The sequence below is a fragment of the Methanobacterium aggregans genome (genome assembly GCF_017874455.1).
In the GTDB taxonomy this organism is placed as follows: Archaea; Methanobacteriota; Methanobacteria; order Methanobacteriales; family Methanobacteriaceae; genus Methanobacterium_C; species Methanobacterium_C aggregans.
The window spans coordinates 1-115,343 of record NZ_JAGGLN010000001.1; the positions used below are offsets into that span (position 1 = coordinate 1).

Below are 115,343 nucleotides of genomic sequence, written 5' to 3' on the forward strand. Positions count from 1 at the left end.
TTGGACCTGCAGCACTTACAAGTGCGTTAACTGCATCAGGTGTTATCATCACAACTGCATCTGTTTTTATTCCCTTGTTGTACTCAACTATTTCCTGTGCCTGTTGGGCACCTTCCTCAGTGCTTACACCGTACAAAGAATCGTGAAGCAGTAACTTACCTGAACCCAATGATGATGGTTCAGCTGCTGTTGGATGTCTCAGCCCTCCAGGATATATTGCTGTTGTATTTTTAACGTTGCCGTCAACAAGGTTAATTGCAAATGCCATGTCAACAGACCCTATACCCTGAGTGCCCTGGTCCTCTGTTGGATCATCACACAACAAAAGGATGGTGTGGTTTCCCCTCATAACATTTGTTTCCCCTGGCTGTTCATACTCATACACAATGAAAGCTGCCACTGCAGCCAAGAGTATTAACATAACAACCAGACCTTTCTTTAAGCCTGACTTAAAATTGTGCCCTTTACTTGCATTCTTTGTAACGGCTTCATCGTTCACGTAGTAGACCCCTTCATCGTGGCCTTTGATGTACTTAATTCTGCTTATAATGGCTCCTAATGAAAAAATCAGGGCAAAAACTGACATGCCTGCGACTAAAAATCTTAGATCGACTTCCAGTAGGAAGTACTTCAGGACAATGGCGATGATCAGCGTAAACACTGCACTGAGTTCTAAAATCAGCACAGGCTTTTTTAAGATGTTCCTACAACCCTCATGGGGGTAAAGTATTGCTGTTAAGCTATAACCTAAAAGTAGAAAGATCAGTATTAATGTGCTGTTTAAAAGAAATTTGCTCTGGGAAAGTATTGTTGCCGTGATACAGACGATCGCCACTAAAAGAATTAGTCCCAGGTCTTTGGTTGATAACTGTTTCATCTTAATTACTCCAAATAAAAACTTGAATTATTTATTAATTTTAATTTATTTATTAATTTTCTGCAGAAGATTTATGTTCTGATCTTAAAACATAAATAGCTATGTTTTGAACTTAAATTTTAGTGGGTGGATACTGAATAAAAATATACAACAAATATTTTAGATTACAAATATTTTAGATTATATATTATTTCCCCTTTTAACATGAAACAGTGGAGATGCAAAAAAATGGAATCCAAAGAAGTGAAAATAACAGAACAGGATGTTATTGATGTGATACATGTTTTTGATAAGGTTCCTTCCCTCATCTTGAGGGGATTTGTGTCCAGAAATGCGAACGTTGTAAAATCCTTCAAAAACCAGATAGATTCATATAAAAACAAATTATCCGAAGAGGATATTGCAAAGGTGGCTAAAGTCATTGAGATGCAAGTTCCAGAACTCCAGGAACTAATGAATAATGTATATAAAAAAACCCATAAAAAGCAGTTGAAGATACTTTCAGATCCCAAGGCAGAGCCTTTTATCACCAAAAACCTGAAGGAGCTTAAAAACGTATTGGATTTATAGTGGTCAGATGGATTTAGAGGTGAAATCAGGTTCAAAAACACAGTTTCCATTCAATCCCCATCCATTTAAACCCTTTTTTCGTACTCCATTTCACTGAAACTGATTTTAAATTCTGTTCCATTGTTTCTTATGAGTTCCATACTGCCCTCAATCTGCCTTACTAAACTGTTGACAAGCTGCAGACCCAGTGTTTCCGCGTTTTCAGGTTCAATACCTTCAGGTAAACCTGTACCGTTATCTGCAATTTTTAAAATGTATGCTCCACCATTGGATTTTAAGCTGACCTCAATTTTACCTTTTCTACCCTTTGGAAATGCATATTTCAGGCTGTTTGTAACAAGCTCGTTGATGATGAGACCGCAGGGTATTGCTGTGTCAATACTGATATTTGATTCTTCAAGATCAAATTTGGGTTCAATTATCTCCCCATTTATTCCATAAGAGTAGAATAAATTTGAAAGAAGTCTTTCCAGGTACTCCTTGAAGTTTATGTTGGTAAGGTTGGGGGATCTGTACAGTTCTTCATGCACAATTGCCATGGTTTTGATCCGGTTTTTACTTTCCATTAAAACATCCAAAGTTTCCTCATCTTCTATGTAATGGCTTTGAAGGTTAAGAAGGCTTGATATGATTTGAAGGTTATTTTTAACCCTGTGATGTATTTCCCTTAGAAGTACCTCCTTTTCATGCAGGGAATCATTTATGATCCGTTCGTTTTCCTTTTGTGGGCTGATGTCACGGCTGCTGCATATGAAACCTTTGAACTCATTCTCATTGAAGATAGGCTTTTTAATGGTTTCAACCCAAACATTTTCCCCATCCGCTTTTTTGTACCTGCACTCCACCCTGGCACTTGACCTGTTTTCAATTGCCCTTTCAACAGTCTCTTTAACTTTATCCACATCATCTGGATGGATGTAATCAAAGAAATCATTTCCCAGCATGTCCTGGGCAGTGTAACCAAGGAATGGTTGGGAAGAGTTGCTAACGAACTTGTATTCAAATTCATTGTTGGACTCTGTTACGAGATCCATCATGTTGGAGGATATGAAACGGAGCTGGGCCTCACTTTCCTCAATCAATTCCTTGCTTTTTTCCAAATCTTTCTGGGTTTTTTTGAGTTCATCCAGGGATATAAGTTCTCTGATGACCACAAGAGCAACTAATATTCCAACACACATAATTAAAACTTGGCTGGGAGTTTTTAATAGTAACAATATGCTGTAGGTTACGAGAACAGTTATGAATGGAATGTAAGATACCCAGTTGCTTGTTTCAAGAAATTTATTGAGGGATTGAATTGGTTTTGAATCAAAATTCACATTTTTAATGAATGATATTCCTGCCAAGAATGTGAAGGAAGAGGTTATCATGTATAAAACGCAGCTAACCCATGTGTAAACACTGTTTGGATCCACTACATTGTAGGAGAACAGGACATCCCCTACTATCTGTGAAACAACAGTTCCAAAGAATAGAACAATTGTTAATTCAGAGATTTTCTGGCTTCTGTTAATAAGGAGGGTTAATATGGAAAAGAGAATTAAAATATCCATGAATAAGTACAGTATCCTCTCAATGGATGCTGAGAGACTGTGACTTTGAAGTGAAGGTTCTATCAAGAGGAACCAGATTAAAAAGAAAGCTGCAAGCATTAAAATAATTATATCAATTAAATTTTTAGTTTTTAATTTGAAGGGCCTTTTTATGAACATGAAAAACCCTGCAATGAAGAAGGGATAGTTGATCATGAATAGATCATCTGTAATATACAGGAGGGGCATGTTTGGATAAATCGCCAAAATTAGATAGGCCATTTCTGCAGTGGCATAGATCAATTGGCCTAAAAGAATAAAAAGCCAGGGGATCCAGCTTTCCCTTCTATTATTAAATGCCCAGTACGTTGTGTAAATCAGGACTGAAACTGTGAGCAAATTGATTAGAACTATTCCTAAACTGGAAAAGAGGTAGGATGATGAATGGTTTAAACCTACGTAAAGAGGTAAAATTGATAAAAAGATCAAAGAAAATGATAAGATAATTATAAAAGGGTTCAATTCTTTTATTTTATTGTACTCATGCATTCAAATGCCTCAAACCTCATTTTGAAGTTCCAAAACTGCTTTAAAGTTTTATGTCAATCAGTGTAAGTTTTATGTCAATCAGTGTAAGTTTCATGTCAATCAGTGTAAGTGACATTTTTATATATTATAAAAAAACTTTTTTTCAAACACTTTCGTTCACTTTTTGCCTAGAGGGATGTTTTATCTAATTTTTGTTGGGTATATACAGATTGGACGGATTCAGTACTTAAATCCAATTTTTTAAGCTTTTAAACTTCAATTTTTAGAATTGTAAATTTAATGTAATATAGTTTTCTGAATACCATAATATTTTATTACTGGAAGTAGGGCATGCAAAGATCTCAATAAAATACAACCAATAACTAATAAAAAGAACTGTTTAGGAATGAACTAACCCCTGAATTTTATCTTAAATTCACTGTCCCTTTTTTTTTGTTGAGTTTTGTATCCCACACAAAAAGGCAAAAATTTTGACGAGTTAATAGTGAACCTTCCCGAACTTGATGCTCAGTGTCCGTTCCATGTTTGCCATGAGAACAGCTGTTGCAATGGAGTTCAGCTTTGATTCAGCTGTGTCTGCTCTGGAGGTCATCACAACTGGTGCACTTGCCCCAACAACAACTCCTGCAAGACTGTCACCTGTGAGGTAAACATGGGCCTTCCCAAGCATGTTACCTGCCTCAATGGAGGGCACAACAATTATATCTGCCTTACCTGCCACGGGGCCTGTGATGCCCTTATGTTTTGCAGCACTGGGACTTATGGCGTTGTCCAATGCGAAGGGACCGTCTATGATTTTACCGCTGAACTGACCTCGCTGGCTCATCTTTGCAAGGACTGAAGCATCTATGGTTGAGGGCATTTTAGGGTTTGCAAGCTCAACAGCAGTTGTAACAGCCACTTTAGGTTCTTCAATTTCAAATATATTGGCAAGGTAAATGGCATTCAATATTATACTGGCCTTCGTGTCAAGATCAGGGTTTATGTTCATGGCCCCATCTGTTACAAAGAGAAGACGATCCAGTGAGCTGCTTTCAAGAACGTTGACATGGCTCATGATCTTCCCGGTTCGCAGGCCCACTTCTCTGTCCAGAACTCCCCTCAAAAAGTCATCGGTGTGGACCATCCCCTTCATTAGGATATCTGCTCTGTTACTGCTTACAAGTTCAACTGATTTTTTAATGGCCTTAAGATTGTTTGGTTCATTAAATATTTTGTCCTTTTGAATATCAAATCCATTATCTTCTGCTATTTCAATTATCTGCCTTTTATTTCCGACTAAAATATAATCTGCCATATCTAATTTTTGAGCTTTTATAACAGCTTCAAGAACAGTTGGATCCTGGGCCACGGCCACAGAGATCTGTTTTTTTGGATATGATTTAATCTTTTCAAAGACCTGCCTGAAATTGGTTATCAATTTCATTTTCCCCCAAATGTATTTACGGAAATTTCATTTCAGATGCGTAAAATTTTTACATGAACCACAAAAAAAATTGTTCCATGGATCTAGGTTTACACCATTCCCCTAGAATGAAGGTTCAAAACCTAATTTATTAAAATAGCTATGTATATTATGATATTTAATTTTAGTAGTTTTAAATGGATTTTTAGGTAAAAATCAAATACCATGCATTATAATATAGATTAAAATAAAGATTTAACCAAATTATGGATACAATATGAAGGGAGAAAAATAGCTGCTTGGAGGTGAAAATATGGTTTTAGGGATTGCTGATCCGTGGATATGGAGTGGTTACATTCTTTGCATACTTGCAACTGTACTATGTGTAGTTTATGGTATATTGAACTGGAATAAGGGTGATGAAGAAGAAACCACCTGATTTTTATCGTTCATTTTTTATTATACATCTTATTATTATTTTCAATTAATAAACAGGGTCTTCAAACTGTTCTAAATCATATTTAAAACTTTTTATTCAAAATTTGAATTATCATGGCCCAAAAAAAATCATTGTTGATCTGCCTCTTGATCTGGTAACAGATGAAGTTGATTTGGATATAATAATATAAGATTCCCATGCCCAATATTTCCCACATCCTTCAATCGGAAAGTTTAGAAACTATAAGTACCCATAAGATCATTTAAAAGATATATATTAGAGAGTTGCAGCAATAACTCCATAGTTCATATTTTAACTGCAACTTCAGTTTAGAGGTGATATCATGAGAATAATTGAAGAGATCATTGGAAAGGAAGTTCTGGATAGTTCTGCAGTCATAATTGGAAAGGTAAAGGATGTTGAAGTTAACATAGAAAACAGGACAATTGAAGCATTCATACTTGGAAAAGGAGGAATATCTGAAAGTATTGGAATTTCCAAGGGTGAGACAATAGTCCCATACGACATGATAAAACAGATAGGGGACAAAATACTCCTTAAAAATGGCTCTGAAGAGAGTGAATTTGATATAATCTAATTTGATGCAGTTAAATTTGATGAATTGAGATGGTGTTTCTTGTGGAGGTAACAGGCATCTGCAGCATATGTGGAAGGGCAGGTAAGATGTACACATGTTCCCTTTGCGGGGCAATAGTATGTGGTAACTGCTACGATATTGAAAATGGAATCTGTAAGCCATGCAAGGGAAGAGGTAAATCCATACACAAGGATACCACCAATTTATGAGGCTTTCGGATCAAATTAAAACAATCCTCAGAAACTATCAGATAAAATTCAGTGAGTGAGAACAATGAAAGACAAAAAACAGGAATTAATAACTCTTTTAAAGGAAAATGAAGTCATAAAATTTGGAAAATTCACTCTTTCATCAGGTAAAGAGAGTGATTACTACGTGGACATGAAAAGAGCAGTTACAAACCCTGAGATACTCTCTAAAGTTGCTGAAATAATATCTGAAAAAATTGAGGGGTTTGGTGTGGATAAAGTAGCAGGTCCTGCCCTTGGAGCTGTACCCATTGCTACAGCGGTTTCATTAAATGCAAAAATGCCTTTACTAATGATAAGAAAGGAAAAAAAGGGATATGGTACTTCTAAATTGATTGAAGGTGACTTGGAAGAGGGAGATTCAATCGTCGTTGTTGAGGATGTGACCACAACAGGCAAATCCCTTTTAAAAGCAATTGATGCTATCGAAAATAACAAAGGCGTTATAAAACGGGCTTTTGTGGTGGTTGACCGCAGTGAAGGTGCTTTGCAGAACTTTGAAAATAAGGGAATAAAATTAGAGCCTCTTCTATCCATAGAAGATTTCAATAAATGAAAATAAAGGAAATGAATTAATTATTCTGTCCTTTATTATTCTTCTGCTTTTTATTATTGGTTTGCTTTTGTTTTGAGTTTTTAACAGTTTTAGTTGTTGTTTTTGTAGTCATTTTAAGAAGCAATCCTTCTTTAATTGATACCTTGTGTTCAAGTGCTGCTTCCCTTTTTACAAAGCTCGTGATCTGCCCATCACAGCCTGTGACTGTTGAATTCTGTTTAAATGCCTCTATTTCACTGTTCAAACTCTTAGCTTGTCTTTCAAACTGATCTAACGCATTTAAAAGACCTTTTGCCTTTGCATTACTTCCGTAAGTTGCTTTCAAACTTTCTATTTTGGCTATCAGTGATGTTAATTTACTCTGAGTGTCTGTTAGGGTCTGAAGTTGTTGTGATGATAGTGTGGTGTTGCTGGTGTTGTTCAGGGTACTGTTATCTGAAACAGAACTGTTGTTAGTTGAAATATTTGTGGAGTTGGTTGTGGCGTTTAAAGCTTGTGTTATCTCATCTGCAAAAATAGGTACCATTAAAGCTGCACTTAAAACTGCAACCATTAAAATAATTGATATTTTTCGCACAGATCTCACCTCATAATTAGTTATAACTTCAAATTTGTTATTTAAATATATAAAGCTTTTTAAGGACTATATTTTAAAAAATAATATGTTTCTGCATTATGTGATAATTTTAAACTGCTATAAAACCTTTGAGTGAAATTTTTGTGAGTAAATTCACAAAAAAAATCGTAGTGTCAATGGTTTAAAAATTAATTTTTAAGGGATCAAACAATTTCCTTAACTTAAAAAAGAGTAAATCTATATTAAATGTAATTATTCCCTTAAATGTTTGACAAGATGTCCAAGTTCCGGTACAATTATCTTTAAGCCGGTTTTAACTGCATTTGGAGAGCCTGGCATTGAAACGATCACGGTGTTTTTATAAATCCCTGCAGTAGCTCGGCTCATAATTGCACCGGTTCCAAGCTCTTTATAGGATTCATACCTGAATATTTCCCCGAAGCCTGGGAGTTCCTTTTCAAAAAGGGGTTTTAAAGTTTCAATAGTTATATCCCGAGGACCTATACCAGTTCCACCTGTTGTTATTATTACTTCAGCATGATCATCTTGAATCATTCCTTCAACTGAGGATACAAGAAGTTCTGCATCATCTGGTATCACCTCATAACCAACAAGCTGATTCTTCTTTTTGATTGAATCTACTATGAGTCTTCCAGACAGATCTGTGTCTTCATAATTCTGCAGATCTCTGTACTTAGAATCGCTGAGTGTTAAAACTGCAGCTTTAACAGATTTTGGTGCTTTTTTCTTGTGAGTTTCCATACTTTCGCTTTTCATCCTTTCACCAGGTTTAAAATGCTTTTTTTCAAAAAAATTCTTATAAACATTTTTTGAATTGATCTTATGTTCCATGAGTTATGTAATTAATTAATTTTTTTCTCTTGGCACAGATCATAAGGGAAACCTATAAAAATTCATGATCATGGGTTAAATAAGTTTAAAATAAGTTTTTAGAAGGAGGATTTATGATTTCAGGGAATATTACTGGGAAAAGAATTAACCCTGTTATACTGTAAACATCGATATGTTTGTTATTAATTCCTTTTTTAAATCTCAAATCTTAAAACTAATACAAAAATATAAAAAGTTCAAAAAAACTGTTTTTAATATTATCAATGATGGGGAGGGCATTAGGTCCAAATCGGAGGCGGTTAATTTTCTTTGCGAAAAAATTAAGAGGAGTCTAATTTTGCCCTCCCTCAACGCTAATTTATGGTTTTCATAACATAAAAACCTTTTGAACCCAAGGCCTTTGAATTTAAACCAAGCATTTAAACCAATTCAAAGAACAAAAAAACTGATTAAAACACTTTTTTTCTATTTTAACTATTTTCTATTAGGATACAGTTAATATAAATACCTAAAGGGAGATAATAGAGATTATATGAAAAATAAGATATTTGTTCTGGATGCTTCGGCTATCATAGGTGGATTTTACTCAAAAAAATCGGCTAATTTCACAACCCCTGATGTTATATCTGAAATTAAAGATTTAAAGTCAAAAATATTGCTTCAATCTGCTATTGAAGATGGATGCATTGAAATCAAAGATCCAGATCATGATGCTCTTAAAAGCTTGGAAACAGTTTTAAATGAATCAGGAGATATTTTAAGGCTTTCTGAAGTTGATAAAAATATTGTGGCACTGGCAATTACCCTTAAAGATCAGGGATACGAGCCTACACTTGTAACGGATGATTACTCAATGCAGAATATTCTTAAAATCATTGAAATTCCTTATAGAAGTGTTTTAACCCGTGGAATAAAGGATGTGATTGGATGGGTAAAGATATGCAAGGGATGTAAAAAGAAATACCCTCCAGAGTATGGTATGGATGAATGTGAAATATGTGGCTCCAGAATCATCCGAAAAAGGGTTAAAAAGTCATGATGAGGGTTTGATCTGAACCAACTTTAAAACACGTTTAAAAACTCACTAATAAATTTTTGCATTAAACTTAAACTTTTGCATTGTATCTGAGTTATTCATTTGCATTAAATTCTATAGCTCTGATCAAAGTTGATATTATCCATTTAAAACTGTCTTTTTTTGAATTGATTTGGTATTAACAATAGTGGTATTAACAGTAGTTTTTAAAATAAAAGTTGAAGTAATCTAAATCTTTCTTATGGGATCATTTTATGAGTATTTTTTTTTGATGCTATTTTTCAAACCTTTGTAGATAATTATAAAAACCCCAGGATCCTAAGTGGTATCTTGATGAAGATTGGAGTAGTAGTTCACGGACCTCAAATGCTGGATTCAGGATACGCAGAAAAAATAATGGATATTTTAGGGAGTTATGGGGAAGTAAGGGCCAGATTAGGTGGTACTATGGGTAGAACTGCTGTTATTGATGCCAAACTTGAGAAAAAGATAGACATCACCCAAAAACTTCTGCCAAGCCAGTCAATCAACAAGTTCCTTGATGAAGACGTTGATATCATATTCCTCCTGAACTATGGAAAATCCAGTGTAACAGGCCATGCATTTGGATACAAGGTTTCAAAAAGGGCTAAAACAAATTATGGTTCTAAATACACTTCTAATATTCCATTGATACAGATAGAAAGACCTGGGGAATCTGATGGGAGTGTTGTGCCATGGGATCCTGAGCTTTCAGATCTTGCAGTGGAAATAGCCGATGCATTACGCCTTAAAACTGTAACGCCGGAATCAATAAAGAGGGAGATGAAGGATAAAACTAAATGCACCCTAAAAACTCATGAAGAAAACACTGAAGTCCAGAGGAAGGTTGCAGGTGTTTCTCCAGATGAGAACATATTCCTCAATGGAATTGTTGTGGGCAGGTCAAAATCATCTGACATCACCCTAGTTGCTGAAAACGGTGTTTTAATCAGTATAATTGGTGGGCAGCTTAAAAAACACGGTGTTGAAAAGCTCGGCAAAGTTGACCTTGAAAACGCCATAGTCAAAACAGGACTCCTCCGACGATCCAGAGTACAACCTCGCGTATTAAAATCGGATAAAAGCAACCCTAAGCTTAAGGTTACCTACCTTGATCATGCTGCAGAGGATGTCTACAGTTTGAAGGATTCTGATATTGTTGTAACTGTTGGTGATGATACAACACTCGTTGCTGCAGATATACTCTACAGATTCAACGTTCCAATCATAGGCATCACAGATGGGGATCTGGACAGGGTTGTTGAGGAGGGATTCAAGACCCGGGGTTCCATGGTTGTTGAAGTTGAAAGTGGTTGGGATGATATTATTGGCAAAAAAATCTTTTCTAAACTTTTCAATGGCCAAAAAACCATAGAAATAATGGATATAGAAAATTTTAAGGGGGAAATAATACAGATAATACGCAGTACAACAACCTCCTACAAAATATTATGAGTTCAGGTATGTCTGAATATTTTTCACAAGTATGTCTGAATATTTTCACAAAATTTTGGACAAGATATATCAATCCTAAAAATATGATCCAACTTACTATTTTTAAAATAGAATTTAAGATACAAATTTAAAGAAATTTAAATGATAAAATTCTTTAATATGTACTTAGGATAAATTAATTTAGATAAAATTTGTCAAAAAAATTTTTTAAATAATCATTCACATGCAAGTTTAACATAAAATAAAAATAAAAAGTTAAGTAGCTGATAAGAACCAATACTCAAATAAAAACCACTGTTTATATAAAAAAAGATGTTGATTGATTTCATCATGATTAAATCAAAAATTATTGTTTAATTCAATAAAATCGGGGGCATGGAATTTGGATTTAAAATCTCTCGTTGATTCTATAAGAAATTTTGAAGGTATCACACGTAAGAATCTAATAAAGGATGTTACAGGACCTCTTAATAAAACCTACAACATAGCTGGAAGAACAGTTCTGGGTTTTGGGGATGATGCATCTGCAATAGATATTGGGAACAACACCCTGCTTTTAATGGCCGCAGATGGAATGTGGGGAAAACTCATGGAAGCAGACCCATGGTGGACTGGCTACTGTTCAGTGCTTGTCAATGTCAACGATATTGCAGCAATGGGCGGAATACCAATGGGAATGACAAACGTTCTTTCAATGAACAACAAAAACATATGCAAGGAAATAATGGAAGGAATAAATGCCGGTGTTGAAAAATTTGGAGTACCCATGGTTGGGGGACACTTCCATCCTGACACACCATACAATGCCCTTGATGTTTCAATAACGGGCATAGTGGGTCGTGATGATCCAATAACAAGCTGCGGAGCAGAAGTAGGTGACAAGGTCATATTTGCAATAGATCTGGACGGTAAAAAACACCCAAAGTTCCCACTGAACTGGGACACGACCACCTTCAAAACACCGGAGCTAGTACAGGCACAGATAAAGGTTATGAACGATATTGCTAAAAAGCACCTTGTAACTGCAGGAAGAGATATAAGTAATCCTGGAGCTATTGGAACCCTTGGAATGCTCCTTGAAGCATCAGGTGCAGGTGCAAGGGTTGAACTTGAAAGCATCCCAAGAAATGAGACAGTGCCCTGGGATGAATGGCTCAAACTTTACCCTGGATCCGGCTTTGTACTAACAGCCCGGGAAGAAAATGTTGATGAAGCCATTGAAATGCTTGAAGCTGTGAACATCACTTCAAATGTTGCAGGTGAGATTATTGAAGATAAAAAGCTTCATTTAACTTACGATGATCAAGAAGAGATGGTTTTTGATTTCACTAAGGACAGGATAATGGGGATCAAGGAAAAAAGGTCTTAAAAGATATAATGGTGAATTAGATGATAAAATAACTGTATTGTGAGGCGATTATATGCTTGTAAAGGTCAATGGGGAAGATTTAGAACTTCCTGAGGGGTCAACAGTAAAGGATGCAATAGACTCTTCAGGCGCACCCTACATTGAAGGCTGTGTGCTTGGAGTCATAAAGGGCAAGGAAGAAATTGAAAGACACGTGAATAAGTACAGCATCAAAACAAGTAGGGGAAGCATAATAATCGAACTCCTACCTGAAGGTTCCAAAAGCCTTGTAAACTCATGGAAAAAGTATTACAAAGAATTTGGAAACCTCAGGATAAGATGGACAACATCAAACGAGGTTTCACTTGGCCCTGTAAAAACGGATCTCAAACCCAGCAGGGAAGAATACAGGTACAATAGATGGGATGTTATTTTAAGCCTTTCAGGATTCACTGCAGATTCCACCCACATAATATTCAGCAAAACAAAGCATGATGCAGTTTATGGAGCTCCTGAAGAGAATAAAGGAGTTTTTGCAAGGGTTGTTGGTGGTAAAAAAACCATAATGGAACTCACAGATGATGACAGGGTTATGGAAGTTAAACCCGTGCTTGAAAGGGAGAGCACAGTGAAGAGTGCAACCATCACAGACCTGAACACACCCCTATCAGATGGAAACGAAGTATTCACCTACGTACTCATAAAACCAACAGAAAAATCTCCAGAATCAGTAGAACACCTTTTTGCAGTCTTAGAGAAGGAAAAACTCACTGTGGATTATGAATCTGATTCATTCGTGGGATTCTATGGTTTACAGGGTCTTGAAAGAAATCCTGAATATGTGGATCAGAGAAGAAGGGGAACAGTAACCCTCAGAAACAGGGGTGCTGGTGTGGGACGTATCTATGTTTACAGGGAGGACAGGGTTTCAACCCCGGCCCACACAGTTGTTGGCAAGGTTCAAAGGGGAATGCAGTTAATTGACATGGTGAATTATGGAGATTACATTGCCTTAAAAACAGATGTTGATAGAATAATGACACTCTCCATGACTCAGGGTGATGCAGAAGAATTTTTAGCATCAAATGGGGTGGAACAGGTGCGTGAAGGACTTACTGATGATGATGCCCTAATTGTGGGTCAGGATCCCCTGTTCACCATGGACATAATGGGTCAGAAGAAAGTTAAAACCTTCGCAGTTCCAAAAGAGAACATAATACAAATGGAATTTGATGAGAAAGCCCCAAGATCCTCATGGTACTTCAAGAAGATCACAGGCCTTCTGGATTCACCAGTGGGATCCCTTAAGGTTCACTTTGCCTTCCCTGGAATGAAGGTGATGATGTTCGAGGGAGACAGCAAACAATCCAAGGGACTCATACCTGAAAACGTTCCAAGGGACTGTGTTAAGGCAGGACAGATAGGTCTGACCAATATGTCAAGACGCCACATTGGAATCTTGGGGGTTCGATTTGAGGACAACGATGAATTTGGACCTACAGGAGAACCCTTTGGAGGAACAAATATTGTGGGGAATATTTTAAAGGGAATGGAAAATCTTGAAAAAGTTAAGGATGGAGAGACTGTTTATGTCACAACAAAAAAACTCTGAAGTCAATCCTAAATTTGAAGTTGTTCCTGAAGATTCAAAGAACCCTGAAAGTTCCAAGGTTACAAGAATGATTATACTGGGGCCATCTGCAAGCATAAGCCAAACAGAACTTGTTGGAAAACTACACATGATGGAACTTCCCCTGACCATAAAATCAACCTGCTACGGGGCCATTGTTAACGGTGAAGAAAAGTACGTTAAGCAGGCAGTTGAAAAGATAAGAAAACTAGACTACTGCAACATATTCACCAAAGACAGGGGATTTCCACCAGGAGACCCTAGAAGATGCAGGGCTAAAAGGGGTGCTGCAAGGGAAGGATACCATCAGCTTGAAAAGGAATTTGAACTCCTCGACTTTGTAAGTGAGGCCCTTAAAAATCCTGAAAAGGTTTGTATAGAAAAACCCAAGAAGGTACCTGTTGAACTATTCAAAAAAGTTTGTAGGGAGTGTGAAAAATGAAAATAACAGCATCATCAACTGCAGGGGAAATAACACCCCTAGCACTGGCAATCCATGAGATCGCAAGCGGGCTTCCAGTAACCATGCGAACAAAAAATGTTCCAGGTGTTCGTATAGAAGATGGTGAAGTTATTGATGACAACTACACAGGCCCCATACTTGAAAAAGTTTTGGTGGATGGAAAAAAATCCCGAGAAACACCTAAAACAGGCCCTTACACAGGCATGCCTGTACTGGTTGTTCCTTTAAAGGAAGAAGGAGAAGTTATCTGTGTAATAGGTGTTGTTGATATAACAAAAGGAATTTACAGTGATATAATGCATATAACCAGAAGACCTGGAGAGATAAAACCAGAAATGTCCAAGGGGGAGTTCTATTGAAAATAGCAGTATTTCCACCTAACTCACTTATATTAGCAGACCTCGTTGAGAGAAAGGGACATGAAGCCCTAGTACTGCAGAAGGAAATAAGGAAAAAGGTAACGGATGTTGAAATAGATTCACCACCCCTGAACATAACAGAGGAAGAACCTATAAAGGGTCTTAAATACGCAGCCATAGAAGTGCCCTCTGGTGTCAGGGGAAGAATGGCAATATTCGGGCCGTTGATAGATGAAGCAGAGGCAGCCATAATAATGGAAGATGCACCCTTTGGATTTGGATGCATAGGATGTGCAAGAACCAACGAACTATCAATGTTCTGCCTCAGAAAACGGGGAATACCAACCCTGGAACTCAAATATCCAAAATCAAGGGAAGAAACAATAGAAGTTGTTAACAAGATAAACACATTTTTAGACGGGCTGGAGGAAGAAAATGGTTAAGATAGCTCAGATATCCTGTGGAACAGACTACAGTGGTGTTCAAAAAGAAATAGAAAAGGCAGCTGCAACTTTCGGATCCGAGATAATCATTCCAGAGGCTGATCTTGACTACATAGATGAGGCCTATGAAAAATTTGGATTCAACGCTGCAAGCTCAGGAATAAGACTGATGATAGCAAGGGCAATGTCCATAGTAGAGGGAAAAACAGATGCAGATGCAGTTTTCATAGCAACCTGCTTCAGATGTGCAGAGGGAGCCCTTGTAAGAAATGAGCTCAGACGTTTCATACAGCAGAACACACATCTACCAGTTGTAACCTACTCATTCACAGAGAGAACCAAGGCAGACGAACTCTTCATAAGAATGGAAGCCCTTTCAACCATAGTTGCAAGAAAGAGTTTGCTTGCACGTGAAAAACAGGAAGGTCTTACCATAGGTATAGATTCAGGTTCAACCACAACCAAAGTTGTGCTCATGGAGAACAACAAGATAATAGGAACAGGCTGGCTCCCAACAGGGGATGTTATTGAAACAGCCAACACTGGAATGGATCAGGCCTTTGAAGGTACAGGGTACAAACTGGAGGATGTTGATGGGGTTGGAGTAACAGGTTATGGAAGATTAACCATAGGACACCACATGAATGCAGCACTCATTCAGGAAGAGCTCAGTGTCAATGCAAAGGGTGCTGTGTTCCTTGCAGGTCATCAGAGGGGAGAAGCCACTGTACTGGACATAGGGGGTATGGACAACAAGGTCATAACAGTCAACGACGGCATACCTGACAACTTCACAATGGGGGGAATATGTGCAGGTGCATCTGGAAGATTCCTTGAAATGACAGCCAGAAGATTGGGTGTTGACATAACCGAGCTTGGACCCCTTGCACTCAAGGGAAACCATATGAAAGCTCAGCTCAACAGTTACTGTATAGTTTTCGGTATACAGGACCTTGTAACTTCACTTGCAGCAGGAGGCCGTAAAGAGGATGTTGCATCAGCAGCATGTTTCTCAGTTGCAGAGCAGGTCTATGAACAGCAGCTCCAGGAGATAGATGTCAGGGAACCGCTCATCCAGGTGGGGGGAACTTCACTCATAGGCGGGCTTGTTGATGCTGTGAGCACCATACTTGGAGGGATAGATGTTATCGTCCCGGAATACTCCCAGTACATTGGGGCTGTAGGTGCAGCACTTCTGGTATCTGGTTTAACCAAGAAATGAGGCCATAAAAATGAAGGTTGAATGCTACGATGAAAATGGGGCAGAAGTCTACGAGATGATCGCAAGACACATACTCCAGGAAGTACAGGTTTCCCGTGCTGTGAAGGATTTAAACATCTACGTTGATCCAAGGGAACCAGTTTTTATAATAGTTGTGAGATTTGAAAAGGCAGCAAACCCCATTCTTCTTGAAGACTTTGCAGACCACGAACTTGATAGTAAAGCCAATGAACTCTTCATAAGGATCAGGGATGAAACCTACCTACCTGATCTCCTTAAAAAACTATGGGAAATTGAGGGAAGAAACAAGGTACATCAGCCCAGCAGGTTTGAGGTCATAATAGATGATCCTAAATCTGATTTTAAGGAAATGATTGTTCGTGATCCTCAAGAGGATATGAAAAAGAAGGTATATGATGCAATGTTTCGAATAATTCCTGAGGGCTTCAGGGTTATAGAACATAAAAATGATGGAGATATCCTTGCAATGACATGTTCTGATAGTTTAATTAAAAAAGAATGGCTTGATAAGACAGATGAAATGATAGAGGAGATGAAGGAATAGTTTTAAATCCATAATTTTCCCATCATTTATACGGGTTTTAAATCTAAAAATAAGAGATTATAGGATATGTAAATGTCTTAAAAATCTGTCTTAAAAATGCAAACATTTTATAAATATTTTATAAAAAAAGTCATGTTTATTTGCAGAAAATATTCATTGAATAAGTATAAATAAGTTAAATAGTAAGTTAAACACTTATAAAATAAACAATTGTTATGAAGAATTGATAAATTATAATTCTGAATAAATTGGACTGAAACTTTTAATTTAATTCCTTATTCCCATTTGGAGGAACTAAAAATGAACGAATCAAAGTTTGCCCATATAACCAAGGTGCATCCGTGCTTCAACGAAAAGATGCATGACAAAGTAGGAAGAATACACGTCCCAATAGCTCCTAAATGTAATATTCAATGTGGATTTTGTACAAGGGAAATAAATAAATGTGAACAACGTCCCGGAGTTGCATCACGGGTTATGACAGTTGATGAGGCAGTTGAACACGTTAGAAAAGTAACATCTGAAATGCCAATAGCAGTTGTGGGTGTTGCAGGACCTGGAGATGCCCTATTCAATGAGGCAACCTTTGAATTCTTCAAACGCATGGACAAGGAATTCCCTGAACTCATAAAATGCATGAGCACAAACGGCCTCCTCCTGCCAGATAAAGCCGATGAAATTGCTGACATACATATAAACTCAGTCACAGTTACAGTCAATGCAATAGACCCTGAAATTGGGAGTAAAATTTATTCCAATGTATTTTACAATGGAAAACTCTACGAGGGTAAAGAAGCCTTTGAAATACTCTCCAAAAACCAGCTTGAAGGTATAAAAAAGCTGGCTGAAAGAGGAGTGGTTGTTAAGGTCAACGCAGTTTTAATACCTGGATTGAATGATAAACACATCATAGACATAGCCCACAAGGTTAAAGAACAGGGAGCATCGCTCATGAATGTAATACCGCTCATACCTCTCCACAAATTCAAAGACACACCAAGACCTGGCTGTGCAGAGCTCAGCGAAGTTCGAGATGCTGTTGAAGAGATACTGCCTGTGTTCAGGGCATGCACACAGTGCAGGGCTGATGCATATGGTGTTCCTGGAAAAGAGGATAAACACCTGGACATGACGCCAGCAAGCCACTACTGATGGGAAAATACCCTTAAAACCTCATAAATATCTCTTTTTCATATTTTCATGTGTTGATCATAGTTTAAATAACTCTAAATATGGAAATAGCTTTAAAAAAGATTTTAATGATTATATTCTAAGTTTCATTATTTTTACATAGTTTAAAATGATTTATTTTTTAAGGAACATAAAATCGAATTGATAACGATTTGATTAATGAGATAAATAACATCAGATTACTGAAATATCAACGAGTATCAAGTGATAAAAATGAAGACCATGTACTGGAAGAATGGAAAACTAACGCTTTTAGACCAGACAAAACTGCCCCACGAAATCACCTACCTGGAATGTGGAACCTACAATGAAGTTATAGATGCAATAAAAACCATGAAAGTTCGTGGAGCACCAGCAATTGGTGTTTCAGCAGCATTTGCAATGGCACTTGCAGAAAATGCAGGTGAAAATATGGAAAAAGCTGCAGAAGATGTGAAGAATGCAAGACCCACAGCTGTGAACCTTTTCTGGGCAGTTGACAGGGTGATGGATGCAGTGAAAAGTGGAGTTTCAGCACTGGATGAGGCCCAGAAAATGTACGAGGAAGACATGGAGACCCACAGGGCCATTGGAAAGTATGGATCTGAAGTGATAGATGACGGTGACACCATACTAACCCACTGCAATGCAGGGGCACTTGCATGTGTTGACTACGGCACAGCCCTGGGAGTTGTGAGGGGAGCAAGGGATGCTGGCAAAAATATCAAGGTGATATGTGATGAAACCAGGCCAGTACTCCAGGGTGCAAGGCTCAGTGTCTTTGAAATGCAGCAGGAAAAGATACCTGTAAGGTTGATAGTTGATGGTGCAGCAGGCCACATGATGCAGACTGGAAAGGTTGACAAGGTGGTTATAGGTGCAGACAGAGTTGCAAAGGGGGGAGTTGCCAATAAAATAGGATCCCTCATGGTTGCACTGGCAGCGAAACGATTCAACGTACCCTTCTATGTTGCAGCGCCCAAGAGCACATTTGACTATGAAAACAGTATCTACGACATTGAAATAGAGGAAAGAGATGCATCAGAAGTGTTATACGTTGGAAAATGTAGACTGGCACCTGAGGGAACAGCTGTTGAGAACCCTGCCTTTGATGTTGTACCATCAGACCTCATAACAGGGATCATAACTGAGGATGGGATTGTGAGGCCATTATAAAAATTTGTAAAAAAAAATATTTTATTAAAAAGCATTTTATGGGGAGATTTCAATCTATCCAATAATCCATCCATTTCAATTAATTTACCTTTAAAAAAAGTTTGTTATTATGGAAGCTAAAAAATTCTGGCATCGATCCCCATGTGCCAGACCCCCGGACTCTTGGATTTAACCTTCCTCTTACCCAGAATCTCAACCTTACGTGGATATGCTGTTTCTACTATCCTCTCAATTGGAGTTTCATAATCAGAGGCGAACTCGTAGTAATGGAGTGTTCCTCCAGATTTAAGGGCCTTAACAGCCTGCGGTAGAAATTGCCATGCTGTGCCTGGAAGGTTCATTATGATCCTGTCTGCTTCAACGTTGAGATAGCCTAAAACCTTCTCAACATCCCCTAAAAATGGTTTCACTTCACCCTTGAGTTTGTTGATTTCAGTGTTCCTCATCATGTAGTAGTAAGCCTCTTCATTGATGTCAATTGCGTAGATGGTTACGTTGCGCCGCTTTGCAATGGCAATGGAGAATGGAGCAACCCCTGCAAACATGTCGATTATGGTTTCACCATCTTCAACCTGGTCTCCTATTCTTCTGCGTTCTGTGGCTAATCTGGGGCTGAAGTAGACCTTACGCATGTCCAGCATGAATTTACATCCAAATTCAGTGTGAACAGTTTCTGAGGATCCATCCCCTGCAATATGCTCCAGCTCCCTGGTTCTGATGATCCCTTTGATTTCACTTTTTTTACGGAAAACTGCATTTCTACCTGTGAATTTAAGTGCAGCATCTCCTATTAAATATTTTTCATCCTCAAGATCCTCTGGTATCTCCAGTATCACAACTTCTCCAATGATATCAAATGATTTTTTGATTTCATCCATTTTTTCAGGGTCAATCTTTCCCTTAAGGTAATCTGTGAAACTTTTAGGATCCCTTCGCTGTGATTCAAACTCTGTTTCAACAACCTCTAAATTGCAGCATACCTCTTCTCCAATTAAATCCATTAACTGTGATTTTGGGATTTCCACAATGGGTATGAAAACGAATTCTCCAGAACGCTTTATTTTCCAGTCAAGATCTACAACTGACTCTTTCAGGAGCGTTCTGCGGATGTTATCTGCATTTTTTTTGGGAACTTTCAGGCCGATCATGTAATTCCTCAGATTATAAACATTTTTAAAAGTTTTTAGAATTATTTTTTTTAGAAAATTTTTTAATTCATTTATTATTCTAATTATTTTTTAAACTGCCCTTAACTCCTTTCAAACTGGACTTCAGAATCTTGAAGGGATATTATTAAAACAATCTAATATTTAATATTGAATGATGGATATAAATTTTAGATGTAGTTAGATTGATTGAGTTCATTATAAAATTTATCGATTTTTTAAAAAGAATGAAAAAGGTGATTTAATGCTTTACTTTATTGGACTGGGACTTTACGATGCAGGGGATGTTTCCCTGAAGGGTGCAGAAGCCCTTAAAAACGTGGATGCAATTTACGCTGAATTTTACACTGCAAGACTCTTTGGAACAAACATATCCTCCCTCGAAGAGATGTTAGGAGTTGAAATAACCATTTTAACAAGGGAACAGGTTGAAGAGGAGAACATACCCTTAAGAGAAGCTGAAACCAAGGATGTTGCCTTTGTAAGTGCTGGTGACCCATTGATAGCAACAACACATTCAGATCTCATGATCGAAGCTAAAAAAAAGGGAATAGAAACCCGTGTAATCCATTCATCATCAATACTCTCAGCAGCACCAGGAATTGCAGGTTTACAGGCATACAAATTCGGGAAGGTAACAACCATACCCTTTCCAGAGGACAATTACTTCCCACACTCCCCATACCTTGCATTAAAGGAAAATATGGGCTCTAAACTTCACACACTTGTACTTCTTGACATAAGGGCCCATGAAGACAGGTACATGACTGTAAACCAGGGATTGGAGTATCTTATGAAGGTTGAATCTGAACGAAAGGAAAATCTAATCTCAGGGGACACTCTTGCTGTGGTGATTGCCCGTGCAGGTGCAGATAAACCAGTTGTACGTGCAGATAAGATTAAAAAACTTTTAAATGAAGATTTTGGTGGTCCGCTTCATTGTTTGATGATACCTGGCAACCTGCACTTCATGGAAGCAGAGGCACTGGTTGTACTTGGCGGTGCACCACAAGAAATTCTTGAAGAGGATTTGTAAGTGGCTGGAAACCATTTATTTTACCTGACTTCTGAAATTCCATTATCTGAATTGATTTGACTACAGATTAGCCCTGAAGTTTTTAAATAGATGTAAAATTACGGAAACCCTCAAATATGAAACCCTCAAATGCAAAACCATTCCTTAAATGGGTTGGTGGGAAAAAACAACTTCTTCAAGAGTTTGATAAAAGAATGCCCCTACACATAAAAGGGGAAAAAACTATTAAGCGTTATGTTGAGCCTTTTGTTGGTGGGGGGGCAATGTTTTTCTTTTTAAAACGCAACTACCATGTTGAGGAATCATTTCTCTTCGATATAAACCCTGAACTCATAATCTCTTATCAAGTTGTAAAAAATGATTGTAAGAATTTAATACATAGATTAATGAAAATGGAAGAAGAACACCTGAATATGGAAGAAGATCATCGGAAAGAAAATTATTACAGGATAAGAACTGCATACAACCTGCAGATGCAGGATTTTGATTATGAAAACTACAGCAGGGAATGGGTTGAACGTGCTGCATACATGATATTTCTTAATAAAACATGTTTCAATGGTCTTTTTCGTCAAAACAAGAAAGGAGAATTCAATGTTCCATTTGGACGTTACAAAAATCCCAGAATATGTAACGAGGAAAATTTGATTGGGGCGAGCAGTGCCCTGGAGGGCACTGAGATTTTCTGTGGTGATTTCACAAAATCCAGGGATTACATAGAAGAAGGAAGCTTTGTTTACTTTGATCCACCTTACAGGCCACTTAATAGCACTTCGAACTTCACAGAGTACTCTAAAAATGGTTTTGATGATGTTGATCAGATCAAATTAGCTGATTTTTTCGAGAAAATGGATGATAGGGGTGCTTATTTGATGATGAGTAACTCAGATCCTAAAAATGAAAATCCTAAGGATAAATTCTTTGATAGATTATATCGAAGCTATAAAATTGATTCTGTACCTGCAAAAAGGAATATAAATTGTGATGGATCTAAAAGGGGCAAACTCAATGAGTTGATCATTATGAACTATTCCTTAACTTTCTGATTCAAGGATTAAACCTATTCAACAATTGTTCACCCATTTTTTTATGGGAGTTGATGTGCTGAGATGATTTTTTTTTATGGGTTTCTCAGTATTTAGCCAACGTACCCTCCAACATCAGCTTGTCCATGACTTCCAGATTTCTCTATGAATTCACACTTTTCAATGTTTTGAATGGGGATAATAACCCTTCTACTTCCCATTTCATGTTCACCATAATTTATCTCAATAAAACCTCTGACATTATCTATTTCTATTGATTCAACTCCAAATTCGCCTTTTTTAAAGTTGTGAACAGTTCCATTGACCATGTTGATCTCAATTTTATCTATCACATTTACACCCCACATCAATTGTTATACCTTATGTAACTCATTATTCATACAATCTTTGGCATGTATCTCGGATTTTTAACCGATTTATTTATTAAATAAAGGGATTATATTTTATATTAATTTATATTAAGATTGATGAACAGTTTTCACATGGAATTTTGATTCATATTTCAATTCAATCAATGGAATTTCAATGGATCATGTGAAATCATATTCATACAAGAATCAAATCATATTCATACAAAAATCATGATTTTTTATAACACTAACATTTGAAGATAAAAAAAATGTTTAATGGGAATAAAGATGTTAAAAGCAGAACGAATGGAGAGAAAGAAAGAAAAGCGGAGAAATGAAATATTGAACGCTGCAGGGAAATTATTTTTCTCCAGGGGCTACGATGATGTTTCCATTGACAGTATTGCCCAGGAAGTGGATCTGGGCAGATCAACTGTCTACCTGTACTTCGAAAATAAAGAAGAGATTTTTTTTGCCATTGTGCTTCGTGGATCAATTATATTCAATCTTCTGGTTAAAAATGGTGTTGATAAAGGAAAAACAGGACCTGAAAAGCTTATGGGATTCAAAGAAGCTTACCAAAAGTTTGCTGATGATTATCCAAACTACCTTCAGGCAATCAACTACTTCCTATCTGGAAGGTTCCACCTCTACGACAGAAAAACTGCAGAAAATGTAGAAGGTTTCAAAGGTTCTGGAGATGATTTCAAAAAGGATGAAATTTATTATGATGATTTCAAAAAGGATTTGGAAAATGGAAAAATAGTTTCAGATCTGCCAGTACCATGGTTTTCTTCTGTAGACTGTATAAATGAAATCCTTGATTTACGTGGAGAAATGTTAAATATCCTTCGAGATTCCATAAAATTAGCCATGGCTGAGGGAACCATCAGATCAGATTTGGATCCCACAGAGTTCATAGCTCTTTTGATGATCATCATGAATGGCATGGATAATATACCCCCAGATATCAGAAACATGCTTGAAATCAATGGTATAACTACTGAAAAATTTTTAGAGGATATTTGGGATTTTGTGGCCCGCATGATATGATTCATAGTTTAACTCTTTAATAAGTTTTTTTTAGAATTTAGCATATTTCAAGTCATCATTGACCCTAATTTTAGCTATTAATCTATTTTTGATCGATAAATTTATATATTGAATGACGCTACGTCATTAAATGACATCATGTCACAAGGTTATGTTGTAAATGATTAATTTATGATAAATCCAGATTAAAGGGATATACTGAAATGGGTTTTGAATCCCAAAATCTTAGATTTACTAAAATTGAATAAAAAAAACGAAACATAAAAAAATAAGGGATATCTGCTTAAAATAGGGAATAAAAAAAGAATAAAAGGATTGGAATTCATAAGATTAAAAATCGTAGTTAATATCTATAATTAATATCTAAGCAGGATGGTAAAGACATGGAATACAGTATAGAAGTCAAGGATCTCCGTAAAAACTATGGAGATTTTGTGGCTGTTAACGATCTGAACCTGAAAATCCGCAGGGGAGAAGTCTTCGGATTTCTTGGACCCAACGGAGCAGGTAAAACAACGTCCATCAGAATGATGGTTGGCCTTTTAAAGCCATCAAGTGGTGAAATTCTCATAAATGGAGAAAAAATAGAAAATATTGAGAGGGGAACAATCGGTATCTGCCCACAGGAACTGGTTTTATGGGAGAACCTAACCTGCAGAGAAAGCCTTAAACTCATGGGTGACATGTACGAGGTTCCAAAGGAATCCCTTAAACAGCGCATCAATAAACTCCTGAAGGACCTTTTCCTGGAAGAAAAGGCAAACACAACGGTTTCAAATTTATCTGGAGGTATGAAGCGCAGGCTGAACCTTGCAATGGCAGTTATCCATGAACCGGAAGTGGTTGTTTTAGATGAGCCCTCTGAAGGATTAGACCCACAATCTCGAAGGGTGCTGTGGAATTACATCAAATCAATGCGTGACGATGAGGGTAAAACAGTCATACTCACAACTCACCTTATGGATGAAGCAGACAGTCTCTCAGATAGAATAGCAATAATAGACCATGGAAAATTACTGCGCCTGGACACTCCTGAAAAACTCAAAAAGGAAATAGGGGAAGGAGATGTGGTTGAGATGGTTCTCTCAGATCCTGAAAAGAACTGTGAACTCCTAAATGAACTTGAAAACCTTGACGAGATCATTGCAGCATTTGAAATGGACGGCAAAATAAACATAAGGGCATTGAACGCTGTTGCTAAACTTCCAAGAATAATGGAACAGGTTGAAAGTACTGAGGTACGCATAGCAGACCTTTCTGTACGTCAGAACACACTGGAAGACGTTTTCATAGAACTTACAGGCACAGGACTCAGGGAATAAAGGCAGGAGCAACTAAAATGAAATTTTTAAGCATAGCATCAAAGGATATAAAAGAACTTTTAAGGGACAGAAGAGGCCTTTTTTTTATCCTGCTTTTCCCAATGTTTTTCATGCTGGTATTTGGATTTGCATTTGGAGGAATGGGTCAGAGTAACACTCCCCACAACATCGCAGTTGTTAACTACGATGAAGGAGCCACAGTAACCTACACCAATCAAACCATGAACTTCGGAAACAACCTCACCAATGTAATGGAAGATGTTAAGTACCAGAACAGTGACGTGCACATGTTCAACATTACAAAAACAACGCAAGAAAATGCTGACAAGCTACTGAAACAGAGGGATGTGGATGCAGAGGTTATAATACCTAAAGACTTCTCCAGGGCAAGTGTTGCACTCATAACCAACACGATCCAGTCCAGCACATCCTCACAAGCAGCAGTTCAATCAACAATCCAATCTACAGGAAATGCGTCCACAGACAACCTAACTTCCACAGTTATAATAAGGGGTGACACAGGATACATGGGTTTTGGAACATCCCAGGGAATTCTCACAGGTATCTTCCAGGGTTACCAGGATGATACAGTGAATGAGGTTCAAAACAGTATCAAAGGAACACCAGGAGCCCAGCCCCACCAGTTCATTGAAACCGAGGTTGAAGGAATACCTGGAACAGAAACCTTCACAAGCTTTGACTTCCTGGCACCTGGAATGATAGTATTTGCAATACTGCTTCTTGCAACCAGTGTTGCAGCAAGCCTGACAAGGGAAGTGAACACAGGAACTCTAGAAAGACTTAAAATGTCCAAGATGAAATCCTTCGACCTTCTATTTGGAAATTCAATTCCATGGACCCTTGTTGCAGCAGCCCAGGTTATCATACTCTTTGCAGTGGCAATTGCCATAGGATTTCACTGGCAGGGAAGCATCAACTCAATAGTACTTGCAGTGATAGTTGGTGTAATTGGTGGAATATCATCCATAGCACTTGGAATGATAATCGCAGCTTTTGCAAAAAACGAAAGGCAGGCATCAAACCTTGGAACCCTCATAACGGTACCTATGAGTTTCATGGTGGGGGCTTTCTTCCAGCTGCCCCAGGTTCCAATTGGAAATTTCATGGGCCAAACATTCCAGATATACGATGTACTCCCATGGACACACACACTCAATGCACTGCGCTCAGTTTTAACCTATGGCAGTGGTTGGGATGCTATATCATATCAGGTTGGTATGAGTGTGATTCTAACAGCCATACTCTTTGTGATTGGGGTGTTTTTATTCTCCAGAACAAGGCTGCGGGCTGAAAATTAAATTAACCAACCCTTTAATTTTTAACTTTCAATTTTTATTTTTTACTTTTTTAATTCAGTTTCAATTTTCAAATTTTTTTTATTATGTTAAAAAGATATTTAACAGAACATTCAAAAATAGAAGATAGTTTTAAAAATCGATGAGAGGTGAGGCAATGTCTGATAAACATGGACACAAACACCATGGTAAGTCCAGTAGGGATGTGCTCAGTGCTGAAGAAGTTTTGAAAAACATTGAAATTAAAAAGGGAGACATATTCCTTGATGCGGGATGTGGAGATGGATATCTTTCAATAGCTGCATCAAAACTCGTTGGAGATGAAGGGAAGGTACATTCACTGGATCTTTACGAAAAATCAATAGATTCACTCAAAAAAGAGGCTCAAGATGAAGGAATAACCAATATCACGGCAGAAGTCACAGATTTAACCCAGAAGTTACCCCTGGATGATAATGCCATTGATGTAGGGATTATGGCCAATGTTATGCATGGTTTTGCAGCAGAAGGTGAAGTCCCCGAGGTCATGAATGAGATAAAAAGGGTCATAAAGCCTGGAGGAACCTTTTCCCTTGTGGAATTCAGGAAGATCCAGAGCCAGCGCGGACCACCATATGAAATAAGATTAGGACCTGCAGATGTTGCTGAAATACTATCTCCATACGGATTCCAGATCAAAGAGGCACTTGAGATTGGGGAGTACCATTACATTGTAGTTGCAGTTAAAAAATGATTTAAAGATTATTTTTTTAATTTTTTATTTTACTAAATTTACTAAAAATATGTAAAGAAAAACATGATTTAAAGCAATCAGAGAGTTTTAATCATGGATTCAGTTATTTATTTTTTTTAAATAGGGATATGAAATTCTTTCAGTACATCTGAGTGTACCTTTCAAGAAAATCAGGATGATCCCTGTCCAATATTCTAAGGGCAGTCATGGCTTCAGGTGAGGTGCAGCAGCGTTCCTCCACAAGGTTTCTGAGGGTTCCATTTTTAATGTTCTCACGAACCTCCCTCAAAACAAAGTCCATTGAATTTTTGTTGTACGCAACGAGTTCTTCCTGTTCCATTTCATATATAACGTAGCTTTCTGTATCGTAACGGGTTGTAGGTGTTAGCATTGTATTCAGTTTGGCGTAAAATTCACATGAATCTTCTGAAAATAAGTCAACACCCAGGTAAGCCAGAAGTGGAATGAATGAAACGTCTGTGAATGGGAAGTAAATAGCTGAATTTGGATTCAGGGCTTCCCTTAACTTCACCATCATCTCAACCAGATCCATGGGCCTTCTCATAAGTTCTTCAGAGTTTGCAACCATAAAAACACTGTTTCCAAGTTCCTCAAGTTCCTGAGCACATTTAACCCTCAGATCCGGATATTTTGAGCCATGAATAACTGCAATCCCATTTTCACCAGTTTTCCTGGCATTTTCGACTGTCTGGTTGACGGACCATTCAGCAAGGGCTTTTGGAACGTTGTAGGGCATTGGTTCATCCTTTAATAGGGGTAATGAATCATCTGTTTTTAGGGTTGATGGTGTTTTTGCACCTTCATATTTTCCAAGTCTTCCTGGACCATCGTGTAGGGTTATTTCAAGCATTAGCATCACTTATCTTTAAGATTCTTCCTTTAAAATGTATTATTTACCTTATTATTCATAATCTTCTTGTTATCTGTAACCTTTGTGTAATTTTTAAGAAAAGGTTCTTTTCAATCAGTTAATTGATCTGTTTTGATGTTATTTAAAATGTTGAGGGTTGAGAAAATGATTTTTCTATCTCAAGTTTTTCAACCTCACTCCAACCCATTTGAATGTGTAACCTAAAAGGTTACAGTTGGAGATTTTTGCACAACCTATATATATGCTGAACATCACACCTAGAACATGAAAATCACAAGTTTTCACACAGAGCCGTACTATACAGAGGGCGTGAAATAGAATGTCATTTCTAAATCGCTTAAAAAATATGTTAACTGGGGATGAAAACCCCGAAAAGGAATCAGCAGAGAATTCAGTGGAACAATCAGAGTCAGAAGTGAAAACAGAGAAACCAACAGAAGAAAAACAAGAAACAGTCAAGGAATCAGTTTCCAAAACTAATGAAACAAAATCTAAGGAAGCCATCAAAAAAGATGTTGAACCCGTAGAAGAAAAAATAGAAACTGATACAGAAATAAGCAAAGAAGCAGTAAAAACAGAGAAATCTGATGATGAATCAGAGAAGGTATCAGTAAGGGAAGAAAAATCTGAAAAACCCAAAACTGAAAGGAGTGGTATTATGACTTTACTTGAAGGAAGAGAAAAAGCTACTATAACCCGTGAAGATATCGATGTAAACTTCAAACAGGAAATAATGGACGCTGGCGCAGAATCTGTGGCAGTATGTTTCCAGTGCGGTACATGCTCAGGAGCATGTCCTTCTGGAAGGAGAACACCATACAAAGTAAGGCAGCTTGTAAGAAAGGCAGTAATGGGCCTTAAAGAAGATGTCATATCTGATGACACAATCTGGATGTGCACAACCTGCTACGAATGCCAGGAAAGATGCCCAAGAGGAATCAAAATCGTGGATGTTGTTAAGGCTGTAAGGAACCAGGCAGCACACGCAGGATACATGGCACCTGCACACAAAGCAACAGGATCATTCGTTATAAAAACAGGACACGGTGTGCCTATAAACGATGCAACCAAAGCTTTAAGGAAAAGCGTGGGCCTAACTGAATTACCACCAACCACACACGAATTCCCAGAAGCACTTGAAGAAGTCCAGAAAATAACCAAACTCACAGGATTCGACAGTCTCATAGGATACAACTGGGAAACCGGAGAATTAGAATAAGGAGGAATCAAGATGGCATTTGCATATTTCTTAGGATGTATAATGAACAACAGGTACCCTGGAATCGAGAAATCAACCAGGATCCTTATGGAAAATCTCGGAATTGAAATCAAAGACATGGAAGGAGCATCCTGCTGCCCAGCACCAGGTGTTTTCGGTTCATTCGACAAAACAACATGGGCTTCAATAGCAGCAAGGAACCTGACCATAGCTGAAGACATGGAAATGGACATTATGACCGAATGTAACGGATGCTTTGGATCATTGTACGAAAGCAACCACCTCCTTAAAGAAGATGAAGAGTTCAAAGGAAAAATTAACGGTGTCCTATCTGAAGTTGGAAGGGAATTCAAAGGAGACATCAACGTAAGGCACTTTGCAGAAATTCTCTACAAAGATGTGGGAATTGAAAAACTCACAGAAACCTTCACAAAACCATTAGGACTCAACGTTGCAGTTCACTACGGCTGCCACTTCCTCAAACCAAGCGCTGAAATTGGAATCGACGACCCAATCAAACCAACCATACTTGATGAACTCGTTGAAGCAACCGGTGCAAAATCCGTACCATACAAGGACAAAATGATGTGCTGCGGAGCAGGCGGAGGTTTAAGGGCAAGAGACCTTGATGTAACACTTGACTACACCAAAGAAAAACTCGACAACATGACAGAAGCAGGAGTCGACGCAATAGTAAACGTCTGCCCATTCTGCCACTTACAGTTCGATGTTGGCCAGAAAGAAGTCAACAAAAAATACGGAACCAACTTCCAGATACCAGTTTTCCACCTTGCACAGCTCTACGGACTTGCAATGGGATTAAAACCAGAAGAGCTAACAGTCGACGCTCATCAGATAAGCACAGACCCAGCTCTTGCAAAATTGGACGTAATAACCGGTGGAGAATAAATTTCTCCCCCATATTTTTTTTAAATTAAATCAATTCATTGCAATGCTTAAGGATTGTATCATTTGAGATCCACGCTGTATTTTTTCAAAATTCCTTTTTAAATTCAACTTGGTTGAGTATAGGAGAACCTATTCCTTATTTCAACAAATTATAAATGATTCAGTGTTGATAATCTATTACAAATTTAATAACTCATGTTTAGGTCTTAAATCCATTATAACCCAAAAAATTTAAACTTTAAAAACAAAGATCATTTTGGAAGATCATTGGTTTTATAGTGGGTTCTCAATCAATTATGGAAGAAGTAACTGATAAAATTAGTAAAAAAAGTTTTAATTAAAAAATATAATAAATAATAAGTAAATCAAAATAATCAAAATTTTAAACCATCTAAGAAAGGGGTGTTTTCTCATGTTCGTTGCAAGTCTTGTGGGAATATTCAAATTCAATGAACTACCTGAAAAATACGGGCCATTTGTACAGTACAAAGCATCAATAGAAAAAAGACAAGTTAAGGATACTGATGAAATAGCGATACTCAACATAAGTGGTACTGAAAGCAATCACGTGCTCTTCCTGGACTCCTATGATAACATAAAACAGATAGAGGCAGAGTTAAAGGAAGCAGATGCTGATATTAATTACCACACCAAGAAAATACTGGAAGGACATTTATGAGTGATCTACCTGCAGAACAGACATGGATGGTGCTTGTTGAATTACTGACAGACCTGAGAAAGAAGAACGTTGAAATATCTCCTGCCCTCACAGAGGACATCAGGATGGCGAAGACAACAATAAACTTCTACAAGATTAACCCTGCAGATCCAGAGCGCATGAAGGAAGTTGGGCGTATAAACAATTTTTTAACTTCTATTCAGGACACATTGATGGGACTTGCAGAGGCTGAAGGCGAAGGTTATGCCGATCAATGGCTTGAAAAGCTTACAAAAGCCTCTCGTGGGGAAAAGGTTTATGATGTGCCGGATAAACGGTCAAAATATGTTGTAGGGGCTCCCTCAGGATTTTCAATGGTCAGGGTCACCTTTAAAAAACCCCAATCTGAAGACAGGGTTCAGGAAATTGCTGAGTACCACAACGTTATAATTGAATTTGAAACTGATGAAGTTGTGGTGATCTACGGGGATAAGGTTAACATACAACATAGTCTGAAGGAAATGGCTCCCTTGTTCAGTGAGTGATCCCATAAAAACATTTTTTTAAGATCAAAGACTTTCTAAAATCAAATATTTTAGAATAAAATGTTGTTTTAAAGTTATTTTAAAATTTTATCTCATTAGAATCAATGCATTATAAAATTTAATAAAAATGATCCATTTCAATAAAATGATTTAAAAAAAGCCAAATTTAAGGTTTCAAATGGAATATGGAACTTCTTTTTAAGAAAACAATTTTTTAGAGGACTTTACCATGAAAATACTTGCAGTAAGCGACATACACGGTAAATATCACAAGATCTTAGATTACCTTAAAAATAATCATGTGGATATCATAATAATTGCCGGCGACATAACCCACTTTGGACCATCTGAACTTGGAGAGGAAATATTAAATGAAATAAGTTCTTTTAACATTCCAGTTTTTGCAATACCTGGCAACTGCGACCAGACCTGCATATACAATGAAATAGATAACTCCAACGCAGTAAATATACATGGAAGAAACGTGGTAATTAAAGATGTTGGTATCTGTGGTTTTGGAGGTTCCAATCCAACACCCTTTGAAACACCCCTGGAATTTGAGGAAGTCCAGATCTACGAAGAGGCTAAAAAAACCCTTGAAAGCATAAAGGACCAGAAAATAACCCTGTTTATAACTCATGCACCTCCAAAGGGAACCCGGGCAGATCTCCTGCCTTCAGGGGATCATGTTGGAAGTGAAGCCGTGAGAAAAATAATAGAGGAATTACAGCCCACCCTAAACATATGTGGCCACATACATGAAGCAAAGGGTGAAGACAGAATTGGGAAAACCTGTATAATTAATCCGGGTCAGTTATCTGCAGGTAACGCCTGTTTGATAAATATAGATGAATCTGATGGGGATGTTCAGATGAATCATGAAATCATAGACCTTTGATTAAGAAATGGATTGTTCACAATAACCTAAAATCCAAGTTTTAAATAGAAAATAATTTAAATAATGTTAACATAACCTATATTTTGTTTCAAGTTATTGTATAAAGCCTTTGTATTCTATTTGAGGTGAGAAATTGAAAATGATTATGGTTGAAGGAGAAGTAACCGGTAAAAGATATAGGGAACCCTTTTCAAAGGGAGTTCTTGCCAGGTCACTAACTCGGGCAGAGATGGATCCAAACAAGGCCTACACCTTCGCATCCAAGATAGAGGCTCACCTTAGAGAAGAAGGTATCGGTGTCATAAATTTAAATGATCTCATTGTGATCGTCCGTGAAAAGTTAAGGGAAGAAGATGAAGAGATAGCTGAAAAGTATGGAATGTGGAAAAGGATAAGAAAATGTAAAGAACCCCTTATAATACTTATCGGAGGAGCTTCAGGTGTTGGAACATCTTCAATTGCATTTGAAGTTGCAAACAGACTTGGAATAAGGAACATGATAAGTACTGATATGATAAGGGAAGTAATGCGTAAAATCGTGTCCAAGGAACTTCTTCCAACCATCTACGAGTCAAGCTACACAGCCTACCGTTCCCTTAGAATACCCCCACCACCTGAACTTGATGAGATTCTAATTGGATTCAGGGACCACGTTGATACTGTAAGTATAGGTGTGGAAGCTGTTATTGAAAGGGCCCTGAAAGAGGGTATAAGCATAGTTATAGAGGGAGTTCACATAGTCCCTGGCTTTATAAGGGATGATCTTGTAAACAGAAACAATGTTACAATGTTCGTACTAACCCTGCATGATGAAGATGTTCATAAAGGAAGATTTTATTCCCGATGCAGACAAATGTGGGCTAGAAGACCACTTAAACGTTATATGAACTATTTTGGAGCCATAAGAAGAACACATAAATATTTTGAAAGTCAGGCAAACAAACATCATATTCCTGTCATTGAAAACATTGATGTTACAACAACGATAGACTCCATAATAGAGGATATTACAAAGACCTATGGAAGTGAAGAAGATGTTGGAAAAGATAAAAGTTAAGGATGTAATGACAAAGGGTGTTATAACAGTTCCACCAAGTGAAGATGTTGTTTTTGCCTTTGAAAAACTCATGAAACATAAGGTAAGCTCCTTACCAGTGGTTGATGGTGATAAACTGGTTGGAATAGTCACAGCAACTGATCTGGGCCACAACCTTATACTTGACAAGTATGAACTGGGAACCACAGTTGAGAAGGTCATGGTGAAGGATGTTGTATGTGTGGACCCAGAAAAAAACCTTTTAGAAACAGTTAAAACAATGAATGACCATGGTGCTGAGGGTGATATAATAAATCAGCTCATTGTTATGGAAGATAAAAATATAAAAGGTATAGTATCCGATGGAGATATAATAAGGGCCATAAAAGTTTAAAACTTTTAAAGGACTTTTTTTTATATTCTTTTTATAGATAACTTTTTTTAAAAGATTTAGAATTTGAAATAACTTAAAATTCAGTATTTATTTTTAGATCAGCATTTGGGACGGGTTCAGCCACCTAAAAAAATATATTAAACATTCATCTATCTCAATAAAATCATTAATAAGATCATAAAATCAATAAGATCATCCTTTTTTTCAACAAGTTCCATTAAACATTTTAAATATGAAAAACCCCGATTTAAACTTGTAATAATTTTAAAAAAAAGAACTATAACTCCTATTTAAAAATAAAAAGTATAAAAAAAAGTATTTAAAAATTATTAAGAATGTTGATGTTTTGCAGTCCTATTGGGTGTTGCGGGGAGTTACTCTGGGTATGAATGATTGGCATACGCTGGGATATTTCTTTCCAAGTTCCATTTCCAGTTTTTCAATGATTTCAGCTTCGATTTCTTCACTTTCTTCAGTGGACACTGAAAAGCTGTTTCCCTCAAGCTTGGCCTTTATGAATTCTTTACCCATGCTTATCTCAAATTCTATGACTCTTCCTCCATCAACACTTCTTACAAGGTCCTCCATTATATTCTCACTTAACTTCAAGAGTTTCCTGCCTTCTGGTGTGTATATGTTTTCTTCTGTTGTAATTTTCTTTATAAGAAATGGTGCACAACCCTCTGTTCTTGCAGATTTTCTGTTTATCCAGAAGAGCACAGTCATCAACTTCTTGTGTGGATCCAGTTGGCTTTCAAATTTTAATGTTTTCATTCATGCAAACCCCCTAAAAATTTCCATAAATCAAGTTTTGTCCAATTGAAAGTTACTTAACCAATTTAATTACTTAAATGATGTCAAGTGGTTCCATTACAACACTATTCACATACCTCCTGCTGGTTAACGTCTTAAAATTATTGAAAGTGTAGTTCAGAGTTTTTCAGTCCATTTCCTTAATTTCACGGGCCATCTGTTTTCCAATTTCGTAGCAATGGTCGAGTTCATCTTCCTCAGGAAGGTAGTTCACCTCGTAGTCTGTGGAAACTTCAAATCCACATTTTTCAAGTTCATCTGCAAGTTTCTTCACAGCTCTGCCGCTCCAGCCCATTGAACCAAAGGTTGCAGCTTTTCTTTTAGTACCCGTCATTTTGAAGTTCAAACCCCGTAGGTAGAATATGAGATCCCCCACACTTGGGTAGGGTTCGTTGAACATGGTTGGAGCTCCAAAAAGCACTGCTTTGCTCTGGAGTATGTCCTTCACGATTTCACTTCGCTCATCCTCATGGAGGAAGTACATTGAAACCTTCACTCCTTCACTCATAAGACCTTCTGCAATTGCATGGGCCATCATCTGGGTTGATCCATGCATGGTGTCGTAGACAACAGTTGCCCTATCCTCACATTTTCCAGTTGCCCAGTCAGTGTAGGCACCTATTATCTGCATAGGATCCCTCCAGATCTGACCATGTGCAGGTGCAATTAACTTTATTTTATCGAGTAATTCCAATTTAGTTACTTCATCAAATTTTCTTAGTATAAGTCCTGAAAATGGGGTTAATAGGTTAGCATAGAACTTGCATGCCGCACCCATGAGCACATCTTCAGAGATTTCATCACTGAACCTCTCCATGAAACAGAGGTGCTGACCAAAGGCATCATTTGAAAAGAGAATCCCCTCCTCCATGAGCATTGTGAACATGCTGTCAGGCCAGTGAAGCATCTTAGCCTCGAGGAATGCAAGGGTTCTACCACCAAGATCAAGGGTGTCACCTGTTTTAACTGTGTGGAAGTCAACATCCTTGAGTGAAGGATAATGTCTTTTCAGGCCGTTAACAGCCACTGCTGTGCAGTAAACCCGTGCATCCGGGAATTTTTTGCACAGCTCTGAAAGGGCACCGCTGTGATCCTTCTCAACGTGGTTCTGGATTATAACATCCACCTTGAACTCCCGGTTTTCCTGTTTGAATGCATCCTCAATCCTTCCCCACATCTGAGCTGAGCTTCCAGGATAGGTGTTGTCTATAACTGCAACCTTATCCTCTCCAAAAACCATGTAAGCATTGTAGGTTGTTCCATTAACTGTGTATCCATGATAATTTCTCAGATCCCAGTCCCTAACTCCAATCCAGTACACACCATCTGTGATTTTTATTGCATCGGCTTTCATTTTTCATTCCTCCAAAGTGAAACAAAGATTCAAAGTACTAAAAATTTCAATAAAACATTATTGTACCATAAATATTATTAATTATTGCTGGAGTTACATATAATTTTTATGTTAAAAGAGGTTTAAGACAAATAATTGGGTTTAAAAAGAGTTTTAAAGATTTAATTTAATCAAAATTTAAAAATAATCCGTTTTAGTATACTTCTTTAAAAAATTATCCCAGAAATCCAATTAAGTAGGAAGTTAGGAAGTAAAGGGATGCAGAGATCAGGATACATGCAGGGATGGTGAATATCCAGGTTGTTGCTATATGTTTTATAACGTCCAGCTTCACAGTTGAAGTTCCTCTGGCAAGTCCAACACCAATCACAGAACCCACAAGGGTTTGTGTAGGGGATATTGGCATTCCATAGAATGCAAAAAGCAGTGTTATTGTTCCAGCAGAAATCTGGGCTGAAAAACCCCTTGTTGGAACGAGTTCAGTGATCCTACGACCTATTGTATCGGTTATACGATTTCCTGCAATTAAAATTCCAAGGACCAGTCCAAGGGCACCTAAAAATTTTATTGAAAAACCCATGCTGGAGCCAACAGTAACGTACAGCACACCTGTTGCAGCTGCAATATCTATAGCACCAACGCCTAAAGCTGCCAGTGAAGAACTTCCTATCTGAAGGTATGAAAAAACCTTCTCCAGCCTGTCCTTGTAGGAGATGTTTCTGTTTCCAGGCTTCAAAAGCACCCTCTTCAGTAGGAAGTAAACTACAAAACCAGCTGCAAGACCAATAAGTGGAGATGTGAGCCAACTGAGTGCTATGTAACCTGCAGTAACCAGGTTGAGGTTGTGCAATCCTGCGTATGCAATTCCATAACCCAAAACTGAACTTACAATGGCATCGGATCCAGATATGGGTATCTTCTTTATGAGGGTTATGGTTATCCAGATTCCTGCAGAAAGGGTTATAACAAAGGCACCCAGAATTGACATGAACTCTGGAGGCACGATACCGCTGCCAACAGTCTTTATAACGTTAGCTCCAAGGAAGATAGCACCGATAAATTCGAATAATGCCCCTAAGATAAGGGCATTTCTCATTTTAAGAGCTCCACTTCCAACAACAGTGCCCATTGAGTTTCCAATATCGTTGGCTGCAATGTTGAATGCCATGTAAACTGCAGTTACAATACCAATGATCAGCAGGAGTTCCATGTACAATAATTATGGAGTATAGATATAAAAATACTCTTTGCAATTCCTTAATCCTGAAATAAGCAGTATTCTCCCCATATAATCCCCATAGTTTTAACCAACATAGTATGAACGCGATCGCAAGGTTCAAATACTAAAAAGCACCAAGTTTAAATGGGCTAGACCGGAGGGTCAGGGGTCCTCTGTAAGCGCATATCCCCTATACGGCGCGGTTGAAGTTCAAGAGGCGGCAGGTTAACTGGGAAATGGCCCAGGATCTCGATGTAGAAACCTCGTCCCGCAGGATCAGTGGTGGCAGGGTTTCGGCTGTAGGGCCGGGGTTAACTGTCTTAACCACAGGAACGGATCAGGTCTGGAAAGAAGCAGTTCTACTGCGGACAGCTGATGCTTGTGGAGCAACGGGGTGGAGTCGGGTTTCTGGATCACCAGTTTTCAGGAGGCCTGTCCACTCTTGAACACGCCCACTTTTAAAAAAACCCTTTCAAAAAGGTTTCATTGAATCCTATTCCCTTTCATCAAATTTTTATGGAAGATTTAGGGCAAACTTTAAAAGGGAGTTAAATCTAACATTAAAATGATTCCAATTCAAAGAAGTTTTTTAAGGAACATTACTTTAAAAATATTCCTTTAAATATTGTTACTGTCGGGGTGGCCCAGCCTGGTACGGCGGTGGCCTGCTAAGCCACTGATCCCTTGGATCACCCGGGTTCAAATCCCGGCCCCGGCGCTTTAACCTATTACTCCTCATTTTAGCTACATAATCCCTTTAATATTAACCCTTTAATATTAATTTATTAATCAATTTATTTCAATTTTATTAAATTAATTCACTGATATTTCGTTTATTTACCAATTAAGTAATTATCTGAATTAATTACCCATATTCCCATGAAGTTTCCATTCAAATTATTTTAATATGAAATAAATTTTAATATGAAATAAACTGATTCTTATCTAATGGTTTGATTTCAATTTGGATACTGAAGAAATATAATAACTAAACCTAGTTTTTAAAACTCATTTTAGAATGTTTTATTCACAGATTCAACACATATTAATACTAGATTTATTTGTGAAATATCCTACCAAGAGAAGTTAAAAAAAAGTTGAATTTTTATAGAATGATCTGGGTGAAAAAAAATGGAAATCATGTACGTATTACCAGTTTTAGCAGTTTTAGTTTCGTTTTCACATCTTTTTATAAGTAAAAAACCACGAACCAAAGATCGGGTTGTGGAAATCTTTTTAATGTATTCTTTGGTTATATTGGTAGGTTTAAGTTCTATATGGGCATTTATGGGTCATGCATTTGCCTCAGCGGAGGTTGCAGCCTATATTGGTTGGCCTGCTGGAAGTCCATTCCAGTTTGAAGTGGCATGTGCAAACCTTGCCCTTGGAGTTATAGGAATAATGTGCCTGAAGTTCCGGGACAACTTCTGGACTGCAACAGTTACTGCGTTCACCATATTTTACTGGGGAGCAGCATACGGCCATGTAATGGACATGATCCAGCATGGTAACCATGCACCAGGTAATGTAGGAGCCCCAATTTACTTCGATATTATACTCCCTACCATCTTAATAGTTCTCCTTGTAGCCCATAAAATTCTTGAAAAAAATAACCAAAAACAGTAATTTCATCTTTTTTTATTCTTTTTGCCGTGATAATCAGAAGGATATTACTGAGTTTATAATAAAATTAAGATTATAACAAATTTCAAGGACAAAAAAAAGTAGGAATATAAAATGCCCAAACCCCTCCTCAACAATTTAAAAACCTTTGAAAGATTTAAAAATGATAAAAAAACTGCCATAGTAACTGATGTGGATGGTACCCTGAGTGAAATAGCTCCAACCCCGGGGGAAGCTGTTTTAACCCCCTCCATGAAGGAGGTTCTTCTAGAACTGTCAGAGAAATTCTATATGGTTGCAGTTGTTAGTGGAAGACCTGTTGAAGATGTTATGAGGATGATTGGAATAAAAGGGCTTTTATACGTTGGTAACCATGGTATGGAATACATGAAAAATGGGCTTATCCATGTTGAGGAGGATACAAAAAGGTACCTTCCACTTATGAATGAAGCAGCTTGCAAAATAAAGGCGGAAGAATCCTGCAATGTTGAAGGAGTTCTCTTTGAGGACAAGGGGCTCTGCTTTTCAATACACTACAGACTCTGCAAGGATCCCAGTGCCAGAAAAATCTTGTTGAACACCCTTAAAAATATGGAAGAGCTGAAAGATCTTCAAATAAAAGAGGGCAGAAAGATAATTGAGATAAGACCCCCTGCAGGGTACGATAAAGGTAAAATTCTTGAAAAAATCATCACCGAACATGATATAAGCAAGTTACTGTATCTTGGAGATGATGTAACAGATGCAGATGCATTTCGGAAGCTGAATGAACTCAAAAGCCAAGGTAAGGTGGATGGTGAATCAATAATAATTCTCTCAGGTGAAGTACCCTCTAAAATTAAGGAGGATGCTTCTCACTTCCTTGAAAGCGTGGATGATGTTCAAAATTTTTTTAAATGGCTTTTAGATTAAATTAAATACTCTTGTTGTTGTTGAAGAACTCCTCAATATCCTTGAACTGTTCTGTGATCCAGTGGTATATGTTCCTTTCATTTATAATTCCCTTTAAACCATTGATACGTTTTTCACGTTCATTTTCATCCATTGTAACTGCTTGGTATAGGGCTTCAGCAGTCTGGGTCACATCAAATGGATTCACATTCAGGGAATAATCCTTAAGCTCTTCATAGGATCCAGCATGTTCTGAAAGTATTAAAACGCCGTTATTTTCATTTACAACAGAACCCTCCTTTGAAACTATGTTCATACCGTCACAGATCGGATTCACCATTAAACAGTCGTAATGTTTGAAGGCTGCAGTCACAAGGAGATAATCTGCCTTGAAGATCTCTTCGATTGGCTTCCAACCCTCCTTTGAATATTTTGCATTGATATGCCCCACTACTTTATGAATTTCCATCCTGTAATCCCTGTATTCATTGATCTGCTGTCTTGTTGGCTTTCCAGTGGTCAGAAATTTAACCTTCCCATGGAATTCAGGGTGCTTCTCAAGGAAAAGATCGTAGGCCTTAAAACCCCTTATTATATTTTTACTGAGATCTGCACGATCCGTTCTGTAGATGAGAAATGCATCCCCTTTGATCTCATGGATGGTCTTTTCCTTCTTTAGAACTTCATCTGTTTTTGACAGTTCTTCAAGCCCCTCATAATCAACAGAAATTGGATAACTCTTTACAAGAATTTCACGGCCTTCGTAGTGTACAGTATTATTTTCAAAGTCCACTTGGTCTGCGTAAGCTTCACAGGTCCTGAGGAAGTTGTTCACATATTTTTCTATATGAAAACCAACTATGTCGTTGGATAGTAGTCCAGTTACAATTGCCTCCTCCATGTAATCTGGTAAAATACAGAAGTACTCCGGCTGAGGCCATGGTATGTGAATGAACTGGCTTAAAAAAGTATCTTCAAGCTTTTCACGGATGTAAGCAGGACAAAGATAAAGATGGTAATCCTGCAGAATTATCAGGGCTTCTTTATCATTTGAATTTGATTCTTCCACAACCTTATCTGCAAAACGTCTATTAACATGAACGTAACCATTTTTCCACGCCTTATGGATTTTATCATCAATTTCAGGTGTGTATGGAGGATTCCACATGTAGTGCTGGACGAACCAGAGAAGAGGATTACTTATCACACTGTAATAATCTTCATACCTTTCAGGATCAACACTCACAAATGGAACCCAGAATTTGGGCTCATCCTCAGGCACAGGAACCCTACCATCTGGAAATTTCTCTGCAGCAACCTTATCCCCCTGAGTCATGGTACTGGCTATCCACGTTCCCTTCACAGTTTCCATAATTGGAAGCAAAGTTGATACAAGCCCTCCAGCACCCCTTCTACCTTCAAGAATTCCGTTATCCCCCTCATGGAATTCCACAGGGCCCCTGTTGGATGCAACGATCAAATGTTTATCTGCTAAAAATTTATCTATCTCCTGAACTGGATCCTCCTTTTGAATAAAAAATCCCCCTCCACTATTTTAACACATAAAAACTCCTTAAAAATATTTAAATCATCATTTTTACCTTATCCACAATTATCTGTAATTTTTCAGATGATCTGGCTTCCATATACACTCGAAGTAATGGTTCAAAGCGTGAAGGTCTTACGAGTATGTAAGAATCCTCCCAATCAACTCTTACACCATCTGTAGTGTTCAAAACACCTTCGTTAACCAGAGAATTTTTAAGATCTTCAACAAGCTTGGCTTTCTTTTCATGTGGACACTTAACTGAAAATCCAGTTCTCTGATACTCTGGAATTTCTTCTGCAATCTTTGATAAGGGTTTGTTCTCTTTGCAGATTATTTCAAGCATCTTTACAGATGCAAACACCGCATCGAAGCAGGGATTAAATTTGGGGAATGTATAGAGTCCAGGTTCATCTCCACCAAAAACTGCTCCAGATTCAACAGTTCCATTTAAAACAAGATCAACAGGGGTTTTAATGATACTACCTCCATATTCGGACACTATTTCATCCAAGATTCTTGAAGCCACAACTGAAGACACAACAGTGCCCCCTGGATTTTCGCGCAATGCTTCGCGTGCAAATATTCCAAGGATGGTCTGGTCACGTATTGTATTCCCTTTTTCATCCAGAAATATTACTCTGTCGCCATCGTTATCAATTGCAATTCCAATATCTGCACCAACAGACTTTATAAGGTTAGATATCATGGCAAGACTTTGAGGGCTGGGTTCTGAAAACCGTTCATCAGCTTTAGGGCCTTGACATCCAATTAGTATGGTTTCACATCCAAGCCTACCTAAAATTTCAGGGGCAAAGGGCACAGCTGATGCATTTGCACAGTCCAAAACCACCTTGGGGGCATGATCCTTTATAAGTTTTCCATCAACATTTGCAACAACGGCATCTATGTATTGAGCCTTGTAATCGTATACGTAGGATAGGGAACCTATATTCTCCCAGTTAACTTTTTCAGCACGTTCTGTTGCCATTGGAATTTTGTAGTTACTGAATATCTTAATGCTGATTTCATCAGAATGTAGATGGGATGTTGTGACAGTCATAACCACCTTTGCATTGTAAAAGCCGGCACCATAGTGGATTGCAGGTATTGGTGCCACACCAAAATCAATCACTTCAACACCTGCAGCTATCAAACCTGCAGTTGCAGCCCTTTTTATCATTTGAGAAGCTTGATTTGTATCTCTCCCAACCACAATGGTATTTCCGTTGCTTAAAAAGTTTCCCACCATGGTTCCGAGGTTGGATGCAAATTCATTGCTGATTTCGGAGTTTACAACACCCCTTACTTCCCTGACGTATAGAGACATTCTAAAAACTCCTTTTTATTCCAGATTGAGAGTTCATATGAATTAATTTCAAGATAATCTTAATATTTAATTCATCATAAATGTGATTTTAACTCAAATTTTCATTGTCCTATTTTTCATAACATTACAGCAACTTCTAGAAATCTGCATCCACAACTGAATCTGGAATTATATTGGTCTGGTTTGTTATGTGTCTTGATGATTTTACAATTGAATTTTTGCCTATCTCAACCCTACTGCCTGTAACAACTCCATTCTCTATGATGGTGTTTTCATTGATGGTGCAATGAGTGTCTATGATGCAGGCACTTAAAAATGAGTTTTCCTTCACAACACTGTCTGAGAGAATCACGGACCCCTGAATGGTGCTATTTTTTCCTATAAAAACTCCATCTCCAATAACAGTTCCCCTGGATATGGTACTTCCATCATCAAGAAAGCAGTTGTTTCCAATAACAACCGGTCCCTCTATGCGCACTTTTTTCCCGATATGAATATTTTTACCCAGCCACATATTCCCTATTTTACCAATACTCTGCTTTGCACGTTTTTTATAGATTTTCTCCCGAATTTTTCGGTTCAAAATATCATAGGTTGCTTTCAGGTAGGTTTCAGGCCTTCCAACATCGTTCCAGTAACCTTCAAAGATGTAGCCATATATTCCTGCATCTTCTGCTATCAACCTTGGAAACACTTCCCTTGAAAAGTCTATCTCCCCTTTTTTATCATCAAAGAAGTCGAATATTTCAGGTTCAAATATGTATATTCCAGTATTTGCAAGCTTACTGAAAACCTGGTCTGCTGATGGCTTTTCAAGGTAGTTTATTATCTTGGAATCCTCATCAAGCACAGCTATTCCGAAGTGGGCTGGATCCTCAACATGGGTTAAAACAAGGGTTGCTAAAGCTCCTTTATCCTTGTGAAACTTTAGAACATCCTTAAAATTAACGTTACTTATAACATCGCCACTTAAAACTAGGAAAGTGTCATCTATATATTTTTTAGCCTTTAAAACACTTCCTCCAGTACCCATGGGGGATTTTTCCACTGAATAGCTGATGTTAACTCCCATACTGGATCCATCCTGGAAGTGCTGCTTTAAGCTATCCGGCCTGTAGTTCAATGTCATTAATATGTCTTTAAAACCCATAGATTTAAGTCTTTCCACAGTATGTTGGATTATGGGTCTGTTAACAAGTGGAATCATGGGTTTTGGTCTGGTAAACGTTAAGGGGCGCAGTCTTGTGCCCTTTCCACCAGCCATGATCACAGCTTTTACCAAAATAAACACCACCAAAAAAAAGGTTTATCTACAAATAAAACAGTCAAATGGCCTTTTTTAGCTATATTCTCTTTACTACTTTATGTTGGCCAAACAATAAATACCTATCGAAAAAAAGGTTTAAACTCCTTTAATGGGACTAAAAATAAATATAAAAGGAAAACTCAATTAAAAATCTGTTTTATACCTTTTAATAGTGCTCATGTTCAACAACTGGTTTTAAACATGTTACAAAATTTTTTCAAGTGCATTTGCAAGTCTTTTAATTCCTTCCACTATTTTTTCCTCATTTGAATTTGAGAAGTTCAACCTCATGGTGTTGATTTCAGGATCCTCAGCATAAAAAGCTTTTCCTGGGACAAATGCAACATTTTCCTTGATTGCAAGGTCAAAGAGTTCCATTGAAGAAACACCTTCAGGCAGTGTCACCCAGAGGAACATTCCCCCTTCAGGTTTTGTACACGTAACACCATCTGGAAAATATTTCTCTATGGAATTAACCATCAGATCCCTCTGCCTGCGGTACATGGTCCTTATTTTATCAAGATGTTTCTCCACATCGTATTGAGTGAGGAAGCCATGAACTATCCTCTGGGCAAGGTAATTGGAATGAAGATCAGAGGCCTGCTTGGCTGTAACCAGTTTGTCCATAACTTCTTCTCCAGCAGCAACCCATCCCAGCCGAATTCCAGGGGCAACAACCTTTGAGAACGAACCCAAAAGCACAGAATCTGGTAGAAACTTTTTAATTGGAGGCAGATCTTTACCCATAAATCTGATCTCTCCGTAGGGATTATCCTCAACTAGAACTGTACCGCTTTCCCTGAGTATCCCTGCAACTTCCCTTCTTTTATCTTCAGAGTAACTTATTCCAGTGGGATTCTGGAAGTTGGGAACACAGTAAAAAAGCTTGGGCTTCTCCTTCTTCAAAAGGTTTTCAAGGGCAACTGTATCAGGACCATCCTCCATGAGTTTCACAGAGTGAAATTTTGGTTCGTACATTCCAAAGGCTTGTATAGCAGCAAGGTAAGTGGGATGCTCAACAACCACACCATCATCCTTGTTGAGGAAAACCTTACCCACGAGATCCAGTCCCTGCTGAGAACCGTTGGTTATTAATATTTCATCAGCATCAACCTTTAAACCACCCTTACAATACCTCTGAGCAATATATTCTCTAAGAGGTTTGTAACCCTCTGTTGTGCTGTACTGCAGAGCTTCACGACTTTCAAGTGTTAAAACTTTTGATGCAGCTTCTGCAATTTCAGTGTGTGGAAATGAATCCGGGTTTGGAAGTCCTCCACCAAAGGAGATGATATTAGAATCCTCTGTAACCTTCAATATTTCTCTTACAAATGATTTTGGAACCTTTGACATTCTATCTGCAAATAAATCTTTCATTTGAATCTCCATCCTAATTTTTAAACTCGTAACTTAAAAAGTTGATGGAAAAGGGCATCACATTTTTTTAAAAAATCGTAGAAATTTGGAATTATGGGAAACCTTTAAAAACTTATAAATTAACAAAAACTTTTAAAACAGGCTTAAAAACATTATCAAGGTTCTTTTCTTGTTCCGTACTGTTTAACATGTTTCCAGGCATCATGGTAAACCTTAAAATCATCAGTTTCTGAGTATATATTCATATTTTCCCTTCCAAACACCTTTCTATCCGCCCCAACAGGACAGACCTTTATACAAATACCACAGGGAGATCTCAGCTCTTCCCTGAGCTTTTTACTTCGCAGGGCACAACTCAACTTGTCCATGGGTGGTGGAAAATATTTGAAGTCATTTGGGGGATAAATTGCATTTACGGGACAGCTACCAACACATCGCATGCAGAGCGTACACAGATCATTTTTTTCGGAATTTCAGTTTCGAACTTTGCAGTTGTGAATATGGACGTGAACCTGACTCTGGGACCGTACTCTGGAGTGAGGATAACGTTGTTCAGTCCAATTGAACCCAGACCCGCAAGGTAAGCAGCATGTTTGTGGGAGAAGAATGCCATGGGCTTTTTAAGAAGAACCTCAATATCCCCGTAACCATCACGAGGCAGATAAATTGAGGGACAACCTTTATCAGTTAAGAAATTTGAGATTTCATAGGCCTTCTGGTCTAAAAGTGCGTTAACAGTTTTGTAGTGTTCATGGTAATATATAGATGGGGCTGTTTCAACTATGGGAAGCTGAACAGGCAGTCCTATAACCATAACTGTTTTTGCCTCAGGATATATGGATTGGGGCCAGAATTCTCTTGGTATCCACTCTCTGAAGGTGTTTGGAAGTTCTTCTGGAGGTTTTTCCCATCTTTCAACCGGTGCAAATCCCACCAAAGGTACTCCGAGTTCCTTGCACCTCACGAGCACTTCTTCTTTGAGGGATTTGGCTTTTTTTGTGGGGCTCATTTCATTCAACATTATTTTTTTTTATTTAATAAAATCTTACGTTAGGAAATCTGACTTCAGCTTATTTCTGCATCTTTTAAAACCTTAATTATCTTTTAAATATTTTAAAAGCCTTAAGCCCTTCAAACCACAACACGCTGATGAGTCCTGCAGTTAGGCATATAAATACGTCCTTTGGATGGAGAACACTGAAGCTGAATAAGTTGCGTAGAGGTTCGAAGCAGAGTACAAGGCACAGAAACAGTACTGCACCTCCTACGATCCACCACAGTGCAGAATTGGGCGATCTGATGGTGGTTATTATGGTGCCTGACCATGAGAGGTTGGTGAATATCAGTCCAATGTTGGCGATGATAAGGGTGGTGAAACTGAGGGTACGGGCATTGAGTTCTCCCATGCCTGTGTAAAGGGCAATAACGAAGACGCTCAACACTATTAAAAGAACACTCAAACCCTGCATTATACTCAATCCAATGGTTCTCCTGTCGAAGAGGGGCTCTGTCATGCTTCTCGGGGGTTTTTTCATAATACCCTCTTCTGCAGGTTCAGCCTCAAAGACTATGGAACAGGCAGGATCAATGATGAGCTCAAGGAAAACTATGTGGACGGGCAGAAGCACCAGTGGCAGCTGGAAGATCACTGGAATCAGTGACATGCCTATTATTGGAATGTGAACCGATAGTATGTAGGCAGTTGCCTTTTTCAGGTTGTCGAAGATCCTGCGGCCCATCTTCACAGCCGCAACAATGGATGAAAAATCATCCTCCAGAAGAACCAGTGATGATGATTCCCTTGCAACATCTGTACCCCTACCACCCATACTCACACCGATCTGGGCAGACTTCAGTGCAGGTGCATCGTTGACACCATCACCTGTCATTGCAACCACATCTCCACGTGCCTTCAGGGCGTTTACAATGCGGAGTTTTTGCTCTGGCACAACCCTTGCAAAGATGTTCATGGATCCTATCATTTCCTGAAGTTCACCATCCTCAAGCTTGTCCAGTTCAGCTCCACTCAGAACATTTTCCGGATCTTTTAGACCTATTTTCTCGGCTATCTTCTGTGCTGTTCCCTTGTAATCTCCTGTGATCATCACAACCCTGATCCCAGCACTGTAACACTCTTTTATGGCATCAGAAACACCTGAACGAACAGGATCCATGAAACCTATGAGTCCCATGAATTCGAATTTGAAGTCGTGCTGTTTTTGGGGAAGTCCAGTTTCTCTAAATGCAGCTCTGGCAACTCCAATAATACGAAGACCTTCACCTGCCATTGAACCTATGTTCCGGGAAAGCCTTTCCATCTGCACATCATCCAGATGACAGAGATCTGCAACAGCTTCCGGAGCACCCTTGGCAGCTATTATGTAATCCTGACCATCTGGAGATTTCCAGACATGGGACATTGCAAGCAACTCACCGGAGAGAGGGTACTCATGTATCAGAGTCCAGTCATCGTGGATGTGTTCTGTATTGGAAAGTGTGGCTTTACCAAAGGACTTCAGTGATCTTTCCATTGGGTCAAAGGGGTCCCTTTGACTTGCAAGTATGCTGAACTCAACTATCCCATGGAGATCCTCTGGAATGTTGTCAGTTCCTGTTTCATTTCCATATTCATGGGATTTCAGGTTGTAGTACTTCCCGTCTGTAAATATGCTGGTGACCGACATTTCATTCATGGTTAAAGTGCCAGTTTTATCCACACAGAGAACTGTTGCAGAACCAATGGCCTGAATTGCCTGTGAACGTCGTGTTAAAACCTGTTTTTGTGATATTCTCCATGCTCCAAGTGCCAGGAAGATGGTGAGTACCACTGGAATTTCTTCAGGCAGAATTGCCATTGCAAGGGCTATACCTGCCAGAAATCCATTCAACCAGTCATTTCTTGTGAGGCCGTATATGATAACCACAGCTGCACAGAGAAGAACTCCTGCCAGTGCAAGGTTAATAACAAACTTTCTACTCTCCTTCTGAAGGGCTGTGTCCTCTGTTTCAAGGGTTTCAAGGCGCATTCCTATTTTACCAATTTCAGTTTCCAAACCCGTGGCTGTGACCTGTGCCACACCCTGGCCCTGGACAACCAGGGTTCCAGAGAACACTGAAGGAAGACCATCACCTCCAGGAGGGTGCATGTCCATGATTCCTTTACACGGAACCTTGTGCACAGCAATGGATTCCCCTGTGAGTAAAGATTCATCAACACTTAAATTGGTGCAGGACAGTACAACAGCATCTGCAGGAACACGATCCCCCTCTTCAAGAATCAGAATATCCTCAAAAACAACTTCACGACCTGCTATCCTCTTCTTATGGCCATTGCGTATTACCTGTGCCCTGGGACTTGACAGATCCCGCAGAGCCTCCAGTGTGCGTTCAGTTTTTCGCTCCTGATAGAAGGTGATGCCCATTATAAGGAACACAAATCCCATGAGCATCAGTGCCTCCTGAAGGTCGCCCAGGATGAGGTAGATGGTTCCGCATGAAATTAAAAGGAGAAACATGGGCTCGCGAACAACATCCAACATGATCACAAGGAAGCTACGCTCACGGGCAGAGGGTAGCTCATTGTAGCCATGTTCTTCAAGCCTCTGGGCAGCTGCTTCTTCAGAAAGCCCACGGATATTTTTGATATCCAGATCATCCATAAATCGTCACCATCAAACCTTTATGGATATTAATATTAATTATTCAAAGTTTAGGAGATAAAGTTATCCTTGTGGTTGGTTTTCTCTTATTCAATCAACACAGAACTCCTCATCGTTATCCTCATCCCTTGGACAGACATGGACTGTTACTATGTTTATGACATCAACATCCTTGATTATGTTCTTTTCAACGCTGTGGGCAATTTCATGTGCTGCTTTAAGACTTAAATCCCCTTCAACAGCAACATGAAGGTCAACTGATGCATATGGTCCAAGATAATTTATTCTTACGTTGTGAATTCCAAATGTGCCTGGAACCGACATTGCAGCGGTCTTTATGTTGATCATGATGTCCCTGGAGGGTACAGTGCCCATTATGTTGTTGATGTTGTCCCTTCCTATGTCGAAGGCAGTTTTCAGGACCATGAATGCAATGAAAATTGCTACCAGTGGGTCCAGTATTGGGAATCCCATCCTTGAGCCCACAACACCAACGAGTATGGCTGCACATGAGAATATGTCCACCTTCTGATGGTGTGCATCTGCAACTATGGCTGGACTGTTTATCTTCTTACCTGCCCTCATCATGTAGGTTGTCATTGCAAGATTTGCACCAACACCAACAACAGCCATGACTGCAGCTATCATTTCAGGGGGATTCAAAGCCATTCCAAGAACCAGTTTCCTGTAAACCTCTGAAAGTATTTCAAATGCAATGATTCCAAGGAAAAGAACTATTATAAGGCCTGCAAGGGGTTCAGCCCTGCCGTGGCCATAGGGATGTTTGCTGTCAGGGGGTTTGAGTCCGATCTTAAATCCTACAGATGTTACTATGGATGTTAAAACATCTGAAAATGTGTGGGCAGACTCTGCAACAAGGGCCATACTACCAGAAAGCATTCCCACAACGAAGTTCAGAACAGTTAAAACAATATTTCCTGAAATTGCAAGGGAAACAGCCTTCCTACCCACTTTTTTCCTTTCCTCAACATCCAAAGTAACACACTCCTGAATTATAACACATTTGAATTTAGACTGAGATTAACTTTATTAGAACTTCAACTATAAAAATAATGTGGTTTTTCAGCTTTAATTGAAGTTAGTTTAACCTAACATTGAATTTTAAGTTACTTAATGAGAATTAAGACTTTAAAAACTGTTTAATTTCAAATATGGACTATATTAATTATTTTTTTTAAAAGATAGGAGTGATCAGCTGATCATTCTCTCTAAAAAATAGGAATGAACCTGAGTAGTAAATATAAAAAACATGGGATCCTGAAGTCATAATTCACAAAGAAAGTATAATCCATAAAAAAGTTGAAAAAACTAGAAAATTATAAAAAATTTAAGGATTATTTTAAAAAATAAGGAATTTCATGGACTCTTATTGTGATTAACCAATCCATGATCAATCAATTCTCAAATCTTCAAGCCTGTCCATTGCCCTGTTGATGTTCTCCTGGGAAGTTGCATAGGACAATCTAACATTTTCCTGCCCATACTTTCCAAAGGAACTTCCATGAACAGTTATAACATCCCTCTTCAAGGCCTCTGCAACGAACTTTTCAGATTCAGGTACCTCTGGAAATGCGTAGAAAGCACCCTTTGGAGTTGGACATTCTATTCCAAGATCCTTCAAACGTTTAAGAAGAAGATCTCTCCTATTCCTGAATTCCCCAACCATTTCACCCACACTGTCCTGGGGTCCTTCAAGGGCTGCAAGGGCCGCACTCTGGGATATGGAAGTTGCACAGGCAGTGGTGTACTGATGAACCTTCAAAAGTTCCTCAGTTAACTCTGGACTTGCTGCCGTGTAACCAACCCTGAACCCTGTCATTGCATAGGCCTTTGAAAACCCGTTTATGGTCACAACGTTTTCAGAGTAGCTTCCAGGACTGTAATGCTTCTCATCGTAGATGATCTTCTCGTATATCTCATCGGATATGAGGGTGATATCATGATCATCTGCAATTTCAGCCAGGCCCCTAACATCTTCCTTCTTCATAACCCCACCTGTTGGATTGGAGGGAGAATTCAGGACTATGGCCTTTGTTTTATCTGTTAGGTTTTCAAGCACGGTTTCAGGGGTTGTTCTGAATTCAGTACTTTCTTCAAGTTTTATCGGTACTGGAACCCCTCCTGAAAGCTTCACACATGCTGCGTAGGATAAAAAACCAGGATCAGGAACAAGCACATGGTCTCCTTCATCCACAAGGGCCTGCATGCACATGAAAAGGGCTTCACTGGCACCAACAGTCACTATTATGGATTCAGGGTCTTTTTGAATATGATTGTCTTGATCCAGCTTCTTTGAAATGGCCTCCCTCAACTCAGGGATTCCCTTGTTCACTGTGTAGTGTGTTAATCCCTCGTCAAGGGCCTTTCTGGCTGCTTCCCTTATATGGGCTGGGGTGTTGAAGTCTGGTTCTCCAAGTCCCAGACTTATGGTATTTTCCCCAGCAAGTTCGAACATCTTCCTTATTCCGGATAAACTAACTGACTCAACTCTTTTTGAATATTTCATAAGCATTACCATATTTATTTTTAGCATAGATTGTATAAATAGGGAACATGTCTGAATCTGGATTGAAACGTTCACTGGGCCTTTTTGATGTGGTGAGTCTTGTGGTTGGAACCATAGTTGGGGCGGATATATACATCGCAGCATCCTTCGGAGCCGGATTTCTGGGCCCATCATCAATATTTGCATGGATCATCGCAGGATTCATGGCAATAATCATAGCAATGTGCTTTGCTGAATGCTCATCATTAGTTCCAAGGGTTGGGGGCCCATACTCATATGCAAGGGAAGCCTTTGGAGATTTAACTGGTTTTCTGGCGGGATGGTCTCTTTTAATATCTGCGTGGAGTGCCATAGCAGTATTTCCACTGGCATTTGTATCGTACCTCCTCTACTTCTATCCTGCAATGTCTGGATGGGAGCAGACAGTGATAAAATTTCTATTCGTACTCTTCTTAACCTTTGTAAACTACAGGGGAGTTAAAGGGGCAGGAAAACTCAACGACGTATTAACGGTTTTAAAAATTGCACCCATATTCATATTAACCCTGATTGGGATTGCATTTTTCATTCTCAACCCCTCCAATCTTGTATCCCATTTCACACCAGTATCTCCACTTGGATTTGGAGGGCTTGGAAGTGCCCTTGTACTTATATTTTGGGCCTATGTGGGCTTTGAACTTGTGACAGTACCTTCCGATGAAATAATAGATGCAAAAAGAACCATTCCAAGGGCAATATTAATGGGCATGGGTATTGTAACCCTTTTTTACGTGTTGACCAACTTCGTTATCATAGGCACTGTTCCGTGGAAGGAACTTGCAGCATCATCTGCACCCCTTGCACTGGCAGGATATGCTGTTATGGGGAGTATAGGGGCTATTTTCCTGACTTTGGGTGCCTTATTTTCCATTTCAGGATCTGATGAGGCAGGAATCCTATCCTCTGCAAGGATACCCTATGCAATGGCAGGAGATGGTCTTTTACCCCAGGCATTCTCCAAGGTCCATCCAAAGTACGGCACACCCTACGTTTCTCTCATTGTACAAAACAGTGTAACCCTTGTAGCTGCTATTTTTGGAACCATAAGCCAGCTCATAGTTATCTCTGTATTCACACTTCTCTTCTGTTACCTTTTAACCTGCGTATCTGTCTTCCCATTGAGGAAGAAGTTTGAAGGTGGAATAAAACTCCCATGGATAGTACCAGCTTTAGGAATTCTCATATGTATCTACATGATGACCCAGTGCAATCTGAACCAGATAGTTACAGGGGTTGTACTCATAGCCCTGGGAATACCCATATTCTGGAGGTATGCTACAGGAGAAGAGATTGAAGCTGTAAAACGTGACATGGTCATGGGAAGGGGTATGTTCTCACGGTGGGTCATGTATCCTGAGAAGGCTTTAGCCCATTTTTTAGTACATCTTTACAGTATCTTGAGGAAAATCTACGTACTCTTTTTCTCCCGCAGTTGAAGTTTTAATGCATTCCTCTCTTTAAATGCTATAATTTTCCATTTTAAGACCTATGCACGGTTTTGAATTGATATGCAGTGTGTGGATAGTAAATAAGAATAATAATATTAAGAATAATAATAAATTCTCAGGATAGTTTAAAGAATAAAATTGAATCTGCTGACCTTAAGAAGAATTTAAACCTTCTATGTTGATTTTATTTAATATAATGGGAAATAAAAGGTTATTGAGGTTCAAAAAAAGAATATGGTTGATCATATCTTGATTTCAACTTCAAGGACATGATCCATGTACCTGGGTACACATTAATATTTATTTCTTCAGTTTATTCAAACCAGTAACAATCAGTGATTGCCCAGTTTGAATTTCATCTGATGTTCTAACATCACCAGTATTCCCGATCCAATCTGTGAACTTTCACTCTCTGCATCGATCTCAGTGCTCTTCGTTGTTTTAGGAACTGTTACAGTTTTCTTTTCCTTTACCAGTGGTTCTTTATAGGTTAACTGTATTATGCTGATAGCTTGCACTGTTTTATGGTTTTTATTAACTGTTTTTGTGGTGCTGGTTTTGTCTGTGGTTGTTTTTGTGCTGGTTTTTTTTGCACTGCTTTTTGCCGTAGTTTGGATGGTGTAAGGTGTTAATCTTAAACTCGTACCTGAGATCTTCTCCCATCCAGTTTGCATGTCGTAGTCACAGTCACAATTGGAACAGGTCCACTGTCCACCGTCACAGTACTTACTGTAGCTTAAAGTACCGTAACTGTGACACTGAGGACAGTAATTCAAGAATGTGCCCTTCTCATAGGCCCAAACCCCGTGGCTACCTGTTGCCTTAGCCACCGCAGTTACGTATTTACCTGTAACAGACACATTGTATGGTTGGTTGGTTCCTGCAATGGCAGGACTAACTGATAGTAATGTTAATGACAGGATAACGAATATCCTGAATAAGTTTCCCTTAATATAACCGCCTCCTACTCGGTTTCATGGATTTTTCCACGCCTTGCTTTGCAGTAGGTCGTGAATGCCACATCGCCACATTAGGAGTTAATAATTCATCTTCAATGCCTCCCTATAAAATAAAATGAGCATATCATCTGTATCAACAAGGAACATAATTCCATTAAAAAATACAGAAAAAAACTAGAAACCCAATTTAAATATTGACTTCAACAATTTCATATTAGTGTAAGTTCTCTTTTATTATATATTCTAATATTTATAGGTTTCGGGTTCCATGTGAACTAATTTTTTGATCATTGAACATGGACGTGTTGTCATGCTGAAAATAAAAAAATTGGAATTGGAATTGGAATTGGAATTGGAATTGGAATTGGAATTGGAATTGGAATTGGAATTGGAATTGGAATTGGAATTGGAATTGGAATTGGAATTAAAATATTTAATCATGATATTGGAACTTAATCACAGGAACCGCAGTTGTAACAGCCGAAGGTTTCACACCATGGGGTTATATTTCCATTAAGGGCTTTTTCATGTTCTTTTTTAAGAAAGGCATCACTCACTCCAACGTCTACATCGTGCCATGGAAAACCTTTCTTGGGATCTATTTCAGCCCCAAATCTCTTCCACTCCCTCATTGGAACCTTTTTTTCCAGGGATCTTTCTATGAAATCCCCCAAATCTTCTCCCCCATTTGAGAGAACGTACTGTATGAGTGAATTTTTAGGGCTCTCCATCTTAAAGGATTTAAGGTTTACCTCTGATTTCAGGTACTTTGCATTTGATTTTATCACGTCAAAATCGAATTTTTCCCACTGGAAGGGTGTGTGGGGTTTGGGTATGAATGGATTCACACTCACACGAAATGCATTACTTCTCGTGGATAACTTACTCAACCTTTTAATGGAATGTGCCATACATCTGAGGTCTTCAGATGTTTCCAATGGAAGGCCCATGAGGAAGTAAAGTTTAACATTCATCTCATGTTTAAAAGCTGTTTGAATGGTTTCAATCAGTTTTTCATCAGTTATGGGTTTGTTAACAACCTTCCTCAGCTTCCATATGGATTCTGGGGCAATTGTAACAGTTTTAAGTCCGCTCTCACGCAGTATGGTTAATAATTCATCTGAAATGGACTCAATCCTCAGCGAGGGAGTTGTGACCTGAAAACCCCTCTCAGAAAGACCCAGACAGATTTCTTCTATATGTGAGTGGTCTGAAACTGCAGCCCCTATCAATGCTATTTTACTGAGCCCAGTGGCTTTCCTGCCCTTTTCAGCCACTTCAAAGAGCTTTTTCAGGGGCATTTCACGCCTTGGTCTGTACATGCACCCTGCCATGCAGAACCTGCAGCCCCTTGCGCATCCGCGTGAAACCTCAAGGAGGAAGGACCTCCCAAAGGCGGGTAAAAACTCTTTATCATCTGTTTCAGGAACAATCTGCCTTACAGGGTGCCAGGCATCTTCCATTTTCTTCACAACCTGGATCTTAACAGGGTTTCCAGGTAGGTAAACTCCAGGTATATCAAGGAAGGCATCCAGATTCTCTCTGGGCTTTTCAAGTTCCATGAATCTGTCAAGAACGTTGTCCAGGATGACTTCAGCTTCTCCAACCACGAAGAGGTCCACGAACCTTGACATTGGCAGGGGATTTGAACTTGCACAGGGACCCCCAGCAATTACCAGAGGATCATCAGAAGTTCTGTCCTCCTTTCTCACGGGAATACCTCCATCACGCAGCATTTTAAGCACGTTAACGTAGTCCTGTTCGTACTGAAGTGAAAAACTCACCACATCAAATTTTTTCAGGGGAGTGCTGGTTTCAAGACTCCTTGCATAGGGATAAACAACTCTCTGGCAGTAAATATCTTCCCTGGAGTTTAAGAAGTCGTAGATTATATGGAAACCCAGCGAGGACATTGCACTGCGGTAGAGGTTGGGGTAGCATGATGCGAAGTTCACCTCAACATTTCTGGGATTTTTCAAAACAACGTTGTGTTCCTGGAGCATAATCTATAATCTAAACAAGATACATAATCAAGATATCGGATTGAAGTTAATATTGGAGGGTGTGGTTTAAGCTTGTAAAAATGGATATTAACCCTCCCTTCTAAACTGTTACATTAAAATTTCATTAAATTTTTAAAAGATAAGGATATTCATGAATTAAAACTTTCATTAAAAGTGAATCAATTAAAATCAAAGGAATGGTCCAAATGAATGATAAACCCTACAGGAAAGTGGCAGTTGGCGGAACATTTGACAAGTTCCATGAAGGTCACAGGAAGCTTGTTGATAAGGCCTTTGAAATAGGCAGTTACGTTGTGATCGGTGTGACTTCAAATGAATTTGGAGGGGCAAAGGGCAAAATTGAACCATGCAAAATACGAATGTCCAATTTAAGATCTCTTCTCCAGGAAAAACCTCCAGATTATGATATACAGGAGTTGAACGAACCCTACGGAACAACCATCTTTGATGAAGAAATAGATGCCATCGTTGTGAGTGAAGAAACAGAACCCACAGCCCTTGAAATAAACAGGATAAGGCGTGAAAATGGGATGAAGGCCCTTGACATTCTAAGTATTGGAATGGTGCTTGCAGAGGATGGAAGGCCCATTTCATCCACGAGGATACGAAAGGGGGAAATAGACAGGGAAGGATCAATTATAATGGATGATCAATGATCTTTTTTCAAATTTTCAGTTATTTTTTTTCAAATCTGGAGGAATCCCTATGAAGGTTGCAGTTGGATCCAGAAACCCAGTTAAGATCAGGGCAACGGAGAATGTTCTAAAAAACTTTTACAAGGATATCCAGGTTTATGGTGTTGATGTGGATTCAGGGGTACCTTCACAACCCTTGGGACTGGATCAGACCATAAAAGGTGCAGTTAACAGGGCTAAAAATGCTCATTCCCGTGATGTTGACCTGAGCGTGGGCATAGAATCTGGGCTCATGGAAACACCCTCCTCAATAACGGGTTACATAGACCTGCAGTGGTGTGCAATCTTCGACGGCAACAGGGTAACCCTTGGTGTGAGTTCAGGATTTGAATATCCACCCGGAGTTATAGAAGAAGTTTTAAAGGGACGTGAAGTAGGTGATGTTATGGATGAGGTTACAGGAATTTCCAACCTGGGTGAGAAGACAGGGGCTGTGAGCCATTTAACCCATGGGCTTCTGGACAGGGTTGGTAACACTGAGCAGTGCGTATTGATGGCCATGGTTCCGAGGTTGAATGAGAGTGTTTATTTTGGGGATTAAACCTAATTTTAGTTTTATTAATCCTTTTTAAAATAAGATATAATCTGATTCATACTTTTATTTATTCTATTTTGTTCAAAACCTTGAAGTGCTTTGGAAGGGGCTTTATCTTTGCAGGGGTGCCTATTGCAAGGAAATATGGGGGCACGTCACGGGTAACAACTGCACCTGCAGCCACCATTGCACCCTCACCAACTTCAATGCCTGATAAAAAAGTGGAATTGGCACCTATGGATGCATTTCTGCGAATTACAGGGCCTTTAAGTTCATAATCTGTCCTTATTGGATATCTGTCATTTGTGAAACATGAACATGGACCAATAAACACGTAATCCTCAATGGTGCTGTTTTTTGGTATGTAAACATTGGACTGTATGCTCACATTATTTCCAATGGTGCAGTAACCTTCAATCACGCTGTTGGTCCCTATGAGAACGTTGTCACCGATTCTGGTTTTCTCACGGATGGTGGTCCCATGGCCCGTTCTGAAGTTATCCCCAATCTCAACATCGTTGTATATAACAGTGTTTGAACGGATAACTGCGTTCTTTCCGATTTCTGGAGATCTGGACATCCTTTTGTATTTTATTCCCAGAGTCACATTCTCATCCAGTTTTGAATTTGAGAGTGTTTTGGAATTTTTGGATGCAAACAGTAAATCTTTGAGGTTTGTCATGTTTTGACCTAAATCAATCTATGATATGACTACTTTTCATTAAGAGTAGCCTTATTATTAAATTTTATATTCTTTCAGTTTAAAAAATCCTTTCCTTTTTATCTTAAAATGTTATTTATTAAAAAATAAAATTTGGTCTATAACTCAAGAATAATTGACTAAACCTATGAGTTTGCTTATAAATAATAAAAGACTATCTTTTATTTACATTACACGATTATTTTGTAATAATAACTATCTTTAGTTTGCATGGTGATATTAACAACAGAGAGTGCTGGTGAAACCAATGAAGATTCAATTTGAAACACTTTTAAAAGAGAGTACAGATCAGACATTGATTCAATTTTTTAGGTATACTTTTGTTGGTGGAGTTGCATTTCTTTTGGATTTTGGATCACTCTACTATCTTACAGAATATCTTGGAGTATACTATCTCTTATCTGCCGCAATAGCATTCATATTAGGCCTTGTAGCCAACTACATTTTGAGCATAACGTGGGTTTTCGACAATCATACTCTTGATAATAAAGTATCAGAGTTCGGACTATTTGCTTTAATTGGCATAGTTGGACTTGGAATTAATGAATTCATTATATGGGGTTTTACAGCTAATGTGCAGATTTATTATATGTTTTCTAAAATAATATCTGCAATAATTGTACTGATATGGAATTTTTCTGCCAGAAAATATTTACTCTTTAAGTAAAGTTAATTCATTAGGAGTAATTAAATGAGTGAAAAAAAAGCGATTATAGTAGGTGCTGGTCCAGCGGGGCTCACAGCGGCCTATGAATTATTAAATAAAAGTGATATAAAACCAGTAATATATGAGGCAACGAATCAAGTTGGTGGAATATCAAAAACTGTTAATTATAAGGGTAATAGGATGGATATTGGGGGTCACCGGTTTTTTTCGAAATCTGACAAGGTTATGAACTGGTGGCTTAACATAATGTCCATACAGGGAGCTCCAGCAAGGGATGACCTAATTTTAGGTAGAAATGTGCCTATTTCTTTCAACAACGCCATAGGATCCTCTGAAAAAGAGCATTTAAATGCTCCTGATCCTGAAAAAGAGAATGAAGTCATGTTAAATCGTAGCAGACTTTCTAGGATATTTTTTCTTCGCAGTTTCTTTGATTACCCTGTTTCACTAAATTACACTACATTTAAAAATCTTGGAATAAAAAGAACTATAAAAATAGGTTTTAGTTATCTTAAATCATCAATAAGTCCAATAAAACATGAAGAATCCCTTGAAGACTTTTACATCAATCGTTTTGGAGTGGAACTTTACAATACTTTTTTCAAAGATTACACTGAAAAGGTTTGGGGAACTCCTTGCTATAAAATAGCTCCAGATTGGGGATCTCAACGTGTAAAAGGACTTTCAATAAAAAAAGCAGTTTTTCACGCAATTAAAACTCGTTTTTTTCATGATAAATCTATTTCACAGAAGAAAGTCGAAACTAGCCTTATTGACCACTTCTTATACCCAAAATTTGGGCCCGGGCAGATGTGGGAAGCAGTTGCCCAAATAATAAAAGAAAATGGAGGGCAGATAAATTATAATAAGAAGATAGTTGGAATAATGCATACTGAAAATAATATTTCCGAGGTTAAAATTAGAGATGAGAAAACTGGAGAAATTGAGACACAAGTTGCAGATTATTTTTTCTCAACAATGCCTGTAAAAGATCTCATAGCAGCATTTGATCATGGAGTACCACAAAGGGTTGCTAAAACTGCTGAAGGGTTAATTTACAGAGATTTTATAACAGTTGGTCTCCTTTTAGATAAACTTCAAATAAAAAATGAAACTAAGAATCCGACTGTAAACAACATAGTTCCTGATAATTGGATTTACATACAAGAAAGGGATGTAAAATTAGGTAGAATTCAAATATTTAATAATTGGAGCCCTTATCTTGCAAAAGACCCTAAAAAAATATGGATCGGCCTTGAATATTTCTGCAATGAGGGTGACGAACTATGGAATATGAGTGATGAAGAATTCATAGACTTCGCCATTGATGAACTTTCTAAAATAGATATAACAAATCCGGAGGATGTTTTGGATGGTACTGTTATAAGGGTGGAAAAAACTTATCCTGCTTACTTTGGAACTTATAATAATTTTGATGTTATTAGAGAATTTACAGACAGTTTTGAAAACCTTTTCCTTGTGGGGAGAAATGGGATGCATCGCTACAACAATATGGATCACTCTATGTTAACTGCAATGAAAGCTGTTGAGAATATTGTAAATGGTGTTACTTCAAAAAATAACCTCTGGCAAATTAATTCTGAAGAAGAGTATCATGAAGAAAATTAATTGGAATCCGATAGTAAAAAATTAAATTTTAAAAAAATAGTTTTTGATTACAGTTTTAACTTCCTTATTTGTAATAATAGAATAAATAAAGATTTAAAATAGATATATATGGAATAATATTATTAAAGGGGTTGGATATCATTTGGAATAAACATCTTTTTAAAAAAAACGAAGATTTAATCATTATTTTAGCTGTATATTCTCTTTTAGCTTTATTTTTATTTAATTATTATCAATATATTACAAATGCAGATGGTATTTCCTATGTTGGAATTGCTCAAAGTTATGTGATGGGAAATTGGAGTGATGCTATTAATGGTTATTGGGGGCCTTTGTTTTCCTGGTTATTAATTCCATTTTTATTATTTGCTAAAACACCACTACATGCATCATTCGCCGCTAAAATAATATCATTAGTTGCGGGATTTTTCACTATAATTGGAGTGGATAAATTATCTAAAAAATTAGGTATTCAAAGACTTTTTAAATTGGCAATATTAGTTACTATGATACCAGTTACATTGTCATTTGCATTTAATGTTATCACACCAGATTTGTTAGTCACTTGCTTGCTTGTATATTATTTAATCATTATTTTAGACCCCACGTATCCTGATAAATTATCGAATGGCTTATTTTGTGGGATATTAGGGGCAGCTGCTTTTTTAGCTAAAAGTTATGCACTACCTTTTTTCATAGTTCATTTTGTTATTTTTAATTTGATCTATTATGTCAAGGAAACTTCAAAGCTGAAAAAGAAAAATTTGTTGAAAAACTTTCTTTTAGGGATTTCCATATTTTTTGTTATAAGTGGAGTATGGATAGGTGCAATAAGTGATAAATATGGAGAATTAAGCATGGGAACTTCAGGTGCTTATAATCAAGCTTTGGTTGGTCCAGAATCTCAAGGACATCCTATGTATTATCAAGGCCTTTTAAAACCTTCAAATAACCATGCTGTAAGCGTTTGGGCGGATCCTTCTTACCTTAAAATGGAAAAGTGGAGTCCTTTTTATTCAACATCTGACTTTAAGTATCAGATAGAAATTATAATTGAAAATTCTGCCCAAATAATCCAATATCTTGAAAATTTTTCAATATTTTTTATACTGATAATTTTGTTCAGTTTGATATTAATTAATAAACCTGTTTTTAGGGACTCTAAAAATATTTTAATTTATCTATTAATAACATTACTAATATACTGTGGAGGATATGTTTTAATTTTGGTAGAAGAAAGATATTTATACTTAATATGTATTTTATTGTTGATAATGGCTTTTTATATGGTTAATAAAACATATAATCTACAGATATTTAATATAAAATCTAGAAATATTCTAATAGTCTTTTTAGTATTCTCTTTTGTAGTTTTTCCCATAATTAACTTAGTTCAATTTGTTAATTTAGAAAAAGGAACTTATAATTTGAGTCAAACTTTGTCAACAGATTATGGGATACAGGGGAATATTGCTTCAAATGGGGAATGGGAAACAACTTTACATTTATCTTATTATGGGGATAGTAAATATTATGGAATAACAAAAAATACAACGGATTCAAATGCTATACAAAGGGAACTAGAAGATAATGGTATTGATTATTATTTTGTCTGGGATCAATCTGTTAACCTTAATTTAACAGATTATAAAGAGATAACAAAAAATAAAATAGAAGGATTGAAAATATATCAAAGGAATAAAATCTGAAATTTATTATTCATTTTTTTTGAATGATATTAGGATAACAAATTTTTAAGATAAACTACTTGTTATGTTATTTTTAGTTGTATATTCTGTTTCAGCAACATTACTTTGAAATTGTTCGTAGGAACTACTTTTTCTCACAGGATGCAGTTATGGGTACCGAATATTTTCAGATTGATGTTTTTCCATACTTTACTTCCAAAGTTGATGAGATCCTATTGAATGTTAAAATAATATTAAAGTTTCATAGGTTCAAATTTTAAATCTAAAAAAAATGAGAAGAATATTATTAGTTGAAATAAAAAATAAAGATTTAATTTGATCAATTTACTTTATAAATATAAACTGGTGATAGTTTTATACTTGGATTGACAGGTATTTCACCAATTAAAGTGCAATTATCTTCTAGAAATATTGGGGTTTCTGCAAAAATTTGGCCAAAGCTCAAATAATACTTGTCATGTACTGAATAATTCCAGAAACGGTCATATAATATATAACTTCCTTTTAATTTACTAAGATCAGAATTATTCATGTAATGATAATCATAGTAAGTGTAATTATTGTGTAGTGTTACCCAATATTCAGGGTCTCCAATAACAATACTTCCATTGGGGATATACCCTTGGATTTCTGGTTGAACAGTTTGATAATCATAATTTTTAGTTGAATAAATGATATTGAAAACTCCAAAAGTATTTATTAAGAGAATGGTCACTAGGAAAACTGTTATAATTGTTCTAAGACTTTTATTATAATTGAACCTTACCTTAAATATTAATGATATAAAAATAAACCAATAGGGCAATATGATCCCAAAGTACCATATTGCGTATTTTTGACTCACTAAAACCGCAAGCAAGATTACATGAACGGCTAAAACTATAATTAAAAATTTGTAATTGAATTTTTCCCTATTTTTTACAAGATGTATACTTGCTAATAAAGTTAAGTATAAAGCAGCAATTATTAATAAAAGGGCAAACCAACTTGTTGTAACCTTGATAAATCCAATTAGGATCCCATAACGGTTTACTTCTGAAATAATATTATTTAAAGGCGTAGTTGCTGAACTGGTAATATTGGCTTTGTATTGGCCCAGAAATGCCTGAAAATCCCAAGAAATATAATATAAGTAAGGCATTATAAGCAAGATAGGTCCTAAAATTAAGTATAATATCTCTTTTAGTTTAAATTCGATTTTATGGTTCTTGAGATCTACCTTACATATACCGTAGATAAGAACTATACTGATTATGCTAAAAATTCCATCAGGATGAGATAAAAAGGATAAAATTGCAAATATGCCTGTAAGAAAGTAATAACTGTATTTATTTGTCTTCAATGCTTTTATTAGAAAATATAAACCAATCACAGTAAAACATGCAACTGCAATATCCATTCTAACTTGTCTTGCAACTGTAAAGAAGAGAGGGTTAAAAATAAGCAGTAATGCAGCTAACAAACCCACTTTTTTACTGAATAGTTCATGTGCAAGCATGTAAGTAAATAAAACTGTGAAAAAACCTAAGAGTACACTTACTATTCTTGCTTGAAAAATTCCAAAGCCAATTAATTTAAAAGAAATCGCGAGCAGGATCATATAGCATGGCATTTGCCAATAAGTGAAATGACCTATGTTATGAAAAGTAGGCATCATAGTTGTCCCAAAAAAACCATGAAAAGCTAAGTTAAAAGCAGGATTAATAAACCAAGCCTCATCCATCCACAATTTAGGATATTTTGTTAAGTTAAAGGAATATACAATAATAAAAATCGATAACATGAATAATATCTCTTTATTATCCTTGATAACTCTCTTCAAATTTTTTAGGAACATTTCTCTTGATAACTCCCCATTTAAGGTATTACATTCTAATATAAAAATGTAACATGATATATAATCCTAATAAAGATATTAACCAAAATTGAAAGAAGAATTATGTTATAACTATAGGAATAGTACCTCTAATGAAAGTGCCATCAAACATTAGTTTTATATTGCTATTTAAATATCAAATATTATGGAATTATGAAAAAAATGCAAATTTAAATGAGATACACAAATTGAATTAGAACTACGGGTATTATTATTATTATTATTATTATTATTATTTGGGATCAATCTGTTAACCTTAATTTAACAGATTATAAAGAGATAACAAATAATAGAATAAAAGGGTTAAAATATATTCACGATTTTAAAATAGTTTTGAATGAATTTACATTAATTATCAAGGATTAAGGAATCATGTCAAAAAAGCAAATATTAATAACATTAATAATTATATTAATAATATTCATGGTAGGATTTGTTTTGAGGGTGGAATCAACTAACCTTCCTGGAGTTCCACTCGATGAAAAGGCTTATTATCAGGATCAAAATGGCCTTCCATACATGTACGAAATGGACTCATACTACAACTACCGTTTGACAAAAAATTATTTGGAACATGGACATACTGGAGATACCTTTATAAATGGTACTGAGTGGGATTTTCATTCTTATGCTCCTTCAGGGGTTCCGATGGATTATCCCCCACTTATAGTTTATTTAACTGCATTTGTTTACAAATTCATAAATCTATTTGCATCTGTTCCCCTTTTGGTGGTTTGCTTCTGGATACCTGCTTTTGTTGGTCCACTTGCAGGAATTATGACGTATTTTTTTGTCAGACGTTATACAAATAATTATGGAGCAGCTGCTGCAGGCATTTTAGCAGTAACAGCTCCTTTATATCTTGTTAGAACTGTTCCAGGATGGTTTGACACAGATATGTTCAATGTTTTTTTCCCAATTTTGGTCACATGGCTTTTTGTTGAAGCGGTAACTGCTCAAAAGTTCAAGAATCAGATTATACTTTCACTTTCAGCTGCATTTGCAATGGTCCTGTTTGCACTTGCGTGGAATGGTTGGCAATATCAATTCTATCTACTTGTGATATTCACAAGTATCTACATTTTATGGAGAAAGATACGGGGAGGGAATGTCAAAAATTGTGCTTACATCATTTCAATATATTTTGTAAGTACATTACTATTAGTAGGAATTTTTACAGGATTTTTGAATGTAATAAACCTTTTTGAAGAACCTCAAACTCTCCTCAAGATGTTGAGCTCTCATGGCGTTTGGTATCCATGGCCTAATGTTTATGTTTCTGTTTCAGAACTTCAAAAACCTTCAATTTGGGACGTGATGTCTGGAGTTGGTCCTGCATTTTTTGGAGGCATACTTGGCATTCTTTGGATATTAAGAGTAATGATAAATCCAAAACTTAAAAAACGTTTTTTAAATAGAATGACTTGGTTTTTTTATTTAATGTTGATAGCGTGGACTTTAATAGGATTTGTTTCTTTTGAAGAAGGTTCGAGGTTCCTGATACTGCTTATATCTCCTCTGGTTATAAGTTCCGGTATCTTAATAGGATTAGTGATAAATTACTTGTCCCTACTAAAAGAAAATCACGTCTTGAACATCTTTCAAAGAGAAGGTGTGATTAAAATATTTAAAGTAGTTATAATCTTATTAGTGACTGTTCCTGCAGTTTTTAGTGTGTATGAGTCCACATGTGCTTTACAAACTGGTGCAAATGATGATTTGTGGGACTCTGCTCTTTGGATAAATAATAACACTCAAAATAATACTATTGTTATTGTGGAATGGGGTTATGGACATCTTTTCTCAGCTATTGCTAACCGTTCAGTTTCTTTTGATGGACGAACTGCTTATATTGAAACTTTATCCATAAGGCAGTTTGATGGTGCTTATAAATTTGGCAGTGAATCTCCAAGTAGTTCAAGGGAGTACTGGATAAATCATGCATTTTCAACGGATAATCAGACACTTTCTCTGGGCATTTTTAGGATGTTAACCACAAGTGGGGATATGGGATATATAACCCTGGATCAATACACAAAAAATACAACCCAGAGTGTTATGATATTAAATAGTATACTTGGAGTTGACAATGAAACTGCAAAAGAGATATTGTTAACTAAATATGGTTTAAATGAAGAACAAGCTGAAAATGTGCTTCAATATACTCATCCAAGTGATTCAAGACCTTTTGTACTTGTGACATCTATTAATACATTAGGTAGGGGGAAGGCCATATTCAAATTTGGAGAATGGGACTTCAATGATGTTAAAGAAGGCAACTACACATATTCAGTCGGTACATTTGTTATAAATGGAACTATCTTGAATTCAACGAATAAAGTTGTAATGAACATGAAAACTAGGGATATAACGTGGAATGGAAGTTACCCTTACTCATTTATATTAATCAAAAATGGGACTATGAAAGAGCAAAGAATAAATAATAACAGCAACTTTTCTGTTGCGGTGCTTATGGACGTTAATAAAACAGTTGTAATTGATAAGAGTCTTGAAAATTCTATGTTCATGAAACTGTGGGTTGAAAACAGTAATTCAACAATGTTCAAACCAATTTACAGAAAAGGTACAGTTACTGTGTGGCAATATGTATGAAAATTTGTGAATATTCTATATGTTAGAGGATGTGCATGTCAAAAAATAAAATATTAATAATTTTCCTGTGTGTAATCATTTTTGCCACGGGTTTCATTCTTAGAGTGGAGTCTGTTAATTTAACAGGCATTCCAGCAAGTGAACAGGCTTACTATCAGGATCAAAACGGTCTTCCCTACATGTATGATATGGATTCTTACTACAATTATAGGATGACCAAAAATTACATAGAACGCGGATACATGGGAGATACTAAAGTAAACGGTAAAGAATGGGATTTTCATTCTTACGCCCCTTCAGGAGTTCCAATGGATTATCCTCCCCTCATAGTTTATCTCACAGCATTCATCTACAAATTTATAAACTTATTTGCAGCTGTGCCACTTTTATCGGTCTGTTTCTGGTTGCCCGCATTATTCGCCCCACTGGCAGGAGTCGTTGCATACATATTCACACGAAGATTCACAAACAACTACGGTGCAGCTGCTGCAGGAATCCTGACAGTCACAGCTCCTTTTTATTTTATTAGAACAGTGCCTGCCTGGTTTGACACAGACATGTTCAACGTTCTTTTTCCTCTCCTTGTAACATGGCTTTTTATTGAGGCAGTTCAAAGTGAAAACAAAAGAATAAGAGTGATATACACAATTCTATCAGCATTTTCCATGTTACTGTTTTCAATTGCATGGAATGGATGGCAGTACCAGTTTTACATAATACTGGTTTTTTCCATAGTTTACGCAGTTTGGATGAAGTTGAAGGGGAACTCTGTGAAAAATTTTGTTGTTACAGTGGGTATTTTTTCAGTACTAACTGTGATACTGATTGGTGTTCTGACAGGATTTTTGAATGTTATGAAGTTCTTAATGGGGCCAATTCAACTTGTTAACTTGTCCAGTGCTAATGGTACATGGGCACCGTGGCCAGATACATATGTATCTGTATCAGAACTTGGAATACCCTCGGTTTATGAAGTTTTATCAGGCATTGGGCCTGCATTTTTTGGAGGTATCTTTGGTCTTATGTGGATATTAAGGGTTTTGTTGAACAAAAAACTCAAAAAACAATTCTTAAGTAAAATGACATGGTTTTCTTATTTATTGTTGGTATCATGGACTATAATTGGATTTTTTTCACTTACCAAGGGTGCAAGATTCATAATACTCCTCATACCTCCGCTTGTCATAAGCTCTGGAATAATGGTGGGGCTTGCAGTTGATTATTTATCTTTACTTAAAAGAAGTGGGAGATTTAAGGTATTCCGCAGAAATAAAAATTTAATTACAATCCTCTCTCTGTGTTTAGTGCTGCTTGTGAGTGTTCCTGCAGTTTTCAATACTTCTGAATCCATGCAAATGTTGATACCTGGTGCAAATGATGATATGTGGAATGCAGCAACCTGGATAAACAGTAACACACCTAACGACACAGTTATAATTACAGATTGGAGTTATGGTCATTTCTTTTCTGCAGTATCAGATCGTCCAGTTGCATATGATGGAAGAACAGCCTATGTTGAAACACTACCCTCAAGGCAGTTCGACAGTTCATATCCATATGGGAGTAAATCTCCAAGCACATCAAGAGAATACTGGATAGATCGAGCTTTTTCAACAACAAATGAAAGTTTATCCTATGGCATATTCAAAATGATTGCAACAAGTGGTGATATGGGATACATAACCTTGGATAAGTACACGATGAACACCATAAAAAGTGCTGAAATCCTTAACAATATTTTAGGCCTTGATAAAAGCTCTGCAAAGAACGTGCTTGTCAATGAATATCATCTGAATAATACTTCTGCAGATAATGTTTTGAACTTCACACATCCTGCCCATCCAAGACATTTTATTGTTGTGAACGTGGGTCTGAAGGGATCATGGTACTTCAAGTTTGGAACCTGGGATTTCAATACGATGCAGATGGGGAATTACACCTACGCTCATGGTGATTTGGATAGTTCAGGGAACTCTCTTGTGAATCATGGTAACTTAACCCTGGATCCTAAAACTGGTCATGTAACATGGAATAAGGAAACACCCTACTGTGTGATCACCCTAAAAAATGGAACAATTGCGAAGCGTTACTTAAACAAAAACAGTAATATCTATGTTCTACTTCAGAGGGACATTAACGAGTACGCTGTTTTGGACAAAAAATTTGAAAATTCACTTTTCACGAGGATAGCTGTTGAAAGGAGTAATTCTACTTATTTCACCCCTATCTATGAGAATAACGATGTTTCAGTATGGGCACCTAGATCCACTAAATTGAATTAAATCAATAATCTACCTTCTTTTTCTTTTTATCTTAAAAAATTATTAATAAGAGGATAATTCTAAGAAAAATAGACTTTAAAAGTTAAAATGAGCACATAAATTTATTTTAAAAAAGAAAAGAAGTAGTGGAAGTTTACATTTTACCGATTGTGCTGTCTCTTGCAGTGTCCACAACTTCTGTTATGTTACCTGCTACTGACTTTGATATGCCGAATATGTACTGTCCGGCTACAATTACAATCACAAGTATAGCACCTACGAGTAATATCATTTCGGCGCTTATTTGTGCTTTTTCATCTAATAACATGAACTTCCACATTTCCAGATTTTAATCATCCACCGACGTTGGTTCTTACTGTTTGAGCATCATCAGCAGAGTTCAAGTTACTGTTCTGGATGTAGTTTTTGTATATAAGGAGTGCAGCTATAGCTATAACGATTACTCCACCGAATAATAAAATATATTCTGCTGCTCCCTGTCCTGCTTCGTCTTTTAAAAAGTTCATATTTTTTACCTCCCTAATAATCAACACTTTTCTTTATAGTTTAGTCCTATATATATTTTTTTCTTTGGAATTCTGCATTATACATGCTTATTGAATCATTTTAATCTACATCCTTAAGAAGATGCATATTAAAGAGTTTGCCTCTGCTTTTTGCTCACATAATATCAATTTTTATATATGATTATGTGCATAGTATCACATAACAAAAGTAAAGTGTAATTACTATGCCCAAAAATTATAATCTAAAAGAATTAATCCTGCAACTTTTAAGTGGTGGGGAGCTATCCAAAAAGGAACTTATGATGGAGATCAGGAGAGAATCTGATAATCCTGTGTCTGATAAAACCATAAATGAATCCCTCATGACCCTTTTGAAGGATGAGAAGATATACATAATCGGCTACGATTTTGATGTCTACGAAGGTGTGAAAAGGATACAGTCCATAAGACCTGAAGGAGTTATCTTCGGAAAGTTGAAGAAGGACTTCGTTGAAATAGATAATTTGATCAAACAACTGGAAAGCTCAGATGTTGAAGAAGTAAAAGAATCCTCCTACAAACTTAAAAGGCTGTTTAGAAAGAAACTTGAATCAATTACGAACGAGGAACTATCATCCCTTATTGAGGAGGACATAGACAGCCTCTTTAACAGAACCATCTACTACATAAACACCCAGAAGGAAGAACAAAAAAGGATCTTAAAGAACAAGCTTGCCTGGAGTTTAAGCACAGGGAAGGGTTCTGATAAACTCTTTGAGGATATCATAAAGTACACAGTATCCCATTGATCTTCAAATGTTTTAAAAAAATAAAATTTTAAAAATGAACATTATTTTTTAAAGAATAAAAAGGGTTAAAATAAAAGCTTACTTTTTTTTAAAATAAATAAAGGGTTATTTATTTGCACAAACTCGAACTGTGTTCATGTCCTCTGCTGCATTGAAATTAACTCCGCTTTTGAGGTATTCTTTGTACACTAAAAGGGCAGATATGGCTATAACAATCACTCCGCCGAACAACAGTATGTACTCTGCTGCCCCCTGTCCACCTTCATCTTTTAAAATAGTTCTATCTAAAATCATTTCCCAAAACCCCTGTTAAAGATACAATAACTATATTCTACAATTATTTATAATGTTATTTACATGGTTAAATCTAAACCTTATACTAATTATACTTTTATATAGATATCAACTCAATAACGTTCTTTTAGACATATACAAAAATTATTATGGGATGGTATGTTCAGACAATATGTCTTACCATACAATCGATGTTGATATTAGCTTTTGAGGTTCAATTTCATGAAAGTACTCATAATTCCCTGTGGAATAGGTATGGGCCATGCTTCAAGATGCACAGCCATTGCAGGAAAACTCATGGAGAAGGGGGTTGAAGTTCTCTTTGCAAGCTACGGCTCAGGCTACGAGATGCTCAAGGAATACAACAAATACCATGTAATAAAACTCCCGGATCTGAAGTTTTACGGCGGGGAGGGAGAACTGGACATCAAGGACACTGCAAAGAAATCCATAGACACCCCCTTCATATTCCTTAAAAGCATATACAGTGAATCAAAGGTTATAAAGGATTTTAAACCAGATTTGATTGTGGCGGATTCTCATTACTCAGTTCCAATAACAGCCAAGGTCCTTGGAGTGCCCTGTGTACTGGTGGCAAATGAGCTGACCTTCAACTTCTCTGATATCTACCCCCAGGACAAAACAGTGGAATACCTTGAAAACGGGCTTGAAAGATTCATAAAAGATGTTTCACGTCTCTGCAGGGCAATAATCATCCCTGATGTTCCAGAATCAATTAAAATACCTCCTAAAATAGAGGATAAAGTATTTTTTGTTGGTCCCCTTCTCAAGGAGGACCCCCTTGCTATTCCAGATAAAGCTGAGCTTAGAAAAAAGTTCGGCTTCAAAGATGAGGATAAAATAGTTCTCGTGACTGTGGGTGGCAGTGAATTTGGAGTGGGGCTTCTTAAGATCATATGCAGGGCTTCAGATATGATGGACTGTGACAGGATCGTCATGGTAACAGGTCCCAGGATAAGATCAGATTTCATACCTGATTCTGAAAAGATCATAAAGAAGACCTTCCTTGAGGATATGATGGAATGGATGAAACTTTCAGATATGGTGATAAGCCTTGCAGGCCATACAACCTCAATGGAAGTAACAGCACTGGGCATTCCCAGCATCATCGTTCCAATAGATAACCATCCAGAACAGCATAAGAATGCAGTGCACGTTGAAAAATATGGAATATCCCTTCTCAGGAACATGAAAGAGCTGACGCCTAGGGGAATTGCAGATGATGTTAACCAACTTCTAGGGGATGAAACCCTGAAGGAGAGGTCTGAAGAAACCATTGAAACATTCTCCAAGTACAGTGGAACAGAGGATTCAGTGGAGATAATAATGAAACATGCCATGGATAATAGGGAACCTTTATAAATTTAAAGGGTATACGTAATATTATATTGGAGGTATAAGATGATCAATTTACTTGTTACAGTTTTTGGGGGGCTGTTGGTTGTTGGTGGAGTTTATTTAATGTACCTAGGATTTGCAACACCACCAAGTTTTCTATTTTTCTTTGCTGGACTTTGTTGTTTTGTTTTAGGATTCATTATTGTGATAATCTTCGCCAGCAGAATAGACCTTTCAAAATCCCAGAAACGGGCAACCCCAAGAAAAGCTCCTGTAAAAAAACCGGAAAAACAGTTTAAAGACCAAGACAAGAAGGTAGTTCTTGAAGAGATAACCAAAAACATCAAACCTGAAAGCCCTAAAAAACCTTCTCCAGTAAAACCAAGACCTGCTGTTAAGCCTAAGGCTGCAGATAAACCGAAAGTCAAACCTGAAGCTGCAGATAAAAAAGAAGCACCAAAACCTGCAGTAAAGAAACCAATAAAACCAGTGAAAAAGGCCAAACCTGAAGAAAGGGCAGACCCATCCAACCAATCCTACATGAAACGGGCAGCAAAGGCTTCTAAAACCAATGGAAAAATGGAAAAAACAGGTGAAACTCCAGTTAAACCTGTAACTGAAAAACAGGTTCCTGAAGAAGGATCTAAACCAGGGGTGGGTAAAATAAAACCAGTAACTAAAATGGATAAACCTAAACCAGCACCTAAGCCTGCAGTTAAACCTAAACCTCAGGTTAAATCTGTTAATGTCAATAAGTTGAAACCTCAAAAATCCAAGAAGATCTCCAAATCAAGGAAGGAAGAAGAGGATGATGAATTTGTTAAAAACCGGTTAAACCGTTTGAAAGAGAATTACATCCAGAATGCAAAGGATCTGGAGAGTTTAATTGATGAAAGACTGGACTCCTTCAAGGGCACCCTTGACCAGTTAAAATCAGAATCCCAGGAACCAAGCATAATCTGGTCCTTTGATGCCAGTGATGTTCAGGATGCACTGAAAGACACAATATCCAAATCTGAAAGGAAGATAGTGATGATGTATCCGTGGGTCAGAAACATAGATGTTGCTGTTTTAAAGAAATTCATGGACACAGAAAGCAGGATGATCATACAGGAGGCAAGTCTTGATGATGAAACCTCTGTGGAACTCATCAAACTCCTCATGGACAACGATGTTAAGATACGAACCATGCCCCACGTGCACACAGTTGCAGTTGTTTCAGATGAAACCAATGGTCTGATAATCTCCACAGACCCAATCTATGAAAGCTTCGAGGTTGGAGTTGTCTACAAGGACCAGAAATCCATAGAGGAAATTGAAAGACTCTTTGAAGATGCATGGAGCATTTCAAAGAACATAAACCTGGAGAAAAAACAATGATGATAAGGTGGCTTGGACACTCCGCATTCCAGATAGTGACAGACGACAGCCTGAAGATACTCGTAGATCCATTCATAAGCAACAACCCTGCATGTTTCATGGAGGTTGAAGAATTAAAGGCAGACATAATATGTGTCACACACGGCCATGCAGACCACTTCGGGGACACAATGGAACTTGCAAATAGAACAGGGGCACTTGTGGTCTGCAACCATGAAATCTCGATTTACCTCTCCAAACAGGGTTTTGAAACCCTTGGAATGAATATCGGTGGAACTGTGGAGTTACAGGACATCAAAATAACCATGGTCAACGCACTCCACTCCTCAGACATGGACTTCATAGATGAAGTGAGTGCTGGTGGAAGTGCTGCAGGATTTATAATAGAACTTGAAAACGGCAGGAAAATATACCATGCAGGGGACACAGGAATATTCTCAGATATGAGGGCTGTGATAAACCATATATACAGTCCCGACATAGCCATGCTACCTATCGGGGACAGATACACAATGGGACCATTTGAAGCTGCAATAGCTGCAGAATGGTTGAATCCCGAGGTGATCATTCCAATGCACTACAACACCTACCCTGCAATTGAACAGAACCCCCTTGAATTTGAGGACATGGTCAGTTCATCCAATCCAAATGTTAAGGTTGTAATACTCCAACCCGGTCAAAGCTACCAAGAGTGATAAAGTGATAAGCATGCGAAAATTCTTCAGGAGAAAATTCTTCCAGGACATTCTGGACAAACTAATGGGAAAAGAAAAGAAACTAAAAATAGGATTCTACGGCCACCCCAATTCTGGTAAAACCACACTTGCCAATACAATGGCAAACGATTGGGTTGGAAAACCCATAGGTCTTGTTTCAGAGATTCCGCACGAAACAAGAAAGGTGTGCCGGCAGGAACAGGTCACAATCAAACAGAATGGAGTTGAACTGGACTTTGATATAGTGGACACACCCGGTATTGCAACCAAGATAGACTATAAAAACTTCCTGGAATTTGGACTATCTGAGGCAGAGGCAAAGGAAAGGGCTAAGGAAGCAACAAAGGGCATAATAGAAGCTATAAAATGGTTGGATGATGTTACGGGTGTCTTACTGGTTGTGGATGCAACCAAGGACCCACTGACCCAGGCAAACATCACCATCATAGGAAACCTTGAAGCCCGTAAAATACCCTTCGTAATAGTTGCCAACAAAATAGACCTTCCAGAATCTTCCCCAGAACGTATATTTTCTGTCTTCCCACAGCACAAGGTGGTGCCTATCTCAGCACTTCACGGTGAGAACACAGGGGATCTTTACCAGGCAATGGTGGAAACTTTCAGATAAAACTCTTTGAGGTCAATAAAATGGATGAAGTTAATATAAATGCTCTAAAAATGGATTTTTTATCCTCCGATGCACTCACATCCCACACCAGCATGGAAAAGGTATCTATGATAGTGGATAGGGTGAAAGATGGAGATCTTGTTGTGATTGAGGGGGGACTGGCACCTGAAGAGGAAGCTGAACTTATAGAAACCACCATGAGGGAGATAGATGTTGAGAACTTCATGGGAATCGACATATACACCCTGGAAAAGGATGAAAAATCATTCTTCGGACTTTCAAAGCGTAAAACAATAGGAATAACTATAATAGGTCCTGCAAATGTCATGAAAACGGTTAAGAAGCGGTCCAATTTCCTTTCAATGATCGCGAACCTGGGTGATGCAGATGCATCGATGCATTAAGTGTGGTGCTGAATTTGAAGAAGATTCCAAGGATCTTATACTGAATGGATGTCCAGAATGCGGGAGCAAATTCTTTGAATACCATCACAAAGGCAAGGTTAAGGAGATCCATGAGATAACTGGGGATTCTGTTGAGACCATAATGGTCAGGGACAATGGAATCTACGAGGTGGACCTGCCCTCACTCATGAAGGAGGACTCCATAATAATCTCAGATGAAGAGGGAAAGTACCTCATAGACATCAACTTCCTTCTTAAAAAACAGATGAAGGATAAGGAGAAGCTTTAAGAAGATCTTAAACATTAAATCTTTTTATTTACAGTTTCCATGAATTTCCTTTTTCAAATCAATTTTTTATCATCTTATCGTTCACATTATCAGGTTTTAGCAGCAGCTTATTCTTTTACTATTTTTATATCTTACAAAATTTAAAAATAAGAAAATTTATAATGAAATTTCAAAGTTTCTCAACATCATTATCAATCCCTATTTTTTTAATTTAAAGCTTAATTTAGAAACTAACTTAAAAATAGATATATTAAATCTGAATTTAGTAAAAAAAGATATATTAAAAGCTTAATTTAATAAAATAAGTATGCTACTATTTTTGATCTGATTTTAAACCCTTAACTGTGAACCAAAAAAATAAAAAAAGAAAAGGAAGGGACTTATTTCTTTTTAGGTACCATCAATCCACTTAAAACCACGAGTACTGCAATTAAAAGGTAGTTTATTGGTGTTCCTGTTTCCTGCATTGCCACTGTGCTGCCAGCTGCATTTACCTGTGCTACTGGATCTTCCACGTTGATGGTTATTGGAGTTACTCCCTCTGCGCCACTGTTGTAGGTGTCTGCAGCTATTGAGGAACTGAATAAATAAGCTCCAGCTGCACCGAGTTTACCTGTAATGTAGAGGTACGGGTCACCCACTGCAAGGTCTGTGAAGGTCCATGTTATGGTTCTCCTTGTTTCGTTGTAGGTCCAGTTTCCATCACCACTGATGTTGCTTAATTCAAAGCCTTCAGGCAATGGGATGGTTATTGTAACATTCTCTGCTTCATCTGGTCCGTTGTTCCCGAGCTTGTAGGTCAGGGTGAATGTTTCACCGATGCCTGGATCCTTTTTACTGCTTGTTACCACAACATAGATACTGGACTGTGGAACCTTGAGTGTTCCTGTAACATTGGAACCTGCGTACTGATCATCTGCAGCAAATACTGCATCAACGGTGTAGTTTCCACCCACAAGTTTGATGTTGTACAGCAGAGTAGCCACCCCGTTGGCATCGGTTGTAACGGTGCCCACAGTTGTACCGTTCACCTTGAAAGTCACGTTTTTACCGCTGATAACCACGTTATGGGCAGTGTCAGTTAAAGTTGCTTTCAAAGTCACATTTGTGCCTTTGTTTCCAGTTACATTATCAACGGTTAAACTGGTCGGTGTTGCATCCACAGTTAGAGTATCTGCTCCGTTGGCGGCTGCATACTGCGTTGTTGCGTTGAATGTTGCGTTTGTGGTGTAGGTTCCTGTGTTCTGGATGATGCTGTAGTTGCAGGTTGCCAAACCGTTGCTGTCAGTGGTTCCCTGGCCTACATAATCACCGTTCACGTAGAAGTCAACGGTTTCACCAGCAACTGCTCTGTCATGTGCTGTGTCCCACAGAATTGCGATTAGGGTTGTGTTGTCTCCTTTGTAGCCTGAAGCTGCACCAACAGTTAAACTGGTTGGTGTTGCATCCACAGTAAGGGTGTTTGTTCCATTGCTAGGTTCGTATTGTGTGGTTGCGTTGAAGGTTGCGTTTATGGTGTAGGTTCCAACGTTCTGTGTTATACTGTAGGTGTATCTTGCAACACCGTTTGCATCAGTGGTTCCCTGGCCCACGTAGACACCGTTCACGTAGAAGTCAACGGTTTCACCAGCAACAGCCTTGTTACTGTCTGTGTCCCATAGTCTTGCTGTTAGGGTTGTGTTGTCTCCTTTGTAGCCTGAAGCAGCGCCGACAGTTAAACTGGTTGATGTTCCCTCCACAAGAACCGACGTACTGAGTGAAAAACCATCCACAGTTGCAGTTATTGTGCTCAAACCGTACTTCGTAGGAGTAAAGGTTGTTGCAACCATTGTGCTGCCCATGGTCCCATTCACTGGGTTGAGGTTTCCTGAATTGTTAACTGCAAATGTAACTGTTCCATCTGGCAGTGATCCGCCTGGAATAACGTCGTTGGAGTTGTACCTCATATCTGCAGTTGCGGTTGAAGTGCCTGAGAGACCAACCAGAGTTGTAGGGGAAGCACTCCATCTGAGCACGATCCATGGATCAGCATCAACGTTGCTGTTCACCCTTCCGGCTGCACCTGGATGGGTTCCGTTGAAGTTGTCACCCCACCAGTTGTTCTCTGCATCTACTGCTCCGCTGGCAGAATACACATCACCCTTTCCCGTATTTCCAAATATGCGGTTGAAGTGCATTACACCAGTATCTGAACCTCTATCATTCCATACAACACTGCCCTGCACTGCCCTGTTACCTGTGAAGATACAGCGGCTTATAGAAAATGGGCCTGTAGAAGAATGACTATTATAAGCAGCCCAGATAACTCCACCATTTATTGCCATGTTACCTGTGAAGTTGCTGTTGGTGATGGTCAAGCTTTTACCTAAATGGGAAATTGCTCCACCGTTACTTGCCCTGTTGTTTAGGAAGCTGCTTCTGTCAATGGTTATGATACCATAATTCTCGATACCAGCTCCAAAACCTGCAGTGTTACCTATGAAACTGCTGCCTGTAACTGTACAGGTACCGTCACCTGTGTTCCATATTGCACCGCTTTCCGCATGGTTATTGGTAAATGTACAGTTGACTATCTGTGTGACGTTGCTGTTCCATATGGCAGCGCCGTCGTAACTTGCATTGTTGGCTGTGAATGTACAGTTGATCACATCCAAGTTACACATTGTACCGATGGCACCCCCACCGTAACCCCAGTTACCATTGGTTGCAAGGTTACCTGTGAAATTGGAGTTAGTAACTTTTACATAACGTCCACTACCCCATATGGCCCCCCCTTCTCGTGAGGTGTTATTCAGGAAACTGCTACTTGTTACTGTGCATACTCCGTGATTGCCGATGGCGCCACCAAAATAATTTGATGTGTTGTTTGTGAAGCTGCAATCAGTAACAGTTAATGTACCATAGATTTTGATGGCTCCACCATAGTAATTGTTTGCAGTGTTGTTTGTGAAATTACTGCCAGTTATATTAATAATAGAACTGCCCCAGCTGCCTATAGCACCTCCATCGGTCTGTGCAATGTTTTTTATGAAACTACAATTGATCACGGTCAACACATTTGGATTGAAGGATGTACCTTCACTGTAGATTGCACCACCACTTCCACGGTAGACCCAGTTGCCTGTGAAGCTGCTGCTGGTAACCTTAGAATTGCTCCTCAGACTGTAGATTGCACCACCTTCTCCACGTAATGCATTTTCTCCTGTGAAAGTACAACCATCCACATTCAGGTCACCGTACTTGGTACAAATTGCACCACCGTAACCATGACCATAGGGATTGCCAATGTTGTAATCACCTGCGACGTTTTTTGTGAAGTTGCTGTTGGTGACAGTTAAATTACCTACAAAGGGAATGCCACCATCATTGTAGATTGCACCACCAGATCCCTCCAATGCATTGTTACTTGTGAAGTTGCTGCTTGCGATTATAGAGGTACCCCAGTTGGAGATTGCACCCCCATTACCAGCATGGTTGTCTGTGAAGCTGCTGTCTTGTACATTTAATCTACTTCTTTCTGGATATAAGATGTTCCCGTTTTGTATGGCACCACCGTAATATGTTGCATCGTTGTTGTTGAATGTACAATTACTCACAGTTAAGTTTTTTTCATTGAAAATGGCACCACCGTGAGTATTTGCGTGGTTATCTGTAAAGTTACAGTTAACCACAGTCAAAGTACCTCTATTATCGATAGCACCACCAGTACCAGTTGTATTTCCTTGGGTCAATGTTATGTTTTTGATTGTTACTGTCATATCCTTTGAAATCCTGAAGATCCAGTTGTTACTTGTTCCATTTATTATGGTTCCAGCCTGGCTTTGACCTGTTATGTTCATGTTTTTATTGATGGTGATGTTTGTGTTTCCTGTTCCACTGTATGTTCCGTCTGCAATGTTTACATTATCTCCTGCTTTTGCTGTGTTTACTCCTTTTTCTATTGTGAGGAATGGATTTTCTGCGGTACCGCTTCCAATTGTATCATTTCCAGTGGTATTCACATAGATATCAGTAGCACTAACTGCGGAAACAGAAACCAAAAGAACAATTAAAGCAAAGATAAGCACTGTTATTTGTTTTCTTATCTTTTCACCTCCTTCATGTTTATATAATATCACGACTTCAAAGGCTCATGGAGTTATATGGGCCACGTCAAAGAAAGTAAGTGAAGTGAAATATTCCATAGAAACTGTTAATGAATGCTTATAAATGTGATATACAAAAAAATATTAAATTAGTACGTATATATTTAACGAATGAAAAGAGAATACAACTATTTAAATAGGTATGGCCCTATTAAATATTTATGATTACAATACAAAATCTATTTTAAGTTTCAAAATTCATTTGTTCATGAATTAAACCATTAATTTAACTTTTGCCCATAATTTTTGCACCATTTTAATATTGAAAAATGCACAAGTCATTAAAAAATGTATAAATGTATGATTTTTTTTAGTGTGGGATTGGATAATTTTTGCAGAATCCACTTGATCCCTAAATAATTTAAAATTAATTAATTCAATTTATTAAACAATTAAAGAATCCATTAAACAATTAAATCCTATTTTAGGCTAAAATCTGCTATAAATTAGTTTAATAGGTTTTCAATGGATTTAAATGAATAGATCTTAGAAAAAAAGAATAAATTATTTTAAAAAAGTTTTTGGAACTCCATTTTAGGGAAGACAATCCATTGCGGATACTTTTTTGCAGAAAAGGGATATCTGCTGAATAGTTTTAATGAAGAGGCTAAAAAACCTACCTCTTCCACTTCAAACTCCTCTTATCCACGAAGTCGCACTTACCAGACGGAAGAACCCTCACAACGTCCTCAATGGATATTATGCCTTCATCATCGATCTTCTTCCTTATCTGCCTGGCCATTTCCTCCTTCTTGGTGTAACCCGGTTTTATAACTGCGTAGTTATCTGTGTAGGCTGCAAGAGCTTCAGGCGGCCCTGCCATTACTCTCTTGCCCTCGTAGTCCACGATGCCCACAGCCACAAGAAGTGGAACACCTCGCATGTAGTTTCTTGAGCCCCTGATTATGAAGGCACCCTTCGTAACGAACTCACCTGACTGGGGAGTTTTTGAGACCTGGTCTGGGTGCACCCAGTAAACATCGTGGGTGCTGAAACCCTTCTGCCAGGCACTGGAGAAGGATGCAGAGAAGGATGCAGCCTCAACGAGTGTTTCCTCTGAAATTTCACCATCACCTGCCTTGACAACAACAGATGCAGCCCCGTGTATATCTGAGTGGAAGTAAACATCCCTGTTTTCCATGTGCTTTTTAACGACCATCTCATTGGTGGTTGCATCCCTACCTCCAATAACAAGGTTACCCTTGGATGATAAAAACCATCGAAGCTTTTCAAACCATTTAAGCTCCTTTCGAACCCTTTTCTGGGGTACGAGAACCTTCTCCATGGCGATCTCCCGTTTGTTCCTGGCCCTGTCTATCTCAACCTGGGTCTTTTCAATGGCTATGTTAACACCGCTTATCTTCCTTTTAGCCTTTTTACCCTTGTTGTAATATTTCTCAGCGTTTTCTGGTATTCCTATGTTTGAGTCCACCTGAACACGAACCCCATCAAGGTTCAGATCCATAACACCCATCTTATCCACGGATTCAATGGCTTCAAGACCAGGTGCTCCCTTTTTTTTGGCTTTTTTAATGGTTGATGAAACATCTGCCCATGAGTAGTTCTTACGGGCCTCCATTATGGTGTTGATGATGTCCTGAACCTCCTGGTAGTGGGCGTAAAGTGCATCTCCCTTGATGGTGGAGTCCACAATTGTTTTTTTGAATTTTTCAAGGGTTTCAAGCTGGATATTCATCCTCTTCTCGTACTTACCAATCTCACGAGCCCAAACATCCTCATGAACCTTTTTAATATCCTCACCAACGATGCTGCTGTAGAACTCATCTGCAGCCTGGTTGTAGGTTTCAAATGTTTTGGATTCATAGCCCTCATACTTCTTGAGTTCAAGGGGCAGAACATCCTCTTTTTCACCGGAGATTATCATTGGATGGAATTCATGTTCCTTGAGGGGTTTGAAAACATCTATAAATGTATTGTAAACTGCTTCAACCTCATCCTCTGTCATGTCGTGGGATGCCTTTTCCTTATCAACACCTGACCTCAGGGCTATTTCCTCTGCGTAGAGACCTCCCAGTCCGCTTCTTGCAAGGGTTCTCACAACGTCACGATCAGAACCCTGGAACAACTCCTTCACATCCTCTTTTTCAGCCTTCAACGGGTTTAATCCCTTTTCTGGCGGGTACTTGTACTCTTCCTTGGAGGATATGTTCCTGTCCTGCCACATCTTACGTTTCAGTGGGAGTATGATGGTTCCCTCCTCATCCAGGAGTATTATGTTGCCCTTGGCGAAGAGTTCTATAACCAGGGAGTACTTATTCTCCTTCTGGATGTCTATCTCCATGATCCTGTCGAAGTGGTGCTGCCTCACATCTGTGATGGTACCCCCTTTCAGGTGTTTTCTCAGGAGCATGGGAAATGATGGTGGGATCTTAGGATTTTCAGGGGGATACTGGGTTGTGTGAACCCTTGTACCTGCCTGGAAGACAACATCAGTTCTTCCCTTACCCGGTATGTGGAATCTGATGAGTACAGTGTCTCTGGTGGGCTGGTAAGCCTTATCAACCCTGGCGTCTTTTAGTATTTCTTTAAGTTCAGTGCAGATAGCGTAAACATCAACGTTGGACATGGTTTTCATTGAAAAACACCCTTTTTTTAATTAATGGATCAAAATTCTTTGAACATCTAATAACTTTTTTTATAGTAAAGAAACATAACTTTAAAGCATATGGAGTTTAAAAGTTCTTTTTAAACACCCTTTTTAAATTACATCAGATGTATATTTGTGCTCAACAGTTAAATAATAAAATGGATGAGGTAGAAAAATATGGAAGTGGATGCTAAAGTAACAGCGGTACACATGGTCGCTGCAGTAATTGCAGGATATGCATCATATGTATTATCAATCGGATTAATAAGTGCTATTGGTAAAAATGAGGTTCTTGCAGTTTTATTGGGTCTTATAATTCTTTACATAGCAGGTAACGTCTCTGAGAGACTCTTCGGAAAGGAGGAAGTTGGAGGATTTAAGGGATGGCTGTGGAGTGGAATAGTACCCTTCTTCTTCATGTGGCTGGTTGTCTGGATATTTGTATTCAACTTCAGCATGATCTAAGCTGAAATCCAAACCCTCATTACTTCAAACCCTTTAAATGAAAGCCCTTTTATTTCAATACTTTCTTTTTTTATTTTTAAAACCATCACGATTTTTAAAACATCCCCATAAAAAAAAATATAATCTGAACCTTTATTTTACTAAAATCCCCTTTTCCTTGTTTTGAATTTATATGTTGGTTTGAATCACAGTGCCCAGTAGAATATCCATAGGAATGCAAATAGGAATGCGAATATGAACATGAGGGGTGCGAATATTCTGCTCACAGCCACGATTGAGCTTATGGTTGTAACAAGCTCAGTTGAATGCAGGGGGCCCATGGTCTTAATACCCTGGATCTTGGGAACATCAGATGCCACCTCAACATCCTCAATATCGTTAATGGCTTCCTGTGTGCATTCAACGATTGCAGTGATTATTTCATCTGGCTTCTTGGTACCCACAGGGTTGTGGCCCCCTGAGAGGGTGTTAACGAAGTGGGTGTCAGTTGTCATAACCTCCAGATTCTGAATATCAAGATCCGCGAGTGCATCCTGGATCCTTGCCCTGAATCCTATCTTCATGTTGTTTGAGTCAAGAACTATGTAAGCAGTTCTCTCACCTGCAACCTCAACCACCATGACCTTCAAACCGCTCTGACCAACACCGTCGTCCTTGCTGATCTCATTAAGGGGGTTGTGTGCACATCCCATTCTCAGTGTCTCATCCTTATCAAGTTTTGGAAGTTTTTCAACGGCCTCCATTAATTCGAAGACTTCCCTGTTACCAGGGAGTATTCTTCCACCCTCTCCCTTGAAGGAGTTGTGGCAGTCAACCAGCACAACATTCTCAGCCCCTGTAACTGCCTTTGCAAGGTTTGAAACAGCCAGTCCCACACCGAAGTCTATATCATCAAACCCCTGGGGTGCAAAGGTTGCAAGAAGAAGCAGGGCATCGTTGAAGTACTGGGCACCTATACGTGCGTTACCACTTTGAACCCTTATGAATTTACTTGCCCTTGCTGCGTACTCTGCAGTGACCAGGGAATCCTTAACAACCTTTTCAACCTTCTTAACCTCCCTTCCAGACACAGGGTTGAAGTCATGGGTTGAGGGGCCGTGTGAAACCATTGTGAATACATCGAAGCTTTCAGCAATTTCAGTTGGCATGTTACCCCCACCTATGTTACCCACAGGTCCTGGATGTACTCCTGGTGTTATGAAAACAGCTTTCATACCATTTTTATCCCTAAAACTTATAACGCCGGTTATTGTGTCGATTGCCTCACCAATATCCTCGAAGATTCCCTCAAGTGCATTGGACCCCTCTGTGGTGTGTGCCAGAAACAGGCTCAGAAGTTCAAGCCCACCAACTCCGAGGTTTCTCTTCATAGGAGATTCAATGATTGTCACGAAGGAGTAGATTGCAGTGACCAGTATCAAAGATGCAATGATGATCTTGAAGAGCAGTGGGATGATGCTGAAGTAGCCAATGTTGGTGGTGAGACTGGTGAGTGAAACCAGCACCACCACCATGGATATGATCAGGGCAGGTTGGGTTGTAGCAGCAGGTATGGACTTCAAGAGGCTGATGTTGGAGGTTGTCCAGAGCACTATGGTTCGTATTGCAAAGATAACAGCAGCTCCAAATATCAGAGCATCGATGGTGTAATTGTAAACTGTGAATGAAGAAATAACGCTTCCAATAACGTAGATAACCGCAATTATGAACATTGAAATGAGTGACAGGAACATGGACTGTTTCATCTTCATGTGCCTGCCCTCAAGGGCATTTATCATGGGCTGGGTCATTGCTCCAGCCATCATGGACATCAAACCGAAGATGAGAAATCCTGAAGCACCACCGTAGACAACACTGTAGAGTATTGAATCCCCGGCTGCTGGGTGTATCAGGGAAGCCACAGTTCCCACAATGAAACTTATAAAAAGCATGGACAAAACTGAAAAATTCGTTGATGGAAGACTTACCATGTACTTGCTGAGACCTACTACCTTATCCTGTCCTGACATAAATTAATACCTCTGAATTATTGTAAAAAATTGATGAAATCATGATCTGATTTTATTTCCATAGCTGCAATCTATTTTATCTGTAATGAAGTTGAATATCTATATTACTACACCATGGTTTATAATCATATTTGTTCTGGTTTCCTAATTAAAACCATGGGCACAAATAATAAAAGGTGAATTAAAAATGAATCTTAAGCTTGAAACACCATTATCAACCCATGAAACAAAGAAACTTCAGGTTGGAGATACAGTGTACCTTTCTGGAAAAATATTCACAGCCCGTGACAGTGCACATAAACGCATAGTTGAAGAAGGAGCTCCTGTAAACCTTAAAGGGGAGGTCATATTTCATGCAGGACCCATAATCAGGAAGTTGGATGATCACTATGAAATGGTTGCAGTGGGACCCACAACAAGCACCAGGATGAACCCCTACGAACCCCAGGTCATAAGAATGGGAATCGGGGCCATAGTTGGAAAGGGAGGTATGGATGAAGCCACATCAAAGGCACTCCAGGAAACAGGAACAGCTTACCTCACAGCAGTGGGTGGATGTGCAGCGCTCTACGTGAAATCAGTTAAGAAGATCAGGAGTGTTAACTGGCTGGATCTTGGAGTTCCAGAGGCAATGTGGGAACTTGAAGTCCATGAATTCGGACCCCTGATAGTTACAATGGACTCACAGGGAAGAAACCTCTATGATGAAGTCAAAAAAGAAGCCTGAATTAACCAGCTCCATGGATATTGATGAACCATGCAGCCTGGAATCCCATTTCTCAGGGAACTGTCTTACAGGTGCTGCAGGTTCAGAGGATGTTCTCGTGGAACCGGATCTCAGGGGATTCATAGACACCCACATCCACACAGCCCCGGATGTAAAACCCAGACTCCTGAACGATCTTGAAGCAGCAGAGGATGCCAAGTTGAATGGTATGGGGGCAATAGTCCTAAAATCCCATCTAGAACCAACAGCAGGCCGTGCAAGGATAGCAGAAACTGCAACAGGATTCAGGGTCCTGGGCGGTATCTGTTTGAATAAAAGTGTTGGAGGACTCAACATAGAGGCAGTTAAAACCTCAACCAGCATGGGCGGCAGGATGGTGTGGCTTCCAACCACCTCCTACCCTGAAACTTCTATGGATGAGGAGAAACTTGAAGCCATCATCAACCTCATCTGCGAGGAGGACATGGTGCTTGCAACAGGACACCTCCAGGTTCCTGACATATTCAGGGTTATTGACATGGCAAGGAGTGCTGGTACCAAACGCATTCTTGTGAACCATCCCCTCACACGTGTTGTGGGTGCATCGGTTCAGGAACAGAAGGAAATGTCACGACACGCTTACCTTGAGCACTGCTTCGTTGCCTGCATGGAAGGCCATGACTGCCTTGACCCTGGAGTTATTGCCAGTGCCGTTAAAACAGTTGGATCATCCAGGTGCATCATGGCAACTGATTTTGGTCAGGCACACAATCCCCTACCCTCACAGGGGTTGAAGTTATTCGTAAAAATAATGATTGAACAGGGACTTTCCATGGAGGATGTTCACGCCATGTGTATTGAAAATCCCTCAAAACTCCTGTTTTAAGGATCTGCCCCAGATCTTCCCATTTAAAATAAGTATTCATTCAGATAACTGCAAGTTCTCCTGCAGTTGTTATTTCAAGTTTGTCAGGTGCTATAAAGCCCATTTCCCTGAGTTCTCTTATGTGGTTGTAGGTCATTCCCCTGCTTATCCCTATTTTTATTGCAAGGTTCTTAACAGATATATCACCCTTCTTGAGTTCCTCAAGCACCATGAGTTTAGTTTCAGATATTCCGAAGTTCAGGATTGGAAGGTCCAGTACCTGTTTATCTTCCTCTGTAACGTAAACTATTCTCTCAATCATCTTGTGCCTTGCGTAACACCCGAAAAGGGCTCCAAGAGCCTGGGGCTTTCTTCCACCACTTATGTTCACAACGATCTTCCTGCCCTGGGCAGCTTCCTGCTCTATAACATCAACTGTGTCCCTGGCTATTCTCACAACTTCGTAGAGACTGGTTATCTTGGTCTCTATGTCTATGAACTTTCCAAGGGTTTCAGCCAGTATTTCCTCAACCTTTAATTTGTCCTTCGGAGCATCTTCTTCCCTTAAAAGAACAACCTTCTTAGGGGAGAAATTGGTTATACAGAACATAACAGGTTCTATTGCATAGATCGTTGATATCAACGTGTAATCCATTGTATCACCCTCACTTCCTTTAACTTTCCATACTCAATCTAATTCGGATCCCACTGGATCCATATTCACAGAAAGAGGTATGTTATTAAACACTTCCTTACCTTTATTTTTCTTATGATGCATCATTAATATATATTTTGCTAAATCATGGCCAGTAGGGAATAGTTGGTATCCATTTACTTTGCATATGTCACTTTTTGAGTTAACCATTGTTACAGATGCTTTTTTTTAGTGGGTGGAATTCACAGGGTGCATGAATCTGGATCTGTAAATAGAAATCATGTACATTTATATACCAGTTATTACTAATATTTCTTTGGGTACACAGTTTCCATTTAATGGGGGGTTATGTCCCAACAAAAGGTTATATAATAATTATGCTAATCACAGTAATAGATAAACTCTGATAATGTTGATGGATAAATAATGATGGTTCATTTGCTTTTGATAAGGGAGATGTTTTAATTGGATAACACACGGGTACTGATAATTGAAGATGAAAGCATAACTGCCCTGGAGATTCATAAGAAGCTTGAAACATGGGGCTACCATGTTGTTGGAGTGGCAGGATCCGGGGAGGAGGCAGTTGAAATTGCCAGGGAAAACAGGCTGGACCTCATCCTTGCAGACATCATACTCAAGGGAGACATGGACGGTGTGGAGGCAATAGAACAGATCTACGAGATAACGGATGCTCCAGTCATATACCTCACAGCCCATGCAGATGAATCAACCTTCAAAAGGGCCAAGGAAACCAAACCTGCAGGTTACGTTATAAAGCCCTACGATGAGAAGGAGCTTGCCTTCAACATGGAGATAGCACTCTACAACAGAAAGGTCAAATCAAGGGTTGAAGAATCAGAGGAACGCCTTAAAGCCATGAACCAGTTCCTGCACATATCCTCCAGGGCAATGACATCCAGCATGCGCATAGAAGATACAGCAGGATTTTTAAAGGAATTTGCAAGGTTCTTCCAGAGCAACATCCACTCAAGGTTCAGGAAGGATCTGCTATCTGAAAACTCCATGCGCAGTGATGAAGAACTCCTTGAAGATTACCTGGAATGGGTTTCCCAGTTCTTCACAAACCTGGGCTACAAGGTGGATACCCAGGACAACTCCCTCCTTGTGAACCAGTGCTTCTGGGGCTCCCGAAGAGGGGATAACAAAACCTTCTGCCTCATGTGCAAGGCCATGACAGAGCTGAGTTTCAAATGGACAGGACTACCTGGACATGTTGAACATGAATCAGGGCTTGGGCTGAATCATCCCACATGTGTGTTCAGGTTTGAAGTTGAGGAATGAAATCTTTAAAACTATTTTTTAAGGGGTTAAATCTTTTTTTTAAGGTTTTAAAGACTATTCTATTTTTAAGAAATAATTTTTTCTACTGTAGAAAATCATTCCTTATTAATAAAAATAAATAATAAAAGTATTATTAAGGTTTATTTTTAGATTATACATCTTATTAAAATTAGAAATAGATTTTCAGCCAGTTAATCAATTCATAATAGAAACATTTTAATTATGGACTTTTAATATGTAAAATCAGTTTTAAAGTAGGATATTCATGTGATTTCATGAATGAAATGGGACTTATTTAATTTAAAAATTTATTTTAATCAAGGGAGAGGTAAGATGAGTAATTTTCAGGAAAAAATTACATTCATATGGGATTTAGCAGATCTGTTGAGGGGGACATACAAGCGAAACGAATATCAAAAGGTTATACTCCCTTTTACTGTATTAAAAAGGTTTGACAGTGTTTTAAGCCATTCAAAACCAGATATTATTGATGCTTACAATAAATACAGGAACCAGTTTGAGAACCTTGAACCTGTCTTAATGCAGGCTGCAGTTGATAAAGATGGTAATGAGCTGGGTTTTTACAACTACTCAGAGTTTGATTTTAAGGGTTTGCTTGCAGATCCAGAGAACATTGAAGAGAACTTGATGCATTACATGGATTGTTTCAGTAAAAACGTTCAGGAGATCTTTGAAAATTTCCATATTAAGGATCATATTGCCAGGTTATCCAAGGCAGACCTTCTTTATCTGCTTATAAAGAAGTTTTCAGATTCCAAGGTGGATCTGCATCCTGATAAGGTTTCCAATCATGAGATGGGAACCATATTTGAGGAATTGATACGGAAATTCTCAGAGCAGTCCAATGAAGAGGCAGGGGAGCACTTTACACCTCGTGATGTTGTTGAGCTCATGACACGGCTGATATTCATTGAAAATGGGGTTCATATTAAGGAGAAGGGTATCATTAGAACGATTTATGACCCGGCCTGTGGAACTGGTGGAATGCTCACAAGCTGTAAAAACTTCATAAAAGACCTGAATAACAACATTGAGGTTCCACTCTTCGGCCAGGAGATAAACGAAGAGATATATGCTATATGCAAATCTGACATGCTCATAAAAGGAGAAGATGCCGACAGAATCCAGGGACCTATGAGTACACTGTCAAACGACCAGTTTCCAGATAAGAAGTTCGACTTCATGATATCCAATCCTCCCTACGGTAGAAAATGGGAGCTTGACAAGGAAGAAGTGCAGAGAGAATCAGAGAAAGGATTTAACGGCAGATTTGGAGCAGGACTGCCCAGGATAAACGACGGCCAGCTGCTCTTTCTCCAGCACATGATATCCAAGATGAAAACAGAGGAAAGATCAAGGATAGCAGTCATCACCAACGGCTCACCACTCTTCACAGGGGATGCAGGATCCGGGGAGAGCAACATCAGGAAATGGATAATAGAAAACGACCTCCTTGAGGCTATAATAGGACTGCCTGACCAGCTCTTCTACAACACAGGTATAAAAACCTACATCTGGGTTTTAACCAATGAAAAACCGGATGAACGTGTGGGGAAAATCCAGCTTGTTGATGCAACATCCCGCTTCAAGAAGATGCGTAAAAGCCTTGGAAACAAAAGACACCAGCTATCTCCAGAGGATATAACTGAAATCCTAGAGTTTTACAACCAATTTGAATCCTGCGACAACTGCAAGATCCTCGACAACGAGGACTTCGGCTACACCAAGGTAACAGTGGAACGACCATTACAGTTGAACTACAATGTTACAGAGGAAAGGCTTGAGAATCTTTACAGTATCAGTGCCTTCTCCAAGTTTGCAGAGAGCAAGAGCAAGGATCCTGAAGTGAAACTTGAGGAAGAAAAGGCTGGAAAAGAGAAACAGCAGAACATTATCAAAGCCCTGAAAAGGATTGAAGGCAGCTACAGCAACTGGGACAAATTTGAATCAAAGGTTAAAAAAGTTTTAGAAAGTTTTGATCTTAAACCTGCATTCATAAAAAGCATTATAATGGCACTATCTGAACACGACGACACAGCAGACTATGTGACTGATGGTCGTGGAAAGATGAAGACAGATTCCAAGCTGCGAGACTACGAGAAGATACCCTTGAAGCAGGATATTGAGGATTACTTCGAGAGGGAGGTTCTGCCCTACTACCATGATGCCTGGATGGACAGGAGCAAGGACAAGGTTGGCTATGAAATAAACTTCACACAATACTTCTACAAGTACGAGGCACCAAGGCCACTTGAAGAAATTGAAAGGGACATAAAAACTGTGACAGCTGAGATTCAGGAACTCATAAAGGAGGATCTGGATGAAGCTTAAACCTTACCCTGAATACAAGGATTCTGGGGTTGAATGGATTGGAAAAATACCTGATAAGTGGGAAACCCAGAAAATGAAGAATTTAATTTTTTTTCAGGAGGGGCCTGGTTTAAGGAATTGGCAGTTTAAAGATGAGGGAATACGGGTAATTTGTGTTACTAACATCACCGAGAATGGGATAAATTTCTCCAATTATGAAAAATTCATCTCTGAAGAGGAATATAAACATTCATATAGACATTTTACTGTTGAAAAGGGAGATTTATTACTCTCTAGTTCTGGTAACTCCTGGGGAAAGGTTGCTGAATATTTATCTGATGAGAAGGTAATTCTGAATACTAGTACAATCAGAATAAATGAAAATCTTTTTAAAAAAGAAGTTAGTAAAAAATTTTTGAAATGGGCTTTACAATCTGATAGCGTTAGAGAACAGTTGGGATTGATGATGACAGGGTCATGTCAACCTAATTTTGGACCTTCACATCTTTCAGAAGCAATAATGTGTTACCCAAATCTAAATGAACAAATTCACATAGCATATTATTTAGACAAAAAAACCTCTCAAATCGATAAAACAATCCAAAAAGACACCCGACTTATTGAACTTCTCAAAGAAAAAAGAACGGCTATGATAAATCATGCTGTGACCAAGGGAGTGGACCCTGATGCAAAAATGAAGGATTCGGGGGTTGAATGGATTGGGGAAATTCCTGAAGGATGGGAAGTTAATAAATTAAAATTATCAGTTTCTAAAATTGGTAGTGGAATCACTCCAAAAGGTGGAGCTTCTGTTTATGTTGAAAAAGGTATAGCTTTGCTAAGAAGCCAAAATATTCATTTTGAAGGATTAAAAATAGATAATGTATCTTACATAACTGAAGAAATTAATAAAACCATGTTAAATTCAGTTGTTAAAAATCATGATGTTTTGTTAAATATCACAGGAGCTTCAATAGGTAGATGCACATATTTTGAAAATCAGGTTGATAAAGCAAATGTAAATCAGCATGTATGCATTATTAGGCCAAAAACAATTTGCTATCGTTTTTTAAATTACATCTTAATGTCTAACATTGGACAAGATCAGATATTTTCTGTACAAATGGGTTCTTCTAGAGAAGGGCTTAATTTTGAACAAATTGGAAATTTTAAGATAGTATATCCTCCATACGATGAACAACAAAAAATAACTAATTATTTGGATGAATCAATTTCAAAAATAGATGAAACAATCCAAAAAATCGAAAAGAAGATAGAACTCCTTGAGGAATACAAAAAGTCTTTAATTCATCATGTTGTAACCGGTAAAGTTAATGTGCTAAAAGAGGATTAGAATGTCTAATTTGACTAATTTAGAAAAACAAATATTTGAAAAATTACTTAATATGAGAAGCGGCTATGTTTTAGACTTTTCAAACAATACATTTCATGATTTTATTAAAACTAGTGTAAATATAGATATTTTTGATGAAAAATATGAAAAAGCATGCGATGACTTAGGTTATGCTAGTTGTTCGAAAGCGAATAGATTAAGATGTTTCTGGGATATAGAATCAGATTCTATTGTTTATAAACTATTAAAAGAACTATTAGAATACTATGAATATATTTATGAAGATGATTATGATGATGAAAAAGATTGGAAATTATTGGAAAAAGCTAAAGCTTTAATTAATGATTCAAATTCAATAGAAACAGGTTCTAATGATGAAGAAGCTTTTTTAGAACAAGAATTTGAAGGCATTGATATTTCTTCTTTAGGACTTGATGAAAGTGTTGTGCCTATAATTAACTCAAGAATTGATGAGATTGAGATTTGTTTGGGTAATAATGCTACTTTAGCATCGATTTTTCTTATTGGAAGCACTTTAGAAGGGATATTATTGGGATTTGCATCTCAATACCCTGAAAAATATGGAAGAGCAAATTCTTCACCTAAAGATAAAAAGGGTAAAGTTAAAAACTTTGATAAATGGAATTTAAATGATTTTATTAATGTATCTTTTGAAATAGGATTTTTAGAGAAAGATGTGAAACAATTTAGTCATTATTTACGAGATTTTAGAAATTATATCCATCCTCACAAACAATTGGAGGATAAATTCAATCCAAACAAACACACGGCTTTACTTTGTGAGCAAGTATTAAAAGCAGCTATATATGAATTATCAAAAATTAATGAATGATTAATAAAAAAATTTGATAATTTTATCAAATAAATACAGAAAATTCCCTCATTCATCACGTTGTAACGGTTAAAGTTGATGTGAGGGAGAGGTGGTTGTATGAGTTCAGATACATCTGAGAAAAGGTTTCAAAATGATATTATCGATCATTTGATGAGTACAGGTTACATGAAGAGAAACACCCACAGGGACTACAACAAGGCATCATGTCTTGACCCTGAGTTGACCCTGAAATTTATCCATGACACCCAGGAGAAGACATGGAAAAAATGGCAGAGGATCTATGGGGAAAAAGCCGAGCAGAAGTTCTTTTTCAGGTTGGTATCAGAGATCGACAGGAAGGGAACCATACACGTCCTGAGAAACGGATTCAAGGATGCATCCTGCAACTTCAAACTCTTCTACCCACAACCCAACAACAACAAAAATCCAGACTCATTCATGAACTTTAAAAGCAACATATTCTCAGTCATAGATGAACTGGAGTATCAGGAAAAGGACAATGGCAACAGGATAGATCTCGTTATCTTCATAAATGGCCTGCCAATTGTAACAATTGAGTTGAAGGACACCTTTGCCCAGGGTGTTGAAAATGCCATAAAACAGTACAGGGAAGACAGGGACCCGAGGGAGAAAATATTCAAACGTTGCTTTGTTCACTTCGCAATGAGTGACGAGAAAATAGCCATGGCAACCAAACTGGAAGGCAGAAAAACCAGATTTTTACCCTTCAACAAGGGCCTTGAAAATCCCGTGGTTAAAGGGGACTACAAAACCTGCTACCTCTACAATGACATTTTACAGATAAACAAGCTCTCCAAGCTTATCTCCAACTTTATCTACATTGAAAAGGACAAAAAAAAGGAGCTTCCCATCTTTCCAAGGTATCACCAGCTGGACTGCGTCAACAGAGTGTTGGGGAATACAGTTCCAGGTAAAAATTACCTGATAGAGCACAGTGCAGGCAGTGGTAAAACCAAAACCATTGCATGGCTTGCCCATGGACTTATAAAGAAGTTCAACAGCCGTGATGAAAGGTTTTACGATATGGTTGTGGTTGTATCTGATAGGAGGGTTATTGACCAGCAGCTCCAGGCCCAGGTTAAGGCCATAGAGAAGGTCAAAGGAATAGTGGAGGTTATCGATGATAACTCAGACCAGCTTGGAGAAGCCCTTAAAACAGGCAGCAACATCGTTGTGACCACGCTCCACAAATTTTCCTACATCCTTGAAAAAGCCCGTGATTTACCAAAGAGAAATTATGCTGTGATAATTGATGAGGCACACTCCTCACAGACTGGTAACATGGCCCGGAACATGAAAAAGGTTTTATCAACCAACAGCTTGGAGGAAGCTGAACTCCTGGACGATGTTGACGATGATGTTGAGGAGGAAATCCTCAGGGAGATAGAATCCTTCCGTAACCTGAACAACATAAGCTTCTTTGCCTTCACTGCAACACCTAAAAACAAAACCCTTGAAATGTTCGGAACAGAAAATGAAGTTGGTGAATACCTTCCATTCCACACTTACACCATGAAGCAGGCAATTGAAGAGGGGTTCATACTTGATGTTTTAAAGCATTACTTGAGTTATGAAACCTACTTCAAGCTCATCAGGACTGTGGAAGATGACCCTGAGTTTGAGGAGCAGAAGGCCAAGCGTTTGCTTCGAAACTTCGTTGAGAAACATCCACATGCAATTTCAAAGAAAACAGAGATCATGCTCGACCACTTCATGAACTCCACACGGAACAAGATCAAGGGCAAGGCCAGGGCAATGGTTGTAACCAGATCAAGGCTCCACGCAGTTCTATACAAAAAAGAATTTGATAAGGCAATAGAAAAGAATGGATATTCAATAAAGACGCTGGTTGCGTTCACAGGAACTGTTAAACACGATGAAAAGGAGTACACTGAAAACTCTATGAACGATATTTCCCGAACCAAGAGCATTGAAAATGCCTTCGTGGAAGACCCATACAGGATCCTTATCGTGGCAAATAAATATCAGACAGGATTTGACCAGCCGTTGTTGCATACAATGTACGTTGATAAATCTTTAAATGGTATTGCAGCGGTTCAGACACTGAGCAGGGCTAACAGGATATATGAAAATAAAAATGACACCCTGATCCTGGACTTTGCAAACCAGACAGATGTGATTCAGAAGGCATTTGAACCATTTTATGAGGTGACTTACCTTAAAGAAGCCACAGATCCCCACAAACTCTACGAACTACAGGACAAACTTCTTGATTACCATGTCTTTGATGAGGAGGATATTGACACATTCGTGAATGCCTACAAAAAAGGAGAAAACCAGCAGGAGCTCCATAACATTCTAAGTCCTGTTGTAAAGGAATTTAAGAAGATTGAAAAGGAGGATCAGGTTGGATTTAAGAAAACACTGAGAAGGTACCAGAACATTTACTCTTTCCTCTCACAGCTGATTCCATTCAGTGATGTGAAGCTTGAAAAACTTTACATCTTCAACAAGTTCCTGAATAAAAAGCTTCCTACCATCAACGATCCATTACCCTTCAACGTCCTTGAGGATGTGGATATGGACTCCTACAAAATCGCAGACAAAGGTGAAAGTGTAATTCCGCTTACAGGAAATGGTGAGTTACAATCTGCCTCAGATGGTGCTGCAAACTACACTGAAGATGAACTGGAGAAATTATCCCAAATAATCAAGGATTTGAACGACGCATTCAACACAGACTTTACAGATGATGATAAAGTGTTCCTTGAACGTGTGAAAGACAACCTGCTGGATAACCCGGAATTAATAGAGAAAATGGAGCACAACTCCAAGGAAAACGTTGAAGCTGTATTTGATAAATATTTCAACAGGGAAATGACAGGACTCCTCAATAGCAACATGGCCCTCTTCAAAAGGGTTAACGATAATGATGAATTGAGAGATAAACTAAGATACGCACTCTTTGATTTGATATATGAAGATTTTGGGAATAAAAATAAAGAATAAATATGGTACTATTAAGCAAATAATTAATTAGTAACCCCCCTCAATTGAAGATTGATAAAATTTGATTTATCATAAAACCCCTAACTTTAGATTGGAGGTTAATGTATGTTTTCTCCTGTATTTGGTTACACCAATAAAATTGTTAATAACATAGCAGGAATTGAGTTTGACCGGGGCACCATAAATCAATCAATGGTTCTTCCAGAAATTGAAGTTATTTTGAGAAAAAATGCCCTCATCAGGTCTGTTCATGCTTCTACAGCCATTGAAGGAAACACTTTAACAGTGAATGAAGTGAACAATCTTTACAAGGGAGTACATGTTACTGCAAGAGAGAAAGAAAAACAGGAAGTACTGAACTACTTTGATTTTCTGGGAAAAATTGATAAGTACCATAAAAAAGGTAAAATCACCGAAAAATTACTTTTGAAAATTCATAAAGAAATATCCAAGAACACCCTAAATCAAATCTTTTGAAGGCCACTACAGAACTGTTGAAGTTAGGGTAGAAAATTTAAGGACAGGAGAAGTCAGATACAGACCTCCTGATTATGTGAAGGTACCTAAACTCGTGAAAAACTTAATTGAATGGATCAATAACTCTGAAAATATTTCACCCCTGATTGTGGCGGGTGTGGCACACTATGAGCTTGTTCGGATTCATCCATTTGTGGATGGTAATGGGCGAACTGCAAGAGCCCTAGCTGCATTGATCCTGTTTACAAGGGGGTACGATACCCGTTACATTACAGTAGATGAATACTATGATAAGGATCGGAAACTTTATGTTGATGCACTGAAGACTGCTGATGACAGTGGCGATCTAACGGGGTGGCTTGAATATTTCACCGAGGGTTTTCTAATATCTGTTTCAAAGGCTGTGAATGAGCTGTTGAAACCTCTGATGATTAAACATGGGGACATAGATCTAACTGAAAATCAGAGCAAAATAATAAGTTTTATCCAGGAAAATGGAAAAATAACCAACAGCGAAACTAGAAACTTACTGGATATATCCTCTCAATCCGCCTACAAAAACCTGCAAAAACTTCAAGATCTTGGTATCGTAACACGAAAAGGTTCCGGAAGATCAACCCATTACATTTTCGGTAGGGTTGATGAAAGATTAAGAAAAAAGTTGATGAAAAATTTAATTTATTATTAAATAATTATAGAATTCAATAATTAAGCTCAAATAGAATTAAAATTAATAATTTAGACTAATAATTAAAGAATTAACTCAATATAATTAGTTTAAACGATTTAATAGATAAAATAAAGAATTAAATTTTTTAGATCAAGTTGATGAAAAGTGTTTATGAAAAGAAAAATTCAATATTTTTTAGAGACAGGAGTCAGAAGAAATCTTTTTATATTCACCTTTTTCATTGAATCTACATGAAGGTGGTGCTTATCCATGGAAAACTACGATATATTAACTCATAATATAAAAATAGCTTTAGAAAATATTGATAAGAAATATATAAAGGTTTGTCAGAGGATTTATGGGCAGGAATACTCTAACAGGTTATATTTTCAGGAAAAACAATTTGCCTATGAATTTTACCACCAGTACCGTATGTTTTACAGTGAAAATTCTTTTAAAGCCCTGATCTTACAGACTGAAGTTAATAAGAGGTATGAAAATTCTCGAAACTCTCAGAAGATCCCGTATTTTATTCTCCACATTCCAGATTCAAGTGACAACGATATTGGAATAATAGAATTTAAATGTGCATACACAGGCGGACATCCAAATACAAAAGAGATTAAAGGGGATCTGGATAGATTAATTGAATCTAAAAGAACTTCAGGTTTGAGATATAAAAAGGCCTTTGAGGTTATTATAGGAACTGGAAATGAAATCAATTCCCAAAAACAGTTGATAAACTCCATGGATAGTGGAGAAAAGGTTAGAGTAATGTGGTTCAACACAGATTCATGGAAGGTTGAAGTTGATGAGGTACTCTGGGACAAGCCATGATTTAAGGTCTATTAAATGGGGTGGATATTTAGCCATAAATAAATTATAAAATTAGATTCTACTGCAGAAACTATCCAGAAATAAAATTAAATAAACCAAAATTTTAGAAGGCCCATATAATGGATGACTGGAAAGAAATCCACAGTCTTGCAGATAAAAGCCGTGAAAGGGAGAAGAAAAAGAAGGAATCCAAAGAACTTAAGAAGTTCTTTAAAAGCTTCAAATGGAGTTTCAGATTCTTTGGAAAGCCCTGAACTTATCAATTCGCCCTAAAACATTTTTTTTACTTCAGCAATTCCCTCCCAGTAACAATTAATAATATTTATATTGGAGGTATGTTCTAATAATTTTGAACGTGTTGAATTGAAGATTTCATTATATTTTAGGGGAGATGATTCAATGGCCGTAGTTTTAAAGGAACTACTGGGAAATTCAACGAAGATAAGTGTCCTTGAAGAATTGATTGGAAAATGGGGAGAATTTTTAACTCTTGATGAAATATCTGAGATGTCAGAAGTTCCAAAACATGTTGCCCACACCCATATTGTGGAACTTCAAAGGATAGGGATACTGAAGGTTCAGGGTCAAAAGTACAAGCTTGATGAAGGGGACAGAAGAACCAAAGCGCTGCTGATCCTGGAAAATGATGAAGAAATCAGGATAGCAATGAATTCAATGGGATAAGGTTCAAGTTAGAAAATGGGGTTCAAAGGTACATAGTGGAAGGTTTCCAGTTGGGGATGGGTTCAAAGTAAATAAATGGAGTGGTTTCAAAGTAGAGAACATTCCTAATGTTTTTCAGGTTCTGAAAACTCCAAAACCAGAACACCAACTCATGATGATAAATAAAATTCTTCTGTAGAAATCAACCTTTGAAGATAAAATTTTAAAACCTTTTGTTCTTAATAATTCAATAAAACTCTTCATGGGGCACTGTTTTTTAATAAAAAGGAATAATATTAGATAATTTATTTTGTGGTATAAACTTTAAAAATATTTTAGGTATACACAATACTTTGGGTATACACTTTAAAAGGGGAACCTTGAAAATGAAAGCCTCAAAACTATTATTGAAACTTCAGGAAGAAGCAGAGCTCTACAAAGAACTTGTTAAAGCTCCAAATAATAATGATAATTCAATAAATTCAGTTATGTCCCGTTACAACTATGTAAACTTCCAGGAGATACTTCAAGTAGCTTTCAGGGGTGAAGATGAAGACATCCCTGAGAAAAGGATTGAAGATCTTGGTATGAGGATAGACCACTACTTTTCAATCCACGCCCCAGATGATGAGGATTTCAGGGGCTTCGTAAAGCTCATCTCAACCTACCTGGTTTTCATTGCAAAAAAACCACTCCATCCGCAGGGAACTGTTTTTGAGGATGGATCCAGGGTTTACAGGGGAGATGATTCCTACATCTGCACAGGGAAAACTAAATTCCTGGAATATGAGCTTTCCCTCTGCAGGTACTGTGTATGCAAAAGTCATGCTTCAAATGGTTAAAAAGAAAGTTTTATTTTTCCAGCTCTTCAAGAACTTTCCAGCTCTTCAAGAACTGTTGAAGCTGTGTTAAAACCTGAACCCGCCCTTACAAGTCCTGCTGATTTTAGAAATAATTCTACTCCAGATTTCTCCATTTTTTCATCAACTCCAAAACCATGTTTTGGATGGAGCACCAATAAATATATCCTCGAAGGGAGGGCCCAATCTGAAAAACCCGTCTTTATCCATGGGGGAACCTAAGATCATGAAGATTTAGTTCTTAAAAAAAATATTTCACTGTATCTATTGAAGAAACCTGGTTCCATCACTCCTCCTCTTCATGGTAACCTGCTGGAGCTGCTTCCAGTGTTATTCCATGTTTCTTTTCAATAACTGCTTCACAGTAATTATCACCCAGACACATCCTCTTGGTGAAGTGTTGGGTGTAGCTGGGGTTCAGTGCCTCAATGGCATTTTTGTTGAAGGCTCTGCATGGCCTGCAAACAGCTTCTGTGGGGATTCCCTCTTCTTTTGCCTGGCTGCATGTGGAACAGCTGGTTATCTTGTCCACAACTCTGTCTGGACTGGATTCAACAACCTCTGCCTCAATTCCAGGCATGACTATGGCTCCAACCACGTCCCAGGCATTTTCAACCTCCTGGGCGTTTCCAGTTGGAAGTCCAATTGAACTGGCTATTTCAGCAATTCCCTTTCCTCCCTCTGCCCAGACAGTTTCTTCCAGTTCATCTGCAACCTTCTCATTGAGGACCTGGCGCATTGCCGCACTGTAACCCATTGCCAGGTCCATTGATGATTTGGCTGCAATTTCCCATTTCACCTCTGCAGGTATGTCATCTACACTCACCATTTCCATCACCTCTACATTACATTAAGTTGAACATGTAACAAGTATCTTACCCAAAGTATGATTAGAATACTTTGTGCTGTAATGTACTTCAAGAAACTTCATAGATCCCCTGAAAGATTGTAGCTACATTGAATTGGAAAACATAACAAGCTTTGGATGATCTTTTTTTTAGCCCATGATTTTTAATCTAAAAAGGATTCAAATTGGCATATTTAATCTAAAGGTTCCAAACTGAGCATATCTAATTTAAAAGGTTCAAACTGAGCATATCCCAACTAAAAAGCTTCAAAATGAATATATATCAACTAAAAAGCTTTAAAAGGCCAAATTCATCATGAAAATGATAAAATTAATTTAAAAATAAAATTTAAACAAAAAATAGGATATCCTACAATTAAATTCGTGTAATACTCGAAAAACTAAGTTTCAGCCTAAAAAAGACTTCAAATAGTATTAGGTTCATCAGTTACCGTAGGCTTCATCCAGTATTGCCTGAACCTTCTTTATGGCCATTTTAATGCGTATGAAGATCATCCCAACGTTCTCATCAGCACCCATGGCACAGACCAGTGCAATATCCCCTGATCCAGAGATGATGATGTTTATGTTCTCTCCGTTGACCATTATAAGTTTCAGATTGTCACCGTCAACTTCTTTAAGGGTTCTTTTTCCAAGTTCCAAGAGTGATGCAGACATTGCAGATATCTTCTGGCTGTTTGCACTTGGAACATGGGAACAGATTATTAGGCCGTCCTTTCGGATTACGTAGGATTCCCTTATGTCTGATTTACCGTGCATTTCATCTAAAACACGTTTTATCCTGTTAGAAATAGCTTCCATATTCATCAATCTTTTTTAACCATTAGCTGCAGGTTGGATCATACCTTGAAGGTTTTTCACTGCCTTTTTGAGGGTTAACCTGATCATTCCAATGTTCACGTTGTCATCTGTAAGCACCACTATGGCATGGTTGTTCCCTACTTCTTCTATGATTATTTTACCGAAATCAGTTTCAACGATGAGCTTTTCAGCTATTCCAAAATTTATGTTCCGAACCATTTCAGTGATTGCACCTAAAACTGCTGCACTGGTGGCGCTGATGATCATACCCTCCTGATCTATTTCACCAACAGGCATACCATCCATGGTGGCAATAATACAGTTTTTAACACCACTAATACGCATTAAAGGCTTTAAAACGTCTTTGAAGTTAGAATTCTGTTTTTCAATACCATTGTAATTCATCATAAACTGCTCACGCCTGATCATTTATTATTTGCATCCGTTATTTTATCTATAAGTGTATCCATCACAGTGTTTAAGTTCTGCTTTATAACTGATGATGTATTTATTATTGGAACTTCCTCTGGAAGTTTTAACTCATTTCTCACAAGTTCTGGAGGTAGATGAACGAGATCATCCTTGTTGGTGGCAACCACGTAGGGTACCTTGTACTTGCCTATGAACTCTATGAGTTCCTTGTCAACTGGTGAGATACCAACTGTTGAATCAATTAAAAATATTGCCCCATGCATACCAATTGCAATGGTGGGCCACATGAATGAAAATCTTCTATGTCCTGGTGTTGCAAAGAGTTGAATGAAGTAGTTGCCATGATCCAGCTGGACGAAGTCAAAGCTGTTGGTGATCCTTCCGTACTCCCCCTTGATCAGGAGTTCCTTACCACTAATGGTTTCAACGAAGGTGGTTTTACCTGCATCCAGGGCTCCAAAAACAACGATCTTTAGCATGCCTTTTGTTTCATTACTTTCCATTTTTTCTCATCCATAGCTTTCTTAAAAAAATAGTTTTTATGAGTTTTGAAGTCTCATAAAAAACAGGAATCTAATCAGATCCTTTTTATATGTGCATGGCATTTGCCTGGTTCGTCCCTTTCCCTTTCCACGTCGTACATGTTTCCAGTTGCATGTTCCAGTGCAACCATGGATAGGTTGAAAAACAGGCAGGAATGTTCTTCAGGTATGTTGTGGGCATCCATGTAATCTGCAATGGCTACAGCAGAGCAGCCTTCAACCTTTACAACTGCTTCCCCATCGTTTATTTCATAGTCCATGCTGCTCACGGACTTGAATTTTTCGAAGTATTCTTTAACAGATTCCAGGCTTGCTTCGGGTGTGCTCATATCCTTTCCAGATGCTACGAGTAGTTCATAGAATCCCTCAGCGCCCTGTCTCCACAGTGCTGTGCATCCCTCTCCCATGGTGTTCCAGAGGGCCTCCATAAGTCCGGTAGTGATTATTGTTCCAGGGTCTCTTTCCATTTTTGTCACTTACTCCATTGCTTTTGCTATTGATGCTGATGTTCTTTCGATTTCCATTAGGACTAGGCCTAGGTTTACTTCTTTTGGTGATAGTACTGCTAGGATTCCTTTGTTTCCTGCGAAGGAGAAGGTTGCTTTTCCTGTGTTTCCTTCGATTATTATTTCGTTTAGGTCTCCTCTGCTTAGTTCGTCGCAGGTTCGTTGTGAGGTACCGACTATTGCTGCTCCCATTGCTGCTAGTCTTTTTTCGTCGGTGTCCTGTGATAGTACGGATGCTATCATTAATCCGTCTGGTCTGAGTAGTGCTGCTCCAGTAACGTCTCCTGGTGCTCTTTCTAGTAGTTCATTTAATATTCTGCCAACATCTTCACGAATTCCCATAAAAATCATCTCTCACAATAAAATAGATTTAATTATCTATTTACAATCTTAAAATTATCTGATTACAGCTGGAGTCATGATTAATAACTTAAAATCTCCAAGACTCTTATATAGATTTACTTTACCTTTCCATCATCTTAAAATTACTTTTTAAGCAAATATTATTACTGATTGCCCTTCAATCACCCCCAATTAATTGTTTTACCTTCCTTTTTGAATGTATTAAATTTTTTGTAACTTTTATAGTGTTTAAAAGTGACAACATTCTCCTTTAAACATTAACTTTATCAAATTGATAGTTCAAAGCAATTGTATGGTGCAGAACAGTTTATTACCAACTTTACAAAAGTTGGGCCTTACATACTATGAAGCAAAGGCTTACATATCACTGATGACGTTGGGTGTGGCAAAACCATCTGTGATTGCCGAAGAATCAGGAGTTCCTCGTACTAAGATATATGAGGTGCTTAAGAAGCTTGAAAAGGATAAATGGGTAACTGTTGAAAAGAGCAGACCTGCTATGGTAACACCAACCTATCCTAGAAAGGTTTTGGAGGAGCATAAGCTGCTTATTAATAATGAGATAGACAGTTTATCCAATGAACTGGCAATGATCTACGATGATGTGATTCAGAAGGATGTGCCCAAGATCAGGGTTGTTTACTCTCAAGAGAGCATTAAACAAATGGCATTGGATGTTCTTGGAAATGCTAAAAATAGGATAGTGTCCATGGGAAGTCTTTACCTTCCTGGGGAACTGGAAGCCTTGAAGGATTCCCTTTTAAGGGCCAAGGAGAGGGGAGTAAGCATACGCATAATCTCAAAACCCCTGGAGGATTTGGATAAAGAAATGGTGGATGGTTTCAATGAGTTTGTTGATGTGAAGGCAGGACATCCCTACTGCCTCAAGACAATAATGGTGGACAACAGGGAAACACTACTCATAATGGCTAAGGTTGAAAATGGAGTTCCCAACCTGGAGGATGTTATTGCAGTATGGATAACCAGTCCCCAGTTGACCTCGTACATGTGGAGTATTTTTGATAGGGACTGGAAGTACCTTGAAGATTACAGGAATAATAAATAGATATTTCTAATTTTTTTTCTAAATCTGGGGTTCCCTAAACCTTGAAGGCATTTTTTTTATGGGGATTCAAAGTTTCAGCAATACTTATTTAATGGTTAATGCATGGCTTCTTAATATGAAATCGACTTTTTTTCATTTTCTTAAAAAATGGTGTAAATGAATGGGTTGCCCTAGGGCACGTGGTTGAAATACCATCAAAAATAGGATTTCAATTTTTATGATAAAAAAATGTTCATAAGTAATATTCAAGTTTTGGGTAGTTAGGTAATGGATTTGAATTTCAGAAAGAGACTTTAAAATTTGAGTAGTCCCGAGCGGAGTCGAACCGCTGTCGAAAGGTCCAGAGCCTCACAGGATTACCACTACCCCACGGGACTATTTAGATTACCAGATAATAACTTTTCAGCATCTGGTGTTGAGCCAATTAAGTCTGGAAGCTCATTTTCAAGGTTGGACTTCATCCTATATAAACTTTGACATTTTGCAGGAATCCTTGCCTGTCATGGGCACACCAAAAACATGAGCTTCGTTAAACTTAACTATAACGAAGTTTAACCATCATCTGCATCAGTAGGTATAAAATGATTAAAACCAGGTTTCCAGTCAAATGGGGGGATGAAACATCTTGATTTGGATCATCTGCACAACCTCCAAAAACATGGAGGTAATACTATTGAACTGGATGAACTGGAACCTGCCCTCAACTTGATGATCCAGGGCTGCACCCAAGTAAGTATCTGTAATAATTATGTACAGCACATCCTGAAAGATATTCAAGGCCAGTACGTAGATGATGATTTATAAATCTTAAATTATAGAATTAAATCCTTTTTTCATATTAATCTGTGTTTCAAATCTTTTCAATAGGTTGATGCATGTAAAAAATTTCAATATGAAAAACTGTTAATGTAAACCCATAAAAAAAATAGTTGATATAAATAAGACGTAAAAAAAAGAGTTTTTTTAGTTTTGAAGATTAGGATCAGGAATTATGGTGATTAAGGATCATTTTCTCAAGTATCCTCTCAAACTCCCCATGCAGATCATCATGTTCCTGATATTTAACCTCAGCAGTTTGAGTTAATTCAATGGGGTTTCCAATGAACACCATTTCTTCACCACACTCTGAACAGTACATTCCATTGTTTGATGTGGTCTTACCACAGATTGGACATTCCATAGACATAGGATAACCTTTCAATCTTAATTTAACTACTTTTATCTGTATTACAACTATATAATATTTGCTTTTTCTCTCTGAATTTCTACAGTAGATTGTGTTTCCAGGGGTATCTACATGTAAACTTGTGTCTCGAATAGAGTTACCATTTTGCTTGCACACTTAAACCAGATCTTCTGGATTTCAAAAGAAGCACTGGTAATATATGTATCTGGAACGTTAATCGAAAACCTTTAAAACCTACAAGATCAATGTAAGTTGTATTTCAGAAACCTTTAAAACCTAGAAAACCCATTTTTACTTGTATTTTCTAAAGATTTAAAAAGGTTCTGAATCATTATATTCAAGTGAAAAAACAAATTATAGTACATGGTGAATGTTATGGAACAAAATACTAAAAATTCAGAAATAGCTGAAAAAGAATTAAAATCAAGGATGAGACTTTTCAGACAGGCCCTTAAGGATGAGGCTAAAAAGAACCAGCTTCATGACAGTATAGAGGGTTCTGAAGTTATGATACGATTTGAGATATACCTGCCAACCAAGAATCCTGACAAATTCGTGGACGGACTGTTCCTTTACATGAACGACGAAGGAAAGATAATGAGTGCAGAATACTACCTCAAAAATTCAGAGGGAATTACAGTAAAAGAACTTGGAGAAAAGGAGTTCAAAGTAGTTAAAGAATTATTCCAGGATGCATTTTCCCTTGAAGTGGAGTAGATACATCCATTTAAAAGAATCATTTGAAAGTTCGATGTTCATTCCATATACGTGACATGTCAGCTCAACTCCAATCAACAAATTGGGAAGTACTCAAAAACTGGCATGTCATTTATATATATTTATAAATTCATAAAATAAGATAAAGGAAACTTGATAGTTCCTAGAAACTCTGAAAATGTGGATGATCTAATGATTTTTTTAAAGCATCTAGATTAACTGAATCATAATTTAAAAAAACCGCGTTAATCACATAATTCCGATTTATACAGATCATAAACTTTTTTCAGTTAAAAGCAACAAAAATATAATTAGAATAAGCATGGAGGACAAAGATGCGAAGTTTTGAAAAATTAAGCTCCCTGAAAGATTATATTCCCTTAAAAAGGACGGAATCTGGGGGTAAAAATATAGGACTCCTTGTTGACGGCCCCAACATGTTAAGAAAAGAATTCAGTCTTAACCTTGACCTTGTAAGGGACATAATATCTGAATATGGAAATATGAGAATAGGTAAGGTTTTATTAAACCAGTACGCCTCAGACAAACTCATAGAAGCCATAGTTAACCAGGGTTTTACACCAATCGTTGTTGCAGGTGACACAGATGTTTACATGGCAGTTGAAGCCATGGAGCTAATTTACAATCCTAACATTGATATTATTGCACTTATGACTCGTGATGCTGATTTCTTACCAATAATAAATAAAGCCAAAGAAAATGGGAAAGAAACGATAGTTATAGGTGCTGAACCAGGTTTCAGTGCAGCCCTACAGAACTCTGCAGACAGTGCAATAGTACTAACACCAGAAAGTCATAAAAATCATATCTAGGGTTAAAATGCTCATAGAATCTTCACTTGACGAGGTAAAACGCAGAGAATCTGCCCTGAAAATTATACGATCCAAGGTAGGTTCCAATGGAAGGGAAGCCATCTACGACTTAACAGGTCATGCAGGAGGATTTCCACTTTTAAAGGAGGACATGGTCCTTCTTGAAACCTATGCAGGACCTGCAGTTTTTGGGGATGAAATTCAGAGGCTTGGAAGGGAACACCTGGGTGGGGACAAAATTCTGGCCCTCAACAGAACAAGCTCAGGAATACTCGCAGCAGTTCTGGCCCTTGTGCATGATGGAGATGAGATTGTGCACTACCTTCCCAGATCTCCAGCCCACCCATCAATACCTAGAAGTGCAGAACTTGTAGGTGCCACCTACCTGGAATTTGAGGACATAAACGACTTTGAACTTGGAGAAAAAACTGCACTGGTATTCATAACAGGATCAACCATGGATCATCAGGTTGTTGATGAAGCCAATTTCAGGAAGGTTGTTGATATTGCAGCTCAATGGAAGGTTCCAGTTTTTGTTGATGATGCTTCAGGTGCAAGGATCAGAACAGCAGTCTACAAACAGCCCAGGGCAATGGATATGGGCGCTGACCTTGCAGTTACCAGCACAGACAAACTCATGGACGGACCCAGAGGTGGGCTGATGGCTGGAAAAGCTGACATCCTTGACCTGGTCAAATCCAAAGCCCTTCAGTTTGGACTGGAAGCCCAACCGCCCCTTGTTGCGGGAATGGTCCGTGCACTTGAAAACTTCAGCCCTGAACGTATAGTTGAAGCATTCCACAAGAAGGTTGAAGTTTACAATGCCCTTAAGGAGGATGTGCCCAGTATCATGGAAACACCCACAGGCTTCATGCTGAAACCTGAAGGATTTAAGGCAGAAGTAAATGCTGCATGTGTGGAGACATGCCTCAGTGATGAGGATCTGGCCTTCGTATTTGCAATGCTCCTTCTTGACAGGCATTCCATAATAACCATTCCTGCAGTTGGAATGCCAGGTGCATCAGCAACTGTGAGGATAGATCTTGCATCAAAAGACGCCTCAAGAATCGAAAACCCTGAGCTCATCCATGCATTTAAAGAAACCCTCACGGAACTTAAAGCAATAGCATGCGATGAAGAAGTGTGCAGGGCAGTTGTGCATCCACATCAGGCCACTCAAAAACAGGACTAAAAACTTAAATGGAACAATTTTTCCATTTTTTTTATTCAAAACTTTTTTTTATTCAGTTTACAATATTCTGGTGTTTAATATGATAGAAATTAATGGAGCCCATGGTGAAGGTGGAGGAGCTCTTTTAAGGGTTTCTGCAGCACTCTCTGCAGTTAAACTTAAACCATTTCACATGACCAATATACGGGCTGGAAGACCCAAACCAGGACTCATGCCCCAGCACCTTCACGCACTCAAACTCCTCCAGGACATGAGCAGGGCATCATGCACAGATATCCAGATAGGCTCCCAGGAATTCTACTTCAAACCAGAATCACTTAAAGGTGGAAATTACACAGTTGACGTGGCAACTGCAGGAAGCACAGCCCTCATACTCCAGGCAGCAATGATACCAGCATCATTTGCAGATGCACCCATCACATTAACCCTGAGGGGAGGTACAGATGTGAAATGGGCACCCACAGCAGACTACCTGAAACACGTTACACTGCCCATACTCCGATCCCTGGGATGCAAAGCAGATATCCTGATAAAAAGAAGGGGACACTACCCAAGGGGAGGGGGTATAATCGAAGCTGAAATAAATCCCATCAAAAAATTAAAGCCCATAACACTTTTAGAATCTGAATTTTCCAATATAAATGGGGTTTCACATTCTGTGAACCTGCCTGAGCATGTTGCAGTGAGACAGGCTGAAAGTGCAAAAAAGATACTCAAATCTGCAGGTTACAGTGCAGATATCAAGATCCAGAACTCCAATGAAGAACTGGGACCCGGATCTGCCATAGTTCTCTGGACAGATGGAAAAACACCTCTGGGTGGAAGTTCAATAGGGGAGCCAAGAAAAAGAGCAGAACTTGTTGGTAAACTTGCAGCAGAAGAACTTTTAAGCCACATATCAAGTGGTGCGGCCCTGGATCGGTACATGGGCGATCAGATCATTCCATATATGGCTATTGCAGGCAACTCTCACATAAAAACAGCACAGCTCACCCAGCACACCCTCACAAACATATACTCTGCAGAGAAATTCACAGGAAAAAGCTTCAAGGTCATTGGAAGTCTGGGACAGCCCTCAGAAATAGTTGTGGACTAGAAACTTTGAGGGAAATATAAAAAAAAGACCCTTTGAGGTGTAAATCCGGGAAAATCATGTTTATCCAATAACATCTGATAAACATCAAATAAATAATCAATGAATATTTCTAATAGAAGTTCTAAAAATCTTAAAATTACTGTTTTTAAAGTAAAATCACTGTTTTTAAAGAAATAAGAAAAATTTAAGGGATATCTACTGTATTTCCCTGTTTTTGGGCACTACTTTTTGATGTGCACGCATTCTCCTGATATGATCTTGTTGAGGGTTCCATCTTCAAGTTCCAGTATGAGAATACCGTCCTTGTTAATACCCACAGCTTCTCCCTTCACTGTCCTGCCACGTTTGTGAACTTCAACGTAATTACCAATGGTTTTGGAGAGTATACGCCATTCTTTGAGTATTTCAGGGAATTTTCCCTCTTTGAATTCACCGTATATTCTCTCGAAGTTAAGTAGGAACTTCTGTACGAGTTTAACGCTTTGTATCTCCCGTTCAAGTTCAATTTTCAGTGATGTTGCACCGTTTCTAAGTTCAGGTGGGAACAGATCCACGTCAACGTTCAGGTCAATGCCTATACCCACAACAACGTAGTCCACCTTATCCAGGGTTGCACTTACCTCTGTGAGTATTCCACAAACCTTTTTATCTCCAATGAGTATGTCGTTAGGCCATTTTATTCCAACATCAAGTTTGCACTCATTTTTAAGGGTTTCGGCCACTGCAACACCTGTTACAAGTGTCAGCTGTGGTGCGTTCATTGGTGGTATTTCAGGTCGGAGTATCATGCTCATCCAGACACCACCCTCTGGTGACACCCATTTCTTTCCACGCCTTCCTCGGCCCCTGCTTTGACTTTCGGCTACAACAAGGGTCCCCTCTGGAGAACCTTCCTCTGCAAGTTGTTTAGCAACTTCGTTGGTTGAATCAACCTTCTTGAAGTAGTGAACTTCATGCCCCATGAACTCGGTTTCAAGGTTCCTTTTAAGCTCATAGGGCAGGAGGAGATTGGGAGTTTCCTTAAGGCAGTAACCTTCTTTGCCAGATAACTCTATAACATATCCATCATCCTTCAGGGATTCAATTTGATCAAGAACTTCTTCCTTGGAAATATCCAGTTTGGATGCAATATCCTCACCTGAAACACAGTTTTCATGCAGGGTCTTTAATATGTTTTGTTTAACCATTTAACCACCTATTTCTCCTCTTTTTGACCAATTGAATGGGCCATATAATTTGAAACAGCTCCAGAAACAGCTGCAATCTTCTTGGATGGTAAGAATGTTGATTTAAGACGTGCTTCCATTTCTTTATCTGCAATTAAAACTTTTTCCATATTTTCAGCTATTTCCTGTTTGTGTTCATCCACGAAGTGTGTGTGAAGCTGTGCCTGCCTGAAATGTATGTTATTCATCATGGACTTGTGGAATGGAATGGTTGTTTTAACACCGAGAATAACGTACTCAGATAGTGCACGTTTCATACGTGCAATTGCCTCGTTACGTGTTCTTCCCCATACTATGAGTTTGGATATCATTGAATCGTAGTAGGGGGGTATGGTGTAGTTCATGTAAACACCACTGTCCACACGGACACCAGTACCTCCTGGAGACCTGTAACCTGTGATTTTACCAGGGTTAGGTGCAAAATCATTTAACGGGTCTTCAGCATTTATACGACACTCTATGGCATGTCCATGGACATGTATTTCATCCTGACTGCAGCAGAGTTCTCTTCCAGCTGCAATTTTTATTTGTTCCTTCACAAGGTCCACGCCTGTCACGAACTCTGTTATTGGATGCTCCACCTGTATACGGGTGTTCATCTCAAGGAAGTAGAACTTTCCATCTGAATATATGAATTCAACTGTACCTGCATTTGTGTAACCAATGGATGCAGCTGCCTTAACCGCTGCAGAACCCATTTTATCCCGGAGTTCCTCAGTCATGATTGGGGATGGTGCCTCTTCTATCAGTTTCTGATGCCTTCTCTGGATTGAACACTCTCTGTCTGCAACGTGTATGGTGTTGCCGTGTTCATCTGCAAGTATCTGGAACTCTATGTGCCTTGGTTCCTCTATGTACTTCTCTATGTACACTGTGGAGTCTCCGAAGGCTGAAGCAGCCACGGATTTTGTGGACTCTATTGCCCTTACGAGTTCATCCTCCTCGTAAACTGTCCTCATACCTATGCCCCCACCACCTGCAGATGCCTTAACAATTATGGGGTAGCCTATGGATTCTGCCATGGAAACTGCTTCATCTATACTGCTTATTCCTTTACTGGCACCGGGTACAACAGGAACACCTGCTTTCTGCATGAGCTTTTTAGATTCGATCTTACTTCCCATTGCATTTATAACTGAACCTTCAGGTCCTATGAGTTTTATGCCGTGTTTTTTACATTCATCTCCAAGGCGGGAATTCTCAGCAAGGAACCCGTAGCCTGGATGTATGGCTTCTGCACCAGATTTCTCTGCAACATCGATTATCCTGTCGATGTTCAGGTAACTTTTAGCTGGTGCTGGTTCACCTATGTTGTAGGCTTCATCTGCATACTTGGCAAAAAGTGAGTTATTATCAGCATCTGAATAAACTGCAACACTTTTAACATCCAGTTCTCTGCAAGCCCTCATTACTCGTATGGCAATTTCGCCTCGGTTTGCAATCAAAACCTTTTTAAACATGATATCGTCCTGTGGTGTTTTTTTAGTTCCACTTGTCTTTTCCTCTGGTTTTAAAACATTTTTTACCTAATAATATTATCTATTTTTAAGTATATTTATTTAATCCTATTTACTTGTATCATGATCCAGTGCAATATTTTCCCTAGCACTATCCCCATATATTATATATGAAATCAAGTTGGGGTCTGGAAAAAATATACCCAATAGAGAAACATCTCTAATAATATATAATAGGAATTAAAATAGATTTTCTAAAAAATACAATTTCTAAGGATATATGAATTAAAGGATATATGAATTAATCTATGAACTCCCTGTAGTTGAGAGGATCATCTAATCAGGGATCAAAGAGTTAAATCAGGATTAATAAACTAAGTTTTGAGTAAATAAATTAATTAAAATATATCAATTAATTATTCATCAATTAAAAGGTTTTGAAATGTTCAAAAAGAAAAAACAGCTTGAGATGATCCTTCAGCAGATCCCGGGACACACAGATCCCAGGGCGGATCTGGAACAGTACTCAACACCATCAAACATTGCTGCAGACATGCTCTGGAATGCGGCTGCAATTGGGGATCTGGAAGGGTTTAAGGTTGTTGATCTTGGCTGTGGAACAGGAATATTTGCACTGGGTGCAGCACTCATGGGTGCATCAGAATCCGTGGGTGTTGATGTTGATGGAAGAGCTTTGAAGGTTGCAGAATCATATGCTTCCAGAATGGGGATTGAAGATAGGGTTAAATTTGTAGAGGCCAATGTCAAGGACTTTGCTGAACCTGCAGATACCGTGATCCAGAACCCGCCCTTCGGGGCTCAAAAAGCCCATAGCAAGGAAGCTGACAGAATTTTCATGGAAAAAGCAGTTCAAACAGCTCCTGTGGTTTATTCATTTCACATGAAGGAGACTGAAAGCTTTGTGGAAAAATTTTTCAACTCACTGGGCATGGAGGTCACCCACAGATTTTACTACTCCTTCCCAATACCCAGGATCTATGATTTTCACCAGAAGGAAAAGGTCCATGTGAGGGTTGTTGTTTTAAGGGTTCAAAGGAAGGGTTGAAAAAATCCCCTCCAGAATATAAAGATTTAAATAGTAAATGCAACTAATAATATTTTAATATGCTTGGAGGATGAAATATAATCTTTTATCTTCTTTAAATAGAGGAAACAATGCCCATCATTCCTCAATTCATCATATAATTCTTTTGTTTAACTGGAAAAAATCCTCCAAATAGTATATAAAAGGATAAAAACAAACATTTAAAGATGGAACAAAATCATATTACTATCTTTATCCCGGCTTCAATCCTAGCTGAAACAAAAGATTTAAGAATAAGAACATACAAAGTAGGCCTGATTGGAAGATCTGCAGCCCTATTTAAGGTTGACAGAATCGTGGTTTACAACGATAATTCCCAAAAAGAAGACGTAAAGTTTATTAGTGATGTCCTCACTTATATGAATACGCCTCAATATCTAAGAAAACAGGTATTTCCTATAACAAGGGAACTTCGAAACGTTGGCATTCTTCCGCCGCTTAGAACTCCCCATCACCCAACTGGAGAACTCCATGAAGGTGACTATAGACAGGGATTAACAATTAAAAGAACCAAAAAAGGCACCATAGTTGATATCGGTGCTGATAAGCTTGCTCTTTGTAAAGAGAAACTCAGCGTAAATAAGGTGCTGAGCTTCAGGGTTTCAAAGCTCGCAAAAGAGATAACCATAGTGCCAGACACCCCAGATTTCTATTGGGGTTATGATACAATATCTACTTATAAAAATTTACATGAAAGTATACAATCGCTGAAACCAAAACCTGAATTGGTTATTGGAACATCGAGGTATGCAGCGCCCATCACTTCTGTTTTAGACGAAGTAAAAGAACGTTTAAAGGGCTCCAAACACACTGCTATTTTGTTTGGTGGTCCGTATTCAGGCTTACATGATCTCATTCCCAGCCAGAAGGAAAAGGAACTCATAGATCTTGAAGTTAACACAGTTCCCTCACAGGGGACTAAAACTGTAAGGACTGAAGAGGCGGTTTTATCAACTTTATCTGTGTTTAACTTGCTCTTAAACTCAGAGTAACTCATATTGAATATATTTGGAAACTAATTTGAAAGTAAGGAGGTAAATTAAATGACTAGACATCATCAACCAAGAAAAGGATCAGTTGCATTTAGTCCTAGAAAAAGAGCGGCTAAAGAATCACCAAGAATAAACGCTTGGCCTGAGACAGAAGAAACATGTCTCTTAGGATTCCCAGGCTACAAGGTGGGCATGACCCACGTCACAATGCTTGACACAATAAAAGGTTCACCAACAGAGGGACTGGAAGTATCTACACCAGTAACCATACTGGAAGCTCCAGCTGTTGTTGCCATGGGTATAAGGGCCTACAGAAAGGACACCCGTGGACTTAAAACCATGACAGATATTATTGCAGCAGGCCTTGAGGGAGACATTGAAAGGACAATAACCCCACCAAAAGAGGATAAGGTTCAGGCAAAAATAGCTGAACTCAGGGAAAAACTTGATGAAGTGGAAGATATAAGGGTTTTAATCCATACCAAACCAAAACTTGCAAGCATCCCAAAGAAAAGACCTGAGATACTTGAATTTGGAATCGGTGGAAAAACAGTTGCAGAAAAACTTGACTATGCTGAAAGCGTTCTTGGAAAGGAAATAACTCCTCAGGACACATTCAACGATGGGGAACACGCTGACGCAGTTGCAGTAACCAAGGGTAAAGGATTCCAGGGACCAGTAAAAAGGTTCGGTGTCAGGATACAGTACGGTAAAGCTGCAAGAAGTAGTAAAAAAAGGCACGTTGGTTCGATTGGACCATGGACACCTGCAAGGACCATGTGGACAGTTGCAATGGCTGGTCAGATGGGATACCATAAAAGGACAGAATTTAACAAGAAAATCCTAAAAGTAGGAGATGTGTCTGAAGCAGATGCAGTAAACCCCGAAGGAGGATTCGTTAAATACGGCCTCGTTAAAAATGGTTACTTCATGGTTAAAGGTTCAGTTCCAGGACCATCAAAAAGGCTTATAGTTCTAAGAAAAGCCATAAGGCCACACGGAAAACATGATGACGTTCCTCAGATATCATACATAAGTACAGCTTCAAAACAGGGAGTTTAAGTTTAACAATTAAGGACAAGTGATTTAAAATGGAGAAGATCAAGGTTTATTCATTGGAAGGTGAAGTCATAGACGAAATTGAACTTCCTGAAATTTTCATGGAAGAATTCAGACCTGACCTGATAAAAAGGGCAGTCATATCCTCACAAACAGCCAGGGTACAACCATGGGGAGCAAACCCAAGGGCTGGTATGAGGACAACTGCAAAATCCTTTGGTTCAGGCCGAGGTGCAGCAATGGTGCCACGTGTAAAAGGTTCAAGGCACCCAGCAGCTTCAAAAGCAGCCCGTATACCACAGGCAACTGGCGGTAGAAAAGCCCACCCACCAAAAGTTCAGAAAAATATTCACGAAAAAATAAACAGGAAAGAAAGAAGACTCGCAATAAGGTCTGCAGTTGCAGCAACAGCAAACAGGGACATTGTAGCAGCAAGGGGCCACAGAATTGAGGGTCTTGCTCAGATACCATTCGTTGTTGATGATGAACTTGCAACTGTCAAAAGGACAAAAGAAACCCGTGAAATATTTGAAAAACTCGGAATAATGGATGATGTTCTACGTGCTAAAAACGGCCGTAACATCAGGGCAGGAAGAGGTAAAACAAGGGGAAGAAAATACAAAAATACAAAAGGACCTTTAGTGGTTGTTGCAGAGGATAAAGGAATAAGCCTCGGTGCAAGAAACCATGCAGGAATAGATGTTGTCAGTGTTGAAAACCTCAACGCAGAACTTCTAGCCCCTGGTACTCACCCTGGAAGACTCACAATTTACACAAAATCAGCTGCCCTAAAATTAGGAGAGCTTTTCAAGCAATAAAAAAGGGAGTTGTGAAATATGGATCCTTACTCAATTATAGTAAAACCACAGTTAACAGAAAAAAGTATGAATGCAATTGATCAGAACAACGAGCTGACCTTTGTAGTACGAAGAACCGCAAACAGGTCCCAGATAAAAAGAGCTTTCGAGGACATGTTCGATGTGAAGGTTGAAAGGGTAAACACCCAGATAAGATCCACCACCGGTCAAAAATTAGCCTACATAAAACTAAAAGAAGAAGACAGCGCAGAAGACATAGCAATGAAGATGGGTGTATTCTAATCATTACCACCTTTTAGTTGGAGGAAATACAATGGGAAAACGATTAATAATTCAGAGGAGAGGAAGAGGAACTCCTACTTACAAGAGTGCATCACACAGGTTCAAGGGAAAAATAGCCTACAGATCCTACGA

At 38.3% G+C, this 115,343-nt stretch carries 113 protein-coding genes, 2 tRNA genes and 1 other RNA gene (1 of these 116 running past the window's edge); 74 read left to right on the forward strand and 42 right to left on the reverse strand.

Features of this window, described 5'->3' with window-relative positions; translation table 11 throughout:
- Window positions 1–877: DUF4012 domain-containing protein (locus J2756_RS00005; RefSeq protein WP_209580794.1), on the reverse strand; the 877-nt coding region annotated here is incomplete at its 3' end.
- Between the two features lie 228 nt (window positions 878–1,105).
- Between J2756_RS00005 and J2756_RS00010 the strand changes: the two genes are divergently transcribed.
- The gene (locus J2756_RS00010; protein ID WP_209580797.1) at window positions 1,106–1,447 is read left to right on the forward strand and encodes a hypothetical protein; all 342 of its coding nucleotides are present in this window, start codon (window positions 1,106–1,108) and stop codon (window positions 1,445–1,447) included.
- A 65-nt stretch (window positions 1,448–1,512) separates the two neighbouring features.
- On the opposite strand, the gene J2756_RS00015 is transcribed toward J2756_RS00010, so the two are convergent.
- On the reverse strand, window positions 1,513–3,231 hold the full coding sequence (locus J2756_RS00015) for a sensor histidine kinase (protein WP_209580800.1): 1,719 nt from the start codon (window positions 3,229–3,231) through the stop codon (window positions 1,513–1,515).
- A 778-nt stretch (window positions 3,232–4,009) separates the two neighbouring features.
- Complete coding sequence (locus J2756_RS00020; RefSeq protein WP_245315836.1) at window positions 4,010–4,951, reverse strand: phosphate butyryltransferase; 942 nt, start codon at window positions 4,949–4,951, stop codon at window positions 4,010–4,012.
- Window positions 4,952–5,249: 298 nt separating this feature from the next.
- On the opposite strand from J2756_RS00020, the gene J2756_RS11590 reads away from it, so the two are divergent.
- The 4 genes from J2756_RS11590 to pyrE all read left to right on the forward strand — a co-directional run bounded on the left by J2756_RS11590 (window position 5,250) and on the right by pyrE (window position 6,777).
- Entirely contained in the window at window positions 5,250–5,375 is a 126-nt protein-coding gene (locus tag J2756_RS11590; protein WP_281063366.1) for a symporter small accessory protein, read from the forward strand.
- A gap of 343 nt (window positions 5,376–5,718) precedes the next feature.
- Window positions 5,719–5,973 carry a PRC-barrel domain-containing protein gene (locus J2756_RS00025; RefSeq protein ID WP_209580804.1) on the forward strand — a complete coding sequence of 85 codons (255 nt, stop codon included), beginning with the start codon at window positions 5,719–5,721 and terminating at the stop codon, window positions 5,971–5,973.
- Between the two features lie 29 nt (window positions 5,974–6,002).
- Window positions 6,003–6,182 (forward strand): orotate phosphoribosyltransferase, encoded by a 180-nt coding sequence (locus J2756_RS00030; protein WP_245315837.1) that lies wholly within the window; start codon window positions 6,003–6,005, stop codon window positions 6,180–6,182.
- A gap of 64 nt (window positions 6,183–6,246) precedes the next feature.
- Window positions 6,247–6,777, forward strand: a complete 531-nt coding sequence (gene pyrE, locus J2756_RS00035) for an orotate phosphoribosyltransferase (protein WP_209580807.1) — start codon at window positions 6,247–6,249, stop codon at window positions 6,775–6,777.
- 16 nt (window positions 6,778–6,793) lie between these two features.
- Here pyrE and J2756_RS00040 read toward each other — a convergent pair whose 3' ends face one another.
- Both J2756_RS00040 and J2756_RS00045 read right to left on the reverse strand, forming a co-directional pair.
- Window positions 6,794–7,354, reverse strand: a complete 561-nt coding sequence (locus J2756_RS00040; protein WP_209580809.1) for a hypothetical protein — start codon at window positions 7,352–7,354, stop codon at window positions 6,794–6,796.
- A gap of 252 nt (window positions 7,355–7,606) precedes the next feature.
- Window positions 7,607–8,131 carry a MogA/MoaB family molybdenum cofactor biosynthesis protein gene (locus tag J2756_RS00045; RefSeq protein WP_209580812.1) on the reverse strand — a complete coding sequence of 175 codons (525 nt, stop codon included), beginning with the start codon at window positions 8,129–8,131 and terminating at the stop codon, window positions 7,607–7,609.
- A gap of 607 nt (window positions 8,132–8,738) precedes the next feature.
- Here J2756_RS00045 and J2756_RS00050 point away from each other — a divergent pair.
- From J2756_RS00050 to mtnA, 11 genes are all read left to right on the forward strand, one after another.
- Window positions 8,739–9,245 carry a ribonuclease VapC gene (locus J2756_RS00050; RefSeq protein ID WP_209580815.1) on the forward strand — a complete coding sequence of 169 codons (507 nt, stop codon included), beginning with the start codon at window positions 8,739–8,741 and terminating at the stop codon, window positions 9,243–9,245.
- Between the two features lie 330 nt (window positions 9,246–9,575).
- Window positions 9,576–10,718: a DUF2117 domain-containing protein gene (locus J2756_RS00055; protein WP_209580818.1), complete on the forward strand. Its 1,143-nt coding sequence runs from the start codon at window positions 9,576–9,578 to the stop codon at window positions 10,716–10,718.
- Window positions 10,719–11,100: 382 nt separating this feature from the next.
- Complete coding sequence (locus J2756_RS00060) at window positions 11,101–12,087, forward strand: methanogenesis marker 2 protein (protein ID WP_209580821.1); 987 nt, start codon at window positions 11,101–11,103, stop codon at window positions 12,085–12,087.
- Window positions 12,088–12,139: 52 nt separating this feature from the next.
- Window positions 12,140–13,678, forward strand: coding sequence for a methyl-coenzyme M reductase-associated protein Mmp3 (gene mmp3 / locus J2756_RS00065; protein ID WP_209580824.1), 1,539 nt, complete (start codon window positions 12,140–12,142; stop codon window positions 13,676–13,678).
- 67 nt (window positions 13,679–13,745) lie between these two features.
- Entirely contained in the window at window positions 13,746–14,138 is a 393-nt protein-coding gene (locus J2756_RS00070) for a methanogenesis marker 6 protein (protein ID WP_209582244.1), read from the forward strand.
- Complete coding sequence (locus J2756_RS00075) at window positions 14,135–14,518, forward strand: DUF2111 domain-containing protein (RefSeq protein ID WP_209580827.1); 384 nt, start codon at window positions 14,135–14,137, stop codon at window positions 14,516–14,518. Before J2756_RS00070 ends, J2756_RS00075 begins: the two co-directional genes overlap by 4 nt.
- Entirely contained in the window at window positions 14,515–14,961 is a 447-nt protein-coding gene (locus J2756_RS00080; protein ID WP_209580832.1) for a methanogenesis marker 5 protein, read from the forward strand. Before J2756_RS00075 ends, J2756_RS00080 begins: the two co-directional genes overlap by 4 nt.
- Window positions 14,954–16,183 carry a methanogenesis marker 15 protein gene (locus tag J2756_RS00085; protein ID WP_209580836.1) on the forward strand — a complete coding sequence of 410 codons (1,230 nt, stop codon included), beginning with the start codon at window positions 14,954–14,956 and terminating at the stop codon, window positions 16,181–16,183. Before J2756_RS00080 ends, J2756_RS00085 begins: the two co-directional genes overlap by 8 nt.
- Window positions 16,184–16,193: 10 nt before the next feature.
- Complete coding sequence (locus J2756_RS00090; protein WP_209580839.1) at window positions 16,194–16,748, forward strand: methanogenesis marker 17 protein; 555 nt, start codon at window positions 16,194–16,196, stop codon at window positions 16,746–16,748.
- 300 nt (window positions 16,749–17,048) lie between these two features.
- A complete protein-coding gene (locus tag J2756_RS00095) occupies window positions 17,049–17,900 on the forward strand; it encodes a radical SAM protein (protein ID WP_209580853.1) in 852 nt (283 codons plus the stop codon).
- Between the two features lie 252 nt (window positions 17,901–18,152).
- On the forward strand, window positions 18,153–19,094 hold the full coding sequence (gene mtnA / locus J2756_RS00100) for an S-methyl-5-thioribose-1-phosphate isomerase (protein ID WP_209580856.1): 942 nt from the start codon (window positions 18,153–18,155) through the stop codon (window positions 19,092–19,094).
- A gap of 116 nt (window positions 19,095–19,210) precedes the next feature.
- Here mtnA and J2756_RS00105 read toward each other — a convergent pair whose 3' ends face one another.
- Window positions 19,211–20,242: a class I SAM-dependent methyltransferase gene (locus J2756_RS00105; protein WP_209580869.1), complete on the reverse strand. Its 1,032-nt coding sequence runs from the start codon at window positions 20,240–20,242 to the stop codon at window positions 19,211–19,213.
- Window positions 20,243–20,504: 262 nt separating this feature from the next.
- On the opposite strand from J2756_RS00105, the gene dph5 reads away from it, so the two are divergent.
- Both dph5 and J2756_RS00115 read left to right on the forward strand, forming a co-directional pair.
- Window positions 20,505–21,296, forward strand: a complete 792-nt coding sequence (gene dph5, locus J2756_RS00110) for a diphthine synthase (RefSeq protein WP_209580872.1) — start codon at window positions 20,505–20,507, stop codon at window positions 21,294–21,296.
- Window positions 21,297–21,412: 116 nt separating this feature from the next.
- Window positions 21,413–22,342 carry a DNA adenine methylase gene (locus J2756_RS00115; RefSeq protein ID WP_209580875.1) on the forward strand — a complete coding sequence of 310 codons (930 nt, stop codon included), beginning with the start codon at window positions 21,413–21,415 and terminating at the stop codon, window positions 22,340–22,342.
- A 92-nt stretch (window positions 22,343–22,434) separates the two neighbouring features.
- Here the strand turns inward: J2756_RS00115 and J2756_RS00120 are convergent, their stop codons facing one another.
- A complete protein-coding gene (locus J2756_RS00120) occupies window positions 22,435–22,674 on the reverse strand; it encodes a hypothetical protein (RefSeq protein WP_209580878.1) in 240 nt (79 codons plus the stop codon).
- Between the two features lie 306 nt (window positions 22,675–22,980).
- On the opposite strand from J2756_RS00120, the gene J2756_RS00125 reads away from it, so the two are divergent.
- The 4 genes from J2756_RS00125 (at window position 22,981) to J2756_RS00140 (ending at window position 27,116) form a co-directional block, all read left to right on the forward strand.
- Window positions 22,981–23,745 carry a TetR/AcrR family transcriptional regulator gene (locus J2756_RS00125; RefSeq protein ID WP_209580881.1) on the forward strand — a complete coding sequence of 255 codons (765 nt, stop codon included), beginning with the start codon at window positions 22,981–22,983 and terminating at the stop codon, window positions 23,743–23,745.
- 383 nt (window positions 23,746–24,128) lie between these two features.
- Complete coding sequence (locus J2756_RS00130; RefSeq protein WP_209580883.1) at window positions 24,129–25,067, forward strand: ABC transporter ATP-binding protein; 939 nt, start codon at window positions 24,129–24,131, stop codon at window positions 25,065–25,067.
- Window positions 25,068–25,084: 17 nt separating this feature from the next.
- Window positions 25,085–26,386, forward strand: coding sequence for an ABC transporter permease (locus tag J2756_RS00135; protein ID WP_209580885.1), 1,302 nt, complete (start codon window positions 25,085–25,087; stop codon window positions 26,384–26,386).
- 154 nt (window positions 26,387–26,540) lie between these two features.
- The gene (locus J2756_RS00140) at window positions 26,541–27,116 is read left to right on the forward strand and encodes a class I SAM-dependent methyltransferase (RefSeq protein WP_209580886.1); all 576 of its coding nucleotides are present in this window, start codon (window positions 26,541–26,543) and stop codon (window positions 27,114–27,116) included.
- A gap of 139 nt (window positions 27,117–27,255) precedes the next feature.
- On the opposite strand, the gene J2756_RS00145 is transcribed toward J2756_RS00140, so the two are convergent.
- A complete protein-coding gene (locus tag J2756_RS00145; RefSeq protein WP_209580888.1) occupies window positions 27,256–27,987 on the reverse strand; it encodes an archaeosine tRNA-ribosyltransferase in 732 nt (243 codons plus the stop codon).
- Between the two features lie 340 nt (window positions 27,988–28,327).
- Here J2756_RS00145 and hdrC point away from each other — a divergent pair, with 340 nt between their 5' ends.
- The 7 genes from hdrC (at window position 28,328) to J2756_RS00180 (ending at window position 33,667) form a co-directional block, all read left to right on the forward strand.
- A complete protein-coding gene (hdrC, locus tag J2756_RS00150; protein ID WP_209580890.1) occupies window positions 28,328–29,227 on the forward strand; it encodes a CoB--CoM heterodisulfide reductase subunit C in 900 nt (299 codons plus the stop codon).
- 12 nt (window positions 29,228–29,239) lie between these two features.
- Window positions 29,240–30,136, forward strand: coding sequence for a CoB--CoM heterodisulfide reductase subunit B (gene hdrB, locus J2756_RS00155; RefSeq protein WP_209580893.1), 897 nt, complete (start codon window positions 29,240–29,242; stop codon window positions 30,134–30,136).
- Window positions 30,137–30,548: 412 nt separating this feature from the next.
- Window positions 30,549–30,815: a DUF749 domain-containing protein gene (locus tag J2756_RS00160; protein WP_209580897.1), complete on the forward strand. Its 267-nt coding sequence runs from the start codon at window positions 30,549–30,551 to the stop codon at window positions 30,813–30,815.
- Window positions 30,812–31,339 carry a DUF2096 domain-containing protein gene (locus tag J2756_RS00165; RefSeq protein ID WP_209580898.1) on the forward strand — a complete coding sequence of 176 codons (528 nt, stop codon included), beginning with the start codon at window positions 30,812–30,814 and terminating at the stop codon, window positions 31,337–31,339. The genes J2756_RS00160 and J2756_RS00165 overlap by 4 nt, the downstream gene beginning before the upstream one ends.
- A 229-nt stretch (window positions 31,340–31,568) precedes the next feature.
- Window positions 31,569–32,237 (forward strand): metallophosphoesterase, encoded by a 669-nt coding sequence (locus J2756_RS00170; RefSeq protein WP_209580901.1) that lies wholly within the window; start codon window positions 31,569–31,571, stop codon window positions 32,235–32,237.
- Between the two features lie 139 nt (window positions 32,238–32,376).
- Window positions 32,377–33,294: a 2-phosphoglycerate kinase gene (locus tag J2756_RS00175; protein ID WP_209582246.1), complete on the forward strand. Its 918-nt coding sequence runs from the start codon at window positions 32,377–32,379 to the stop codon at window positions 33,292–33,294.
- Window positions 33,272–33,667 (forward strand): CBS domain-containing protein, encoded by a 396-nt coding sequence (locus J2756_RS00180; protein ID WP_209580904.1) that lies wholly within the window; start codon window positions 33,272–33,274, stop codon window positions 33,665–33,667. The genes J2756_RS00175 and J2756_RS00180 overlap by 23 nt, the downstream gene beginning before the upstream one ends.
- 354 nt (window positions 33,668–34,021) lie before the next feature.
- On the opposite strand, the gene J2756_RS00185 is transcribed toward J2756_RS00180, so the two are convergent.
- From J2756_RS00185 to J2756_RS00195, 3 genes are all read right to left on the reverse strand, one after another.
- Window positions 34,022–34,441, reverse strand: a complete 420-nt coding sequence (locus J2756_RS00185) for a hypothetical protein (RefSeq protein WP_209580909.1) — start codon at window positions 34,439–34,441, stop codon at window positions 34,022–34,024.
- Between the two features lie 166 nt (window positions 34,442–34,607).
- Window positions 34,608–35,834, reverse strand: a complete 1,227-nt coding sequence (locus J2756_RS00190; protein WP_209580912.1) for an FprA family A-type flavoprotein — start codon at window positions 35,832–35,834, stop codon at window positions 34,608–34,610.
- A gap of 214 nt (window positions 35,835–36,048) precedes the next feature.
- A complete protein-coding gene (locus J2756_RS00195) occupies window positions 36,049–37,044 on the reverse strand; it encodes an inorganic phosphate transporter (RefSeq protein ID WP_209580914.1) in 996 nt (331 codons plus the stop codon).
- A 151-nt stretch (window positions 37,045–37,195) separates the two neighbouring features.
- On the opposite strand from J2756_RS00195, the gene ffs reads away from it, so the two are divergent.
- The 4 genes from ffs to otsB all read left to right on the forward strand — a co-directional run bounded on the left by ffs (window position 37,196) and on the right by otsB (window position 39,588).
- An RNA gene (gene ffs / locus J2756_RS00200) (signal recognition particle sRNA) lies at window positions 37,196–37,511 on the forward strand.
- 175 nt (window positions 37,512–37,686) lie between these two features.
- A tRNA-Ser gene (locus J2756_RS00205) sits at window positions 37,687–37,771 on the forward strand.
- 413 nt (window positions 37,772–38,184) lie between these two features.
- Entirely contained in the window at window positions 38,185–38,679 is a 495-nt protein-coding gene (locus J2756_RS00210; RefSeq protein WP_245315840.1) for a DUF6790 family protein, read from the forward strand.
- Between the two features lie 111 nt (window positions 38,680–38,790).
- A complete protein-coding gene (otsB, locus tag J2756_RS00215; protein ID WP_209580917.1) occupies window positions 38,791–39,588 on the forward strand; it encodes a trehalose-phosphatase in 798 nt (265 codons plus the stop codon).
- A 1-nt stretch (window position 39,589) separates the two neighbouring features.
- Here the strand turns inward: otsB and J2756_RS00220 are convergent, their stop codons facing one another.
- From J2756_RS00220 to J2756_RS00255, 9 genes are all read right to left on the reverse strand, one after another.
- A complete protein-coding gene (locus J2756_RS00220) occupies window positions 39,590–41,047 on the reverse strand; it encodes an alpha,alpha-trehalose-phosphate synthase (UDP-forming) (RefSeq protein WP_245315842.1) in 1,458 nt (485 codons plus the stop codon).
- A 103-nt stretch (window positions 41,048–41,150) separates the two neighbouring features.
- A complete protein-coding gene (locus tag J2756_RS00225) occupies window positions 41,151–42,443 on the reverse strand; it encodes a phosphomannomutase (protein ID WP_209580920.1) in 1,293 nt (430 codons plus the stop codon).
- 136 nt (window positions 42,444–42,579) lie between these two features.
- The gene (locus tag J2756_RS00230) at window positions 42,580–43,725 is read right to left on the reverse strand and encodes a sugar phosphate nucleotidyltransferase (RefSeq protein WP_209580922.1); all 1,146 of its coding nucleotides are present in this window, start codon (window positions 43,723–43,725) and stop codon (window positions 42,580–42,582) included.
- A gap of 228 nt (window positions 43,726–43,953) precedes the next feature.
- The gene (locus J2756_RS00235) at window positions 43,954–45,126 is read right to left on the reverse strand and encodes an aminotransferase-like domain-containing protein (protein WP_209580925.1); all 1,173 of its coding nucleotides are present in this window, start codon (window positions 45,124–45,126) and stop codon (window positions 43,954–43,956) included.
- A gap of 155 nt (window positions 45,127–45,281) precedes the next feature.
- The gene (locus tag J2756_RS11455) at window positions 45,282–45,566 is read right to left on the reverse strand and encodes a hypothetical protein (RefSeq protein WP_245315844.1); all 285 of its coding nucleotides are present in this window, start codon (window positions 45,564–45,566) and stop codon (window positions 45,282–45,284) included.
- Complete coding sequence (locus tag J2756_RS00240; protein WP_245315846.1) at window positions 45,539–46,135, reverse strand: hypothetical protein; 597 nt, start codon at window positions 46,133–46,135, stop codon at window positions 45,539–45,541. The genes J2756_RS11455 and J2756_RS00240 overlap by 28 nt, the downstream gene beginning before the upstream one ends.
- Window positions 46,136–46,223: 88 nt before the next feature.
- A complete protein-coding gene (locus J2756_RS00245) occupies window positions 46,224–48,785 on the reverse strand; it encodes a cation-translocating P-type ATPase (RefSeq protein ID WP_209580928.1) in 2,562 nt (853 codons plus the stop codon).
- A gap of 90 nt (window positions 48,786–48,875) precedes the next feature.
- Window positions 48,876–49,781, reverse strand: a complete 906-nt coding sequence (locus J2756_RS00250; RefSeq protein WP_209580931.1) for a cation diffusion facilitator family transporter — start codon at window positions 49,779–49,781, stop codon at window positions 48,876–48,878.
- Between the two features lie 415 nt (window positions 49,782–50,196).
- Complete coding sequence (locus J2756_RS00255) at window positions 50,197–51,312, reverse strand: pyridoxal phosphate-dependent aminotransferase (RefSeq protein ID WP_209580934.1); 1,116 nt, start codon at window positions 51,310–51,312, stop codon at window positions 50,197–50,199.
- A gap of 47 nt (window positions 51,313–51,359) precedes the next feature.
- Between J2756_RS00255 and J2756_RS00260 the strand changes: the two genes are divergently transcribed.
- Window positions 51,360–52,787, forward strand: a complete 1,428-nt coding sequence (locus J2756_RS00260) for an amino acid permease (RefSeq protein ID WP_209580937.1) — start codon at window positions 51,360–51,362, stop codon at window positions 52,785–52,787.
- Between the two features lie 344 nt (window positions 52,788–53,131).
- On the opposite strand, the gene J2756_RS00265 is transcribed toward J2756_RS00260, so the two are convergent.
- Both J2756_RS00265 and J2756_RS00270 read right to left on the reverse strand, forming a co-directional pair.
- Complete coding sequence (locus J2756_RS00265; protein WP_209580940.1) at window positions 53,132–53,659, reverse strand: hypothetical protein; 528 nt, start codon at window positions 53,657–53,659, stop codon at window positions 53,132–53,134.
- A gap of 551 nt (window positions 53,660–54,210) precedes the next feature.
- Window positions 54,211–55,761, reverse strand: a complete 1,551-nt coding sequence (locus J2756_RS00270) for a radical SAM protein (protein ID WP_209580943.1) — start codon at window positions 55,759–55,761, stop codon at window positions 54,211–54,213.
- A 206-nt stretch (window positions 55,762–55,967) separates the two neighbouring features.
- Between J2756_RS00270 and J2756_RS00275 the strand changes: the two genes are divergently transcribed.
- A complete protein-coding gene (locus J2756_RS00275; protein WP_209580946.1) occupies window positions 55,968–56,438 on the forward strand; it encodes a phosphopantetheine adenylyltransferase in 471 nt (156 codons plus the stop codon).
- 49 nt (window positions 56,439–56,487) lie between these two features.
- Window positions 56,488–57,018 carry an inosine/xanthosine triphosphatase gene (yjjX, locus tag J2756_RS00280; protein ID WP_209580949.1) on the forward strand — a complete coding sequence of 177 codons (531 nt, stop codon included), beginning with the start codon at window positions 56,488–56,490 and terminating at the stop codon, window positions 57,016–57,018.
- A 61-nt stretch (window positions 57,019–57,079) separates the two neighbouring features.
- Here yjjX and J2756_RS00285 read toward each other — a convergent pair whose 3' ends face one another.
- Window positions 57,080–57,694: an acyltransferase gene (locus J2756_RS00285; protein WP_209580952.1), complete on the reverse strand. Its 615-nt coding sequence runs from the start codon at window positions 57,692–57,694 to the stop codon at window positions 57,080–57,082.
- A gap of 286 nt (window positions 57,695–57,980) precedes the next feature.
- Here J2756_RS00285 and J2756_RS00290 point away from each other — a divergent pair, with 286 nt between their 5' ends.
- The 3 genes from J2756_RS00290 (at window position 57,981) to J2756_RS00300 (ending at window position 61,738) form a co-directional block, all read left to right on the forward strand.
- Window positions 57,981–58,400 (forward strand): GtrA family protein, encoded by a 420-nt coding sequence (locus J2756_RS00290; protein ID WP_209580955.1) that lies wholly within the window; start codon window positions 57,981–57,983, stop codon window positions 58,398–58,400.
- Window positions 58,401–58,424: 24 nt separating this feature from the next.
- Window positions 58,425–60,029: an NAD(P)/FAD-dependent oxidoreductase gene (locus J2756_RS00295; protein WP_209580957.1), complete on the forward strand. Its 1,605-nt coding sequence runs from the start codon at window positions 58,425–58,427 to the stop codon at window positions 60,027–60,029.
- Between the two features lie 131 nt (window positions 60,030–60,160).
- Window positions 60,161–61,738: a glycosyltransferase family 39 protein gene (locus J2756_RS00300; RefSeq protein WP_245315848.1), complete on the forward strand. Its 1,578-nt coding sequence runs from the start codon at window positions 60,161–60,163 to the stop codon at window positions 61,736–61,738.
- A 319-nt stretch (window positions 61,739–62,057) separates the two neighbouring features.
- On the opposite strand, the gene J2756_RS00305 is transcribed toward J2756_RS00300, so the two are convergent.
- Window positions 62,058–63,575: an ArnT family glycosyltransferase gene (locus J2756_RS00305; protein ID WP_209580960.1), complete on the reverse strand. Its 1,518-nt coding sequence runs from the start codon at window positions 63,573–63,575 to the stop codon at window positions 62,058–62,060.
- Window positions 63,576–63,986: 411 nt separating this feature from the next.
- On the opposite strand from J2756_RS00305, the gene J2756_RS00310 reads away from it, so the two are divergent.
- The gene (locus tag J2756_RS00310) at window positions 63,987–66,227 is read left to right on the forward strand and encodes an STT3 domain-containing protein (RefSeq protein WP_209580963.1); all 2,241 of its coding nucleotides are present in this window, start codon (window positions 63,987–63,989) and stop codon (window positions 66,225–66,227) included.
- 35 nt (window positions 66,228–66,262) lie between these two features.
- The gene (locus J2756_RS00315) at window positions 66,263–68,509 is read left to right on the forward strand and encodes an STT3 domain-containing protein (protein ID WP_209580966.1); all 2,247 of its coding nucleotides are present in this window, start codon (window positions 66,263–66,265) and stop codon (window positions 68,507–68,509) included.
- Window positions 68,510–68,642: 133 nt separating this feature from the next.
- Here the strand turns inward: J2756_RS00315 and J2756_RS00320 are convergent, their stop codons facing one another.
- Window positions 68,643–68,816: a class III signal peptide-containing protein gene (locus tag J2756_RS00320; protein WP_209580969.1), complete on the reverse strand. Its 174-nt coding sequence runs from the start codon at window positions 68,814–68,816 to the stop codon at window positions 68,643–68,645.
- A 25-nt stretch (window positions 68,817–68,841) separates the two neighbouring features.
- Window positions 68,842–69,015, reverse strand: coding sequence for a Flp family type IVb pilin (locus J2756_RS00325; RefSeq protein WP_245315850.1), 174 nt, complete (start codon window positions 69,013–69,015; stop codon window positions 68,842–68,844).
- Between the two features lie 224 nt (window positions 69,016–69,239).
- Here J2756_RS00325 and J2756_RS00330 point away from each other — a divergent pair, with 224 nt between their 5' ends.
- Entirely contained in the window at window positions 69,240–69,803 is a 564-nt protein-coding gene (locus J2756_RS00330; protein WP_209580976.1) for a hypothetical protein, read from the forward strand.
- Window positions 69,804–69,908: 105 nt separating this feature from the next.
- Here the strand turns inward: J2756_RS00330 and J2756_RS00335 are convergent, their stop codons facing one another.
- Window positions 69,909–70,097 carry a class III signal peptide-containing protein gene (locus J2756_RS00335; RefSeq protein ID WP_209580979.1) on the reverse strand — a complete coding sequence of 63 codons (189 nt, stop codon included), beginning with the start codon at window positions 70,095–70,097 and terminating at the stop codon, window positions 69,909–69,911.
- 222 nt (window positions 70,098–70,319) lie between these two features.
- Between J2756_RS00335 and J2756_RS00340 the strand changes: the two genes are divergently transcribed.
- The 6 genes from J2756_RS00340 to J2756_RS00365 are packed head-to-tail and all read left to right on the forward strand — an operon-like array spanning window position 70,320 to window position 74,873.
- Complete coding sequence (locus tag J2756_RS00340; protein ID WP_209580983.1) at window positions 70,320–71,480, forward strand: UDP-N-acetylglucosamine--N-acetylmuramyl-(pentapeptide) pyrophosphoryl-undecaprenol N-acetylglucosamine transferase; 1,161 nt, start codon at window positions 70,320–70,322, stop codon at window positions 71,478–71,480.
- Window positions 71,481–71,519: 39 nt separating this feature from the next.
- Window positions 71,520–72,836: a hypothetical protein gene (locus J2756_RS00345; protein ID WP_209580987.1), complete on the forward strand. Its 1,317-nt coding sequence runs from the start codon at window positions 71,520–71,522 to the stop codon at window positions 72,834–72,836.
- Window positions 72,833–73,531, forward strand: coding sequence for a metal-dependent hydrolase (locus J2756_RS00350; protein WP_209580989.1), 699 nt, complete (start codon window positions 72,833–72,835; stop codon window positions 73,529–73,531). The genes J2756_RS00345 and J2756_RS00350 overlap by 4 nt, the downstream gene beginning before the upstream one ends.
- A 13-nt stretch (window positions 73,532–73,544) precedes the next feature.
- Window positions 73,545–74,180 carry an Era-like GTP-binding protein gene (locus J2756_RS00355; RefSeq protein ID WP_209582259.1) on the forward strand — a complete coding sequence of 212 codons (636 nt, stop codon included), beginning with the start codon at window positions 73,545–73,547 and terminating at the stop codon, window positions 74,178–74,180.
- 20 nt (window positions 74,181–74,200) lie between these two features.
- Complete coding sequence (locus J2756_RS00360) at window positions 74,201–74,584, forward strand: DUF2073 domain-containing protein (protein ID WP_209580992.1); 384 nt, start codon at window positions 74,201–74,203, stop codon at window positions 74,582–74,584.
- On the forward strand, window positions 74,568–74,873 hold the full coding sequence (locus tag J2756_RS00365; protein ID WP_209580995.1) for a Zn-ribbon domain-containing protein: 306 nt from the start codon (window positions 74,568–74,570) through the stop codon (window positions 74,871–74,873). Before J2756_RS00360 ends, J2756_RS00365 begins: the two co-directional genes overlap by 17 nt.
- Before the next feature lie 380 nt (window positions 74,874–75,253).
- On the opposite strand, the gene J2756_RS00370 is transcribed toward J2756_RS00365, so the two are convergent.
- Together J2756_RS00370 and rqcH are read right to left on the reverse strand one after the other, a co-directional pair.
- Window positions 75,254–78,913 carry a beta strand repeat-containing protein gene (locus J2756_RS00370; RefSeq protein WP_209580998.1) on the reverse strand — a complete coding sequence of 1,220 codons (3,660 nt, stop codon included), beginning with the start codon at window positions 78,911–78,913 and terminating at the stop codon, window positions 75,254–75,256.
- 721 nt (window positions 78,914–79,634) lie between these two features.
- The gene (rqcH, locus tag J2756_RS00375; RefSeq protein ID WP_209580999.1) at window positions 79,635–81,614 is read right to left on the reverse strand and encodes a ribosome rescue protein RqcH; all 1,980 of its coding nucleotides are present in this window, start codon (window positions 81,612–81,614) and stop codon (window positions 79,635–79,637) included.
- Between the two features lie 189 nt (window positions 81,615–81,803).
- Here rqcH and J2756_RS00380 point away from each other — a divergent pair, with 189 nt between their 5' ends.
- Complete coding sequence (locus tag J2756_RS00380) at window positions 81,804–82,091, forward strand: EMC6-like membrane protein (protein WP_209581002.1); 288 nt, start codon at window positions 81,804–81,806, stop codon at window positions 82,089–82,091.
- 185 nt (window positions 82,092–82,276) lie between these two features.
- On the opposite strand, the gene J2756_RS00385 is transcribed toward J2756_RS00380, so the two are convergent.
- A complete protein-coding gene (locus J2756_RS00385) occupies window positions 82,277–84,100 on the reverse strand; it encodes a DUF2070 family protein (protein WP_209581006.1) in 1,824 nt (607 codons plus the stop codon).
- A 187-nt stretch (window positions 84,101–84,287) separates the two neighbouring features.
- Between J2756_RS00385 and J2756_RS00390 the strand changes: the two genes are divergently transcribed.
- Both J2756_RS00390 and J2756_RS00395 read left to right on the forward strand, forming a co-directional pair.
- Complete coding sequence (locus tag J2756_RS00390; protein WP_209581009.1) at window positions 84,288–84,827, forward strand: FumA C-terminus/TtdB family hydratase beta subunit; 540 nt, start codon at window positions 84,288–84,290, stop codon at window positions 84,825–84,827.
- Window positions 84,802–85,692, forward strand: coding sequence for a DUF6282 family protein (locus J2756_RS00395; protein ID WP_245315853.1), 891 nt, complete (start codon window positions 84,802–84,804; stop codon window positions 85,690–85,692). Before J2756_RS00390 ends, J2756_RS00395 begins: the two co-directional genes overlap by 26 nt.
- A 40-nt stretch (window positions 85,693–85,732) precedes the next feature.
- Here J2756_RS00395 and csa3 read toward each other — a convergent pair whose 3' ends face one another.
- Window positions 85,733–86,326, reverse strand: a complete 594-nt coding sequence (gene csa3, locus J2756_RS00400) for a CRISPR-associated CARF protein Csa3 (RefSeq protein ID WP_209581012.1) — start codon at window positions 86,324–86,326, stop codon at window positions 85,733–85,735.
- A gap of 465 nt (window positions 86,327–86,791) precedes the next feature.
- Here csa3 and J2756_RS00405 point away from each other — a divergent pair, with 465 nt between their 5' ends.
- The 11 genes from J2756_RS00405 to J2756_RS00450 all read left to right on the forward strand — a co-directional run bounded on the left by J2756_RS00405 (window position 86,792) and on the right by J2756_RS00450 (window position 98,652).
- Entirely contained in the window at window positions 86,792–87,631 is an 840-nt protein-coding gene (locus J2756_RS00405) for a methanogen output domain 1-containing protein (RefSeq protein ID WP_209581015.1), read from the forward strand.
- Between the two features lie 333 nt (window positions 87,632–87,964).
- Window positions 87,965–89,983 (forward strand): type I restriction-modification system subunit M, encoded by a 2,019-nt coding sequence (locus tag J2756_RS00410; protein ID WP_209581019.1) that lies wholly within the window; start codon window positions 87,965–87,967, stop codon window positions 89,981–89,983.
- On the forward strand, window positions 89,973–91,316 hold the full coding sequence (locus J2756_RS00415; protein WP_209581021.1) for a restriction endonuclease subunit S: 1,344 nt from the start codon (window positions 89,973–89,975) through the stop codon (window positions 91,314–91,316). The genes J2756_RS00410 and J2756_RS00415 overlap by 11 nt, the downstream gene beginning before the upstream one ends.
- Window position 91,317: 1 nt before the next feature.
- Window positions 91,318–92,169, forward strand: coding sequence for a hypothetical protein (locus tag J2756_RS00420; RefSeq protein ID WP_209581037.1), 852 nt, complete (start codon window positions 91,318–91,320; stop codon window positions 92,167–92,169).
- A 99-nt stretch (window positions 92,170–92,268) separates the two neighbouring features.
- Entirely contained in the window at window positions 92,269–95,163 is a 2,895-nt protein-coding gene (locus J2756_RS00425) for a type I restriction endonuclease subunit R (RefSeq protein WP_209581040.1), read from the forward strand.
- A gap of 105 nt (window positions 95,164–95,268) precedes the next feature.
- A complete protein-coding gene (locus J2756_RS00430; protein WP_209581042.1) occupies window positions 95,269–95,640 on the forward strand; it encodes a hypothetical protein in 372 nt (123 codons plus the stop codon).
- On the forward strand, window positions 95,627–96,328 hold the full coding sequence (locus tag J2756_RS11670; protein ID WP_342593090.1) for a Fic family protein: 702 nt from the start codon (window positions 95,627–95,629) through the stop codon (window positions 96,326–96,328). The genes J2756_RS00430 and J2756_RS11670 overlap by 14 nt, the downstream gene beginning before the upstream one ends.
- A gap of 252 nt (window positions 96,329–96,580) precedes the next feature.
- Complete coding sequence (locus tag J2756_RS00440) at window positions 96,581–97,147, forward strand: hypothetical protein (protein WP_209581045.1); 567 nt, start codon at window positions 96,581–96,583, stop codon at window positions 97,145–97,147.
- Between the two features lie 119 nt (window positions 97,148–97,266).
- On the forward strand, window positions 97,267–97,401 hold the full coding sequence (locus J2756_RS11600; protein WP_281063367.1) for a hypothetical protein: 135 nt from the start codon (window positions 97,267–97,269) through the stop codon (window positions 97,399–97,401).
- Between the two features lie 145 nt (window positions 97,402–97,546).
- Window positions 97,547–97,831, forward strand: coding sequence for a hypothetical protein (locus tag J2756_RS00445; protein ID WP_209581048.1), 285 nt, complete (start codon window positions 97,547–97,549; stop codon window positions 97,829–97,831).
- A 365-nt stretch (window positions 97,832–98,196) separates the two neighbouring features.
- Window positions 98,197–98,652 carry a DUF2115 family protein gene (locus J2756_RS00450; RefSeq protein ID WP_209581050.1) on the forward strand — a complete coding sequence of 152 codons (456 nt, stop codon included), beginning with the start codon at window positions 98,197–98,199 and terminating at the stop codon, window positions 98,650–98,652.
- Window positions 98,653–98,678: 26 nt separating this feature from the next.
- On the opposite strand, the gene J2756_RS00455 is transcribed toward J2756_RS00450, so the two are convergent.
- The 7 genes from J2756_RS00455 to J2756_RS00485 form a co-directional block, all read right to left on the reverse strand.
- On the reverse strand, window positions 98,679–98,828 hold the full coding sequence (locus tag J2756_RS00455) for a hypothetical protein (RefSeq protein ID WP_209581052.1): 150 nt from the start codon (window positions 98,826–98,828) through the stop codon (window positions 98,679–98,681).
- A 128-nt stretch (window positions 98,829–98,956) separates the two neighbouring features.
- Window positions 98,957–99,499, reverse strand: a complete 543-nt coding sequence (locus J2756_RS00460; protein ID WP_209581054.1) for a hypothetical protein — start codon at window positions 99,497–99,499, stop codon at window positions 98,957–98,959.
- 462 nt (window positions 99,500–99,961) lie between these two features.
- Window positions 99,962–100,339: a roadblock/LC7 domain-containing protein gene (locus J2756_RS00465; RefSeq protein WP_209581057.1), complete on the reverse strand. Its 378-nt coding sequence runs from the start codon at window positions 100,337–100,339 to the stop codon at window positions 99,962–99,964.
- Window positions 100,340–100,354: 15 nt separating this feature from the next.
- Window positions 100,355–100,747, reverse strand: a complete 393-nt coding sequence (locus J2756_RS00470) for a roadblock/LC7 domain-containing protein (protein WP_209581059.1) — start codon at window positions 100,745–100,747, stop codon at window positions 100,355–100,357.
- Window positions 100,748–100,764: 17 nt separating this feature from the next.
- Window positions 100,765–101,274: a GTP-binding protein gene (locus J2756_RS00475; protein WP_209581062.1), complete on the reverse strand. Its 510-nt coding sequence runs from the start codon at window positions 101,272–101,274 to the stop codon at window positions 100,765–100,767.
- Window positions 101,275–101,348: 74 nt separating this feature from the next.
- Window positions 101,349–101,780, reverse strand: coding sequence for a hypothetical protein (locus J2756_RS00480; protein ID WP_209582264.1), 432 nt, complete (start codon window positions 101,778–101,780; stop codon window positions 101,349–101,351).
- Between the two features lie 9 nt (window positions 101,781–101,789).
- Window positions 101,790–102,161 (reverse strand): roadblock/LC7 domain-containing protein, encoded by a 372-nt coding sequence (locus J2756_RS00485; RefSeq protein ID WP_209581064.1) that lies wholly within the window; start codon window positions 102,159–102,161, stop codon window positions 101,790–101,792.
- A gap of 313 nt (window positions 102,162–102,474) precedes the next feature.
- Between J2756_RS00485 and J2756_RS00490 the strand changes: the two genes are divergently transcribed.
- Window positions 102,475–103,248 (forward strand): TrmB family transcriptional regulator, encoded by a 774-nt coding sequence (locus J2756_RS00490; protein ID WP_209581067.1) that lies wholly within the window; start codon window positions 102,475–102,477, stop codon window positions 103,246–103,248.
- Window positions 103,249–103,553: 305 nt separating this feature from the next.
- Here the strand turns inward: J2756_RS00490 and J2756_RS00495 are convergent.
- A tRNA-Gln gene (locus tag J2756_RS00495) sits at window positions 103,554–103,625 on the reverse strand.
- Window positions 103,626–103,863: 238 nt separating this feature from the next.
- Between J2756_RS00495 and J2756_RS00500 the strand changes: the two genes are divergently transcribed.
- Window positions 103,864–104,052: a hypothetical protein gene (locus J2756_RS00500; RefSeq protein ID WP_209581070.1), complete on the forward strand. Its 189-nt coding sequence runs from the start codon at window positions 103,864–103,866 to the stop codon at window positions 104,050–104,052.
- A 178-nt stretch (window positions 104,053–104,230) separates the two neighbouring features.
- Here J2756_RS00500 and J2756_RS00505 read toward each other — a convergent pair whose 3' ends face one another.
- Window positions 104,231–104,434 carry a hypothetical protein gene (locus tag J2756_RS00505; protein WP_209581072.1) on the reverse strand — a complete coding sequence of 68 codons (204 nt, stop codon included), beginning with the start codon at window positions 104,432–104,434 and terminating at the stop codon, window positions 104,231–104,233.
- 375 nt (window positions 104,435–104,809) lie between these two features.
- Between J2756_RS00505 and J2756_RS00510 the strand changes: the two genes are divergently transcribed.
- The 4 genes from J2756_RS00510 to rtcA all read left to right on the forward strand — a co-directional run bounded on the left by J2756_RS00510 (window position 104,810) and on the right by rtcA (window position 108,272).
- Window positions 104,810–105,151: a hypothetical protein gene (locus tag J2756_RS00510; protein ID WP_245315859.1), complete on the forward strand. Its 342-nt coding sequence runs from the start codon at window positions 104,810–104,812 to the stop codon at window positions 105,149–105,151.
- 335 nt (window positions 105,152–105,486) lie between these two features.
- Window positions 105,487–105,984, forward strand: coding sequence for a TIGR00288 family NYN domain-containing protein (locus J2756_RS00515; protein ID WP_209581078.1), 498 nt, complete (start codon window positions 105,487–105,489; stop codon window positions 105,982–105,984).
- A 7-nt stretch (window positions 105,985–105,991) separates the two neighbouring features.
- A complete protein-coding gene (locus tag J2756_RS00520; protein ID WP_209581088.1) occupies window positions 105,992–107,176 on the forward strand; it encodes a TIGR03576 family pyridoxal phosphate-dependent enzyme in 1,185 nt (394 codons plus the stop codon).
- 79 nt (window positions 107,177–107,255) lie between these two features.
- Window positions 107,256–108,272: an RNA 3'-terminal phosphate cyclase gene (gene rtcA / locus J2756_RS00525; RefSeq protein ID WP_209581091.1), complete on the forward strand. Its 1,017-nt coding sequence runs from the start codon at window positions 107,256–107,258 to the stop codon at window positions 108,270–108,272.
- A gap of 221 nt (window positions 108,273–108,493) precedes the next feature.
- Here the strand turns inward: rtcA and J2756_RS00530 are convergent, their stop codons facing one another.
- Both J2756_RS00530 and J2756_RS00535 read right to left on the reverse strand, forming a co-directional pair.
- Window positions 108,494–109,459, reverse strand: a complete 966-nt coding sequence (locus tag J2756_RS00530) for a biotin--[acetyl-CoA-carboxylase] ligase (RefSeq protein ID WP_209581094.1) — start codon at window positions 109,457–109,459, stop codon at window positions 108,494–108,496.
- 8 nt (window positions 109,460–109,467) lie between these two features.
- Window positions 109,468–110,958 (reverse strand): acetyl-CoA carboxylase biotin carboxylase subunit, encoded by a 1,491-nt coding sequence (locus tag J2756_RS00535; protein WP_209581096.1) that lies wholly within the window; start codon window positions 110,956–110,958, stop codon window positions 109,468–109,470.
- Between the two features lie 439 nt (window positions 110,959–111,397).
- Between J2756_RS00535 and J2756_RS00540 the strand changes: the two genes are divergently transcribed.
- The 6 genes from J2756_RS00540 to J2756_RS00565 all read left to right on the forward strand — a co-directional run.
- Window positions 111,398–112,021, forward strand: coding sequence for an METTL5 family protein (locus tag J2756_RS00540; protein WP_209581098.1), 624 nt, complete (start codon window positions 111,398–111,400; stop codon window positions 112,019–112,021).
- Window positions 112,022–112,227: 206 nt separating this feature from the next.
- On the forward strand, window positions 112,228–113,052 hold the full coding sequence (locus J2756_RS00545; RefSeq protein WP_209581103.1) for a putative RNA uridine N3 methyltransferase: 825 nt from the start codon (window positions 112,228–112,230) through the stop codon (window positions 113,050–113,052).
- Window positions 113,053–113,103: 51 nt separating this feature from the next.
- On the forward strand, window positions 113,104–114,114 hold the full coding sequence (rpl3p, locus tag J2756_RS00550; RefSeq protein ID WP_209581105.1) for a 50S ribosomal protein L3: 1,011 nt from the start codon (window positions 113,104–113,106) through the stop codon (window positions 114,112–114,114).
- Between the two features lie 29 nt (window positions 114,115–114,143).
- Window positions 114,144–114,929 (forward strand): 50S ribosomal protein L4, encoded by a 786-nt coding sequence (gene rpl4p / locus J2756_RS00555; RefSeq protein WP_209581108.1) that lies wholly within the window; start codon window positions 114,144–114,146, stop codon window positions 114,927–114,929.
- Window positions 114,930–114,947: 18 nt separating this feature from the next.
- Window positions 114,948–115,211 carry a 50S ribosomal protein L23 gene (locus J2756_RS00560; protein ID WP_209581111.1) on the forward strand — a complete coding sequence of 88 codons (264 nt, stop codon included), beginning with the start codon at window positions 114,948–114,950 and terminating at the stop codon, window positions 115,209–115,211.
- Window positions 115,212–115,242: 31 nt separating this feature from the next.
- Window positions 115,243–115,343, forward strand: partial view of a 50S ribosomal protein L2 gene (locus J2756_RS00565; RefSeq protein ID WP_209581113.1) — the 5' portion only. 625 nt of this gene lie beyond the right edge of the window; 101 of the gene's 726 nt are visible here — the first part of the coding sequence; the start codon lies at window positions 115,243–115,245; its stop codon lies beyond the right edge, outside the window.

Coding starts and splice junctions, on each gene's coding strand:
- J2756_RS00010 (WP_209580797.1), top strand. CDS start 1,106: ATGGAATCCAAAGAAGTGAAAATAACAGAACAGGATGTTATTGATGTG.
- J2756_RS00015 (WP_209580800.1), bottom strand. CDS start 3,231: ATGCCCCTCCTGTATATTACAGATGATCTATTCATGATCAACTATCCC.
- J2756_RS11590 (WP_281063366.1), top strand. CDS start 5,250: ATGGTTTTAGGGATTGCTGATCCGTGGATATGGAGTGGTTACATTCTT.
- J2756_RS00025 (WP_209580804.1), top strand. CDS start 5,719: ATGAGAATAATTGAAGAGATCATTGGAAAGGAAGTTCTGGATAGTTCT.
- J2756_RS00030 (WP_245315837.1), top strand. CDS start 6,003: ATGGTGTTTCTTGTGGAGGTAACAGGCATCTGCAGCATATGTGGAAGG.
- pyrE (WP_209580807.1), top strand. CDS start 6,247: ATGAAAGACAAAAAACAGGAATTAATAACTCTTTTAAAGGAAAATGAA.
- J2756_RS00045 (WP_209580812.1), bottom strand. CDS start 8,131: ATGAAAAGCGAAAGTATGGAAACTCACAAGAAAAAAGCACCAAAATCT.
- J2756_RS00050 (WP_209580815.1), top strand. CDS start 8,739: ATGAAAAATAAGATATTTGTTCTGGATGCTTCGGCTATCATAGGTGGA.
- J2756_RS00055 (WP_209580818.1), top strand. CDS start 9,576: ATGAAGATTGGAGTAGTAGTTCACGGACCTCAAATGCTGGATTCAGGA.
- mmp3 (WP_209580824.1), top strand. CDS start 12,140: ATGCTTGTAAAGGTCAATGGGGAAGATTTAGAACTTCCTGAGGGGTCA.
- J2756_RS00070 (WP_209582244.1), top strand. CDS start 13,746: ATGATTATACTGGGGCCATCTGCAAGCATAAGCCAAACAGAACTTGTT.
- J2756_RS00075 (WP_209580827.1), top strand. CDS start 14,135: ATGAAAATAACAGCATCATCAACTGCAGGGGAAATAACACCCCTAGCA.
- J2756_RS00085 (WP_209580836.1), top strand. CDS start 14,954: ATGGTTAAGATAGCTCAGATATCCTGTGGAACAGACTACAGTGGTGTT.
- J2756_RS00090 (WP_209580839.1), top strand. CDS start 16,194: ATGAAGGTTGAATGCTACGATGAAAATGGGGCAGAAGTCTACGAGATG.
- J2756_RS00095 (WP_209580853.1), top strand. CDS start 17,049: ATGAACGAATCAAAGTTTGCCCATATAACCAAGGTGCATCCGTGCTTC.
- mtnA (WP_209580856.1), top strand. CDS start 18,153: ATGAAGACCATGTACTGGAAGAATGGAAAACTAACGCTTTTAGACCAG.
- J2756_RS00105 (WP_209580869.1), bottom strand. CDS start 20,242: ATGATCGGCCTGAAAGTTCCCAAAAAAAATGCAGATAACATCCGCAGA.
- dph5 (WP_209580872.1), top strand. CDS start 20,505: ATGCTTTACTTTATTGGACTGGGACTTTACGATGCAGGGGATGTTTCC.
- J2756_RS00115 (WP_209580875.1), top strand. CDS start 21,413: ATGAAACCCTCAAATGCAAAACCATTCCTTAAATGGGTTGGTGGGAAA.
- J2756_RS00125 (WP_209580881.1), top strand. CDS start 22,981: ATGTTAAAAGCAGAACGAATGGAGAGAAAGAAAGAAAAGCGGAGAAAT.
- J2756_RS00130 (WP_209580883.1), top strand. CDS start 24,129: ATGGAATACAGTATAGAAGTCAAGGATCTCCGTAAAAACTATGGAGAT.
- J2756_RS00135 (WP_209580885.1), top strand. CDS start 25,085: ATGAAATTTTTAAGCATAGCATCAAAGGATATAAAAGAACTTTTAAGG.
- J2756_RS00140 (WP_209580886.1), top strand. CDS start 26,541: ATGTCTGATAAACATGGACACAAACACCATGGTAAGTCCAGTAGGGAT.
- J2756_RS00145 (WP_209580888.1), bottom strand. CDS start 27,987: ATGCTTGAAATAACCCTACACGATGGTCCAGGAAGACTTGGAAAATAT.
- hdrC (WP_209580890.1), top strand. CDS start 28,328: ATGTCATTTCTAAATCGCTTAAAAAATATGTTAACTGGGGATGAAAAC.
- hdrB (WP_209580893.1), top strand. CDS start 29,240: ATGGCATTTGCATATTTCTTAGGATGTATAATGAACAACAGGTACCCT.
- J2756_RS00160 (WP_209580897.1), top strand. CDS start 30,549: ATGTTCGTTGCAAGTCTTGTGGGAATATTCAAATTCAATGAACTACCT.
- J2756_RS00165 (WP_209580898.1), top strand. CDS start 30,812: ATGAGTGATCTACCTGCAGAACAGACATGGATGGTGCTTGTTGAATTA.
- J2756_RS00170 (WP_209580901.1), top strand. CDS start 31,569: ATGAAAATACTTGCAGTAAGCGACATACACGGTAAATATCACAAGATC.
- J2756_RS00175 (WP_209582246.1), top strand. CDS start 32,377: ATGATTATGGTTGAAGGAGAAGTAACCGGTAAAAGATATAGGGAACCC.
- J2756_RS00180 (WP_209580904.1), top strand. CDS start 33,272: ATGTTGGAAAAGATAAAAGTTAAGGATGTAATGACAAAGGGTGTTATA.
- J2756_RS00185 (WP_209580909.1), bottom strand. CDS start 34,441: ATGAAAACATTAAAATTTGAAAGCCAACTGGATCCACACAAGAAGTTG.
- J2756_RS00190 (WP_209580912.1), bottom strand. CDS start 35,834: ATGAAAGCCGATGCAATAAAAATCACAGATGGTGTGTACTGGATTGGA.
- J2756_RS00195 (WP_209580914.1), bottom strand. CDS start 37,044: ATGGAACTCCTGCTGATCATTGGTATTGTAACTGCAGTTTACATGGCA.
- J2756_RS00210 (WP_245315840.1), top strand. CDS start 38,185: ATGGAAATCATGTACGTATTACCAGTTTTAGCAGTTTTAGTTTCGTTT.
- otsB (WP_209580917.1), top strand. CDS start 38,791: ATGCCCAAACCCCTCCTCAACAATTTAAAAACCTTTGAAAGATTTAAA.
- J2756_RS00225 (WP_209580920.1), bottom strand. CDS start 42,443: ATGTCTCTATACGTCAGGGAAGTAAGGGGTGTTGTAAACTCCGAAATC.
- J2756_RS00235 (WP_209580925.1), bottom strand. CDS start 45,126: ATGAAAGATTTATTTGCAGATAGAATGTCAAAGGTTCCAAAATCATTT.
- J2756_RS11455 (WP_245315844.1), bottom strand. CDS start 45,566: ATGCGATGTGTTGGTAGCTGTCCCGTAAATGCAATTTATCCCCCAAAT.
- J2756_RS00240 (WP_245315846.1), bottom strand. CDS start 46,135: ATGAGCCCCACAAAAAAAGCCAAATCCCTCAAAGAAGAAGTGCTCGTG.
- J2756_RS00245 (WP_209580928.1), bottom strand. CDS start 48,785: ATGGATGATCTGGATATCAAAAATATCCGTGGGCTTTCTGAAGAAGCA.
- J2756_RS00255 (WP_209580934.1), bottom strand. CDS start 51,312: ATGAAATATTCAAAAAGAGTTGAGTCAGTTAGTTTATCCGGAATAAGG.
- J2756_RS00260 (WP_209580937.1), top strand. CDS start 51,360: ATGTCTGAATCTGGATTGAAACGTTCACTGGGCCTTTTTGATGTGGTG.
- J2756_RS00270 (WP_209580943.1), bottom strand. CDS start 55,761: ATGCTCCAGGAACACAACGTTGTTTTGAAAAATCCCAGAAATGTTGAG.
- J2756_RS00275 (WP_209580946.1), top strand. CDS start 55,968: ATGAATGATAAACCCTACAGGAAAGTGGCAGTTGGCGGAACATTTGAC.
- yjjX (WP_209580949.1), top strand. CDS start 56,488: ATGAAGGTTGCAGTTGGATCCAGAAACCCAGTTAAGATCAGGGCAACG.
- J2756_RS00285 (WP_209580952.1), bottom strand. CDS start 57,694: ATGACAAACCTCAAAGATTTACTGTTTGCATCCAAAAATTCCAAAACA.
- J2756_RS00290 (WP_209580955.1), top strand. CDS start 57,981: ATGAAGATTCAATTTGAAACACTTTTAAAAGAGAGTACAGATCAGACA.
- J2756_RS00295 (WP_209580957.1), top strand. CDS start 58,425: ATGAGTGAAAAAAAAGCGATTATAGTAGGTGCTGGTCCAGCGGGGCTC.
- J2756_RS00305 (WP_209580960.1), bottom strand. CDS start 63,575: ATGTTCCTAAAAAATTTGAAGAGAGTTATCAAGGATAATAAAGAGATA.
- J2756_RS00310 (WP_209580963.1), top strand. CDS start 63,987: ATGTCAAAAAAGCAAATATTAATAACATTAATAATTATATTAATAATA.
- J2756_RS00315 (WP_209580966.1), top strand. CDS start 66,263: ATGTCAAAAAATAAAATATTAATAATTTTCCTGTGTGTAATCATTTTT.
- J2756_RS00320 (WP_209580969.1), bottom strand. CDS start 68,816: ATGTTATTAGATGAAAAAGCACAAATAAGCGCCGAAATGATATTACTC.
- J2756_RS00325 (WP_245315850.1), bottom strand. CDS start 69,015: ATGAACTTTTTAAAAGACGAAGCAGGACAGGGAGCAGCAGAATATATT.
- J2756_RS00330 (WP_209580976.1), top strand. CDS start 69,240: ATGCCCAAAAATTATAATCTAAAAGAATTAATCCTGCAACTTTTAAGT.
- J2756_RS00335 (WP_209580979.1), bottom strand. CDS start 70,097: ATGATTTTAGATAGAACTATTTTAAAAGATGAAGGTGGACAGGGGGCA.
- J2756_RS00340 (WP_209580983.1), top strand. CDS start 70,320: ATGAAAGTACTCATAATTCCCTGTGGAATAGGTATGGGCCATGCTTCA.
- J2756_RS00345 (WP_209580987.1), top strand. CDS start 71,520: ATGATCAATTTACTTGTTACAGTTTTTGGGGGGCTGTTGGTTGTTGGT.
- J2756_RS00350 (WP_209580989.1), top strand. CDS start 72,833: ATGATGATAAGGTGGCTTGGACACTCCGCATTCCAGATAGTGACAGAC.
- J2756_RS00355 (WP_209582259.1), top strand. CDS start 73,545: ATGCGAAAATTCTTCAGGAGAAAATTCTTCCAGGACATTCTGGACAAA.
- J2756_RS00360 (WP_209580992.1), top strand. CDS start 74,201: ATGGATGAAGTTAATATAAATGCTCTAAAAATGGATTTTTTATCCTCC.
- J2756_RS00365 (WP_209580995.1), top strand. CDS start 74,568: ATGCATCGATGCATTAAGTGTGGTGCTGAATTTGAAGAAGATTCCAAG.
- rqcH (WP_209580999.1), bottom strand. CDS start 81,614: ATGAAAACCATGTCCAACGTTGATGTTTACGCTATCTGCACTGAACTT.
- J2756_RS00380 (WP_209581002.1), top strand. CDS start 81,804: ATGGAAGTGGATGCTAAAGTAACAGCGGTACACATGGTCGCTGCAGTA.
- J2756_RS00385 (WP_209581006.1), bottom strand. CDS start 84,100: ATGTCAGGACAGGATAAGGTAGTAGGTCTCAGCAAGTACATGGTAAGT.
- J2756_RS00390 (WP_209581009.1), top strand. CDS start 84,288: ATGAATCTTAAGCTTGAAACACCATTATCAACCCATGAAACAAAGAAA.
- J2756_RS00395 (WP_245315853.1), top strand. CDS start 84,802: ATGATGAAGTCAAAAAAGAAGCCTGAATTAACCAGCTCCATGGATATT.
- csa3 (WP_209581012.1), bottom strand. CDS start 86,326: ATGGATTACACGTTGATATCAACGATCTATGCAATAGAACCTGTTATG.
- J2756_RS00410 (WP_209581019.1), top strand. CDS start 87,965: ATGAGTAATTTTCAGGAAAAAATTACATTCATATGGGATTTAGCAGAT.
- J2756_RS00415 (WP_209581021.1), top strand. CDS start 89,973: ATGAAGCTTAAACCTTACCCTGAATACAAGGATTCTGGGGTTGAATGG.
- J2756_RS00420 (WP_209581037.1), top strand. CDS start 91,318: ATGTCTAATTTGACTAATTTAGAAAAACAAATATTTGAAAAATTACTT.
- J2756_RS00425 (WP_209581040.1), top strand. CDS start 92,269: ATGAGTTCAGATACATCTGAGAAAAGGTTTCAAAATGATATTATCGAT.
- J2756_RS00430 (WP_209581042.1), top strand. CDS start 95,269: ATGTTTTCTCCTGTATTTGGTTACACCAATAAAATTGTTAATAACATA.
- J2756_RS00440 (WP_209581045.1), top strand. CDS start 96,581: ATGGAAAACTACGATATATTAACTCATAATATAAAAATAGCTTTAGAA.
- J2756_RS11600 (WP_281063367.1), top strand. CDS start 97,267: ATGGATGACTGGAAAGAAATCCACAGTCTTGCAGATAAAAGCCGTGAA.
- J2756_RS00445 (WP_209581048.1), top strand. CDS start 97,547: ATGGCCGTAGTTTTAAAGGAACTACTGGGAAATTCAACGAAGATAAGT.
- J2756_RS00450 (WP_209581050.1), top strand. CDS start 98,197: ATGAAAGCCTCAAAACTATTATTGAAACTTCAGGAAGAAGCAGAGCTC.
- J2756_RS00460 (WP_209581054.1), bottom strand. CDS start 99,499: ATGGTGAGTGTAGATGACATACCTGCAGAGGTGAAATGGGAAATTGCA.
- J2756_RS00465 (WP_209581057.1), bottom strand. CDS start 100,339: ATGGAAGCTATTTCTAACAGGATAAAACGTGTTTTAGATGAAATGCAC.
- J2756_RS00470 (WP_209581059.1), bottom strand. CDS start 100,747: ATGATGAATTACAATGGTATTGAAAAACAGAATTCTAACTTCAAAGAC.
- J2756_RS00475 (WP_209581062.1), bottom strand. CDS start 101,274: ATGGAAAGTAATGAAACAAAAGGCATGCTAAAGATCGTTGTTTTTGGA.
- J2756_RS00480 (WP_209582264.1), bottom strand. CDS start 101,780: ATGGAAAGAGACCCTGGAACAATAATCACTACCGGACTTATGGAGGCC.
- J2756_RS00485 (WP_209581064.1), bottom strand. CDS start 102,161: ATGGGAATTCGTGAAGATGTTGGCAGAATATTAAATGAACTACTAGAA.
- J2756_RS00490 (WP_209581067.1), top strand. CDS start 102,475: ATGGTGCAGAACAGTTTATTACCAACTTTACAAAAGTTGGGCCTTACA.
- J2756_RS00500 (WP_209581070.1), top strand. CDS start 103,864: ATGAAACATCTTGATTTGGATCATCTGCACAACCTCCAAAAACATGGA.
- J2756_RS00505 (WP_209581072.1), bottom strand. CDS start 104,434: ATGTCTATGGAATGTCCAATCTGTGGTAAGACCACATCAAACAATGGA.
- J2756_RS00510 (WP_245315859.1), top strand. CDS start 104,810: ATGGAACAAAATACTAAAAATTCAGAAATAGCTGAAAAAGAATTAAAA.
- J2756_RS00515 (WP_209581078.1), top strand. CDS start 105,487: ATGCGAAGTTTTGAAAAATTAAGCTCCCTGAAAGATTATATTCCCTTA.
- J2756_RS00520 (WP_209581088.1), top strand. CDS start 105,992: ATGCTCATAGAATCTTCACTTGACGAGGTAAAACGCAGAGAATCTGCC.
- rtcA (WP_209581091.1), top strand. CDS start 107,256: ATGATAGAAATTAATGGAGCCCATGGTGAAGGTGGAGGAGCTCTTTTA.
- J2756_RS00530 (WP_209581094.1), bottom strand. CDS start 109,459: ATGGTTAAACAAAACATATTAAAGACCCTGCATGAAAACTGTGTTTCA.
- J2756_RS00535 (WP_209581096.1), bottom strand. CDS start 110,958: ATGTTTAAAAAGGTTTTGATTGCAAACCGAGGCGAAATTGCCATACGA.
- J2756_RS00540 (WP_209581098.1), top strand. CDS start 111,398: ATGTTCAAAAAGAAAAAACAGCTTGAGATGATCCTTCAGCAGATCCCG.
- J2756_RS00545 (WP_209581103.1), top strand. CDS start 112,228: ATGGAACAAAATCATATTACTATCTTTATCCCGGCTTCAATCCTAGCT.
- rpl3p (WP_209581105.1), top strand. CDS start 113,104: ATGACTAGACATCATCAACCAAGAAAAGGATCAGTTGCATTTAGTCCT.
- rpl4p (WP_209581108.1), top strand. CDS start 114,144: ATGGAGAAGATCAAGGTTTATTCATTGGAAGGTGAAGTCATAGACGAA.
- J2756_RS00560 (WP_209581111.1), top strand. CDS start 114,948: ATGGATCCTTACTCAATTATAGTAAAACCACAGTTAACAGAAAAAAGT.